The sequence below is a fragment of the Streptomyces sp. NBC_00400 genome (genome assembly GCF_036048035.1).
GTDB lineage: Bacteria > Actinomycetota > Actinomycetes > Streptomycetales > Streptomycetaceae > Streptomyces.
Map to the genome: position 1 here is coordinate 2,385,858 of NZ_CP107940.1, position 115,343 is coordinate 2,501,200.

Genomic DNA, 115,343 nt, shown 5'->3' on the forward strand with positions numbered 1-115,343 from the left:
TGCGCTACAGCAAGGAGCACGAGTGGCTGTCGGGCGCCGAGGAAGGCGTCTCGACGGTCGGCATCACCGAGCACGCGGCCAACGCGCTCGGCGACGTCGTCTACGTGCAGCTTCCCGAGGTCGGTGCCACGGTCGCGGCGGGCGAGACCTGCGGCGAGCTGGAGTCGACCAAGTCGGTCAGCGATCTCTACTCGCCCGTCGACGGTGAGATCACCGAGATCAACGAGGATGTCGTCAACGACCCCTCGCTGGTGAACACCGCCCCGTTCGAGGGCGGTTGGCTGTTCAAGGTGAAGATCAGCGGTGAGCCGGGCGACCTGCTCTCGGCCGACGAGTACGCCGCCTTCATCCAGAGCTGAGCCACCCGGCTCCCTCCGCCACCGCCCCCGCGGAAGCTCCCCAGGGCTCCGTCCGGGGGACCCCCTCGCGCCCCTGACTCCCCCAGGAAGACTCATGTCGCTTCTGAACAGCTCCCTCCACGAGGTCGACCCCGATGTCGCCGCCGCCGTCGACGCCGAACTCCACCGCCAGCAGTCCACCCTCGAAATGATCGCGTCGGAGAACTTCGCCCCCGTCGCCGTCATGGAGGCCCAGGGCTCGGTCCTCACCAACAAGTACGCCGAGGGCTACCCCGGCCGCCGCTACTACGGCGGCTGCGAGCACGTCGATGTGGTCGAGCAGATCGCCATCGACCGCATCAAGGCCCTCTTCGGTGCCGAGGCCGCGAACGTCCAGCCGCACTCCGGCGCCCAGGCCAACGCCGCCGCCATGTTCGCCCTCATCAAGCCGGGCGACACCATCCTGGGCCTCAACCTCGCCCACGGCGGGCACCTGACCCACGGCATGAAGATCAACTTCAGCGGCAAGCTCTACAACGTGGTGCCCTACCACGTCGACGAGAAGACCAACCTCGTCGACATGGAAGAGGTCGAGCGCCTGGCCAAGGAGCACCGCCCCAAGCTGATCGTCGCCGGCTGGTCCGCCTACCCGCGCCAGCTCGACTTCGCCGCGTTCCGGCGCATCGCCGACGAGATCGGCGCCTACCTCATGGTCGACATGGCGCACTTCGCCGGCCTGGTCGCCGCCGGTCTGCACCCCAACCCGGTGCCGCACGCCCACGTCGTGACCACCACCACCCACAAGACCCTCGGTGGCCCCCGCGGCGGCGTGATCCTCTCCACCCAGGAGCTGGCCAAGAAGATCAACTCTGCGGTCTTCCCCGGCCAGCAGGGCGGGCCCCTGGAGCACGTGATCGCCGCCAAGGCCGTCTCCTTCAAGGTCGCCGCCTCGGACGGCTTCAAGGAGCGCCAGCAGCGCACCCTCGACGGCGCCCGGATCCTCGCCGAGCGCCTGGTCCAGGACGACGTCAGGCAGCACGGCGTCTCCGTCCTGTCCGGCGGCACCGACGTCCACCTCGTCCTCGTCGACCTGCGCGACAGCGAGCTCGACGGCCAGCAGGCCGAGGACCGCCTCCACGAGGTCGGCATCACCGTCAACCGCAACGCGATCCCCAACGACCCGCGGCCCCCGATGGTCACCTCCGGCCTGCGCATCGGCACCCCGGCGCTGGCCACCCGCGGCTTCCAGGCCGAGGACTTCCGCGAGGTCGCCGACATCATCGCCGAAGCCCTCAAGCCCGCCTACGACGCCGAAGCCCTCAAGGCCCGCGTCACCGCGCTCGCGGAGAAGTTCCCGCTGTACCCGTCCCTGTGACGCGACTCCTGCACGGATCCCGCGCCCACCGGTGACCGGCGGGCGCGGGGTGCACGACGGTGAGCCCGGGGCGTGGGTTCCGGGCTCATGGTCTGGCTGTCCGGCCGGCGGCCCTTCGGCCCGGCGGCTCGTCCGGCCGGCGGCTCGCCGGCCTGCCCCTCTCTCCCGTTGCTCCCATTGCTCCCGTTTCTCCGGTTCTTCATGCGAGTGCGGTGCCTGCGTTTCCTGCGGGCGCGGTGCGGGGGCTCGGTGCCGGCCGGTGCGGGGCGCAGTGCCTGCGCTTCACACGAGCACGGTGCCGCCGGTGCGGGCGGACGCGGCATGCATGACCGGCACGGTGGCGGGCAGCCGCCCTCTCACGGGAGGCGGATTCCGGCCGGGCCGCCGCATGCGGATCAGGACCGGGCACGAACGGGTTCGACCGGACACGAGGGCACCGGCCTCCTCGACAGGCCGGACCGGCCGGTGCACGGCCCGGTGCCCTCACCCGCCCCCTGGCCCCCGGTCTCCCGCCCACACCGGCCCCCTCTCCCCACCGACCGACGACGCCCGTTACCCCCATCACCACTCATCGCCACCCGTTACCGCCCGTTACCCGCGGCGTCGCGGGCCCGACAGCTTCCGTCCGACGGCACCCGGCCGGGTCCGCGTTACCCTCGACCAACGGCGCAGAAACGTCCCCTCTGCCCCATTACTCCATCGCTCTTACTTCCACCGCTCCACCGCTCCACCGTCCACCACGAGCAGACAAGGGAGTCCGCCCCCGTGGCCATCTCCGTCTTCGACCTCTTCTCCATCGGCATCGGCCCCTCCAGTTCCCACACCGTCGGCCCGATGCGCGCCGCCCGGATGTTCGCGGGACGCCTCAAGAAGGACGGTCTGCTCGCCCAGACGGCCACCGTGCGCGCCGAGCTGTTCGGCTCGCTGGGCGCCACCGGCCACGGCCACGGCACCCCCAAGGCCGTCCTCCTCGGCCTGGAAGGCCACTCCCCCCGCACCGTCGACGTCGAGTCCGCCGACGCCGAGGTCGAGCGCATCCGGCAGACCAAGCGGCTGCGGCTGATGGGCGCGGAGATAGGCGCCGCGCACGAAATCGACTTCGACGAGTCGGCCGAGCTGATCCTGCACCGGCGCCGGGCCCTGCCCTACCACGCCAACGGCATGACACTCTTCGCCTACGACGCCTCCGGCGCACCGCTGCTGGAGAAGACGTACTACTCGGTGGGCGGCGGTTTCGTCGTCGACGAGGACGCGGTCGCCGGCGAAAACCCGATCGTGCCCGACGACACCGTCCTGACCCACCCCTTCCGCACCGGCGACGAGCTGCTGCGGCTGTCCCAGCAGACCGGCCTGTCCATCTCCGCCCTGATGCTGGAGAACGAGAAGGCCTGGCGCACCGAGGAGGAGATCCGGGCCGGGCTGCTGGAGATCTGGCAGGTCATGCAGGCGTGCGTGACCCGCGGTATGTCCCGTGAGGGGATCCTGCCCGGTGGTCTGAAGGTGCGGAGGCGGGCCGCCAACGCCGCCCGCGCCCTGCGCTCCGAGGGCGACGCGGCCGCCCGCGCGATGGAGTGGACCACCCTCTACGCGATGGCCGTCAACGAGGAGAACGCGGCCGGCGGCCGGGTGGTGACCGCCCCCACCAACGGCGCGGCCGGCATCATCCCCGCGGTCCTGCACTACTACATCAACTTCGTGCCCGGCGCCGACGAGGAGGGCGTGGTCCGCTTCCTCCTCGCCGCCAGTGCGATCGGCATGCTCTTCAAGGAGAACGCCTCGATCTCCGGCGCCGAGGTCGGCTGCCAGGGCGAGGTCGGCTCCGCCTGCTCGATGGCCGCCGGCGGCCTCGCCGAGGTCCTGGGCGGCTCCCCCGAGCAGGTCGAGAACGCCGCCGAGATCGGCATGGAGCACAACCTGGGCCTGACCTGCGACCCCGTCGGCGGCCTCGTCCAGATCCCGTGCATCGAGCGCAACGGCATGGCGGCCGTCAAGGCCGTCACCGCCGCCCGTATGGCCCTGCGCGGCGACGGACGCCACCACGTCTCCCTCGACAAGGTCATCAAGACCATGAAGGACACCGGCGCCGATATGAGCGTCAAGTACAAGGAGACCGCACGCGGCGGCCTGGCCGTCAACATCATCGAGTGCTGAGTTGAGCCTGGAGGCCCTGACCAGCGCGTTTGTGTCTTTCAGCGCTGTCGGGGCCTTCCTGCTTACTCGGCGGAAAGCCCTGAAACCTCCCTGGGACAGACGTGAAAGTCCCTGAAACGTCCCTAGGAAATCCTTCGCGGATTGGCGTCTGGCCTGGGGGTTCATCGCGCCTGCTCGACGACGGCTCCCCCCTGGCACCCTTCGAGCGGCTCTGCAGTGACGACCAGGTGGGCGCTGCCTGCACGGACGAGCAGACACGCATAGCGATCGCTCAATAACAAGAGTTTTATTAAAGTAGCTCCATGGCTACCTCTCCCGCTCCCGGCGAAGGCCCCGTCCGCCCGGTGTCCGTCTCCCTCCACGAAGGCACCATCGCGGCCCTCAAGGCACATACCGGCAAGCGAGGCATGTCCGCCTATGTCGAAGCCCTCATCCAGCGCCAGCTGGAGCGGGACCGGCTGCGCGAACTCATCGAAGATGCCGAAGGTGAACACGGCCCGGTGGACCAGGTAGCGGTCGAGACCAAGCGAGCCATCCTGCGCGGTGACACGGCCGGCTCGGCGGACGCCGCGTGAGCGGCACGCTCGTCCTGGACTGCGAAGGCCTGTCCGAACTCGTGCGACGCTCGCCTGAGCTCACCGAGTGGCTGGCTGCGGCCGAGGCCGAGGACATCCGCGTGGTCACCAGCTCTGTCACGCTGGTCGAAGCACGCGACCCCAAGGTCAACCAGGCCCGCTTCGACCACGCCGTCTCCCGCGTGAACATCGTCCCGCCCACCGAAGCCATCGCCCGCCACGCCAGCAAGCTCCTCGCCGCTGCCGGCCTGCACGGCCACAAGTACGCCCTCGACGCCGTCGTGACCGCCACCGCACTCGCCTCGCCCGCCCCCGTAACCGTCCTGACGTCGGACCCCGAGGACCTGCTCATGCTGTGCGGCCCCGGCGTCCGCATGGTCAAGGTCTGAGTCTGCGAGGCCGCGTCCCACCCCCTTTGCGCGGGTCAGAGTCGCTGTACGGGGAGCCTCGGGCAGTCCAGCCAGAAGAGCAGCAGCTCCTCCACATGCCGCGGCTCCAAACATCCCCAACTGACCGTCGGCGGTAGCCCTCTGACGGTAGTCCAACGCCGCCTCGGCCAGGAATCCGTCAACAGGCAGGCCCTGTTCCCCGGCCTATCGGACCAGCCGGTCGACCAGAAACCCGCGCGCCGCCTCGTACTCATCCTCGGCCCTGGTTTCGAGCCGCATCCGCATGAGCCCACCCATGGCGTCCGCAGCATTTCTTGCCACGCCGCGCAATCGCCCAGCCGCGACGCTCGACGACGTCGGCGCCGAGCGCTTCCCGCACGGTGGGGCTGTGCCGGAAGGCGATCATCGCCTGGTGCAGGGTTCTTGGCGGGAGCCGGCTTCTCGAAGAGCTTGCGGGCCTCCTCGACCGGCGGCCCGGCCGTCCGCTGGGCCGCCGTCCGGCTATCTGCCGATCTCCCAGGCGAAGGGCGGGAGTTCGCGGGCCCGGGAGTAGATGTCCAGGGCCTGGCTTGTGGGGACGAAGGGGTGGACCCGGGCGCCTTCGAGGCCGGCCAGCAGGCGGGCGCAGTGGTGGACGCAGCCGGCGACCTCCCTGCCCTGGCGGTCGACGATGGTGGCGGCGTCCCGAGAGCCTTCGCACGGCGTGGGGTCCTTGGCGGCGGCGGCCGGGCAGCGGCCCGGCGGGGCGCCGGACGCGGCGGCCCCGTCGGCTGACCGGCGCGGCGGGGAGGCGTCGAGTGGCTGGTTCATGGGTGGGCCCCCTGGTGGTGCGGTGGTACGTACCGTGAGCGGCGCCGTGGCGGAATCGCTTCCGTTGTCCCGGCGCCCAGGACAGTGCTGCTCGGCGTGGGACGCGTCCATGCCGCCTTGGGGAAGATCTGGTCCGATCGTCAGCTATTCATGGGAATGTGCGCTATCGGGCGCCTTTGCCGGTCGGGCCGGGCTGTTCCGGCGAGGGCGGGCGAAGGGGTCGAGGAGCAGGGCGAGGGCCAGCAGGGTGGCCGCCAGCAGCCAGCCGGCCAGGACATCGCCCGGCCAGTGGACGCCCAGATAGATGCGGGTGAGGCCGACTCCGGCGGCCCAGAGGGCCAGTACCGCGCACCAGGTGCGGGCCACGGCGGGGCGGGCGTACCGGGCGATGCCCCAGGCCAGGATTCCGGCTGCCAGCGCCGAGGTGGTGGCGTGGCCGGAGGGGAACGCGTAGCCGGAGGCGTGCGCGGCCCGGTCCGCGGCCGGCGGACGGGGGCGGGCGAGCAGTTCCATCAGGCCGTAACGGATCGCCTGGCCGACGGCGAGGACGGCGACGGCGCAGAGCACCGCGCGCAGCCGGCCCGCCGCACCGCGGCCGGCCAGCAGGCCGGCGAGCACCGCCAGCAGATAGGGAACCGGTCCGCTGCCGGTGGCGGTCAGCGCGCGGGCCAGGGAGCGCAGCGGCTCGCCGTGGTGAGCAGTGGACCAGTGGAGGGCGGCCCGTTCGGGGGCGAGCGGGGCGCCGTGCCGTAGGGACACGGTGAGGGCCACGGCGGCGAAGAGCGCGGCGCAGACCGCGGCGAAGGTCAGGAGGGGGGCGGTGGCGGGGCGTCGCCATGGGCCGGGGTGCGGGGTCGGCTCCGGGGCGGGGTGGGGGGCGAGCTCCGGGTCGGGGTCGGGGTCCGGGTCGGGGTCGGGGTCCGGGTCCGGGTCGGGGTCCGGGTGGGGGGTCGGCTCCGGGCGAGGATGGGGATCCGGCTCCGGGGCCGGCTCCGGGTCCGGCCGCTGCAGCCCCGGTTCCGGTGCCCGTCCCGGCTCCGGCGCCCGTCCCGGTTCCCGCTCCGGTTCGGGCTCCGGTTCGGGTCCCCGCTCCGGTTCGGGTTCCCGCCCCCGTCCCCGTTCCCTTCCCGGTTCCCTCTCCGACGCCGTCACCGCGCGGCCACCAGGGGGCGCAGCCGGGTGGCGCGGATCCGGTCGACGGCGGGGGCCGCTCGGCGGGCGAGGGGGGTGAGCAGGCGGGCCACGAGGGCGCCGGCGATCAGGCCGGCGGCGACGTCGTGCGGGTAGTGCGCACCGACCCAGACGCGTGAGGCCGCCATCAGGAGCGCGGCCGGTACGGCGATCCGGCCCAGTTGCCGGTCGCACAGCAGCAGGGCGACCGCGGCCGCCGCGGCGATGGCGGAGTGGTTGCTGGGGAAGGACCAGTCGCCGGGGCCGGGACAGGCCTCGACGGTGGCGGTGTGGAGTGTCCGGCAGGGCCGCTGTTCGTCGAAGAGGATCTTGACGAGGTCGCTGACGAGGAAGGCGGCGACCACGACGAGAGGGGTGACCAGCGCCAGCGCCATGCCGCCGGAGGCGCCGCTTCTGGCGCGCCACCAGCCGATCAGCATCAGGGCGGCGAAGAGGGCGAGGCCGTAGTCGGTCCAGTAGGAGAGGAGGGTGTTGAGGGAGTGCGGGGCGTGCTGGGCGAGGTAGACGATCCGGGTGTACGGGCCGCCGTCGATCGAGGCTCCCCCGAAGGCGAGGTGGGTCACGGGGTTCTCCTTGGCGGCTCGGTGCTGCGCAGCTCTGCGGGTCGGTGCTCTGCGGGTCGGTGCTCTCCGGCTCGGCGCTCCCCGGTTCCGCGCTCTGCGGCTCGGCGCGGAGGGCGCCGGACAGGTGGAGGGGTGGACGGGTGGACGGGTGGACGGGTGGGGCGTACTTCAGGCGTCGTGGGACGTGGTTCAGGCGTCGGGCGGCGGTGTGGGGCGGGCGGGGGCCGTTGACGGGCGTCTGCGGGAGCGGAGCAGTTCGACGGCGAGCGGGGCCAGCGATACCAGCACCACCAGGGCGACCAGCGGCAGCAGATAGCGGTCGACGTTCGGTACCGACGTGCCCAGGGCGTATCCGGCGAGGGTGAGGCCGAGCGTCCAGAGCAGGCCGCCCGCGATCTGCCAGAGGGCGAAGGTGCGGGCGGGCACGCCCAGGGCGCCGGCCAGCGGGTTCAGTACGGTGCGGACGACCGGGACGAAGCGGGCGAGGACGATGGCCTTGCCGTGGCCGTAGCGGGCGAGGAACTCCTCGGCGCGGGCGGCGCCCTCGTGCAGCCGGCGGGCGCGGCTGCGGGCCAGCAGGGCACGGCCGCCGCGCCGGCCGATCCAGTAGCCGGTCTGGGATCCGGCGAGCGCACCGACGGCGGCGGCCGTGAGGACCTGGGGCAGTACGAGGTGGACGGCGCCGCCGGTGCCCGGGGCGCACAGCAGTCCGGCGGTGAACAGCAGGGAGTCGCCGGGCAGGAAGAAGCCGATCAGCAGCCCGGTCTCGGCGAACAGCACAACGGCGACACCCAGCGCGCCGAACGCGGCCAGCAGGGAGCCGGCATCGAGCACGTTCACGGCCTGGACGACCCCTGTCACCTGTGGAAATGCGGCGGCAGCGGACATGTCAGCGGCCCCTCCCATAATGGGTTGCGGGCCCGGCTTCCGGCCGGCCCGACCGACTACAGTCCCGTAGACGGTCTACGGAACTGTAGACGACGAAAAGGTGAAGGGCGTTCCATGTCGGAGACATCACCCGTGCAGCGGCGCCTGGCCGGGGAGCTGGAGGCGAGCGTGCTCGCGGCGCTCTGGGCGGCCGGCGGGCCGCTGAGCCCCGCCGAGGTACAGAGCGCGCTGGGCGGCCGGCTCGCGCGGACCACTGTCACCACGATCCTCACCCGGCTGCACGACAAGGGGGCGGTCTCCCGCGCCCGGGCCGGCCGCGGTTTCGTGTACTCCCCCATACAGGACTCCGCGGGGCTCACCGCCCGGCGGATGCGCAGCGAACTCGACAAGCAGGACGACCGCGGCACCGCGCTCGCCCGCTTCGTCTCCCAGCTGACCAGCGAGGACGAGCAGTTGCTGCGGTCCCTTCTGGAGGGCGCGGAAGGCGCCCCCGAGGGACCGGGGGCCGGCTCACAGCCCGGCCCCGGCCCTGGCGCCGACCCCGGCACCGCCCCCGGCCCCGGTGCCGCACCATGATCTTCGCCGTATGGATCCCCCTGCTGATGCCGCTGCTCGCGGTGCCGGCCGCCCGCCGTCTGGCGGAGTCGCTGCCGCCGCGCGCCGCGGCCTGGCTGCTGACCGGCTGCGCGGTCGCGCTGGCCGGCTGTACGACCGCGGCGCTCGGCCTGCTGCTGACCGCCGGGGCGCTGCGACTGCCGCCGGTCGCCGCCCTGGGCCATCTCTCCCTGCCGCTGCTGGGCGGCGATCCGGTCGTGTCGGTCCCCGCCGCCGGTGCCGCCGCCGGTCTGCTCGGCGCCGCCGCCCTCGCCGTCGTCCACCGCGCCCGCCGCCACCACACCGAACTGCGCACCGCCCGCCTCGCCACCGACGCCCACCACACCTCCGGCGATCTGTGCGTCCTGCCGCACGCCGCGCCCGACGCCTACGCCCTGCCGGGACGGCCGGGACGGGTGGTGGTCACGGCCGGGATGCTGCGGGCGCTTCCCCCGGACGAGCGGGAGGCGCTGTTCGCCCATGAGCGTGCCCATCTCGCGGGCCGGCACCATCTCTTCCTGCTCACGGCCGCGCTGGCCGCGGTCTGCCACCCCCTGCTCCGGTCCCTGCGCGCCCCGCTGGCCTACGCCCTGGAGCGCTGGGCCGATGAAACCGCCGCGTCCCGGGTGGGCGACCGCCGCGTCACGGCCCGCGCCATCGGCCGCGCCGCGCTGGCCGCCCGCCCCGCCGCCGCGGACGCACACCGCCCCGGCACCGTCCTCGCCGCGACCACCGGCCCGGTGCCCCGCCGGGTCGCCGCCCTGCTGGCCCCCGAACGGCCCGCGGCCCCTCCGCCGCGCACCGCCGTCCACGGCCGCCGTCTGATCGCCGCGGCCGCCCTGCTGGCCTGTCTGGGCTTGTCCGCGGCCTCCGCCCTGGACGCCGCGACGGATCTCCACGAGACGGTGGAGGTGGCCCAGGGGGCCGGTTCGCTGCGCTTTGCCTCTGCCCACGTTTTTGGGTTTCCCGCCGTTTCGCCTGCGGCGGGGCGGGTCCGCGGCGCTTCGCCTCGCCCCGTTTTCGGCTTTCCCGCCGTGACGCCTGCGGCGGGCCAGGTCCGCTGCGCTTCGCCTCGCCCCGTTTTCGGCTTTCCCGCCGTGACGCCTGCGGCGGGCCAGGTCCGCTGCGCGGGGCTGTGGGTGCGGTGACGGACCTCCGGGGCAGGGGTGTGGGACTGCTTCGCTTTACGTCCCACACCCCTGCCCCTCCGGCCCGTCCCCTCCCGTGGGTGAGTAAGTGAATGTGGATGGGGGCGGGCCACGGTCGTAGGCATTTCCACGTGTTCCACGAGCAGCACCGGACCACCCACGCCCACCCCCACCAGCCTTTCCCCACCCTCCAACGGGAGGGGACGGGCCGGAGCGGGTGGGGTGCCGGACGTAAAGCGAAGCAGTCCGGCACCCCACCCGCGCAGGCCCGTCACCGCACCCACAGCCCCGCGCAGCGGACCCGCCCGCCGCCAGGCGCAGGCGCAACGGCGGAAAAGCCCAAAGCGAGGCGGAGGCAAAGCGCAGCGGATCGGCCCGCCGCCAGGCGCAGGCGCAACGGCGGAAAAGCCCAAAGCGAGGCGGAGGCAAAGCGCAGCGGATCGGCCCGCCGCCAGGCGCAACAAAGAGAAACCCCCACGGCGGGACAGCCGAAAACGGGGCGGCGACAAAGCGCAAAAACGTGGACCTAGGCCCCCGGCCCCCGGCCAACCGTGAAGCCCAGCACTGCGCCACCCCCCGACCGCCGCGCGGCAAACGCATGGCCGCCGTGGGCGGTGGCGATCTCGCGGACGATGGCGAGGCCGAGTCCGGAACCCGGCAGACCGCGGGCCACCGCGGCCCGGTAGAAGCGGTCGAAGACCCGGGTGAGGTCGGCGTCCGCGATACCGGGGCCGCGGTCCAGCACCTCGATGCGGGCTCCGGTGACGACGACCTCGATCGGCTCGGTCCCGCCCGCGTCGAATTTGGCGGCGTTCTCCAGCAGGTTGGTGAGCGCACGGTGCAGCGCGGCGGACCGGCCCTCGACCACCGCCGGGCGGACGGTCCGTACGGTGATCTCCCGGCCGGTGCGGCGACGCGCCGAGGCGGCCGCCTTCTCGGCGACCTCGGCCAGGCTCACCTCTGAGAGCGGGTCGTCGTCCCGCTGCCCGGCCGCCAGATCCACCAGCTCATTGACCAGATCGCTGAGTTCCCGGGCCTCGCCCGCCAGATCGGCCAGCAGCTCGTCGCGGGCGTCCGGCGGCAGTTCCTCGAACCGCTTCAGCAGCGAAATATTCGTACGGAGCGAGGTCAGCGGGGTCCGCAGCTCGTGGCCGGCGTCCTGGACGAGGCGCTGCTGGTCCTGGACGGCGCTGGCCAGCCGGCCGAGCATGTCGTCGAAGGCCCGCCCGAGCCGGGCGACCTCGTCCCGCCCCGCCACCGGGACCGGGACGTCCAGCCGTCCGTGCTCCGCCACGTTCTCGGCGACCGAGGTCAGCCGCACCAGCCGGCCGGTGATCCGGCGCGCCAGCCACCAGCCGCCCGCGCCGGACAGCGCGATGACCGCGGCGGCCAGCAGGGCGGTGCGCTGCTGCAGGGCGGAGAGCAGATCCTCGGTCTCGCTGAACTTCTGCGCGACCTGTACGGCGCCACGGCCGCCGCCGAGCGCCACGGTCGCCACGTGGTACTCCTCGTCGCCGATCTCCGCTTCCCGCTCGGCGAGGTGGCCGGCGCGCGCGTCACCGGCGACCCGGCGTTCCCCGGCACCGGCCGGGAGGGCCGGGCGCCCCGCCTCCACGATCCGGCCGTCGGCGCCCAGGATCTGCACATCGGTACGGGTGGGCCGGGTGAGGTCGTCGCGCGGTCCGTCGTGGTCGGGGTCGACGGTCGTGTAGTCGGTGGGCTCGAACGGCTTTTCCTGGACCTGGGTCCGCAGATCCCGTACGACCTGCGAGAACACCGACCTCTCGTCGACCCGCACCAGCCGGGCCGCCGCGTCGTAGCTGAGGAACCCGACCAGGACGGTCACCGCGGCCGCCCCCGTGGCGAACGCCACCGCAAAGGCGGTGCGCAGGCTGGCGGGTTTACGGGTGCGCAGCCAGGCGGCCGACCCGCCCCTGCGCCAGGAGCCCGCCCAGGCCCGCAGCCGGGCGCGCAGCCGAGCCCACAGCCGGGGGCCGGCCGGGACGCGTGACCCGGTGCCGGATCGGTCGCGGGCCCGGGACATCTCAGTCCTCCCGCAGCACGTAACCGACGCCACGCACCGTGTGGATCAGCGGGCGGCTGCCCGGGACATCGACCTTGCGCCGCAGATAGCCCACGTACACCGCGAGGTTCTTCGAGCCGGGACCGAAGTCGTAGCCCCAGATCCGGTCGTAGATCGTCGAATGGTCCAGGACGATTCCGGCGTTGCGGGCCAGCAGCTCCAGCAGCTCGAACTCGGTCCGGGTCAGCTCCAGCTCCCGCTCTCCGCGCCAGGCGCGGCGCGAGGGCCCGTCGATCCGCAGATCCGCGGCCTCGACGACACCGCTGTCCGCCGCCCGCGCGTCATACGGCCCCTCGGCCTCCTCGGCCTCGTCCGTCACACCGGGCCCGGCGCCCGCACCGCCCTCGTCCGTCGCCGTCCCCGCCGTCGTCCGCCGTAGCAGTGCCCGCAGCCGGGCGAAGACCTCCTCGACCTCGAACGGCTTGACCACGTAGTCGTCGGCACCGGCGTCCAGACCGGCGATCCGGTCCGCGGTCTCGACCCGGGCGGTGAGCATCAGGATCGGGGTGCGGTCCTGCTCGGCCCGCAGCACCTGGCACACCTGCAGCCCGTCGATCCCCGGCATCATCACGTCCAGCAGGATCACATCGGGCCGCTCGCGGTGCGCGGCGGCGAGCGCCTGGATCCCGTCGGCGACAGCGGTGACCCGGTACCCCTCCAGGGTCAGGGCACGCTCCAGCGCGGTGCGGATGGGCCGGTCGTCCTCGGCGAGCAGTACGGAATGGGTCACGCGGCAAGTCTGCCAAGGGCCCGGAGGTGCGATGCCGGGCGGCCGGTCCCGCCGGCGCTTTCTTACCCGGATCTCACCCGTGGTTCTTACCGGGCTCTCACCCTCGCCACGCCATCGGCTTACCCCTTACCGCCACGGTGACCCGGTGCCGGACGGGCCGGTCGCGACGACGCGGCCGCGAGCGTACCGGCCGGTCGGACGACTCGGCACATCTCGGGAAGAGCACCACACCGTATGAAGATCACCCTCCTGCTGCACAACGCCTACGCCATCGGCGGCACCGTCCGCACCACCTTCAACCTCGCCGCCGCGCTCGCCGACCGGCACGACGTCGAGATCGTCTCGATGCTGCGGCACCGCGAGGTCCCGCGCTTCACCGTGGACCCCCGGGTGCGGCTGGTGCCGCTGGTGGACACCCGCGTCGGCAGCGAGGACATGGCCGATCCGCTGTTCGGTGAGCCCGCGCAGGACTTCCCGCTCGCCGAGAAGCGGCACCACCAGTACAGCCGGCTGACCGACGTCCGGGCCGCGGAGTTTCTGCGCACCACCGAGGCGGATGTGCTGATCGGCACCCGGCCCGGCATCAATGTCTACCTGGCGCGGTTCGGCCCCCGCCGGGCCCTGCGGATCGCCCAGGAACACCTGCGCCACGACGCCCACAGCAAGCGGCTCCGGGCCGAGATCGCCCGCCATTACCGGACGCTGGACGCCCTGGTGACCACCACCGAGGCGGATGCCGCGGTCTACCGCGCGCGGATGCCGATGCCGGGCGTACGGGTCCTGTCGGTGCCGAACATCGTGCCCGCACCGGACGGACCGCCGTCCCAGGGCACCTCGAAGGTGATCGCGGCGGCCGGCCGGCTGGTCCGCGGCAAGCGCTTCGACCTGCTGATCGAGGCGTTCTCCGCGGTCGCCGCCAAGCACCCCGACTGGCGACTGCGGATACACGGCGGCGGCGCCGAGCGCGCACAGCTCCAGGGGCTGATCGACGGGCTCGGGCTGAACGGGCAGGCGGAGCTGACCGGGCCGCGTTCCCCGATAGAGGCGGAGTTCGCCAAGGCGTCGATCGTCGCCTCGGCCTCGGACGCCGAGTCCTTCGGCATGACCCTCGTCGAGGCGATGCGCTGCGGCGTTCCCGTCGTCAGCACCGACTGCCCGCTGGGTCCGGGCGAGATCATTCACGACGGTACGGACGGGCTGCTGGTGCCGCGCGGCGACGGCCGGGCGATGGCCGGCGCACTCCTCCAGCTCATCGAGGACCCGCAGCGCCGCCGCGACATGGCCGGGGCCGCGCTGGAGAGCTCGCACCGCTACGACCCGGAGCCGATCGCCGAGCGCTACGAGGTCCTTTTCCAGGAGCTGCGGTCGACGCGCGCCGCCCGCGCCTGGCGGCGCAGCCTCGCGCGGGCCCGGGCCGTCGCCCGGCGGCTGGTGCGGCGCGCCCTGCGGCGCTGAAGCCCAGTCCCCGGGCCGCGGGCCGGTCCGGGGACGGCAAAACCGGACCCGCCGCAACGCGACCGTCGCACAGGGACTCCGTTTGCCCGTCACGCGAGGACTCCCCTTGACCGCGGTACAAGGCCTCAACTTGACCGCGGTACAAGGAACTTCCCGACCACAATCTGGCGTCCCCGGTGGCAAACATGCTGAACTGCTGGAACGAGACTGCTTCGCACGCAGGGACGCCGGCTCGAAGAAGCATCTGATCACCGGAGTGCGGAAACACGAGGAACACCCGGCACCACGGCAACGCAGTCGAGGATTCACGCAGTTGACGCTTCGAATCCGCAGGTCCGATCGGCAGGAGGCCGTTCATGCTGCATGGTGTCGATGTCAGCTCCTACAACACCTCGTACTCCGCCGAGGGGTTGGACTTCGTTTTCGTCAAGGCCACCGAAGGCCGCTCCTACATCAATCCGCACCAGTCCGCACAGGTGTCAAAGGCCCGTAAAGCGGGCTGTGTGGTGGGTTTCTACCACTTTCTGTGGCCGGACAATATCGCCGCCCAGGCGAAATACTTCGTCGAGAAATGCGCCTCGGTCCAGGGCGACCTCCTCGCCTGCGACTGGGAGCGCACCGGCGAGGGGACCTACGCGAGCAATGCGCAGAAGGACCAGTTCCTGCGCGCGGTGAAGAAGCTCCGCCCCACCCACCGCGTGCTGCTCTACTGCAACCGCGACTTCTGGCTCAACCACGACACCACGTCCTACGCGGCCGACGGCCTGTGGATCGCCGACTACGTCTCCGCCGGACATCCCCGGATCAAGGCGAAGTGGCGCATTCACCAGTACACCGACCAGCCGCTGGACAAGGACGTCGCGGACTTCTCGACCAAGGCCGCCCTCAAGAAGTGGGCGCACCCGGCATAAGGTTTGCTGTCGGCGCGCCTTTCCGCGCCGCCGGAAAAACCGCGCGTACGCAGAGCAGCAGACCGAATGAGAACACTGCGTAGGCGGCACGGGAACAACGTGTCACCGCACCACGCGGCGCGGCACGAGAACACGATGCAGACGCAGCACGGGCGCAAGCCGATGCCGCACGAGAACAAGAGGAGCAGCCGTGACCGACCCGGCGTCCAAGGCCCTGCAGCAGGAGATCGCCCGGGATCTCCAGGTGACCGCGTCCTTCGACGCCGAGCAGGAGATCGAGCGCCGGGTGGCCTTCCTCACGGAGCGGCTGACCTCCACGGGCCTGCGCTCGCTGGTCCTGGGGATCAGCGGCGGCGTCGACTCCACGACCACGGGCCGGCTCTGCCAGCTCGCCGTGGAGCGGGCCCGCGCCGCCGGGCACGGGGCGGCGTTCTACGCGATGCGGCTGCCGTACGGCGTCCAGGCGGACGAGAAGGACGCCCGGCGGGCGCTGGAGTTCATCCGCGCCGACCGGGAGCTGACCGTCGACATCCGCCCGGCGAGCGATGCGGCGCTGCAGGCCGCGGTGGACGGCGGGCTCGTCTTCCGTGACGCCCACCACCAGGATTTCGTCCAGGGCAACATCAAGGCGCGCCAGCGCATGATCGCGCAGTACGCCGTCGCGGGCGCCCATGACGGCCTGGTCGTGGGCACCGACCACGCGGCCGAGGCGGTCTCCGGCTTCTTCACGAAGTTCGGTGACGGCGCGGCCGATGTGGTGCCGCTCACCGGACTGACCAAGCGCCGGGTACGCGCGGTGTCGGCGGCGCTGGGCGCCCCCGGCGAGCTGGTGCACAAGGTGCCGACGGCGGACCTGGAGACCCTTGACCCGGGCAAGCCGGACGAGGACGCGCTCGGTGTGAGCTACGACCAGATCGACGACTACCTGGAGGGCCACCCGGTCGATGCCGCGGCCGCCCAGGCCATCGTCCGCCGCTACCGCCTCACCGAGCACAAGCGGGCACTGCCGGTCGCGCCCTGAGGGCGCGGGGCCGGGGGGTCTCGGCCGGGGGTTCTCCCCCGGCCCCGGCATGGCCGTCCCGCTCCCCGTCCTGTCATGGAGCGGCAAGGCGACCGTCACCGTCCCGGTGCTAAATCGTGGGCGTGAGCGGGCATGCATCCGGCCATGGGAAGCCGCGAAGTGCGATCGGAAGATCAACTGTCAGTGGGTCCGCCTACGCTCCGAGGCATGGGTTACGCAAACCTGCGCGAACTCCGGTCCGCGCTGACCACCGCCTCCGACCTTGCCTCGTCCCTGCAGTCCGCGCCGACCCGGCGCGATGCGGACCAGCTCGTCGACGTCCTCCGGCAGGCACTGACCGCTGCCGGCTCGCTGGGGGCGGAGACCGGCCCGACCGGCTGCGCCCTCCATCCCCACGGCGCGGTCGACCCGTTGTACGGCGACCCGGAAGATCCCCTTCCGTCGGGCTACGGAAAGTGCCTGCTCTGCAACGACCGCCGGCGCCGGGCGGACGCCCACCCGGTGCACGCCCGCCCGCATCCCCGTCCGCATCCACGCTGGCGGCGCCGGCTGAGCGCCTAGATGTGCTGTCCGGGCAGGTCGGTGACGCACGTCCCCGGACCACCGGCCGGGCCCCGTCCGGCGGGACAGGACTACCATCCGCGCATGCGACCTGCCACATACAGCGATGAGGACCTTGAGCAGCACTCCCTCCGGCGACGGGTGCCCGACGACGGGCAGCGGTCCGGCTTCGAGCACGACGTCGACCGGATCCTGTATTCGACCCAGTGGCGGGCGCTGGCCGGCAAGAGCCAGGTGGTGGCGAGCGCCGAGCTGGGCGCGTACCACACCCGGCTGACCCACTCCATGAAGGTGGCGCAGCTCGGCCGGCGGATGGCGGAGCGGCTGGAGCGCCGGTACGGCGGGCCCAGTCCGGCGCTCGTCGAGGCGGCGTGCATGGCCCACGACATCGGCCACCCGCCCTTCGGGCACGCGGGTGAGCTGGCGCTGCGCGCCACGATGGACGACCTGCACTTCGCCGACGGTGTACTGGACAGCTTCGAGGGCAATGCGCAGACCCTGCGGGTGCTGACCTTTCTCGCCGCCCACAAATACCCGGGCCATCGCGGACTGCACCTGACCCGCGCCTGTCTGGACGCCGCCACCAAATACCCGTGGGAGCGGGCGCCCGTCGACCAGGACCCGGCGCGGCATGTGAAGTGGGGGGTGTACGTCGCCGACCGGGAGGCGTTCTCCTGGGTGCGGGCCGGCCGTACGGACACCGCCGTACCGGTCGAGGAGCAGGTCATGGACTGGGCGGACGATGTCACCTACGCCTGCCACGACGTGGAGGACTTCTACCGTACGGGCCTGATTCCGCTGGCCGCGCTGTTCCCGCCGGACGGGGCGGCGGGCGCCGACACCGAGCGGGAGACCCGCCGTTTCCTGGACTACGTACAGGCCAAGCGGGCGCGCGAGGGCGAGCACTTCGACCGCGACGCGGCGCTGGTGATGATGGCGGACATCGGCAAGCGGCTGGCGGTGCCCGCTCCGTACAGCGGCAGTCATGAGGACGCGGTCGCGGTCAATCGCCGCACCTCCGATCTGATCTCGTACTTCACCCGTGGGATCGAGCTGGAGGTGGGCGGCGAGGCGGCGATCCGCTACGGCGCGCGGCTGGTGATCCCGCCGGAGCGGCGGGCCGCCTGCGATCTGCTCAAGGAGCTGGTGTGGTGCTACGTCATCGACCGCCCCGCGCTGGCCACCCAGCAGCACGGCAAGCGGCGGGTGGTGAGCGAGCTGCTGCGCTGGACCCATGACGCACCCGAGCTGCTGCCGCCGGACCGCGCCGAGGAGCTGGCGCTGCACGGCGACCGGCTGCGTGCCTGCGCGGATCACGTGGCCTCGCTGACCGAGGACCAGGCGCTGGCCCTGCACCGGCGGCTGTCCGGCACCGGTCTGGGGTCGGTCAACGACAACGTGTGGCTGTGAGGGAGCAGGTGAGCCCCGGGGGCCGGGGCCCGGTGCCGTTCCACAACGGCCCGGCCCGGCCCCGCCACCGGCACTCCGCCGCTATCCGGCCCCTTCCCGCGGACGTTCCGCCCCGTCCGCCGAGCGCTCGGCTTCGCCCCGCGGCTTCTTCTCCGGCCGGAGCGCGATACGGCCGAGCACCGCGGCGACGATCAGCGCGGCCACCGCGATCAGTGCATAGTCCGGTACGGCGTTCCCGATCCGCGCCGCCCATTCCTCGGCCCGGAATTCGTCGTCCGCGTCGAGGATTCCGGGCAGCGCACTGGTTCCGTTGAAACGCAGGAACAGCACGCCGATACCGATGAAGAACAGCCCGGACAGCACCGAGGTGGTGTGCAGCCGCAGCTTTCCCAGGGTGAATTCACGGCCCCGCAGCCAGCCCCGGGTGCCGAGTTTGCAGCGGTCCCACAACAGCGCCAGCACGAACAGCGGCAGCGCCATGCCCAGCGCGTAGACGGCGAGCATCGAGGCGCCGTACACAGGTGAGCCGCTGACCGCCGTCACCGTCAGCACCGCGCCGAGAATCGGGCCCGCGCAGAAGCCGGCGAGCCCGTAGACACAGCCGAGCAGAAAGGTGGAGACGGCGGAGCGCGGGGTGATCCTCGCCGCGGCCGCCTGGGCACGCCGGGAGGCGAAGCCCAGGCCGAGGATCTGGGCCAGCCCCATCGCGATGACGACCCAGCCGCCGACGGCGATCAGCAGATCGCGGTGGCCGTTGAACAGCCGGCTGGCCACCGTACTGGCCGCGCCGAGCGGCACCAGCGTCGTGGCCAGCCCCAGATAGAACACGCCGGTACGGGCCACCAGCCGGCCGGGCGTCGAGAGCGAGTACGCGAAGAACGCGGGCAGCAGCAGCGCGCTGCACGGGCTGAGCAGCGCCAGCGCACCGCCCAGGAACGCCGCGAGGTAGCCGATGTCGTTCATTCCCCGGCCCCCTTGGCCGCCGGCCCGTTCTTGTCCGCCGTCCCCTTCTTGTCCGCCCGCGCCGCGGCGTCCTTGATGCCCTGGGCGAAGACCTCGGCGGGCTGGGCCCCGGCGACCGGCCGGCCGTTGATGAGGAAGGACGGCGTGGACTGCACCCCGAGCTGGTACCCCTCGGCCTGGTCCTTCTTCAGCGCCCGCTCGGCGTCCTCGCTCTTCATGTCCGTACGGAACTTGTCGATATCGGCCACACCGCTGCTGCGGGCCAGCTCGACGAGCTTGTCCTCGGCAAGCGCCGTGCCCTTACGGGTCTTGGCGTACAGCTTGTCGTGGAGCTGCCAGAACTTGCCCTGCTGCCCGGCGGCCCAGGAGGCACGGGCGGCCCGCTCGGAGTCGGCGCCGAAGACGGTGAAGTTGCGGAATTCGATGCGCAGGGTGCCCGCGTCGACGAACTTCTTGATCAGTCCGGGCTGGGTCTCGCGGGTGAAGCGGCCGCAGAACGAGCACTGGTAGTCGGCGTATTCGACCAGGACCACGGGGGCGTCCTTCCGGCCGACGGCCAGCGGATCGCCGTCCTCGCGCCGGCTGGTCCGCTGGGCGAGGTCGTCGAACATCTTCTGCTGTGCGGGGTCCTCCTCGGGCGCGGCGGAGGCGGCGGCCTCGGGGGCATTGCTGCGGCCGGTGCCGCGGTCGCCCTCGACGGACTTGCCGACGGCGACCCCGATGGCGATGACGGCCACGACAAGGGCGATGACCGCGCCGATGGCGGCCAGTTTGCGGGTGGGAGAGGCGGAAACGGGCATGCGGAAGCTCCAGACGTACGGAGGGGAAGGTCAGGCCGTGTGCGTCGGGGCAGCGGCCTATATCCGCAGTACGGGCAGGAGCGGGGTGCGGTCGCGGGCGGGCGCGCTGTCGGTCGGTGGCCGGGCGAGCGCGTGCTGCGCGGGCAGATCCACGGCGAGCGGCCCCGGGCCGGTGGTGGCGGGGGCCAGGGGCTCACCGCGGTGCGGTGTGGGCAGCGGGGCGGACTCCGCAGGCCCCGGGGCATGCCGGTTCGAGCACTTCTTGGGCGCATGGGCCACGGCGATGGGGGCACCGGGGTCGAGCCGCGGGCCGCCGGTGGCGGCAGACGGCCGTGCCGGTGCGTACCCGTCCGGCGATGCGTGCCCGTCCGCGGGTCCGTCCCCGTCCGCCGATGCGTCGCCGTCCGCCGGGCTCGCGGCCGGGTGCGCCGCCGCCGGGGAGGCCGCCGTCGCGGCGCCCGCCCTCCAGGCCGCCGTGGCCGCTGCCGACCGGCCTGCCGACCAGGCCTGGTCGCCGCCGATGCGGCACAGCAGCGGCCCGAAGGTGACGGCGAGGAGGAGCAGCAGCGTCAGCGTGGCCGAGCGGCGCACGTGGTGCATGTCCCCTCCTCTCCGGGCCCGGTGCGCGAACATGAATATCCCATCCTACGGATCGTCATCGCGCGAGCGGAGCACCGACCGGAGCGGACCTCAGGGCCGTCGGGGCACAGGAACCGCCGGGGCGAGGGGGCCGTCGGGGCACAGGCGCCCAGGGGCAAGCCGGGCCGTGCCGTGCCGCGCCGCCCCCGGGGGCCGGCAACCCGGCCCTCAGCGGTCGGCGATCCGCATCTCGAACCAGGTGGTCTTGCCGCGGGGCAGCAGATCCACCCCCCAGCGGTCGGAGAGCTTGTCGACGAGGAAGAGGCCGCGGCCGCTGAGGTCCATCTCCTGGACCGGCATCAGGCAGGGCAGGCCGCGGGACGGGTCACGCACCTCGATCCGGATCCAGCCGCGGCGGCGGAGCATCCGCAGCCCGAACGTGCGGGCGCCGGTGTGCCGCACGGCGTTGCCGACGAGCTCGGACACCAGCAGCACGGCGTGCTCGGCGAGCTGGGGCGTCAGGGCCCACTGTCCGATGAGTACGGCGGCGGTCAGCCGGCGGGCGATGCCCGCGGACTGGGGGCGCGAGGGCAGCCGCACCTCACCGAGAGCCGGGTCACCGACCGGATCGGGGGCCGCAAAAGCCGGTGCGCGAGGGGCCGGTGCGGTGTCTGCGTCCGGACCGGGGATGCCCCATCGCGCGGCGGCCGGATCGCTCCGCGGCCGCGGCTGCTCCATTCCTTCGAGGCCCGCCATGCGTCCCATCATGGCCGTTGCCTCGCGTCCAGGGGAGCGGAACCGACGGAATCGATTGTCCGGAATCGTCGGTTCCAGCCCTCCGGTGAGACATATGCCAACGGCAGTTAAGGGTCCGGCCCATCCCGGCTGACCTGGCAGGACGCCGGTCCTGCGCGGAAGCGTCATGGCGCCTCAACAAGGTTGCCTTAAGGCGCAATTAAGCCTTCCTTCGTTCGCCCACACGAGGCATTGCGCCCGGCCCAAACCTCAGAAGTACCGCCAACAACAGCCGTTTCAGCGGAACTTGGCCTTGCCCGGCCCTTCCTCGACGAAGCTGCGCATGCCGGTCTCCCGGTCCTCGGTCGCGAACAGCCCCGCGAACCAGTTGCGTTCGATCGTCAGGCCGGTGTCGATGTCGGTCTCCAGGCCGCCGTCGACGGACTCCTTGGCGGCCCGCAGCGCCAGCGCGGGACCGGCCGCCAGCCGCGCCGCCCAGGCGTGCGCCTGCTCGTAGACCTCCGCGGCCGGCACCACCCGGTCGACCAGGCCGAGCGCAAGGGCCTCGTCGGCCTTCACATGACGTCCGGTGAAGATCAGGTCCTTGGCCTTGGACGGGCCCACCAGCCGCGCCAGCCGCTGGGTGCCGCCGGCCCCGGGGATGAGACCCAGCAGGATCTCCGGCTGGCCGAGCTTGGCGTTGTCGCCCGCGATCCGGAAGTCGGCGCAGAGCGCCAACTCGCAGCCCCCGCCCAGCGCATAGCCGGTGATCGCGGCGACCACCGGCTTGGGGATCCGGGCCACGGCGGTGAACGAGTCCTGCAGGGCCTTGGAGCGCACCACCATGGCCGGGTGGTCCATGGCCTGCATCTCCTTGATGTCCGCGCCGGCCGCGAACACCTTCTCGCCGCCCCAGACGACGACGGCACGCACATCGTCGCGGCGGGTGACCTCCTCGGCCAGCTCGCGCAGCCGGTCCTGGGTGGCGATGTCCAGTGCGTTCATCGGCGGACGGTCCAGGCGGATGGTGCCTACGCCGTCGGCGACCTCGAGATTCACAGTCATGCGGGAAGGTTAGTACGCGTTAACGGCATCGGGCCCGGTGCACTGCGTCACAGTGCACCGGGCCCGGTCGCCTTCCGGCCGCCCTGCCTACTGGCGGGCCTTCCACTTCTCCCAGGAGAGGTTCCAGTCGCTGAAGCCGTTGTCCGGCTGGATCGTTTCGTCGTGGGAGTTCTTGACGATGACCACATCGCCGACGACGGAGTTGCGGAAGAACCACGCCGCCGGGGTGGAGCCGTCGCCGCCACCGCGCTGGTCGAAGAGGCCCACGCAGCCGTGGCTGGCGTTGCGGGTGCCGAAGGTCGCGCTGCCCGACCAGTAGTTGCCGTGGATGAACGTGCCGGACGTGCTCAGCCGCATCGCATGCGGGACGTCCTTGATGTCGTACTCGCCGCCGAAGCCGACGGTGTCGCCGTTCATCCGCGTCACCAGGTGCTTCTCGCTGATCACCATCTTGCCGTTGTACGTCTCGGTGCCCGGCGCGCCCGAGGTGATCGGGATGGTCTTGATCTTCTTGCCGTCGCGGACCACGGTCATCTTCTTCGACCCGGCGTCGACCGTGCTGACCTGGCTGCGGCCGACGGTGAAGGAGACCTCCTTGGCCTGGGTGCCGTAGACCCCGGGCCGGCCCTCGACGCCGTTGAGGTCGAGCTTGAGGGTGACCTTGGTGCCGGCCGCCCAGTACTTCTCGGGGCGGAAGTCGAGCCGGTCGTTGCCGAACCAGTGACCCTCGACGGGGACCGACGGCTTCGCGCTGACCTTGATGGCGTCCTCGACGGCCTCGGTGTCGGTGATACCGCGGGTGAAGCGGATCGAGACCGGCATCCCGACGCCGACCTGCTGGCCGTTCTCGGGGGTGTACCGGCCGATGAAGGTGTTCTTCGGGACGAGGGTGGTGAAGCGGGAGTGCTCGGCGGCCTCCCGGCCCTTGCCGTCCACCGCTATGGCGTCGACGGTGTACTCCGTCGAGGCGCCGAGGTGGCCGCTCGGCTGCCACAGGGCGCCGCTGCCCGCCATCTTCCCGTCGACCTCGTTGCCCTTGCCGTCCTTGACCTTGACGGACTTGAGCCTGCCCTTCTGCGCGGTCACCTTCAGCGCGCCGCTGGTGGCGACGTCGTGCGCACCGTCCTTGGGCGCTATCGTCACGGCCGCCTGCGAGGCGTCCTTCTCCCCGCCCGCCTTGCCGGCCCCTTTGCCGTCATCGACGTCACCGCCGCATGCGGTCACCAGCAGCAGCATCACGCCGACCAGCAGGGCCGGAGCACCCCCGCCCCTGACCGGCCACCGACGCCGGCGAGCCGGCACCCCCGAATTCGGCTGGACGTTCACGACTGCCCCTTCCCCCTCGCACGGCCTGCGGTCCCCGCGCGCGCGGACGCGGACAGCCGCGCGCTTGCCGTTAGATAACCACACCGCGGTGACAGTGAACTCCCCGTGAACGTCACCGTTTAGTCCCAACTGCGGGGGTGGTGCGGAGGCAGGGGGCGGACGGCCGCCGAGACGGCCGCCGGTCAGCGCTGCGCGGACCCGGCCCGCCACAGCTCCCAGGGCATGTTCCAGCCGCCGAGGCCGTTGTCCGGCGCGACCGTACGCTCCGGGGAGTGCTCCACCACGACGGTGTCGCCGACGATCGAGTGGCCGAAGAACCAGCCGGCCGGGGTGTGGGGGCCGCCGCCCTTGATGTCCTTCAGCCCGACGCAGCCGTGGCTGGTGTTGAGCCCGCCGAAGACCTCGGGCGGGGCCCAGTAGTTGCCGTGCAGGAAGGTGCCTGACCTGGTGAGCCGCATGGCGTGCGGCACATCCGGGATGTCGTACTCGGCACCGAAGCCGACGGTGTCGCCGTCCATCCGCGTCATCGACTGCCGCTCCAGGATCACCATCTTCCCGTTGTAGGTGGGGTTCGCGTCGTCGCCCGCGGTGACCGGCAGGACCGCCACCACCCGGCCGCCCTGGCGCACCGTCATGGTGTGCCGGGCGGCATCGATGGTGCTGACCTGGTCCCGGCCCACCCGGTAGTGGACGGTCCGGCGCTGCGTCCCGTAGGCGCCCGGCCCGGCCTTCACCCCGCGCAGCCGCAGATCCACCGTGATCCCGGTGCCCGGCCGCCAGCGCTCCCGGGGCCGGAAGTCCAGCCGGCGGTGGCCGAACCAGTGGGCGGCGATCGCGACGGCGGGGCGGGCGCTGACCTTGACGGCGCGTTCGACGGCCGCCCGGTCGGCGACCGGCCGGTTGAAGACCAGCGAGAAGATCAGGCCGGAGCCGACCGTGGCGTCGCCCTGCGGCGAGAAGTGGGCGGTGAAGCGGCGGACGGGCACGGAGGTGGTGAAGGTGGTGTGGCGGGCCGAGCGCCGGCCCGCACCGTCCAGCGCCACCGCGTCAACGGTGTACTTCGCGCCGGGCTGGAGGCGCCGGGCCGCCGGGCGCCAGGTCATACCGTCCGGGGTGATCCGCCCGGCGACGGGCTGCCGGCCGGCGCCCCCGGTCCGGCTGACCTCGACCCGCTCCAGCCGCCCCTCGGGCACCCGGATCTCGAACCGCCCGTCGGCCCGTACACCGTGCGCCCCGTCGTGCGGGACGACCCTGATCGCCGCCGCCGGGGAGCGCGGCTTGCCGCCGACGAACCCCTCGGCGTCCCCGCAGCCGGCCAGCGCCACCGCCCCGGCGAGCCCGGCCGCGGCGGCGAGGACGACGCGGGCCCGGCGGGCCGCCCGCACCGCCGCTCGCCCGCCCGGCCGGCCCGGCACCCGGCCCGGCCCCCTGCCCCGCGCCCGGCCCTGCTCCCGGCTCTGCGCTCGGTCCCCTGCTCGGTTCTGCTGATGGGCGGTCATATACCGAATTGTGACGGATGATGCCCAGGTTGGGAGGTATGCCGCGTAACGGGATGTCACGGGCAGTGCGGGACAGGCCGCTGAGCCCCCGCCGCGGGAAGCGTGAGGCAACGCCCGGTTGCGGGAAGAACAACGGGGAGGGCGGGGGACACCTGCACGGCCGGACTCTCCCGGTGGACGCCGGGGGTACCCCGTGCCGGGGCCCGCCGCCCGACCGAGCCATGAGCCGCAGGAGGCCGGCACGTGTCGAGCGCACCCGAGCAGGAGGCGGTGGCGGATGAACCACTCGCCCCACCCGCGGATATCCGCCCCGGCAGCCCCACACCACTGGGCGCCCGCTATCGCACCGGCCCCGACGGCATCGCCGGCACCAACTTCGCCCTGTGGGCGGGCGGCGCCGAGGCCGTGGAACTGTGTCTCTTCGACGACGCGGAGCGCGAGACGCGCCATGCGCTGACCGAGCTCACCCATGAGATCTGGCACGGCTTTCTGCCCGGCGTCCACCCCGGCCAGCGCTACGGCTACCGGGTGCACGGCCGCTGGGACCCCTGGAGCGGCGCCCGCTGGAATCCGGCGAAGCTGCTGCTGGACCCGTATGCCAGGGCCGTCGACGGCGACTTCGGCACCCGTACGGAACCGTCCGCCGCGGGGTCGGCGCTGCCGGCCCCGCTCTACGGCCATGTCCGTGACTGGCCGGAGCAGCAGGTCGCCGACACCGTGCGCGACGACCGGGACTCGGCGCCGTACGTCCCCAAGGGCGTCGTGGTCGGCGAGGACACCGGGGACGAGGGCGGCGTCGACGAATGGCAGGACGACCGCCGGCCCAAAACGCCCTGGCCGGATTCCGTGCTCTACGAACTGCATGTGCGCGGTTTCACGATGCGCCATCCCGGTATCCCGGAGCGGCTGCGCGGCACCTATGCGGGGCTCGCGCACCCCGCGGCGCTGGAGCACCTGGTCCGGCTCGGCGTCACCGCCGTCGAGCTGCTGCCGGTCCACCAGTTCGCGCACGAGGACCACCTGGTGCGCCGGGGGCTGCGCAACTACTGGGGCTACAACTCGATCGGCTACTTCGCGCCCCATGCCGGATACGCCGCCACGGGGACCCGGGGGCAGCAGGTCGGCGAGTTCAAGCGGATGGTGCGGGCGCTGCACGACGCGGGTATCGAGGTGATCCTCGACGTCGTCTACAACCACACCGCGGAGGCCGGCGAGCTGGGCCCGACGCTCTCCCTGCGGGGCATCGACAACCGCGGCTACTACCGGCTGGCCGGCGAGGCCCGCCGTTACACCGACTACACCGGATGCGGCAATACCCTGCACGTCGTCCAGCCCCATGTCCTGCGCCTGATCACCGATTCGCTGCGCTACTGGGTCACCGAGATGGGCGTGGACGGCTTCCGCTTCGACCTGGCGGCCGCGCTGGCCCGCTCCATGCACGATGTCGACATGCTCTCGCCGTTCCTCGCGGTGATCGCCCAGGACCCGGTGCTGCGCCGGGTCAAACTGATCGCCGAGCCCTGGGACGTGGGCTCCGGCGGCTATCAGGTCGGTGCCTTCCCGCCGTTGTGGACGGAGTGGAACGACCGCTACCGCGACACCGTCCGCGACTTCTGGCGCGGCGCCCAGCACGACGTCCGCGACCTGGGCTACCGGCTCTCCGGATCGAGCGACCTCTACGCCTGGGGCGGCCGCCGCCCCTACGCCTCGGTCAACTTCATCACCGCGCACGACGGCTTCACCCTCCGTGACCTGGTCACCTACGAGCACAAGCGCAACGCGGACAACGGCGAGGGCAGCCGCGACGGCACCGGTGACAACCGCTCCTGGAACTGCGGCGCCGAGGGCGAGAGTGACGACCAGGAGGTCCGTGCGCTGCGCCGCCGCCAGCTGCGCAACCTGCTGACCACTCTCCTGCTGTCGACGGGCGTGCCGATGCTGGTCGCCGGCGACGAGATGGGCCGCACCCAGCACGGCAACAACAACGCCTACTGCCAGGACAACGAGACCAGTTGGCTGGACTGGTCGCTGCTGGACGACCCGGAATGGCGCCCGCTGGCCGGCCTCGCCGCCCGCCTCATCGCCCTGCGCCGCGCGCACCCCGTGCTCCGCCGCCGGGCGTTCTTCTCCGGGCGGCCGCACCGGCAGGGCGGTCTGCGCGACCTCGCGTGGTTCACCGCGGACGGTACGGAGATGACCGAACAGGACTGGTACACCCCGGGGGCCACGCTGGGCATGTACCTCTCCGGGAACGACATCTCGCAACGCGATGCCCGGGGCATCCGCATCGTCGACGACAGCTTCCTGGCCGTGCTGCACGCGGCCGACCGGCCCTGCCCGTTCACCCTCCCCGGACCGCCCTGGGCCCGCGCCTACGAACTCCTCGTCGACACGGCACGGGAGGACCAGCCGGGGGCGGCGCAGCCGCCGTACCCGGCGGGCGGCTCGCTCACGCTGGCCGGGCGGTCGGTGGTGCTGTTCCGGGCCGTGCCGGGCTGAGGACGGCCCGGGGCGGCGGTCCGGCGGCGGGGCGGCGGTCGCGCGGCGCGAGAACAGCGGGCGGGGCCGCCGGGCGGAAAATGGCATGAGCGTTGTCAGTGACGCGCCTTACGCTCGCGAGTGATGGCCGACACCGCGCACACCTCGCCCCCGCCCGACCGGACCGACTTACCCCGGCAACCCCAGCACTCCGCAGTGCGCTCGCTGTTGCGCCTGTGGCCGTTCATCCGCCCGGTGCGGGCGCGCATGGGCACCGCCGCGTGCGTGGCGGTACTCGCCTCGTGCATCAGCCTGATCATCCCGCTGGTGCTCAAGTGGCTGGTGGACGGGCCGGTGACCGGGCGCGATCCGGGCGGGATCTGGCTCGGTGGCGCCTTCCTGCTGCTCCTCGGGCTGGCGGAGGCGCTGTTGTTCGGACTGCGGCGCTGGCTGGTGGCGCGCCCGCTGGCCGGGGTCGAGGCGGCGATGCGCGAGGCGCTGTACCGCCATGTGCAGCGCCTGCCGGTCGCCTTCCACGACCGCTGGCCCTCGGGCCAGTTGCTGTCGCGGGGGACCACCGACCTTCAGCTGTTGCGGATGTTCTTCACCTTCCCGCTGACGTTCCTGCTCGTCAACGGGGTGACCATCCTGGTGGGCGCGGTGATCCTCATGGCCCAGCGCTGGTCTCTGGGCCTGGTGCTGCTGGCACCGGTGCCAGCGCTGATGGTGCTGTGCTCGGTCTTCGAGACGAAGTACGGGCGGGCCGCCCGCCAGGCCCAGGACCAGGTCGGCGATCTGACGACGGTGGTCGAGGAATCGGTGCTCGGCATCCGCATCATCAAGGGCTTCGGACGCCACCGCAGCCAGGCCCGGTCCTTCCGGAAGCTGACGCATGCGCTGCGTACCTCCGAACTCCGCAAGGCCCGGCTGCTGGCCTGGATCCTGGTCTGCATCACCACCCTTCCGCAGATCGCGATCGGCGGCGCCCTGGTGCTCGGCTCGCTCCAGGTGGCCGACGGCGAGCTGTCCGCGGGCACCCTCGTCGCCTTCCTCTCGACCGCTCTGGCGCTGCGCTGGCCCGTGGAGTCGATCGGCTTCCTGCTGGCCATGGCCAACGAGGCGGCAACGGCCACCGACCGGTACTTCGAGGTCATGGACGAGCCCGCGGTGGAGGAATCGGCGACGGGCGGGGAGACCGGGGGCGTACGGGCCGAGGACGCACGGGCGGGGGACGCACGGGCCGGTGACGCACCGACCGGAAACGCACCGCGCGTGGGCGCACCGGCCACCACCGCACGCCCCACGGACGCCCCGGCCCCGCCCGTCCCCGCGTCGCCCGGCACCGGCGGACTGGTCTTCTCCGGCGTCGAGTTCCGCTACCCCGATGCGCCGCCGGACGCCCCGCCCCTCCTCAAGGACGTCACCCTGCACATCCGGCCCGGCGAGACGATGGCGCTGGTCGGGGCGACGGGCAGCGGGAAGACCACACTGACGGCGCTGGTGCCGCGGCTGTACGACCCGACCGCGGGCCGGATCACCCTCGACGGGCGCGATCTGGCGACGCTCAGCCGGGACGAGGCCCGTGCGCTGGTCGCGGTGGCCTTCGAGGAGCCCACACTCTTCTCGGCGACCGCCGCGGAGAACGTGCTGATGGGCGGAGAGGGTGCGCAGGACAGCGATCTCCGGCGGGCGCTGGCGGTGGCACAGGCCGAAGGATTCGTCGACGCCCTCCCCGAGGGCAGCGCGACGCAGGTCGGCGAGCAGGGGCTGAGCCTGTCCGGCGGGCAGCGGCAACGGCTCGCCCTGGCCCGTGCGGTGGTCGGCCGGCCGCGCTTCCTGATCCTCGACGATCCGCTCTCCGCCCTCGATGTGCACACCGAGGCGCTGGTGGAGGCGGAGCTGCGCCGGGCCCTGGCGGCCACCACCGCGCTGGTCGTCGCCCACCGGCCGTCCACGGTCCTGCTCGCCGACCGGGTGGCGCTGCTGTCCGGCGGCCGGATCGCCGCCGTCGGCACCCACCACCAACTGCTCCGGGACAACCCCGAGTACGCCCTCTTGATGTCCGGCGAGGGAGAGAGCGCCCGATGACCACCACCGCAACCGGCCTCCCGCCCGACGACCCCGAGGAGCACCGCGCCCCGCAGCAACGGCCGCCTGCCACACCGCACTCCCCCCAGACCGAGGGCCCCTCGGAGACCGGGAGCTCGCCGGAGGCCGAGGGCATCCCGGAGACCGGGAGCTCCCCCGCCACCGACGCCTTCGCAGACGATCTGCTCCCCACCCCCAAGGGGGCCTCACGCACCCTCCTGGCCTCCCTGCTGGCGCCGCACCGGCGCCGGGTCCGCTGGGTGGCCGTTGCGCTGCTGCTCCAGCAGGCCGCCGTGCAGGCCGGTCCGCTGCTGGTCGCCTACGCGCTCGACAGCGCGGTGCCGGCCCTGCGGGCGGGCGATCACGGGCCGCTGATCGCCGTGGCGGTGGCGGCGGTGCTGTGCGCGGTGGCGTCCGGCGGGCTGCAGTTCGGCTTCACCCAGCTCTCCGCCCGGGTCAGCCAGGATGTGCTGCTCGACCTCCGCGGCCGGATCTTCCGGCATGCGCAGGCGCTGAGCCTGGACTTCCACGAGCGCTATACGTCCGGCCGGCTGATCTCCCGCGCCACCACGGACGTGGAGTCGCTGCGTGAACTCCTCGAGGAGGGGCTGCAGGAGCTGATCACGATCGTGCTCTCGGCGGTCTACATCACCGCCACCCTGATCTGGCTGGACTGGGGATCCGGCGCGGCCGCCCTCGTCTCCGCCGGGCCGCTCGCCCTCCTCGTACGCCGCTTCCGGCGCCGTTCGCACCGGGTCTACAGCGCGAAGTCCACGGCGATGGCGGGCGTCATCGTGAAGTTCACCGAGACGCTGGGCGGCATCCGCCCGGTACAGGCGTTCCGCCGCGAGCGGACGAACGACGCCGCCTTCGCCCGGCTGAACCGCCGGCACGCCCGGATCAACGGCGACACCTCCCTGGAGATGGCGCGCTACGTCGTCTCCTCCCGGCTGGTGGCCAACACCGCGGTCGCCGCGCTCGTCCTGTGGGGCGCCTACCGTGTGGCCACGGGAGGGCTGGCGCTCGGTGTGCTGGCAGCCGGGGTGCTCTACCTCCGGCGGCTGTACGACCCCATCGACCGGCTCGGGATGTTCCTCAACGCCTATGAATCCGCCGCCGCTTCCCTCCAGAAGGTCGCCGGTCTGCTGGCCCTCCGCCCCGGCGTGCCGGAGCCCGCGGAACCCGCCGCGCTGCCGGCCGTCGCGGCGGGCCGGCCGGGCCGCGAGGTCGCCTTCCACGGCGTCCGGTTCGCCTACCGCTCAGGCGGCGAGGTGCTGCCCCGCTTCGATCTGACCCTGGCTGCGGGCACCACCGTCGCCGTGGTGGGTGCCACCGGCGCCGGCAAGTCCACCCTCGCCAAGCTGCTGGCCCGCTTCTACGACCCCACCGAGGGCGAAGTGCTGCTCGACGGCGTCGATCTGCGGGAGCTGCCGGCCACCGCCCTGCGCCGCGGTGTCGTCATGGTCACCCAGGAGGCCTTCCTGTTCTCCGGCACGGTCGCCGACAACATCGCCCTCGGCCGCCCGGACGCCACCCGCGCGGAGATCGAACACGCCGCGAAGGCCCTCGGCGCCCATGACTTCATCACCGCTCTGCCGGACGGCTACGACACCGATGTCCGCAAGCGCGGCGGCCGGATCTCCGCCGGCCAGCGCCAACTGGTCGGCTTCGCCCGCGCCCTGCTCGCCGACCCCGCCGTCCTCATCCTCGACGAGGCCACCAGCTCGCTGGACATCCCCGGCGAACGCGCGGTACAGCGCGCCATGGCCACCGTGCTGCAAGGCCGTACGGCCCTGGTGATCGCGCACCGCCTCTCGACCGTAGAGATCGCCGACCGGGTCCTGGTCATGGCCGACGGCAGGATCGTCGAGGACGGCCCGCCGAAGGAACTCATCGCCGGACGGGGCCGGTTCGCCGCGCTGCACCAGGCGTGGCGGGAGAGCGTCGGGTAGCCGGCCCCGCCGGACGTGCCGTAGGTGGCGGGGAGAGGTTCCGTGACCGGTGCCAGCTCACTCTTCCAGGCCACGGACGGGGGTCGACAGAGGGGAAAGCACCCTTGAAGATGTGGAGTTGACTGGTGATCATCCACGGGGGAGGGCTCCATTGAGCTGCGTGCGATCGGGCATGATGGCGATAGTCGGTCTGGCGGGACGCTTCCCTCAAGCGCCGGACCTCGACGCCTTCTGGGAGTTGTTGCAGTCAGGAAGGGACGTCATCGGTCCGGTACCCTCCGACCGCTGGGATCCGGACGAGGTGATCGACCCGACCCGGGCCATCCCGCGTGTCGGCGGGTTCCTCGACAGGGTCGAGGAATTCGACCCCGAGTTCTTCGGCATCTCACCCCGCGAAGCACAGGTGACGGACCCTCAGCAAAGGCTGATGCTGGAGACCACTTGGCGTGCGCTGGAAGACGCCGGCGAGGTGGCGGCCAGCCTGCGGGGTTCGCGTACCGGTGTGTATTTCGGCGGTCTCTGGCATGACTACGAGCTGCTGCGGAAGAACAGCGGTGCAGGCGCGACCCAGCACAGCATCGTGGGGAATTCCCTGGACAGTGTCCCGTCCCGGGTGTCGTACTTCCTGGGACTCACGGGGCCGAGCCTGACCATCGAGAGCAGTTGTTCCTCGTCCTTGGTGGCTCTGCACCAGGCCTGCCAGGCGCTGCGCCACGGGGAGATCGAGGCGGCGCTGGTCGGCGGGGCCAACCTGATGCTGACGCCGGAAGTGACCGTGGGGCTCACGCACTTCGGCGGCCTCTCGCCGACGGGCCGCTGCCACGCCTTCGGCGCCGGCGCCGACGGTTTCGTCCGTGGTGAGGGCGTCGTCGCGGTGTACGTGAAGACACTTGAGCGTGCGGTCCGCGACGGCGACAGGGTGCGGGCCGTCATCGTCGCCAGTGCGGTCAACAACGACGGCGGCGGGGAGAGCCTGGTCACGCCGAATCCCCGCGCCCAGCAGGCCCTGCTGCAGGAGGTGTACGGCTCCGGAGCCGTTCCCCTGGACAAAGTGGTCTACGTGGAGGCCCACGGCACGGGCACCGTCCGCGGGGATGTCGCCGAGACGGCCGCGCTGGGCTCGGTTCTGGGAGTGCCCTGCCAGGACCGTACGCTGCACATCGGGTCGGTGAAGACCAACATCGGTCACCTCGAACCGGCCGCCGGGCTGGCCGGGTTGGTGAAGGCCACACTGGCACTCGAACATGGCGTCGTCCCGCCGAGTCTGCACGCCGAGGAACTGAATCCGGCCATCGACTTCGACGGGTTGAACCTCGCTGTGGCACGTGAGCCCGTGCCCTTGGCACCGGGCAGCCACATAGGTGTCAATTCGTTCGGCTGGGGAGGAACGAACGCGCATGTCGTCCTCACCGCCGCCCCCGGCACGGTCGACACGGCAGCGGATGCGCCGCCGGAATCCGCCGAACGGTTCCTGCTGCCGATCAGCGCTCACAACGACGAAGCGCTCAGCGAGCGTTCGGCGCACGTGCTCGCACGTCTGGAGGCCGGCGCGCCGATACGCGACACGGCGCAGGCGCTGGCGTGGCACCGCGATCACTTCGCGCAGCGGCGCGCACTGCTCGCACCGGAGCTGAGCGAGGTCGCGGCGGGTCGCGCACGGCCCGTCGGGAAGGTGGCCTTCGTCTTTCCCGGGCAGGGCGCGCAGTGGCCGGGCATGGGAGCTGGTCTCTACGACAGCAACGCGCCGTTCACCCGGGCCATGGACGAATGCGCCGAGGCACTGGCGCGCCGGGTCCCCTGGGACGTCCGGGACGTCGTGGTCAGCGGCGAGGCCCAGGCGCGCGTGGACCAGGTTCAGCCCGCGCTCTGGGCGATGTCGGTCTCCCTCGCCGCCGCCTGGAGGGACGCCGGCGTCCGGCCGGACGTCGTCGTGGGTCACAGCCAGGGGGAGATCGCGGCCGCCACCGTGGCCGGGGCTCTCCCGCTCGACGACGCCGCGCTCGTGGTCAGCAGACGCAGTGACCTTCTCCGGCAGGTGACCGGGCGCGGGCGGATGCTGGCCGTCGATCTCACCCCACACGAGGCTGAGGCCGCGCTGAGGGACTTCGAAGGGCTGGTCGACCTGGCCGTGCACAACGGGCCCCGCTCGTGCGTGCTCGCCGGAGAGGCCGACGCGGTACTGCTGCTGAAGGAGATCCTGGAAACCGACGGGGTGTTCTGCCGCCTGATCGACGTCGACTACGGGTCGCACAGCCCGCAGATCGACCACATCGTCCCCGCCCTTCGCGAGGCACTGTCCGCGGTACGACCCCGCACCGCACACACTCCACAGCTCTCCACCGTCGACCTGCGGTGGCTGGACGGCACGGAACTGAACTCCGCTTACTGGGCGGCGAATCTGCGCAGCAGGGTGCGCTTCGCCGAAGCGGCGGAGAAGCTTCTCGACACAGGTGTGACCCATCTGGTGGAGGTGAGTCCCCATCCGGGGCTCGGGACGGCGCTGCGGGAACTCGGCGACGCCCGTGACGAGCCTTTGGTGATATTGCCCAGCCTCCGCCGGGGCGAGGGCAGCCACACCGACCTGCTCAGGTCTTTCGGTCAGGCCTATGTGTCCGGGCTGAGCGCTCTGGGACCGCGCCCGGCCAGGAGGCCACGAGCAGCCCTCCCGCCGTATCCGTTCCGGCGCGAAAGCTACTGGGTCGACACCCGGCAGGGCGATGCGAAGCGGCAAGGCAGCCGCCGCCTCGCACTCGATCTGAGGCCGTCGACGGCCAACGGAATCTGGGAAGCCGTCCTCGAACTGGGGCTCTCGCACCATCCCTGGCTGGCCGATCACCGAGTGCTCGACACCGTCGTGCTCCCCGCAGGCGGGTATCTGGCCCTGGTCCAGAATGCGTTGCGCGACCGCGCGGACGCGCCGCTCACCTTGCGGGACGTCACGCTGCCGACGCCGCTGCCCCTGGGCGACGCCCCGGTGCCCCTCGCGGCCACGTGGCGCCCGAGTGCGGGCACGGCAGGCGTGTTCACACTGGCCTCCGGCGAGGAGAACGGGTGGACCCGGCATTGTCGTACGCTCGTCTCCTGGGGCACCTCGCCGGAGCCCGCGAAGTTCCCTGAGCGGCTGCTCAGCGCCGCGCCTGTGGACCCGGACGACTTCTACCGGCGCTGCGCGGAGCGGAGCCTGGCCTATGGCAGCGCCTTCAGGTCGGTGCTCGGGGGCCACCTGGGCCAGGATGAGGCCCTGGTCGAAATCGGGCTCCCCGCGGGCAGCCCGTCGGGACAGGCGGCGGGGGCTCTGCACCCGGTGCTGTGGGACGGCATTCTGCAAGCGGCTCTCGCCGTCGGCGACGGCCCCTGTGTCCCGGTCGCCATCGGCTCGGCGAACGTGACGGTGACCGGCGCGCCCCGTCTGTGGGTCCACGCACGGCGTACGGCAGCCGGCTTCGACCTCATGGTGTTCGACGCCGACCGGGTGCCCGTCGGCGAGTTGCGCGGCGTCGTCCTGGCCGACGCCCCGGCGGGGGTGTCAAAGGCCCCGGGCCCGGACCACGTCTTCGGGATGAGCTTCGAGCCGCAGGAAAGGACGGACGGACCAGGGCCCGGCGCCTTCGTCGTCTGCGGTCGCAGGGACGTACTGCCGGGCGGGCTCGGCCTCGACGCGTTGCCACGCGCCGGCCTGGTGGTCTTCGTCGCTCCCGTGGACGGGCGGACCGGGCTGATGGAACTGACGGAGGTGATCCGCCGTTGCCTTGAGGAGAATCCGTCGGCCCGGCTTGTCGTTGTCGTGCGGGAGGAAGATCCCTCCGCCGGTCTCTACGCCGGCTTCGTGGCGGTGGTGCAGGCGGAGTACCCGCAGTTCCTGGCGCGGCTCGTCGAGGTCGCCGGGTTCACCCCGGAACGGGTCGCCGACCTGGTGGCGGAGCTCGCGGCCACCGAGGACCGGGTCGTGCTGCGGGACGGCGAACGCCTAGTGGGGCGCCGTGTCCGGGGTGGCACCGACCGGACACCCGCGCCGTGGCGGAGCGGCGCCCGCACGCAGCCTTTCCTGCTCGGTGTCGCCCGTCCGGGAAGCCTGGACTCGCTGTGCCGGTGGCCCCTCGACCGGTCCCGGCCGGCCGCGGGCCGTGTCGAGGTGGCCGTGGAAGCCGCTTCGCTCAACTTCATCGACGTCATGAAGACGATGGGCGTCTACCCGGACACCTCGGCGGATCGCGACGTGCTGGGGCTCGACTGCGTCGGAGTCGTGACGTCGGCCGGCCCGGGCGTGACCGGAGTGGGTGTGGGTGACCGCGTGGTGGCCTGCGGGTTCGGCACACTCGCCTCGCACGTCACGGTGGACGCGCGTCATGTGCTGCCGGTGCCGGACGGCTGGAGTGCGGCTCAGGCCGCAGCCCTGCCGATGGTGCTCGTCACGGCCTGGCACGCGCTCGTACAGGTGGCCCGGGTCGAGAGGGGGGACACGGTCCTGGTGCATTCGGCCACCGGTGGTCTCGGCCTGGCCGCGCTGCGTATCGCACGGTGGGCGGGGGCGGAGGTCATCGCGACGGCGGGTACCGAGGCGAAGCGCGCGTACCTGCGCGGGCTGGGCGTCACGCACGTCTTCGACTCGCGCGGTCTCGACTGGGTGGCGGGCGTACGAGCCGCCACCGGCGGCCGGGGCGTGGATGTCGTGCTCAATTCACTGGCGGGCGCGGCCATTCCGCTCGGCCTGGAGGTGCTTGCTGAGGACGGTCGCTTCGTGGAGGTCGGAAAGCGCGACATCCATGCGGCGACGTCCGTCGAACTCGGAGCGTTCGCCAAGTCGATCACCTTCGCCGCGGTCGATGTCGCCGGCCTGCTGCGGCGCCGGCCCGACCGGTTCGCTGCGCTGCTCAGGGAGGCCTGGCAGCTCGTCGAGACGGGGGCGTTCGGGCCGCTGCCGGTGCGGCAGTGGGGCTTCGCGGACGCGGAGGACGCGTTCCGGGCCATGTCGCGCGCCGAGCACCGTGGGAAGATCGTGCTCGTCGACCCGCTCACCGGTGGTGCCGTCACTCCACGGCCTCTGCCGGCGGGCCGGTTCCGCGCCGGAGGCACGTACCTGATCACCGGCGGGCTCGGTGCGCTGGGTCTGTCGCTCGCCGAGTACCTGATCTCCTCCGGAGCCGGCGCCCTGGCACTCATCGGACGGTCCGGGCGCGCCGATCCCGATCGGCTGGCCGCGCTGCGCGCTCAGGGCGTGACGGTTCGCGTCTGGCAGGCGGACGTCGCCGACGAGCAGCGGATGAGGGTCGTCCTGGACGAGATCCGTCGGACGCTGCCGCCGCTGCGCGGTGTGTTCCACGTGGCCGGTGTCCTCGACGACGCGACGTTGCAGACCATCGACGCCGACAGCGTCGAACGGGTGCTCCGTCCGAAGGTGGAGGGCGCGCGCCTCCTGCACGACCTCACCGCCCACGACGCACTCGACCTGTTCGTGCTGTTCTCGTCCGCTGCCGCATTCGTGGGCACCGCGGGGCAGGCGGCATACGCCGCCGCGAACAGCTGGCTGGACGCACTGGTGAGGCGCAGGCGCCGGAAAGGCCTGCCCGGTCTGAGCGTGCAGTGGGGGCCGGTGGCCGGGGTGGGGCTCGCGGCACAGGACGCCGGGCGTGGAGACCGGCTCGCCGGTCGTGGACTGCGCAGTGTGACCGTCGACGCATGCTGGCAGGCGCTGCGGCATTTCATCGAGACGCACCAGACGGTCGTCGCCTATGCGGCGCTCGATCCGCGGCGATGGCTGGAGACCTATCCGGCAGCCGCGTCACTGAGCAGTTGGCAGTCCCTCGCAGGGGCGGAGCACGGCACACCGGACGGCGGCCTCGGTCTGCGTCTCGTTCCGGCCGGTCAGCGCAGAGAACTCGTGGCGGGCATCGTCCGCCACGAGGCGGCGCTGGTGCTGCGCCTCGCACCCGAGAAGCTGCTGGACGACGTCCCGTTGCGGTCCCTCGGCCTCGACTCGCTGATGACCCTGGAGCTGCGCAACCGGCTGGAGGCCTCGCTCGCCACGCGTCTGAGCCCCACTCTGCTGTGGAAGTACGGAACGCTGTCGCGCCTGACCGGGGCGCTGACCGACCTGTTGGCCAGGGAAGAGGCAACTGCACGTGACTGAGAAGCCCTTGCTGACCCTTGAGGAGGCACGTCAGCTCCTCGCGGAGTACCTGCCGGACGAAGCCGGTCTCGACGTGGCCGAGGTGACGTCCGAGGGGTTGGTGTTCACGGCGGCGCCGGAGCGGCTGTGGGTGCGGCCCGGCGGTACCGTCTCCGGCCCGGCGATCTTCACCTTCGCCGACCTGTCCGCATTCGTTGCGGTCAGCGCGTATGCGGGGAAGGTGCCTTCGGCGGTGCTGACGTCGAGCAGCTTCAGTTTCCTTGAGGCGGTGGAGCCGGGATTGCTGCGCGTCCGCGTCGCGGCAGCCCGTGTCGGGCGCCGATCGGCCGTCCTCACCGCGCATGTCGAGGACGAACAGGGTCTCCTCGTGGCGATGGGGACCCTGCACTTCTCCTACCCCGGCAAGAGACTTTCCTGAGCGCGGCGCCTGCGGGGAGCGGGACGGCGCCTGGTCGTCGGCCTGCGCTCCCCGAGTGCCGGGACGAGGCCGTTCGGCTACCTGCCCTGATCGAGCGGACGTATCGAGTAACCCGACCGCTCCCAGGGGTAGGACGGCAGAGACGTCACCGCCCGTACCGCTCTGCCCGGCACCGGTGCCGCCGGATCCATGGCCGTCACCCGCGGGTCCCGGCCGCCGTCGGCGAGAGCGGCCAGGGCCTCTGCGGCGGCCTCGGCGTTGTCCGCGCTGACCCAGACCGCGTGGCGCAGCCGGGTACGGCCATGCGTCGCGGTGTACGCGAACGCCGCGTAGTCGGCCTGGTCCACCCACTGTGCATATCGGGCCGCCAGCTCCCGGAGCGCCTTCTCCGTGTGACCGCTCACCATGAACCCGTCGGTCCGGGCACCGTCCTGTGACGGCGGATGCGGGCCTGAACCGGGGTGGGCGGAGAGAACGACGTGGGCGTTGGTGCCGCTCATGCCGAAACTGCTGACCGCCGCACAGCGTCCCGAAGACTCTTTCCAGGCAAGGGTTTCGGTCGGTACGGCCGGGCCGCCGTCCGCCAGGTGGATCCGCGGGTTCAGCGTGCCGAACTGGGCCTGCCGGGGAATCTGCCGCTTGTTCAGGCACATCAATGCCTTGATGAGGCCGAGCACGCCCGCCGCCGCTTCCGCGTGGCCGATGTTGGCCTTCACCGATCCCACGTACCACTCCCGTGCCGGTGTGCCCAAGGCGGTCCTGGCCGCCTCCACCTCGATCGGATCACCCAGTGCGGTTCCGGTGCCATGGGCCTCCAGGTATCCCACGTCCCCTGCCGTCAGCCCGGCGGCCGCCAGTACGGATTCGATCAGCTTCGTCTGGGACAGCACGTTGGGCGCGGTGAATCCGGACGACCGGCCGTCCTGGTTGATGCCCGAGGCTTCGACAACCGCCAGGACGCGGTCCCCCTCGCGTTCCGCGTCGCTCAGCCGCTTGAGGATGAGCGCGCCACACCCCTCACCACGTACGAAGCCGTTCGCCCGCGCGTCGAACGGGCGGCAGCGGCCGTCCGGTGACAACGCCTCGGTGCGTTGGATCTCCGCCGTGGAACGGGGGGCGAGCACCAGGTTCACGCCCGCGGCCACCGCGACGTCACAGTCCCCGGCCGCCAGTGCCCGGCAGGCCGTGTGCAGGGCCACGAGCGAGGAGGAACACGCGGTGTCGACAGCCATCGCCGGCCCCTGGAACCCGAGCGTGTAGGCGATGCGGCCGGCCGCGAAGCAGTGACCATTGCCGATCAGCCAGGAAGAATTGGGCTCGTCGTCCGCCCAATACCGGTAATCCTGACCGGTGATGCCGACGTACACCCCGGTCGAGTCGGCGGCGGCCGCCGGCGGGATGGCGGCGTCCTCGAAAGCCTCCCACACGACCTCGAGCAGCAGGCGGTGCTGCGGGTCGAGACTCCTGGCCTCACGGGGAGAGATCCCGAAGAACTTCGCGTCGAAGCCCAGTACGTCGTCCAGGTAGCCACCGCGCGACAGAAGGCCTTCCCAGGCCCGGCCGAAGACGGTGCGCCGCTGCTCGGGCAGGTCCCTGATGAAGGTACGGCTCTCCGCAAGGGCCTGCCAGTACGCCTCCCGGTCCCCGATTCCTCCGGGCGCGCGCAGGCCGACGCCGACGATGGCCACACGACCGGAGGAACGTTCGGCGTCGAGTTGCTCCCTCAGCGACTTGATCGTCTCCATGGCCCGACGCAGCGGGCTCGCAGCAGCATCCGAAGTCGATGGTGATGTCACCAGCCGGGACGATAGCAGCCGCGAGCGGGCGGCTCCCGCGATGCGGGACGTCCAGCCGGTGAAGGGACTTGATGATCACTCAACTCTGGTGCTTCTCCTGCCGGTTGTGGCAATGTGGCGCACCGTGAGCCCGGATCCGGGCCGCACAACGGGGGCAAGGCGTCGGTGTCGACGTGTCTGCATCCCTGCTCCCCCGTCACCGCGAGGCAGCGAGGATCACTTGTGACGATTGCAGTCCTGGACGACGAAGAAGTCGTGGTGCGGACTCCCGAGGAGTTCCACCGCATGCCGCGTGACTACCAGAAGATCCTGGTCAGTCAGATCACCATCAACACCGAGGGCGAACTCTCCGGCGGGGACGACTACGCGCTGATGTTCCTGCCCCTGGCTCCGACATCCGAGGAGCGACAGGTGTGCGCCGAGCGGGCGGCCGAGGAGTACGACCACTACAAGATCGGAAAACGCGTCCTGGCCGACCTCGGTATCGACACCACGTACATGGAGAACCAGTCGCTCGCCGAACGGACCTTGTTCGCCGACGAGCGCATGCACTCGTGCACCACCTGGGCCGAGCGCGGCATCTACTCGTACATCGGCGAGGAGACCGCCATGGTGATGCTGCGTGAGTTCGCCGAAAGCAGCTACCGGCCCTGGGCCGAGGCAGTGCGCACGATCATCCTGGACGAGAAGATCCACATCGCCCACGGCGCACGTGTCTGCCGCAACCTCGCCGTCACCGAGGAAGGCCGCGAGCAGCTGCAGGCGGCGCTGGACCGGCTGTGGCCGATGTTCGTCGGCATCTTCGGAAGCCCCCACACCAAACGTTCGAAGCTCGCTGTGCGCTACGGGCTGCGCAAGACCACCAACGGCGAGGCCATCGAGCTGTGGCGCGAGAAGGTCACGGAGCGCGTCACCAACCTCGGCCTGCGTGTTCCCGAGTGAGGCGAGAGACCACCATGCCCATACCTGTGGCGATCACACCGCGCCCGCCCTCCAGGGCGGAGTCCAAGGCCCGTCTGCGGGAGATCCTGGCCGAGCGGCCCGACCTGGCAGCGCGGCTGAAGACCGTACGGAACATCGGCCGGCGGGTACGCGGCTGCGAGATCCACCTCACCACCGCATGCAACATCCGTTGCAAAGGCTGCTGGTACTTCGAGGGCGGATTCGACAGTGCGGTGAAGGAAACCTCGGACCCGGGGCTCATCCGGGCCTTTGCCGAGAAGCTCGCCTCCGAAGGCGTGACGCAGGCGACGCTCATCGGCGGCGAGCCGACGATCGTGCTCGACAGAGTGCGCCCGTTCGTCGAGGCACTGCCGTACGTCACCATTTCGTCCAACGGCCTGCGCCCCCTGCCCCGGGACGGCTTCGAGAACGTGGCGATCGGCATCAGCCTCTTCGGCGGAGGTCCGCTCGACGACGCCCTGCGGGCACACCGCCCGAACGGCTCGTCCTTCCGCGGCCTGTTCGAGACGGGCCTCAAGCACTACCGCGACGACCCCCGGGTGACGTTCGTCTTCGCCCTGTCCGAGGAGGGGCTTCCCTACATCGAGCCCACGGTGCGGGCGATCCGCGACAACGGCAACCTCGTGACGTTCAACTTCTACAGCGAGCACGGTTCGGAAAGTCCGCTGCGCATCGAGAACGAGAAGCGGACCCTGTCCGAAGCGCTGCGAGTCAAGGAACGGTATCCGGAGACGGTGGTCAGCCATCCGTACTTCATCGAGGCGTTGATCACCGGTCGCAGCCACTGGGGCGCCCGTTTCGGATACGACGTGTGCCCCAGCATCAGCGTCGACATGCCGGAGCACGAGCAGCGGGTCGCCAACGGCAATCCCGTCCTCGACGGCTTCGCCGTCTACGGTGCCGACTACGCCACCCTGCAGTTCTGCTGTACGTCCGGTGACTGCGGCAACTGCCGTGACAGCCAAGCCGTCTACAGCTGGCTGATGGTCAGTCTCCACTGGTTCCTGGACAGTGTGCAGCGCCTGGAAACCTGGATGGACCTGGCGGAGAGCTACTGGCGCCAGTGGTACTGGTCGCAGACCCACTCCCCGAACTTCCATCGCTGACAGCTACTTCGTACCGCAGAGAAAGAGCGTTCATGTCTGACAGCATCACTGCCGAGACCGTACTGGAACTCATCCGCCAGGAGCTCGTGGACGCCGGCGTGGAGGAGGAGGCCGTCACGTCCGAGGCGAAGTTCGACGACCTCGACATCGACTCGCTCGACGCCGCGGAGCTCATGGCCACCATCAAGCGCACGTACCAGGTGGCCATCCCGCGTCCGGAACTCGCCGAGGTAACGGTGGGACAGCTCGCGGTGAGGGTTGCGGAACAGGCCGGTCGTTGACCGTTCCCGTCGCGGTCACCGGCGTCGGCGCGGTCACTCCGCTCGGCGTCGGGGCCGATGTCCTCTTCTCCCGGCTCATCGCCGGGGAGACCGGTCTGGCCGACGGCGACGGCAGGTGCCATGAGTTCGACGCCGGCTCCTTCCTCAGCCGGCGGGAGCGGCGCCGCAACGCGCGCTTCGCGCAACTGGCCCTCGTCGCGGCGGACGAGGCAGTGCACCAGGCGGGGTGGACGGACACGTTGCCCTATCCCGCCGAGGATGTCCTGTGCGTCATGGGCACCGGTCTCGGCGGAGCACCGGACCACGCGAACGCCGAGGCGACGCCGCTCACCGTGCCGCTGATGATGCCCAACAGCGCCGCGGCGAGTCTCAGCATGCGCTACGGCATCCACGGGGAGTCCCTTGCCACCTCCGGGGCCTGCGCCGCAGGTGCGCAGGCCATCGGCTTCGCCTTGCGCAGCATCCGGCGCGGTGAGGCGGCGGCCGCTGTCGTCGGCGGCGCCGAGGCGGCCTCCGTGCCGCTCGTCCGGGAATCGTTCGAGCACGCCGGTGCGCTGTCTTCGAGCGGTAGGTGTCTGCCGTTCGACGAGGACCGGGACGGCTTCGTCATGGGCGAGGGGGCGGGCGTGCTCGTCCTGGAGAGCGTCGAAGGCGCGCGAGCGCGCGGTGCCTCGGTCCTCGGACTGGTGCTGGGCTACGGCGCGACAAGCGACGCGCACCACCTCACCGCGCCGCCGCCGGACGGCCTCCCCGCGGCGCAGTGCGTTCGACGGGCCCTCGCCGACGCAGACGTCACTCCCGGGGACCTCTGCTACATCAACGCTCATGGCACGGGAACACGATTGAACGACGAAGCGGAGATCCGCTCGCTCGGCCGTGTCCTGGGGGACGCCCTGTCCACCGTTCCGCTCTCCTCGACAAAGGCGGCGACCGGGCATCTGTTCGGGGCGGGTGGTGCGGTGGAGGCCATCGTCACCCTGGCCGCGCTGCGGCGGGGAATCGCTCCGGCGACGGCCGGCACACGGCGGCCGGATCCCGCGCTCGGCCCGGTCGACCATGTGCGCACGCCCCGGGTACTGGAGCCGCGTTCCAGGGGTTCGGTCGGGCTCTCCGACTCGTTCGGTTTCGGCGGTCACAACGCCGCCCTGGTATTGGGAGCACCGTGAACGGTTTTGATCTCCGCGGCCGCCGCTACCTGGTCACCGGTGTCACCAATGACGAGTCCATCGCCTGGCACGTCGCGGCGGCGCTCCAGCGCCATGGCGCCGACATCGTGCTGAGTTCCTTCGGACGTGCCGCCCGGATCGCCCGTAAGGCGGCGGCGCTGCTGCCGAACCCGCCGGACGTCATCGACCTCGATGTCACCGATGAAGAGGCCTTGGCCGCCGTCGCCGGTGAACTCGCCCGCCGTTGGGACGCGCTCGACGGGGTGCTGCACAGCATCGCCTATGCGCCTGCGGACGCGGTGGGCGGTGGCTTCCTCGATACGTCCGCGGCGAGCGCCACACAGGGCTTTCAGGTCTCCGCGTATTCGTTGCAACGGCTGGTCTCCTCGCTGACGCCGCTGCTGTCCGCGAGCGAACACGGCGGCAGCGTGGTGGGACTCACCGTCGACAGCGCGCGCACCTTGCCCGGTTACGACTGGATGGGGGTGTTCAAGGCGTCATTGGACGCGGTGGCCCGCTACCTGGCCATGTACTTGGGGCCACAGGGCATCCGCGTGAACCTGGTCGCATCCGGCCCGCTGGAGACTCTTTCGGCGCAGGGGGTCGGCTCGTTCGACGCGCTGGCCGAGTACTACGAGCGCTGGGCACCTCTCGGGTGGGACCGCACCGATCACGAGCAAGTGGTGGGTGCCGTGTTGTTCCTGCTGTCCGATCTGGCGGCCCGTACCACCGGCCAGGTGTTGCACGCCGATGGTGGGGTGCATGCCATAGCCGGCGGGATCGGAGAGGCCCCGCGTTGACCATAATTGACTGATACTCATGTGGCAGGATGACGTCAGTGGGAGGCGTCTGTCGCTAGAAAAAAGCCGTCGGTATCGAAGGAGTTGGCCATGGGCCGCGATTTCCCCTTGTTCCGCACAAAGAGTCCTGTGCCGGATGCGGAACGGGCGGCGATCCTGTCGGAACCAGGCTTCGGGCGGCACTTCACCGATCACATGGCCTCGGCGGTGTGGACCCCGGCAGACGGGTGGCACGAGCACAAGATCGCGCCGCTGGAGCCCTTCTCCCTGCACCCCAGCGCAGCAGTACTGCACTACGCTCAGGAGATCTTCGAGGGCCTGAAGGCGTACCGCCACGCCGACGGCAGCATCTGGCTGTTCCGTCCCGAGGAGAACGCACGGCGATTCATCCGCTCGGCCAAAAGGATTGCGCTTCCTGAGCTGCCGGAGGAGGACTTCCTCGCCAGTGCGGAGGAGCTGATCCGCGCCGACGAACAGTGGGTTCCGGCCTCCGGCGGTGAAGAGAGCCTCTACGTACGGCCGTTCATGTTCGCGACAGAGGCATTCCTCGGTGTCCGGCCGGCCGAGCAGGTGGTCTACTCGGTGATCGCGAGCCCCGCCGGGCCTTACTTCCCCTCCGGCGTCAGTGGCGTCTCACTGTGGGTGAGCAGCCAGTACACGCGCGCGGCGAAGGGCGGGACCGGCACAGCCAAATGCGGCGGCAACTACGCCGCGAGCCTCGCCGCGCAGATCGAGGCACGAGAGCACGGCTGTGACCAGGTCATGTACCTGGACGAGACCGGCGGCGAGGGCAACCTGGAAGAGTCCGGCACCATGAACCTGTGCCTGATCACATCGAGCGGTGAACTGCTGACCCCACCCCTCGGCACGATTCTCGAAGGCGTGACCCGGGCCACCATCCTCGCTCTCGCCGACGACTTCGGTCTGACCCCGGTGGAGCAGTCCATCACGCTCGACGAACTGCGTGCCGGCGCCGCAGACGGTTCGATCACCGAGGTGTTCGCCGCCGGCACGGCGGCCGTGGTCACGCCGATCGTGGGCTTCAAGGGTGACGGCTTCGACTTCACCGTCGGAAGCGGCGCACCCGGCAAGCAGACGGTCGCACTCCGCAATCACGTATTGGACATCCAGTACGGCCGTGCCGAAGACAGGCACGGCTGGATGAGGCGCGTGATCTGATCCACGCCGTCGTGGCCCATTCGGTGGTCACGACGGGACCGGCCGGGACCCGGCCAAGCGGACGCCCGGCCGCAAGCGCGGACGGGCCGGGGACGTCCGTCACCGCCGAGACGGCCACCTGGCCCTACGCGAAGAACTCGGCGCATGGTCCGGCCCCGGAAGGGTTCCCGGCCGGGACGGCAGCGGTGTCCGCAGGTCGCCGGAGGCGGTGGGCGACGGCCCCGCGCCGAGGACGGCGAGCACGAAAGCAGTGGTGAGGGCGCGGACGTCATCGGCCCGTTTGATCAGGTAGTGACGGCCGCCGGGCACCTCATACCGGACCAGGTCCGGCACCACCTGGCGGGCCCGCCGGGCGTACTCCAGCGAGCGGGCGGCGCTCGCCGCACTGCGGTCCCGGTCGCCATGGATGATCAGCACCCGTCGGCCCGCCAGGTGCTCCCCCTGGTCGCCGGCCGGCAACCAGGGGGCGATACCGACCACGCCTGCCACGGTGGGGTGGCCGGCGGTCCAGAAGGCGGCACGGCCCCCCAGCGAGTTGCCGATCAGTACGACGGGGACGTCGCCGTACCGACGGGTGATCTCGTCCAGCGCCCAGCGGGTGTCGACGGCGGTGTCTGCGGCATCACCGTTCCAGCCCCGGTAGCGGTAGTGGAGCAGGTGCACGGCAATACCGCCGGAGCGTCCACGCTCCGTGAGTTCGGCCATCAGGTCCTGCAGTCCCAGCTCGGCGATCTTCAGCGGCCCCCGCCGGCTGCGGACGAACCCGCCGGGCAGCAGCAGAGCCACCGCCTTCACCGCGTCCTCCCCTTGCCACTCCGTCAGCCCTGCACTGCGTTCGCGCGATGTGAACATGCATATCCTCCCCGCCGATCGGTATCGGTTCCCGGTGTCCCGCGGCAGGACGCACACGGCCGGGCAAGAACCGTGTCCGCGCACCACGAAACCCGGGGGAACCCGGAACGGTCCCTGGTTACCTGCTTGAGCCGGCGACTTCCCGCCTTCACCGGCCGGGCTGCTGTCTGTCCGTCACACCACCTCGGCGCTCCACCGCGGCACACCCGTCCTGCGCGGCGAGGGCCTTACGGGCGCGCCGGGCCGCGCCCCCTCCGACCAACGACCTGGTGGGCATGGGCGGGCCCCCGTGAACGAGGAACAGCGTCGGTCCTCCGCCGCTGTCGAGAGCGGTGAGGTGCGTGCCATCCATGGAGGTGGCGACGAGTTCAGCCATGCGCACCATGCTGCGCCGCCCGGCCTACAGTGCACCGACATCCCACCGACAGCGAGCCCACGCCACCACGTGGACTGCGTGCGGTGGTCCCGTCTGGCCTACGCGGCCCCTCGTGGGAAAGGATGATCGAGTGAACGATCTTCCCTCGCCGCGCTCCCTGCGCCCGGTCCGCGGCGCTGCCCGCTGCGCCGTCGCCGCCCTCGTCCTCGCCGGTGCCGCCTGGGCGGCCGTTGCCCTGTGGCAGCTCCGGCTCGCCCTGTCCGGGATGCCTGCTTCCGGGCTCCCGGACCAGGGCGGCGGCCGGCATCGCACGCTGACCGCCCTGGAGAACGCCTTCCACATGGTCAGCGCCCTGGCGGGCGCGACCACCGTGCTCTGCGCGCTCGCCTTTCTGGCCTGGTTGTGGCGCGTCCGGGACAACGCCTGCGCCCTCTCCGGACAGCCGCCGCGCTACGCCGGGCCGTGGGTCTACGCGGGCTGGATCGTGCCCGTGGCGAACCTGTGGGTGCCCCGCGGCATCATCGTCGACGTCCACCGTGCGAGCGCGCCGGGAGAACGGCTGCCGCGCGCCGTGAACTGGTGGTGGGGCCTGTGGCTGGCCGGGATGCTGAGCGGTACGGGCCTGATGTACACGGGTTCCACGGACGACGTCATCGCCCGCGCCTACCAGGACGTACGGCCGCTCCTGGCCGCGGACACCGCCGTCATCGGCGCGGCGGTGGCCGGCATTTTCGTCGTCCGCGCCCTCACCGCGGCGCAGCAGCAACGCATCGGCAACGCCCCGCGGTTCGAGAACACCGGCACAGCGGCGGGCTGAGCGGCACGCGCCGCGGCGGGCGGCCGACGGGCCGGCCGGCCGCGGCGGCCACGACGGCCACGGCGGTCTCCGTTCCCGGCGGAGCGAGCGCCGCCCGGCACCCCCGAGCCCGCAAGGGCGCCCCCGGAGCCGCCAAAGGCGCCCCGGCGGCGGGATCTTCATGGGACGGGATCCGGACGGCTATGAGCTGCGCTTCCCACAGTTTTCGGAGGTTTGAACGGGCGGGAACGGATCGCGCGGCCGATCACGGGCCGTCCGGGTTCCGAACACCGATTTCGCGCAACGGACGGTTTCCGGCCAATTCGTTGAACGGTGCCTGACAACAAGCCACTGGTGGTGGGACTCTTCCCCGCAACCGCCGCACGGATCCCCACAGCACCACATCCCGCGGTGGCCGCAGGTTCCACCTTTCCCACCCGTACTGCCCGTACCGCCCGTACACCCAGCACCTCCCGTACGTCTCCCCCCACACGCTCCAAGAGTTCTGCCTCGCTCTGCCCGGACGGCCGCTTCGCCGCCCGGTCCCCCTCGGCCGCCTCGCCACTCGGGCGGCCACCGCAGAAGGAGTCAGTGTGAGACGCACCCCCCATGGACGCGCCGTTGCGACCGGCGCACTCGTCGCCGTCACGGCAATGCTGGCAGTCGGCGTCCAGGCCGGTACCGGCACGGCGGCCGCCCCGCGGCCGGGCACCACGCATGCCACCCCCGATCCCGGCGCCCTGCCGGCCAAGCTGTCCCCGTCCCAGCGTGCGGAGCTGATACGGGCAGCCAGTGCCACCACCGCCGAGACCGCCCGGCAGCTCAAGCTCGGCGCGCAGGAGAAGCTGGTCGTCAAGGACGTCTCGAAGGACGTCGACGGCACCGTCCACACCCGCTACGAGCGCACCTACGACGGACTGCCCGTCCTCGGCGGCGACCTCGTGGTGCACCGGGCCAAGGGCGGCACCCTCAAGGGCGTCACCAAGGCCGTGCGCTCCCAGCTCAAGGTCGCGAGCACGACCGCGAAGGTGAAGCCGGCCGCGGCCGAGGCGAAGGCCGTCTCGTCGGCGCGGGCGCTCGGGTCGGAGAAGACCGGAGCCGCGAAGGCACCGCGCAAGGTGGTCTGGGTCGCCGACGGCAAGCCGCTGCTCGCGTACGAGACGGTGGTCGGCGGGCTGCAGGACGACGGCACCCCCAGCCAGCTGCATGTCATCACGGATGCCACGACCGGCGCCAAGATCTTCGAGTACCAGGGGATCGACAAGGGCATCGGCAACAGCGAGTACAGCGGCAAGGTCACCCTCGGGACCTCGGGTTCGGCGCCGAACTTCTCGATGACCGACGCCACGCGCGGGGGCCACAAGACGTACGACCTCAAGCACGGGTCCTCCGGGACCGGCACGCTCTTCACCGACGCGGACGACACCTGGGGCGACGGCACCCCGCAGAACGCCCAGACGGCCGCTGTCGACGCGGCCTACGGCGCGCAGGAGACCTGGGACTACTACAAGAACGTGCACGGCCGCAGCGGCATCAAGGGCGACGGCGTGGGCGCCTACTCCCGTGTGCACTACGGCAACAGCTACGTCAACGCCTTCTGGGACGACGGCTGCTTCTGCATGACGTACGGCGACGGCAGCGGCAACAACTCCCCGCTGACCGCCATCGACGTGGCCGGCCACGAGATGTCGCACGGTGTCACCGCGGCCACCGCCAACCTCACCTACAGCGGTGAGTCCGGCGGCCTCAACGAGGCGACCTCGGACATCTTCGGCACCGCGGTGGAGTTCTACGCCAACAACACCTCCGACCCCGGTGACTACCTCATCGGCGAGAAGATCGACATCAACGGCGACGGCACCCCGCTGCGTTACATGGACAAGCCGTCCAAGGACGGTGCCTCGGCCGACTACTGGTCGAGCAACGTCGGCAACAAGGACGTGCACTACTCGTCCGGTGTCGCCAACCACTTCTTCTACCTGCTGTCCGAGGGCAGCGGCCCGAAGGACATCGGCGGCGTCCACTACGACAGCCCGACCTCCGACGGCCTGCCGGTCCCGGGCATCGGCCGGGCCAACGCCGAGAAGGTCTGGTTCAAGGCACTCAGCCAGTACATGAGCGCCAACACCAACTACGCGGGCGCCCGTACCGCCACCCTGCAGGCCGCGGCGGACCTGTTCGGCCAGGGCAGCGCGTCGTACAACACGGTCGCCAACACCTGGGCGGCGGTGAACGTCGGCGCCCGCGTCCCGGACGGCGGCGGGGTCACCGTCACCAACCCGGGCAACCAGACCAGCACCGTGGGCCAGGCGGCGAGCCTGCAGATCAAGGCGAGCAGCGGCACCGCGGGCGCACTGTCGTACGCGGCGACCGGCCTGCCCGCCGGGCTGTCGCTCAACGCGACCACCGGCCTGGTCTCCGGTACGCCGACCACGGCCGGCACCAGCAATGTGACGGTCACGGTCACCGACGCCGCGAAGAAGACCGGTACGGCCGCCTTCACCTGGACGGTCAACGCGGCCGGCGGCGGCAACGTCTTCGAGAACGCCGACGACGTGGCGATTCCGGACGCGGGCGCGGCGGTCACCTCACCGATCAATGTCGGCCGCACCGGCAATGCGCCGAGCACCCTCAAGGTCGCGGTGGACATCGTGCACACCTACCGCGGTGACCTGGTCGTGGACCTGATCGCCCCGGACGGCACGGCCTACCGGCTGAAGAACTCCAGCGCCTTCGACTCGGCGGCCGATGTGAAGACGACCTACACCGTCAACGCCTCCTCGGAGAAGGCCTCCGGCACCTGGAAGCTGCGGGTTCAGGACGTCTACTCCCAGGACACCGGCTACATCAACGGCTGGAAGCTGACGTTCTGACCGTGCCTCGGCACCCGGCCGTCACCTTCGTGTGACACAAGCGGGCCGGCGGATCGTCGCAGCTCACAACTGACCTGCTGGGCAAGCCTGTTGGGCGTCACTCCCGGATCTTCGGGGGTGGCGCCCAGCTCCGTTATACGAACAGCGATCACCTCTCTACGGACAATTTTCAGCCAATTCCCGAACACCCTCCTGACATGCACGCGTTCGAATGGCAGTCTTCCCGAACGCACGTCACACCCGCATCGCTTTGCACCCCCACCTCTTGGCAAAGTTGAAGGAGCACGCGTGACCCCCCACATGTCCCGTAAGACTCGTATCGCCGGTATCTCCCTCGCGGCGGCAGGCCTCCTGGCCGCCGGCATCACCGCAGGCACCGCCGGCGCCTCCCCCGTCCAGGCCCCCACCGCGGACGGTTCGCCGCTCAAGCTGAGCGCCTCGCACCGCGCGGAACTGCTGCGTGACGCGAGCGCCACCAAGGCGCAGACCGCCAAGGAACTCGGCCTGGGCGCGCAGGAGAAGCTGGTCGTCAAGGACGTCATCAAGGACGCCGACGGCACCACGCACACCCGCTACGACCGCACCTACGCCGGCCTTCCGGTCCTCGGCGGCGACATGGTCGTGCACACCGCCAAGGGCGGCGCGATCAAGAGCACCACCAAGTCGACGGGGAAGTCGGTCAAGGTGGCCTCCACCACGGCGAAGATAGCCCCGACCGCCGCCGCGCAGACGGCGCAGGGCACCGCGGTGAAGTCGCTCAGCGGCAAGAAGGCCGACGCGCAGGCGCCCAAGAAGGTCGTCTGGGCCGCCTCCGGCAGCCCCGTCCTCGCCTACGACACCGTCGTCAAGGGCGTCAAGAAGGACGGCACGCCCAGCCGGATGCACGTCATCACCGACGCCAACAGCGGCAAGAAGATCTTCCAGTACGACGACATCCGCACCGGCAAGGGCGAGAGCGAGTTCAGCGGCTCCGTCGACCTGGGCACCTCCAAGGAGGGCAGCGGCTTCACGCTGACCGACGCCGACCGCGGCGGTCACAAGACCCTCAACCTCGGCAACAGCGAGTCCGGCGAGGGCAAGGCCTTCACGGACGAGGACGACAAGTGGGGCACCGGCAAGCCGGACGACCCGCAGACCGCGGCCGTCGACGCCCACTACGGTGCCGCCGAGACCTGGGACTACTACAAGAAGGTCCAGGGCCGCAACGGCATCAAGGGCGACGGCAAGGGTGCCACCTCGCGCGTCCACTACGGCAAGAACTACGTGAACGCCTTCTGGGACGACGACTGCTTCTGCATGTCGTACGGCGACGGCGAGGGCGACAAGGCCCCGCTGACCGCCCTCGACGTCGCGGCGCACGAGATGTCGCACGGTGTCACCGCCGCCACCGCCAACCTCACCTACAGCGGTGAGTCCGGCGGCCTGAACGAGGGCACCTCGGACATCTTCGGTACCTCGGTCGAGTTCTACGCCAAGAACGACAAGGACCCGGGCGACTACCTCATCGGCGAGAAGATCAACATCAACGGTGACGGCAAGCCGCTGCGCTACATGGACAAGCCGTCCAAGGACGGTCAGTCGAAGGACTTCTGGGACTCCAGCACCGGTGGTCTCGACCCGCACTACTCCTCGGGCGTGGCCAACCACTTCTTCTACCTGCTGTCCGAGGGCAGCGGCCCGAAGGAGATCGGTGGCGTCAAGTACGACAGCCCCACGAAGGACGACAAGAAGGTCGAGGGCATCGGCCGGGACAAGGCCGAGAAGATCTGGTTCAAGGCCCTGACCGAGTACATGACCTCGAACACCGACTACAAGGCCGCCCGTGAGGCGACCGTCAAGGCGGCCACCGACCTGTACAAGGCCGGCAGCCCCGAGGTCAAGGGCGTCGAGGCCGCGTGGGACGGCGTCGCCGTCAAGTAACACCCCACGCGCCAACGCGCTGATCCTTTCGGGGTGAGACCACCCCGCAGCGAGCGGTGTCCGGAGAGAACTTCTCCGGGCACCGCTTTCGCGCGTCCGGGGGAGGGTCCGGCCCCCTCCCTACGGGACAGCCCTTACCGCCGCGTCCCGTGATATGGCCGATTTCACCCCCTCATGCGCCCTTGTACGGACTACCTCCTGGGGGGAGGCTGCGAGGTGGGCGCCGAGGGAATCCGGCGCGGCACCGGACATCCGCACACCGCAACTCCGCTGTGATCACACCGAGTTGAGGAGGCGAACGCCGACCGTGTCAGCGCAGTGCCGCAGCCTCTCGCGAGGGGGCGGCAGCGTATCCGCCGGCGCACGGCGGGCCCGTGGCCACCCACCCGTGGGGCACCTCCCGCCGGCCCGTCCGGCAGCCGCCCGGCCGCCGCCCACGGACAGGCCCACCGGGCACGCCCGTGCTCACCCGCATCGCCCACCTGCACAGCATCCACCGGGGGAACCACCGACCGGAGGCCGGAGGAGCGCCGACCCGCCCCGCCGTGTCATCCGCCAGCCGAGTGAAAGCGGACAGGAGCGCCCATGCGCGCACCCGGCACCCCCGCCGTGGAGCGGATACAAAGGACAAAACCCCGCAAAGCGCCACAAACCCAGGTGAGCCCATGATCGGTCGCATTCCTGTTCTGGACATCCGCCCGCAGATCGATTGCGGCCGCCGCCCGGCGAAGGCGGTGGTGGGCGAGACCTTCGAGGTCTCGGCCACCGTCTTCCGCGAAGGGCATGACGCCGTCGCGGCAAATGTGGTGCTGCGCAATCCGGCCGGCCGCTGCGGCCCCTGGACCCCGATGCGGGAGCGGGCACCCGGCAGCGACCGCTGGAGCGCCGAGGTCACCCCCGGCATCGAGGGCCGCTGGTCGTTCACCGTCGAGGCCTGGTCCGATCCGGTCACCACCTGGCGGCAGCACGCCGCCGTGAAGATCCCGGCGGGCATCGACACCGAGCTGGTGCTCGCCGAGGGCGCCGACCTCCACGAGCGGGCCGCCTCGGAGGTCCCCAAGAGCGACGGCCGGGAGTCGGTGCTCAGCGCCGTGGACACCCTGCGCAACCCCGAGCTGCCCGCCGCGACCCGGCTCGCCGCGGCGCTCTCCCCCCAGGTCACCGCGGCGCTGGACCGCCACCCGCTGCGCGAGCTGCTGACCGTCTCGCGCCCGATGCCGCTGGTCGTGGAGCGCCGGCGGGCCCTGTACGGCTCGTGGTACGAGCTCTTCCCGCGCTCCGAGGGCGCCACCGTGACCGCGGACGGCACCGCCGTCAGCGGGACCCTGCGCACCGCCGCCGACCGGCTGCCGGCCGTCGCCGCCATGGGCTTCGACGTGGTTTATCTGCCGCCGGTCCACCCCATCGGCACCTCCTTCCGCAAGGGCCCCAACAATGCACTGTCGGCCGGCCCGGACGATGTCGGCTCCCCCTGGGCCATCGGCTCGCCGGCCGGCGGCCATGACGCCCTCCACCCGGACCTGGGCACCTTCGAGGACTTCGACCACTTCGTCCGCACCGCCCGCGAGCTGCGGATGGAGGTGGCCCTGGACTTCGCGCTGCAGTGCTCACCCGACCACCCCTGGGTCACCCTGCACCCCCAGTGGTTCCACCGCCGCGCGGACGGCTCGGTCGCCTACGCCGAGAACCCGCCGAAGAAGTACCAGGACATCTACCCGATCGCCTTCGACGCCGACTTCCGCGGGCTGGTCCGCGAGACCGAACGCCTGCTGCGCTTCTGGATGGCCAAGGGCGTACGGATCTTCCGGGTGGACAACCCGCACACCAAGCCGGTGGCCTTCTGGGAGAAGGTGATCGGCGAGATCAACCGCACCGACCCCGACGTGCTCTTCCTCGCCGAGGCCTTCACCCGCCCCGCCATGGTGCACACCCTCGCCCGGATCGGCTTCCACCAGTCGTACACGTACTTCACCTGGCGCAACACCAAGCAGGAGCTGACCGACTACCTGACCGAGCTGTCCGGCGAGAGCGCGGGCTATCTGCGGCCCAACTTCTTCGTGAACACGCCGGACATCCTGCACGCCTACCTCCAGGAGGGCGGCCGTGCCGCCTTCGAGGTACGTGCCGTCCTGGCCGCCACCCTCTCCCCCACCTGGGGCCTCTATGCCGGATACGAGCTCTGCGAGTCGGTGCCGCTGCGCCGCGGCAGCGAGGAGTACCTCGACTCGGAGAAGTACCAACTGAGGCCGCGCGAGTGGGATGCGGCGGCCAGGGAGGGACGCACCATCGCTCCCCTGATCACCACGCTCAACCGCATCCGCCGCCGGCATCCTGCCCTGCAGCAGCTGCGCAACCTGCACTTCCACCACGTCGACAACGACGCCGTCCTCGCCTTCTCCAAGCACGAGGGGCACGGCGACCGGGCCGACACGGTGCTCACGGTGGTCAACCTCGACCCGCACCACACCCACGAGGCGACGGTGTCGTTGGACATGCCGGAACTCGGCCTCGGCCGGCACGAGTCCTTTCCGGTGCGCGACGAGCTCACCGGCGATACCTACCACTGGGGCAGGGACAACTATGTGCGCCTGGAGCCGGGCCGCTCTCTCGCGCCCGCCCATGTGCTGTCGCTGCGACCGTCCTCACCGATCGGAGGGTCACCCAATTGATCGTCAATGAGCCTGTCCCCGACACGTTCGAGGACACCCCGGCGAAGGACCGCGATCCCGACTGGTTCAAACGGGCCGTTTTCTACGAAGTCCTGGTGCGTTCCTTCCAGGACAGCAACGGCGACGGAATCGGCGACCTCAAGGGCATCACGGCCAAGCTCGACTATCTGCAGTGGCTGGGGGTGGACTGCCTCTGGCTGCCGCCGTTCTTCAAATCCCCCCTGCGGGACGGCGGTTACGATGTCGCCGATTACACCGCGGTGCTTCCCGAATTCGGTGACCTGGCCGACTTCGTGGAATTCGTGGACGCCGCGCACCACCGCGGTATGCGGGTGATCATCGACATGGTGATGAACCACACCAGCGACCAGCACCCGTGGTTCCAGGAGTCGCGCACCGACCCCGAGGGCCCGTACGGCGACTATTACATGTGGGCCGACGACGACAAGCAGTACGCGGACGCCCGCATCATCTTCGTCGACACCGAGGCCTCCAACTGGACCTTCGACCCGGTCCGCAAGCAGTACTTCTGGCACCGCTTCTTCTCCCACCAGCCGGATCTCAACTACGAGAACCCGGCGGTCCAGGAGGAGATGATCTCCGCCCTGCGCTTCTGGCTCGACCTGGGGATCGATGGCTTCCGGCTGGACGCGGTGCCCTACCTCTACGCCGAGGAGGGCACCAACTGCGAGAACCTGCCGGCCTCGCACGCCTTCCTCAAGCGGGTCCGCGCGGAGATCGACGCCCATTACCCGGACACCGTGCTGCTGGCCGAGGCCAATCAATGGCCGGAGGACGTCGTCGACTACTTCGGCGATTACGGCGTCGGGGGCGATGAATGCCATATGGCGTTCCACTTCCCGGTCATGCCGCGCATCTTCATGGCGGTGCGGCGCGAATCGCGCTATCCGGTGTCGGAAATCCTCGCGAAGACCCCGGCGATTCCGTCCGGCTGCCAGTGGGGCATCTTCCTGCGCAACCATGACGAGCTGACCCTCGAAATGGTCACGGACGAAGAACGCGACTACATGTACGCGGAGTACGCCAAGGACCCGCGTATGCGCGCCAATATCGGTATCCGCCGGCGGCTGGCCCCGCTGCTCGACAACGACCGCAATCAGATCGAGCTCTTCACCGCCCTGCTGCTGTCCCTGCCGGGTTCGCCGATTCTCTATTACGGCGACGAGATCGGCATGGGCGACAACATCTGGCTCGGCGACCGCGACGCGGTACGGACGCCGATGCAGTGGACGCCGGACCGCAACGCCGGGTTCTCCTCCTGCGACCCGGGCCGGCTCTCCCTGCCGACGATCATGGATCCGGTCTACGGATACCAGGTCACCAATGTCGAGGCCGCGATGAGTTCGCCGTCCTCGCTGCTGCACTGGACCCGCCGGATGATCGAGATCCGGAAGCAGAACCCCGCGTTCGGGCTCGGCAGCTATACCGAGCTGTCCTCCACCAACCCGGCGGTGCTGGCCTTCCTGCGCGAGGCGCCGGGCTCCGGTGGCGCGGACGACGACCTGGTGCTGTGCGTGCACAACTTCTCGCGCTTCGCCCAGCCCACGGAGCTGGACCTGCGGTCGTTCAGCGGCCGCCATCCGGTGGAACTCATCGGCGGCGTCCGCTTCCCCGCCATCGGGGAGCTGCCGTACCTGCTGACCCTCGCGGGCCACGGGTTCTACTGGTTCCGGCTGCGCAGAAACTCCGGATAGCGCCGGAGCCCTGACCGGGCACGGGTGCCGGAAAGACGCCCGTACGCGGCCGCCTGGCGCGTACGGGCGTTTTTTGACCTTTCGCTCGGGCACCCTCCCTACTACCGCACGGGCCGGGTGAGCCATCGTCGGTCCCCCCGGCCCGGGAGGGAATCCGCCGCGCAGCGGAGCAGGGCACGCCGGAATCGCCGCTGCCGTACGGACGAGCTCGCCCGGTGCCCGCCTCCGGACCCCCGTCCGGGTGCCTCACCAGCAGCCTCCGTCTGGGGGTACCCCCACCGCGCCATCGCACAGTCAAGGCCGTATTCCGGGACACTTTGCCCTATATGTCGTGTGCCCGGGGAAAGGACGCGACGCCATGTCGGACACCGCCTCGACCCGTGCCACCCGCAACACCCCTGATCACCGCCCGCTCGCCGCCGCCCCCGATCTGCTGTCCTCGCTGGCCCCCCTGCTCGCCGAATGGGTACCGCGCCAGCGCTGGTTCGCCGGTAAGGGGCGGCTGATCACCGGCTTCACGCTGCTCTCGGCGACCGAACTGCTGCCGTGCACCGACGGCAGCGCACCCGGCCTGCTGCTCCTGCTCGTCCGCGCCCAGCAGAGCGCGCCACCGAGCCGTACGCCCGTCGGCGGCGACTGCTATCAGCTTCTGCTGGGGGTGCATCCGGCCCTGCCCCCGCAACTGGCGCCTGCGGTGATCGGCCGTCCCGGCGGCGGCCCGCTGCACGGCCGCACCGTCTACGACGCGCTCCTCGACAACCGGCTGTGCGGGCTCCTGCTGGAGCGGCTGCGGGTGCCGGGCCGGCTCGGGGCGCTGCGCTTCTGCCGGGAGCCCGATGCCGAGATCCCCTCCGGGCTGCCGGGCCGGCCGATCGCCGTCGAACAGTCCAACTCCTCGATCGTCTACGGGGATTCGTTCATCCTGAAGGTCTTCCGGCGGATCGAGCCGGGGGTCAATCCGGATCTGGAGCTGCCGCGGGCGCTGTCGGACGCCAAGTGCGCGCGGGTGCCCGCGCCCGCCGCCTGGTACGAGTCGGCGGCCGCCGAGGAGGGCGGCGAGGCGACGACGCTGGGCGTGCTGCAGCCGTTCCTGCCGGGCTCGGCGGACGGCTGGCAGCTGGCGCTGAACGCGCTGGCCGTCCGCGCCGACTTCACCGGCTCGGCGCGGGCGCTCGGCCATGCCACTGCCGAGGTGCACACCGCGCTCGCCCAGACGCTGCCGACCACGGAGCTGCGCCGCCCGCAGCTGGAGGTGATCGCCGCCCAGATGCACGAGCGGCTGGACGCCACCGCCCGCGCCGTGCCCGTCCTGCAGCCCTACCGCGCCCGGCTGCGCACCGCGTTCGACGCGCTGGCCGCGACCGGCCACGACGGCCGCAGCTGGGCCGCCCAGCGCATCCACGGCGATCTGCACCTGGGCCAGACACTGCGCTCCGCCGACGAGGGCCGCTGGTCGCTGATCGACTTCGAGGGCGAACCGGCCCGCCCGTTGGCCGAGCGGCGCCGCCTCCAGCCGGCGGTGCGGGACATCGCGGGGATGCTGCGGTCCTTCGACTATGCCGCGCGCAGCGGCCCGGCCGGCGGGGACCCCTGGTCGCTGGAGTGGGCCCGGCGCACCCGTGACGCCTACTGCCGGGGCTATGCGGAGGCCGGCGGGCTCGATCCGCGCTCGGCGCCCGAACTGATGCGCGCTTACGAGACCGACAAGGCCGTCTACGAGGTGCTCTACGAGGCCCGGCACCGGCCCGACTGGCTGTCCGTCCCGATGGCCGCCGTCCGGCGGCTGGCGGCCGGCGGGGAGCCGGCCCTGGGGGCGGACAGCCGGCCGGGCCGGCCCGCCGGGTCCGACCACGGCCGGGGGTGAGGGGCCGCAGACGAACCGCCGATCCGCCGCGCGCACGCCCCTACGCCCGTACGCCCCGAGACCCGACCGACGCACCGCCCCGCCCCGCCCCGCCCCGCCCCGAGGAGGCCTCTCGTGACCGCCCGCCCGCCGTCCCGTCCCACCACCCCCGACACCGCGCCCGCTCCGGGCCCGGCCGACGACAGCGCGGCGGGGCGGTCCGGCCACGCGGCGACGCCCCGGCCGCCGGCCGTCGCACCCGCGGCGGCCGCGCGGGGTACCTTCGCCGGCCCCGCGGCCGGTGCCTCGCCCACCCGGCCGTCCGCTCCCCGGGAGAGGGCGACGCCCGGCCGGGCGGCCGCGCCTGCGGGCCCGTCCCGTGCGGTGCCGTCGGGAGCCGGCAGCCATGGGGTCCGGCCCGCCGCGCCGCTGTCCGACGAGGACCGCGGCCGGCTCCTGGACGGTGCCCATCACGATCCGCACGGGCTGCTCGGTGCCCACCCCGTCCGCGGCGGACTGCTCATCCGGGTCCTCAAGCCCTGCGCCCGGCGCATCACGGTCCTGGCGAAGGGGCTGCGCGCCGACCTGCCCGCCGAGGGCGACGGGCTGTTCGCCGGAGTGCTGCCGCTGCGCACGGTCCCGGACTACGAGCTGCTGGTCGACTACGGCGACAACACCCTGACGGTGCAGGACCCCTACCGCTTCCTGCCCACGCTCGGCGAACTGGACCTGCATCTGCTCGCCGAGGGCCGGCACGAGCAGCTGTGGCAGGCGCTCGGCGCACGGATCACGGAGCACCAGGGGGTGACCGGTACCCGCTTCACCCTCTGGGCGCCCAATGCCCGGGGCGTGCGGGTCGTCGGCAACTTCAACTACTGGGACGGCACCGGCCACCCGATGCGCTCGCTGGGCTCCTCGGGCGTCTGGGAGCTCTTCCTGCCGGGCATCGGCGAGGGCGAGCTCTACAAGTTCGAGATCACCCGGCCGGACGGCTCGCGGACCGTACGCGCCGACCCGATGGCCCGGCGGACCGAATGCCCGCCCGCCAACGCCTCGGTCGTGGAGGCCTCGCACTACCGCTGGACGGACGCCGACTGGATGGCCCGGCGCGGCGAACGGCCCGTGCACGAGGCGCCGTTCTCCGTCTACGAGGTGCATCTTCCCTCCTGGCGCCCCGGCCTCACCTACCGCCGGCTCGCGGTGCAGCTCCCCGCCTATGTGAAGGACCTGGGCTTCACCCACGTCGAGTTCATGCCGGTCTCCGAGCACCCCTTCGGCGGCTCGTGGGGCTACCAGGTGACCGGGTTCTATGCGCCCACCGCCAGGATGGGCACCCCGGACGACTTCCGGTTCCTGGTCGACGCACTGCACCGGGCCGGCATCGGCGTGCTGATGGACTGGGTGCCGGCGCACTTCCCGCGCGATGACTGGGCGCTGGCGGAGTTCGACGGCCGCCCGCTCTACGAGCCCCAGGACCCGGCACGGGCCGCGCACCCGGACTGGGGCACCCTGGAGTTCGACTACGGCCGCACCGAGGTCCGTAATTTCCTGGTCGCCAACGCCGTGTACTGGTGCGAGGAGTTCCATATCGACGGCCTGCGGGTGGACGCCGTCGCCTCGATGCTCTACCTGGACTACTCGCGCGAGGACGGCGGCTGGACCCCGAACGTCCACGGCGGCCGGGAAAACCTCGATGCGGTCGCCTTCCTCCAGGAGATGAACGCGACCGTCTACCGCCGCTGCCCCGGTGTGGTGACCATCGCCGAGGAGTCCACGGCCTGGGACGGCGTCACCCGTGCCACCCACCATGAGGGCCCCGGCGGCTTCGGCGGTCTGGGCTTCGGGCTGAAGTGGAACATGGGCTGGATGCACGACTCCCTCGGCTATGTCTCCAAGGAGCCGGTGCACCGCAAGTACCACCACGGCGAGATGACCTTCTCCATGATCTACGCCTACTCCGAGAACTACGTCCTGCCGATCTCCCACGACGAGGTGGTGCACGGCAAGCGCGCACTGGTGTCGAAGATGCCCGGTGACTGGTGGCAGCAGCGGGCCAACCACCGGGCCTACCTCGGGTTCATGTGGGCCCATCCCGGCAAGCAACTCCTCTTCATGGGGCAGGAGTTCGCCCAGGGGGCGGAGTGGGCGGAGAGCCACGGACCGGACTGGTGGCTGCTCGACCCGTCGTACGAGGCGGAGCCCGACCACCGGGGCGTACGCGATCTCGTCCGCGAGCTGAACCGCCGCTACGCCGCCACCCCCGCGCTGTGGGAGCGCGACACCGACCCGGCCGGCTTCTCCTGGATCGACGGTGACGCGCGCGAGGACAACGTCTTCTCCTTCCTGCGCTTCGCCGCCGACGGCTCTCCGCTGATCTCGGTCACCAACTTCTCGCCCGTCGTCCGCCATGCCTACCGGCTCGGCGTCCCCGGCCACGTCCCCGCCTGGCGGGAAGTCCTCAACACCGACGACCCGCGCTACGGCGGCAGCGGCATCACCAACCCCGACGCCCTCAAGACCGAACCGACGCCCTGGAACGGCCGCACCGCCTCCGTCTCCCCCGTCCTCCCCCCGCTGGCCACCCTCTGGCTGCGACCGGCCTGACCGCCGCACGGCTGCGGGCCCGAGAGGGGCGGGCGCGCCGGGTGTACAGCAAGGTGAAGCGGTGTGCAGCGGTGCAGCGCCCGGTCACGCCGAGGGGGCGGGCGCCGCGTCCGCAGGTCGCAGCGAAGGGGCGGGCGCCGCATCCGGCACCCGCCCCTTCGCATTTCCCGCGGCCCGGGATCAGACCGTGGCGGACGTCTTCGCTTCCTCGCCGTCCCGCGGCCCGACGACCTCCGGGGCGGCCGGCTCCGCGGAGGCGTCGTCGGTCATCGTCTTCTCGTCGAAGGGCGCCCGGCCGGCCAGCACCTCCGCCACCCGGGCGTTGTCGATCTCCTTGGTCCAGGTGCCGATCAGGATGGTGGCCACCGCGTTGCCGGCGAAGTTGGTCAGGGCGCGCGCCTCGCTCATGAAGCGGTCGATGCCGACGATCAGGCCCACGCCGTCGACCAGTTCGGGGCGGTGCGACTGCAGGCCGCCGGCCAGGGTCGCAAGTCCCGCGCCGGTGACGCCCGCCGCGCCCTTCGACGCGATGACCATGAACACCAGCAGCGAGATCTGCTGGCCGAGCGGCAGCGGTTTGCCCATCGCCTCGGCCACGAACAGCGAGGACATCGTCAGGTAGATGGCGGTGCCGTCGAGGTTGAAGCTGTAGCCGGTGGGGACGGTGATGCCGACCACCGGCTTGCTGACGCCCAGGTGCTCCATCTTCGCGATCAGCCGGGGCAGCGCCGACTCCGAGGAGGAGGTGGACAGGATCAGCAGGAACTCCCGGCCGAGGTACTTCAGCAGCTGGAAGACGTTGACCTTGGCGATCAGCCGGAGCAGCGCGCCGAGCACCACGATCACGAACAGCACACAGGTGGTGTAGAAGCCGATCATGATGACGGCCAGTGACTTCAGCGCGTCCAGGCCGGTCTCGCCGACCACCGCCGCGATGGCACCGAAGGCGCCCACCGGCGCCGCCCACATGATCATGGACAGCACCCGGAAGACCAGCTTCTGGAGGTGCCCCACACCGCGCAGCACCGGCTCGCCCGCCGCGCCCAGCGCCTGCAGTCCGAAGCCGACCAGCAGCGCCACCAGCAGCGTCTGGAGCACCTGCTCCTGGGTGAAGGCGGAGACCAGGGTGGTGGGGATCATGCCGAGCAGGAAGTCGGACAGCGACTCCCCGCCGCCTCCGGCCTGGGCGTGGCCCGCATGCCGGACGGACTCGGTCAGGTGGAGGCCGGAGCCGGGGTCCAGCAGGTTGCCGACGACCAGGCCGATGGCCAGCGCCACGGTGGACATCACCATGAAGTAGCCGAGGGCCAGTCCGCCGACCGCGCCGACCTTGGCGGCCTTCCGCACCGAGCCGACGCCCAGCACGATGGTGCAGAAGACGACCGGCGCGATCATCATCTTGATCAGGTTCACGAACCCGGTGCCGAGCGGCTTGAGCTGGACGGCGACACCGGGGGCGGCGAAGCCCACGATGATGCCGAGCAGTACCGCCCCGATCACGGCGATGTAGAGGAAGTGGGTCCGGTCCCGCTTCGCCGGTGCGGTCTCCTCGGTGGTGCCCCCGGACAACGGGGTCTGTGCAGCCACGGCTGTCTCCTCGGTCTACGGCTGTGCGCTGATCTGCGGCTCTGTCACACAACAAGTTCCGGCGACTATGCACGCCGCTGTGGCGCCCGTCACCCTTGCGTACATTTCGTTCACGTAAAAGTGACCGCACGGACGGTTGTGAAAGTGACCGTGCAGACTGTTCTGTATGCGACTCCCCCGACCCCGCCCGTCCCGGCGCCTGCGCCCTCCGCGCAGCCTCGCCGGGCAGCTCTTCGCCATGCAGGTGGTGCTGGTGGCGGTGGTCGTCGTGGGCTGCGTGCTCTTCGCGTACCTCAGCGCGGGACGGCAGGCGGAGGAGACCGCACGGCGGCAGGCGACGGCCGCCGCCACCGCCGTCGCCGACTCCCCGGCGGTGGTGGCCGCCGCGCGCACCAAGGACCCGACGGCCGCACTCCAGCCGTACAGCGAGCGGCTGCGGCGCGATGCCGGTGTCGACTTCGTGGTGGTGATGGCCCCGGACGGGACCCGCTGGACGCACCCCGAGCCGTCCGCGATCGGCAAGAAGTACCTGGGGCACATCGGCCCTGCGCTGCACGGCAGGGTCTTCCCCGAGACACATATGGGGGTGCTCGGACCGTCCGTACGGGTCGTCGCACCGGTCCGTGATCCACAGCGCGGTGGCCGGATCACGGCGCTGGTCAGCTCCGGGATCACCATCGAGACGATCAGTGAGCAGCTGCGCAACCAGGTCCTGGCGCTGGTGGGCGTGGCCGCGGGGGCGCTGGCGCTCGGCGGCCTGGGGACGTATGTGATCAACGCCCGGCTGCGCCGGCACACCCATGGGATGAACGCGGCGGAGCTCAGCCGGATGCACGAGTACCACCAGGCCGCGCTGCACGCCGTGCGCGAGGGGCTGCTGATGCTCGACGGGCAGCGCCGGGTCGCCCTGATCAACGACGGCGGGCGGGAGCTGCTGGGGCTGTCGCAGGACGCGGTGGGCCGCCACGTCACGGAGCTGGGGCTGCCGGAGCCGCTGACCGAGGCGCTGCTGGCGCCGGGACCCCGCGTCGACGAGCTGCAGCTGACCCGCGAGCGGGTGCTGGTGGTCAACTCCGCACCGGTCTCCGGCGGGGAGCGGCGCGGCAGCGTGGTCACCCTGCGCGATCACACCGAACTGCAGGCGCTGTCCGGGGAGTTGGACTCGGTCCGCGGCTTCACCGAGGCGCTGCGCTCGCAGGCCCACGAGGCTGCCAACCGGCTGCACGCCGTGGTCTCGCTGATCGAGCTGGGGCGGGCCGAGGAGGCCGTGGAGTTCGCGACCGCGGAGCTGGAGCTGGCGCAGGCGCTGACCGATCAGGTCGTCGGCGCGGTCGCCGAGCCGGTGCTCGCCGCGCTGCTGCTCGGCAAGGCCGCGCAGGCCAACGAGCGGGGCGTCGAACTGACCCTGACCGCCGACAGCCGGATCGACGACGGGCTGCTGCCGCCCGGCCTGCCGGCCCGCGACCTGGTGACGGTGCTGGGCAACCTCCTCGACAACGCCCTCGACGCCGCCGCGCCCACCCCGGAACACACCGTCGCCGGGCCGCCGCGGGTGCGCGTCACCGCGCGGGCGGACGGCGGCGAGCTGCTGTTGCGGGTGGCCGACAGCGGCCCCGGGGTGTCCGCGGACGCCGCCGAGGAGATCTTCCGGCGGGGCTGGAGCACCAAGCAGGCCGCGGCCGCGCCCGCCCGGGGCCGCGGTCTCGGCCTGGCCCTGGTCCAGCAGGCGGTGCGCCGCAACGGCGGCACCGTCACCCTGGACCGGGCACCCGAGGGCGGCGCGCGGTTCACCGTACGGCTGCCGCTGCGGACGGGCGCGCCGGCATGAGCGGGGCCAGAGCCTGTCCCGGCCCGAGAGGAGGCGCCCGGTGACCCCCTCCGACATCCGGGTCCTCGTCGTCGAGGACGATCCGGTCGCCGCCGACGCACACGCCCTGTACGTGGGACGGGTGCCCGGCTTCACGGTCTCCGGCACCGTGCACTCCGGCGGCGACGCCCGCCGCCATCTCGACGCGCACGCCGTCGATCTGCTGCTGCTCGACCTCTATCTGCCGGACGGCCACGGGCTGCAGCTGGTGCGGACGCTGCGCGCGGCCGGCCACACCGCCGACATCATCGCGGTCACCTCCGCCCGGGATCTGGCGATGGTGCGCGAGGGCGTCTCGCTCGGCGTGGTGCAGTACGTGCTGAAGCCGTTCACCTTCGCCACCCTGCGCGACCGGCTCACCCGCTATGCGGAGTTCCGCGCCACCACCGGCGAGGCCAGCGGGCAGGACGAGGTGGACCGGGCGATCGCGGCGCTGCGCGCACCGCGTCCGGCCGCGCTGCCCAAGGGGCTGACCGCGGCCACCCTGCGGGCGGTGACCGATGTGCTGCGGGCCGCCGGGAGCGGGCTGACGGCGACCGAGGCGGCCGCCGATGTGGGCATCTCCCGGATCACCGCCCGCCGTTATCTCGAACATCTGGTGGAGAGCGGCCGGGCCGCCCGCGCCCCTCAGTACGGCCAGGTCGGCCGCCCCGAGCTGCGCTACCGGTGGTCGGGCCATTGACCGGCCGTGACCGGTGGTTTCCTACGAGCCTCGGGCAACGACCGGCAGGCCGCGGCGCTCGCCGGGGTGCCGGCTCTGCGTCCTGCCCGCACGGGTCCGCTTCACCGGGCAGGACGGCCCTCTGACCGAGCTGCTGACCAGCGCCGCCACCACCCGCCGGCAGGCCTGCGTCCGGCCGGTCGGCAAGGTCGTACCGCTGTCGCGGCAGCAGCTCCGGGCCGTCCTGCAGGAGCTGCACGGCGCGTAGCAGGCGGCCATGACCGCTACGCTCAACCGGGGCGGCTCGGACAGCGCCGAGGAAGCCGGCAGGGCGGGACGCGCGTTTCCCGACGGCATCCTGGCGGAATTCCGGGCCCGGGCCGGCGAGCCGCGGCCCTGAGGTCTTCCCTCCTCGCCGAGGCGCCCCGGTACCGCAGAGACGCGCCGGCAAAAGCCGAGAGGTCAGGGTCACCCCGAGACGCCCCGTCGGCCCCAGGTCGGACGGCCGTCCGTCCAGAGAATGACGCCGGGCCCGCGGATGGAACTTCCGGCCGGTGCGGCTTTCGGTCCTTGCGGCCGAGGTGCGGGCCGACCTGCGCCTTCGAGAATGGGGACATCGAAACGTCCGTCCCTCTCCAGGAGTTCCCCGTGTCCCACCCGGCCGCCTTTCCGGGTTTTCCCGGTTCCCCCGCCCCCGCTCGCGCCGACGGTGCCGTCGCCGCCCGTGCCACGGATCTGAGCAAGGTCTACGGCCAGGGGGAGACCCGTGTGGTCGCGCTGGACTCCGTCTCGGTCGAATTCGGCAAGGCCAGGTTCACCGCGATCATGGGTCCGTCCGGCTCCGGCAAGTCGACGCTGATGCACTGCATGGCCGGACTGGACGCGATCTCGTCCGGCTCGGCCCGGATCGGCGACGTGGAGCTGTCCTCGCTGAACGACAAGCAGCTGACGCGGCTGCGCCGGGACAAGATCGGCTTCATCTTCCAGGCGTTCAACCTGCTGCCGACGCTGAGCGCGCTGGAGAACATCACCCTGCCGATGGACATCGCGGGGCGCAAGCCCGACCAGGAATGGCTGAACGCCGTGATCGAGACCGTCGGCCTGTCCGGCCGGCTCGCGCACCGGCCGGCCCAGCTCTCCGGCGGCCAGCAGCAGCGTGTCGCGGTCGCCCGCGCACTGGCCGCCCAGCCGGAGATCATCTTCGCGGACGAGCCGACCGGCAACCTCGACTCCCGCTCGGGCGCCGAAGTGCTGGGCTTCCTGCGGGAGTCGGTGCAGGCGATGCAGCAGACGGTCGTGATGGTCACCCACGACCCGGTCGCCGCGGGCTATGCGGACCGGGTGGTCTTCCTCGCGGACGGCCGGATCGTCGAGGAGCTGCACGAGCCGACCGCGGACGCCGTCCTGGACCGGATGCGGCTGTTCGACGCCAAGGGCCGTACGCGCTGACGCCCGGCACACCGCACCACCGCGCTCCCGGGCGCGCTGCCCTTCATCCCGAGCCACCGGACCAGGACTGACACCACCACCATGCTGCGAACCGCCCTGCGCAATGTCCTTGCGCACAAAGCCCGATTGATGATGACCGCGCTCGCGGTGCTGCTCGGCGTCGCCTTCGTCGCCGGCACCCTCATCTTCAGTGACACCGTCGGCGAGGCCATCAAGAAGGCCTCCGCCAAGAACCTCGCGGGGGTGGCCGTCTCCGTCTCGGCCGTCGCCGAAGACAACGCCCCGCCGACCGGCAAGGACGGCAAGCGCACCACCCTCCTCGACGACAAGCTGGCGGACAAGGTCCGTGCGCTGCCGGGCGTGCAGTCCGTACGGCGCGATGTCACCGGCACCGCGACGCTCGCCGGCCCGGACGGCATACCGATCGGGAAGGGCTGGCAGAACCTCGCCACCAACTTCCAGCCGGACAAGGACGGCTACGACGCCCGCTACCCGCTGATGCAGGGCCGCGGACCGGCCGCCGGGGACGAAATCGCGCTGGACGAGGCCACCGCCAAGGCGGCCCACTACAAGGTCGGCGACGCCGTGCGGTTCGCCACCGACGGCCCGGTGCTGACGAAGCGGCTGGTCGGCATCGTCACCACCGACGACCCGCAGGTGACCGCGGGCGGCAGCCTCGCGCTCTTCGACACCGCCACCGCGCAGAAGCTGTATCTGCACCCCGGGCAGTTCGACGAGCTGGTGGTGGGTGCCGCGCCCGGCACCGATCAGCAGGCCCTGACCGCCAAGGTCCGCGCGATCCTGCCCAAGGACCGGGCCCAGGCCACCAGCGGCACCGAACTCGCCGCCGAGCAGTCCCGGATGATCGCCGAGCAGAACAAGTCCCTGAGCCAGACGCTGCTGGTCTTCGCCGGGATCGCGCTGTTCGTCGGCATCTTCATCATCGCCAACACCTTCACCATGCTGATCTCCCAGCGCAGCCGGGAGATCGCCCTGCTGCGCGCGGTCGGCGCCTCCCGGCGGCAGGTGGTCCGCTCGGTGCTGGCCGAGGCGGGCCTGCTGGGCCTGGTCTCCTCGGTCGTCGGGTTCGCGCTGGGCGCCGGGATCGCGGTGGGCCTGCGGGCGGTGCTCGACGCCAATGGTGCGGGCTTCCCGGACGGTCCGGTCATCATCAGCCCGGCCGCGGTGCTCTCCTCGCTCGCGGTGGGTGTCGTGGTGACCGTACTGGCCGCGTGGCTGCCGTCCCGCAAGGCGGCGAAGATCGCCCCGGTGGAAGCGCTCAACACCGTCGAGGCGCCGCCGGCGCTGCGCAGCCTGGTGATCCGCAACTCGCTCGGCGCGATCGTCACCGGCCTCGGTGTCGCGGTCATGTTCTACGTCTCCACGCTGAAGTCCTCCGACGACATACCGGTCGCGATGGCGGGCTCGCTGCTGACGATGACCGGCGTCATCATCCTCGCGCCGCTGCTGTCGCGGCCCCTGGTCTCGCTGGCGGGCCTGCTCACCACCCGGCTCTTCGGCATCGGCGGCAAGCTGGCCAAGCAGAACGCGCTGCGCAACCCGCGCCGTACGGCGGCGACCGCGTCGGCGCTGATGATCGGTCTCACCCTGATCACGGGGATGACGGTCGTCGGGAACTCGGCGCAGCTGGCCATGGACAAGATGACGGCCAACGGGCTGAAGGCCGACTTCAAGGTCGGGACCTCGACGTTCACCGGCCTGGACGTCGAGCTGTCGAAGAAGGTGGCGGACCTCCCCGGCGTCGAGGCGATGGCCCCGCTGCGCCGCTCCGGCTTCGAGGTCGGCGGGCACTATGCGGGCCTCACCGGCACCGACCTCGCGGCGGTCGGCAAGGTCGCCCGGCTGGACTTCACGAGCGGTTCAGCGGCGCACGGAGCCGACGAGATCGCGATCTCGCAGACCGCGGCCAAGGAGCAGGGCTGGCACACCGGCGAGACGCTGAACGCGACGTTCTTCGACAAGAAGACGGCGAAGCTGAAGATCGCCGGAATCTACGCGGACAACCCGGTGATCGGCGAAGCCGTCGGCGCCACCTCCCTGGTGGACCCGCACATGACCGAGCTGAAGAACGAAGAGCTGCTGGTGAAGGCGCGGGGCGGCGCGAGTGAGGAGCTGGAGAAGCAGATCCGGCACGCCCTCGGGGACAGCCCGCTGCTGAAGGTCCAGGACCACGCCGACCTGCGCAAGGAGAACGCCGGACAGATCGAGACCGTGCTCTACATCGTCTACGGACTGCTGGGCATGGCCGTGATCATCGCGGTGGTGGGCGTCGTCAACACCCTGGCCATGTCGGTCTTCGAGCGGACCCGCGAGATCGGGATGCTGCGGGCGATCGGGCTGGCCCGCACCGGGATCAAGCAGATGGTCCGGCTGGAGTCGGTGGTCATCTCGCTCTTCGGCGCGGTCCTGGGGATCGGCGTGGGCATCTTCCTCTCCTGGGCCGGCGGCAACCTGATCAGCCAGGGGCTCCCGACGTACGAACTGCTGCTGCCCTGGGGCCGGCTCGGGCTCTTCCTGCTGATCGCGCTGGTCGTGGGGGTGCTCGCCGCACTCTGGCCGGCCCGCCGCGCGGCCCGGCTGAACATGCTGGAGGCCATCGGCGCCCAGTGACCGCCTGACCGCCACCCCCCACAAAAGCGGCGCGCCTGCCCTCAACCGAGGACAGGCGCGCCGCCGTTGGTGTGTGCGGGAAGCAGCGGGGCTCAGAAGACCGACTCGGCCTCGTCCATCCGCCAGTCGGGCACCGTCTTGAGTTCGGTGACCGCCTCGTGCAGCGGCACCATCGTGATGTCGGTGCCGCGCAGCGCGGTCATCCGGCCGAAGTCGCCGCGGTGCGCGGCCTCGACGGCGTGCCAGCCGAAGCGGGTGGCGAGCACCCGGTCGTACGCGGTGGGGGTGCCGCCGCGCTGGACGTGGCCGAGGATGACCGGGCGGGCCTCCTTGCCGAGGCGCTTTTCCAGCTCGACGGCGAGGTGGTTGCCGATGCCGGTGAACCGCTCGTGGCCGAACTGGTCGATCGCGCCCTTCTTGTAGTCCATGGTCTCCTCGGCCGGGTGGGCACCCTCGGCGACACAGACGACCGCGAACTTCTTTCCCCGGGCGAACCGCTCCTCGACCATCTTGACCAGGTCGTTCACATCGAAGGGACGCTCCGGCAGGCAGATGCCGTGGGCGCCGCCGGCCATCCCGGACTCCAGCGCGATCCAGCCGGCGTGCCGGCCCATCACCTCGACGACCATGACGCGCTGGTGCGACTCCGCGGTGGTCTTGAGGCGGTCGATCGCCTCCGTCGCCACGCCGACGGCGGTGTCGAAGCCGAAGGTGCGGTCGGTGGAGGAGATGTCGTTGTCGATGGTCTTGGGGACGCCGACGACCGGCATCCCGGCGTCCGCCAGCATCCGGGCGGCGGTGAGGGTGCCCTCGCCGCCGATCGGGATCAGGACGTCGATGCCGTAGTCCTTGGAGAGGTCCTTGGACTTCTCGCAGGCCTCGCGGAGCCGGTTGCGCTCCAGCCGGGACGAGCCGAGGATGGTGCCACCGCGGGCCAGGATGCCGCTGACCGCCTCGAGGTCGAGCTTGCGGTAGCGGCCTTCGAGCAGCCCCTTGAAGCCGTCCTCGAAGCCGATGACCTCGTCGCCGTGACCGGTGAGGGCACGGTGGACAACAGACCGGATCACAGCGTTCAGACCAGGACAGTCGCCGCCTGCGGTGAGGACTCCGATACGCATCGTGCTGGGTCTCCTGTGCTCGCTGTCGGTTCGTGTGAGCCGGTCCGATTGTTTCACGGGCCGACCCGCCCTCCTCGCTCCACGGACCTCACCCCCACTGTCCTCGCACGGACTCCGCAAGGGAAACTGGGAGAGCGACCTATCTACACACATAGGTATTGTCAAGAGGGGCACGCCCACAATAACGACTTATTTTGACCTTGAGGCCATCGATGGGATCGGAGAGCACACGTGACGCGGAGCGTGTACGTGACCGGTATCGACCGCGGCGACGGCCGCCAGGTCGTCGAGCTGGGGGTCATGGAGCTGCTGACCCGCCATGTCGACCGGGTGGGGGTCTTCCGCCCGCTGACCCACAGCGACGGGCCCGACCGATTGTTCGACCTGCTGAGGTCCCGCTACCGGCTCACCCAGTCCCCCGACACCGTGTACGGGCTCAGCTACGAGGAGGCCTCCGCCCTCCAGGCCGAACGCGGCACCGACGAGCTGGTCTCCCGGCTCGTCGACCGCTTTCACGCCGTGGCCAGGGACTACGAGTACGTCCTGGTCCTCGGCTCGGACTTCGCCGCCACCAGCCTCCCGGCCGAGCTGAACCTCAACGCACGGCTCGCCAACGAATTCGGCGCCGCCGTGCTGGCCGTCGTCGGCGGCCAGGGCCAGGAGGCGGAGTCCGTACGCGCCGAGGCCCGCAACGCCTACGGCGCCTACCACTCGCTGGGCTGCGACGTCGTGGCCGTGGTCGTCAACCGGGTGGCCCCCGAGCACCGCGAGGCGGTCGTCGACCGGCTCTCCGCCCGGCTCCCCGTGCCCTGCTACGCGCTCCCCGAGGACGGCTCGCTCTCCGCGCCGACCGTCGGCCAGATCGTGCACACCCTCGGTGCCGAGGTGCTGCTCGGCGACGACTCGGGCCTCGCCAGGGACGCCAGGGACTTCGTCTTCGGCGGCGCCATGCTGCCGACGTTCCTCAAGGCGCTGACCCCCGGCGCGCTCGTGGTGACCCCCGGAGACCGGGCGGACCTGGTCATCGGCTCGCTCGCCGCGCACAGCGCCGGTGCCCCGCCGATCGCCGGTGTGCTGCTCACCCTGGACGAGCGGCCCGGCCCCGACATCATGGCGCTGGCCGGCCGCCTCGCCCCCGGCACCCCGGTGGTCTCCGTCCCCGGCGGATCCTTCCCGACCGCCGGCGAGCTGTTCGCGATCGAGGGCAAGCTGAACGCCGCCTCACCGCGCAAGGCGGAGACCGCGCTCGGCCTGTTCGAGCGGCATGTGGACACCGTGGAGCTGACCAACCGCATCTCCGTCGCCCGCTCCGGCCGGGTCACGCCGATGATGTTCGAGCACGAGCTGATCGAGCGCTCCCGCTCCGGCCGCCGCCGGGTGGTCCTCCCGGAGGGGAGCGAGGAGCGGGTGCTGCGGGCCGCCGATGTGCTGCTGCGCCGCGATGTCTGCGATCTGACCCTGCTGGGCGAGGAGGAGGCGATCCTCAAGCGCGCCGCCGATCTCGCCATCGACCTGGCGGGCGCCCAGATCATCGATCCGGAGACCTCCGAGCTGCGTGAGCGGTTCGCCGAGCGCTACGCCGCGCTGCGCGCCCACAAGGGCGTCAGCATCGAGCTGGCCTTCGACGTGGTCGCGGACGTCTCCTACTTCGGCACCCTGATGGTCGAGGAGGGCCTGGCCGACGGCATGGTCTCCGGCGCGGTGCACTCCACCGCCGCCACCATCCGGCCCGCCTTCGAGATCATCAAGACCCGGCCGGGCGCGCAGATCGTGTCCTCGGTGTTCTTCATGTGCCTGGCCGACCGGGTCCTGGTCTACGGCGACTGCGCCGTCAACCCGGACCCGGACGCCGAACAGCTGGCGGACATCGCCATCCAGTCGGCCGCCACCGCCGCCCAGTTCGGCGTCGAGCCGCGGATCGCGATGCTGTCGTACTCCACCGGCACCTCCGGCTCCGGCGCGGACGTCGACAAGGTCCGCAAGGCCACCGAGATCGTCCGCGAGCTGCGCCCCGACCTGCTGGTCGAGGGCCCGATCCAGTACGACGCTGCGGTGGACGCGGCGGTCGCGCAGACCAAGCTCCCCGACTCCGACGTGGCCGGCAAGGCCACTGTGCTGATCTTCCCGGACCTCAACACCGGCAACAACACCTACAAGGCCGTGCAGCGCTCGGCCGGTGCGGTCGCCGTCGGCCCGGTCCTGCAGGGCCTGCGCAAGCCGGTCAACGACCTCTCGCGCGGCGCCCTGGTACAGGACATCGTGAACACCGTGGCCATCACCGCCATCCAGGCACAGGGCGCCCGTCCCGGCGCCGGCCCCACCGCCTGACCCGGCCGCTCCCCCCGTCCCCGCCCCTCCCCGCCCCCCATCGGAAAGCGCTCCATGACTGCCACCGGTACCCGCGTCCTCGTCCTCAACTCCGGCTCCTCGTCGGTGAAGTACCAGCTGCTCGACATGACCGACACGCAGTCGGCCGGCGGCTCGGCCGCGGGCCGGCTCGCCGTCGGGCTGGTCGAGCGGATCGGCGAGGAGAACTCCCGCCTGGTCCACACCCCGCTGGCCACCGGGGGCGACAAGCGCGAGACGGAAGGCCCGATCGCCGACCACGAGGCCGCGCTGAAGGCCGTCGCCGCGGAGCTGTCCGCCGACGGCCTCGGCCTCGACTCCCCGCAGCTGGCCGCGATCGGCCACCGGGTGGTGCACGGCGGGCTGAAGTTCACCGAGCCGACCGTGATCAACGACGCGGTGCTCCAGGAGATCGAGCGGCTGGTGCCGGTCGCCCCGCTGCACAACCCGGCCAACATCACCGGCATCCGGACCGCCCTCGCGCTGCGCCCCGACCTGCCGCAGGTCGCGGTCTTCGACACCGCCTTCCACACCACGATGCCGGAGTACGCGGCCCGCTACGCCATCGACGTGGAGACCGCCGACGCCCACCGCATCCGCCGCTACGGCTTCCACGGCACCTCGCACGCCTACGTCTCCCGCAAGACCGCGGCGCTGCTGGGCAAGGACCCCTCCGAGGTCAATGTCATCGTGCTCCACCTGGGCAATGGCGCCTCCGCCTCGGCGGTGGCCGGCGGCCGCTGCGTGGACACCTCGATGGGTCTGACCCCGCTGGAGGGCCTGGTCATGGGCACCCGCTCGGGCGACATCGACCCGGCGGTCACCTTCCACCTGGGGCGGGTGGCGGGGATGTCGGCGGACGAGATCGACACCCTGCTCAACAAGAAGAGCGGTCTGATCGGGCTGTGCGGCGACAACGACATGCGGGAGATCCGGCGCCGGATCGACGAGGGTGACGAGCGCGCCGCGCTCGCCTTCGACATCTACATCCACCGGCTGAAGAAGTACATCGGCGCCTACAGCGCGGTGCTCGGCCGGGTCGACGCGGTGGCGTTCACCGCGGGCGTCGGGGAGAACGCCGCCCCGGTGCGCGAGGCCGCCGTCGCCGGTCTGGAGGAGATGGGGATGGCCGTGGACGCCTCGCTCAACGCCGTACGGTCCGACGAGCCCCGGCTGATCTCGCCGGAGTACGCCCGGGTTGCGGTCGCCGTGGTGCCCACGGACGAGGAGCTGGAGATCGCCCAGCAGGCATACGCCCTGGTCAGCGCCTAGGTCTCGGTGTTTCCGCCTACCTAAATATTCCGCCGCTAAACAAACCGATAGGATTCCGCCCATGCGCCGTTCCAAAATCGTCTGCACCCTGGGCCCCGCCGTCGACTCTTTCGACCAGCTGAAGACGCTGATCGAGGCCGGCATGAATGTGGCCCGTTTCAACATGAGCCACGGGACCCAGCCGGAGCACGAGGAGCGGTACCACCGCCTCCGCAAGGCCTCCGAGGAGACCGGTCGCGCGGTCGGCGTGCTGGCCGACCTGCAGGGCCCCAAGATCCGTCTGGAGACCTTCGCCGACGGCCCCGTGGAGCTGGTGCGCGGCGACGAGTTCGTCATCACCACCGAGGACGTCCCCGGCGACCGGACCATCTGCGGTACGACCTACAAGGGCCTGCCCGCCGATGTGTCCAAGGGCGACCCGGTCCTGATCAACGACGGCAATGTCGCCCTGCAGGTCGTCGAGGTCGACGGCCCGCGGGTGCGCACCATCGTCATCGAGGGCGGGGTCATCTCCGACCACAAGGGCATCAACCTGCCCGGCGCCGCGGTGAACGTCCCCGCGCTGTCCGAGAAGGACATCGAAGACCTCAAGTTCGCCCTGCGGATGGGCTGCGACATGGTCGCGCTGTCCTTCGTGCGGGATGCCAAGGACGTCCAGGACGTGCACCGCGTCATGGACGAGGTGGGCCGCCGGGTCCCGGTCATCGCCAAGGTCGAGAAGCCGCAGGCGGTCGCCAACATGCAGGAGGTCGTGATGGCCTTCGACGCCGTCATGGTCGCCCGTGGTGACCTGGCGGTGGAGTACCCGCTGGAGAAGGTCCCGATGGTGCAGAAGCGCCTGGTGGAGCTGTGCCGCAGGAACGCCAAGCCGGTGATCGTGGCGACCCAGATGATGGAGTCCATGATCACCAACTCCCGGCCGACCCGCGCCGAGGCGTCCGATGTCGCCAACGCCATCCTCGACGGCGCCGACGCGGTGATGCTCTCCGCCGAGTCGTCCGTCGGCGCCTATCCGATCGAGACCGTCAAGACGATGTCGAAGATCGTCGAGGCGGCCGAGGAGGAACTGCTCTCCAAGGGCCTGCAGCCGCTGGTGCCCGGCAAGAAGCCGCGTACGCAGGGCGGTTCGGTGGCCCGCGCGGCGTGCGAGATGGCGGACTTCCTGGACGGCAAGGCGCTGATCGCCTTCACCAAGTCCGGTGACACCGCCCGCCGCCTCTCCCGCTACCGCGCGGCCCAGCCGATCCTGGCCTTCACCACCGAGGCGTCCACCCGCAACCAGCTCACGCTGAGCTGGGGCGTCGACGCCTTCGTCGTGCCGCACGTCGACAACACCGACGCGATGGTCGACCTGGTGGACGCCGAACTGCTCAAGCTCAAGCGCTACAGCGAGGGCGACACCATGCTGATCACCGCCGGTTCGCCCCCCGGCGTCCCCGGCACCACCAACATGGTCCGGGTGCACCACCTCGGCGGCGAGCAGGCCTGACGCCCCCGGCACCCGAAACGGCGGTGGGCCGCCCCCGGAAGGGGACGGCCCACCGCCGTTTTCTGCGGCTCCCGGAAGGGCCGGTGATCCCCGGCCCGCACCGGTGATCCTCAGTCAGTGATCGACTGGTGCAGACCCGGGATGTGGAGATTGCCGCCGAACTGGCCCGCCTGGTCGATCTTCACCTTGGTGAAGTAGGCGAACGGGACGTTGATCGGCGGCGGGTGCTCGGGGTCGAAGACGATCGGGATCAGACCGAAGAGGTTGCCCTGCAGCCGCTCGGTGTACATCGTCACCTTGCCGCCGCGGATCGTGGACGTCGAGCCCGGTGCGCCCTGGACGTGGTAGTGCTTGCCGGACGTCGGGTCGTCGACGATCTGGTGCAGATCGCCGATGTCGACGCTGTCGGCGGTGAACTTCAGGGCCTGCTTGGTGTGGCCGTTCTGCGTCTGGACGTTGACGACGCCCTCGTAGTTCAGACCGCGCAGGGTGAGCGCGCTGGACTCCAGGTGCCAGGGGTCGTCGGGCAGGGTGGCGGGCGTCTGCTCGGCCTTGCCCTTCTGCTTGTTCTCGACGACGCAGGGGAAGGACTTCTTCCCGCCGGCGTCCTTGCCGTCCAGGCCGCCGCCGGGCAGGGCGTTGTCCGCCGTGCCCACCGCGCCGTGGACGGTGTCGTTGACCGTCTTCGACCCGTTCTTGACGGCGTCCCCGGCCTTGTCCGCGCCGTCCTTGAGGCCGTTGACCGTGTCCGTGACCGGCTTGGTGACCTTGTCGGTGGCGGAGCCGGAGTCCTTGGACGCGGACGGTGAAGGGCTCGGCGAGGCCGGCTCGGACGCCGACGGGCTCGGCGACGCCGAGGTGTCGTCCTTCGACTTGTCCCCGAGGAGACCGCCGAGGGCGTCACCGATGCCGCCCAGCAGCCCCCCGTCGTCCTTCTTCTCCTCGGAGGACGACGGCGACGGGGTCGCGGAGCCCGAAGGCTCATCGGTCTTCGAGGAACCGGACGGCGCGGGCGCGGGCGCCTTGCCGGCGTCCTTCCCGGCCGAGGGCGAGGCGGAGGGCCCGCCGGACGGCTTGGTGCCGTCCTTGCCCTGTGCGTCGTCCTTCTTGTCCGCCGCACCGTCCTTGGACTTGGCGTCCTTGTCGTCCACCTTGTCCGGGGCGGTGACGCACGGGCCGTCCTTGAAGGGGCTCTTGGGCGCCGGCTTGGCTATCGCCATCTGGGGCGTCAGCCCCATGCCCATGAGCACGGCGGACGGCATGGCGGCAATGGCTATCGCCTTGCCTGCGGGCACGTGGAGCCGAGTCAGCAGCGGCTTCCTCGGCGCCGCGTGCCTCGGCCCGGTTCTCGCCCCGGCAGCTGCGCTCTCGTGCAGCTCGTCACCCGGCACGGTGCCTCCCGTTCGTTCCGTTGGTCGGGCTCGTTCCTGACAGGTCGTCCAGTCCATTGACCGACCTGGGACCGCCGGCCGGCGCGGGGTGCGTGGCGACCACCGGGCCGGCGACCGTCTTGCGGGCCGGCTCCTCGGCGTCGTCCCCGCTCCGCTCGGCCCTGCCCGGTGCCCAGGAGACTCCCAGCGCACCGCCGATCAGCCCCAGGAGGAAGCCGATCAGGAAGGCGCCGAAGTTCGAGACGACCAGGGAGACGAGGGAGAGCAGAATCGCCGCCACACCCGCGAAAACGCGCGAAGCGGGCTGGAACCACATGGTCAGGCCGAGCACGACCAGCAGTACGCCGATGATCAGCGAGCCGGCGCCGGCGGTGGTCGCCATGCGGACGGTCAGGGAACCGATCGTGAGATTCGCGTAAGGGATGTACATGATCGGGATGCCGGCCAGCAGAGTCAGCATGCCGCCCCAGAACGGGCGGTGTCCGCGCCACTCCCGGAACGAAAGCCGCTTCCGGCCGATGGTCTCGATCAGCCGTGGTCGCGTGTCGGCGCTCATGTCGTACAGCTCCTCGGGACTGGCAAATCGGTGGTTCTGTGCTGAGGTGTCCTACCGGGCGCTACCCGGCGTACGGGCACGGGGAACGGCGAACGCCGCACAGCTCGCCCCGCGCCCGCACGCTCAGTGCGTCAGTAGCACTCGCTCTTGCCCTTGGCGACGCTCATCTTCAGGCCGCTGAGCTTGAACGTTCCGGCCGTCGTGGCCCATGCCTGCTGCCTGACGTGGGTCAGCACGGCCGAGTCGGCCTGCTGGGCGAACGAGCCGGGGTCGGCCTTGTCGCCCTTGTGCATCCCCGGGCCCTTGGTCGTCGAGCCCGCAGCAACACCGATGTCGATGTTGTTGAAGGTCGCGTCCGCGGACAGCTGATCGAGGTCGATGTAGAGGTTCTTCGCCTCGACGGGCGTGTCACCGCCACCGGCCGACAGCTTCATCGACACGTCGCCGAAGACCGGCACCGGCACGACTACCGACTGGCACAGGTTCTTGATCTTGGCGTTCGAGAACCCCGAGACCGCCACCGGGACCTGCTTGCCGCCCTTCTGGGCGTCAATGGCTCCGTACTGAACAAATCCGGTGCCGTCCAGCCGGTCGGTGGCGACCTTGAACTGCTGACCGGACACGCTGAACGATGCCGCGAGCGCACCCTGCGAGAGGGCGACACCGATCGCGGCGGTCGCCGCGACGCTCGGCACCATGACGACGGCGAACCGCTTCCATCTGGTCCCGCCACGAGCCAGGGACTCCATGACTTTCCTCCTTCTCGGACGTACATCTCCGGTACGGTCCGCCCCCGTTGGGACAGCCGTGCCTGGGATGGGAGAAGTGCTACGTCCTCGGGAAGGAGAGCGCCTGTCTCGGAGGCACATCGTGTTCCGAATACCGGCGATCACCCCCGAGCGACAACCACTGGCCACGCTCTCGCGCAACCTCCTGGACAGGCCCTGCCGGATGGGGCAGAGACCCCCCTGTCCACCGCCGGCGGCACCTGCCGCCGACCACTCGGTGGGGACCCAAGTACCCCGCGACGCCGACCGGATGCCGGGCTGCGGGAATGGACCGAGCGTGGCCGATCGTGGTCCATTCGGAGCCGCGGCACAAGGGGCTCGTTACTTGCGGGTAACGACCCGATAACCCTGCCACGACACACCGAAATCAAGTGGACACACAACGTCGCCACTAACAGTGAGGGGACATTGGGCAATTGCGGACACAGTGCCGCAAGGGGGCCGCTCGGGCTTACTTGAAGTAACAGCGGCCACGATTACCAAGCTTTGGTAAAACGTGGCCGCTGTGTCGTTTGTTCGGGCAACTCGCGGAGGTCGTACTGGTCAGAAGCGGGCGAGTCCGAAGACAGCGGTCAGAACAGCACCCGGGCAAGCGCGGTACGCGCCGCCGTCACCCGCGGATCCTCCGCGCCGATGACCTCGAACAGCTCCAGCAGCCGCACTCGCGCGGCCTCCCGGTCGTCACCCGCCGACCGCTTCACCGCGTCGACCAGCCGGCCGAACGCGTCCTCGACATGCCCGCCGACCAGGTCCAGGTCCGCGGCACGGATCTGCGCCGGCACATCGGCCGGGTTCTCCGCGGCCTCCTTGCGCACCGCCTGCGGGTCGAGATCCTGCACCCGGCGGAGGAGTTCGGCCTGCGCCAGGCCGAGCTTGGCCTCCGGGTTGGCCGGGTCGTCGTTGAGCACGTTCTTGTACGCCTGGACGGCACCGCCCAGATCGCCGGAGTCCAGCGCCTGGTTCGCGGCCTCCAGCAGTGCGTCATAGGGACCGGCCGGCGCCGGGGCCTCGGCCTCCTGCTCCGCTTCGCCCGCGGCCTGCGGGTCGAGCGGCGCTCCCACGATGCCGAACTGCTGCTCGGCGGCCTGCACCAGCTGGTCGAGCACCTGACGGATCTGCGACTCCGGGGCCGCGCCCTGGAAGAGCGGGATCGGCTGCCCCGCGACGACCGCGAAGACCGCCGGGATGCCCTGCACCCCGAACTGCTGGAACAGCATCTGGTTGGCATCGACGTCGATCTTGGCCAGCACGAACGTGCCGGCGTACTCCCCCGCAAGGCGCTCCAGCAGCGGACCCAGCTGCTTGCACGGCTCGCACCACTCGGCCCAGAAGTCAATGACGACCGGGACCTCGGTCGAGCGCTGCAGGACGTCCTGCTGGAACCCCGCCTCGTCGACGTCGAACACCAGGCGGGCACCGCTCGCGGGCGCCCGGCCCGTACGGGCGGCCTCGGCACGTGCCTGCTCCGCCTTCTGCTTCGCTTCCCCCGCCGACTTCACCGCTGCGAGGTCGACGACTCCACTCATGGACATATTGCGTGGCTGCATGGGTCCATCCTCCCCCCTGGGCGGGCCGTTCCGGAAAGCGATCCGGAAAGCACTGCGGTCTGCGATGCGATCGGTCGTGCGGCGGTGCTGCCAAGTACCGGTCCGGTGCCGCCACCGGGGCCGTGTGCCGGGCACCGCACCCCGTCCGTACGCCCCGCCGGAATGCCGGCGTACGTCCAAGGCCGCTGCCCGTGGTGGCCCCGAGGAGGGCCGTTGTGCGGTCCCGAGGAGGACCGTCGTACGCGGCCGTGGATCCCCACCCACGGCCAGTGGCTGTCACTCTTACGCTACGACCCGTAGCGTAACTCGCCGTCGGCCCCGCATCACCACCGGGTCCGGCCCCGTGAGGCGTGATCTGCCTCACGGGCGGCACCTCCCGTACTGCCCGGTATGGTCGCCCGCATGCACCACTCCGCCAGTTCCCGGAAGGGCCGCACGGGCCGCCCGCGCAGTGCCGAAACCGATTTCGCGATCCTGGACGCGACCCGGGCCGCACTCGTCGATCTGGGCTGGGGGCGGCTGACCATGAGCGATGTGGCGGCCCGGGCCGGTGTCGCCAAGACGACGCTCTACCGCCGCTGGGCCAACAAGAACGAGCTCGTCGTGGACGCCGTGGCGGTCCTCTTCGACGAGCTCGAACTCCCCGACCGGGGCTCTCTGCAATCCGACATCGAGGGTGTGGTGCTGCAGTTCGGGGCGCTGCTCGCGCGGCCGGAGACCAAGACGGCGCTGATGGCCGTGGTCGCCGAGTCCACCGCAGACGAGGCACTGCGCGAACGGATCCGCTCGGCGATCGTCGACCGCCAGAAGCGGCTGGTCCTGCTCGGCCGCTCGCGCGCCCAGGCCCGCGGCGAACTGCCCCCGGACACCCCCGGTGCGGACGGCGAGCGGGCCGCCACCCGCAACATGGACCTGATCTTCGATGTGATCGCCGGGGCGATCGTGCACCGCACCCTGGTCAGCGGGGAGCCCGTGGACGCCGCGTGGGGACGCGACTTCACGGCCCTCTTCCTCACCGGGCTCTCCGGTCTGGACGGCCAGGGCTGAGCCCGGCGGGCCGGTGCCGGCCGCGGCGCGGCACCGAGGCGCCCCGCCGCGGCACCGGTCAGACCTGGTAGCGGTCCGCGGCGAACAGGTGCAGGTTCTCGGCCACCCACTCCGACGTCCGCTTCAGCCCCTGCTCCAGGGACACCTCCGGCCGCCACGAAGCCCACTCGCGCGCCCGGGAGTTGTCCGAGAGCAGCCGCTCGACCTCGCTGCCGGCGGGCCGCAGCCGCGCGGGGTCCACCACCACCTCGGCGTCCCGCCCGGAGGCCGCTATCAGCGCCTCGGCGAGCGCCCCGATGGCGATCTCCCGCCCGGTGCCGAGGTTGACGACCTCGCCCAGCGCCCGGTCGCAGTCGGCCAGCGCCAGGAAGCCGGCCGCGGTGTCCGTGACATAGGTGAAGTCGCGGGTCGGGGTGAGCGAGCCCAGTTTGATCTGCCGGGCACCCGCGTGGAGTTGGGCCAGGATCGTGGGGATCACGGCGCGTGCGGACTGCCGGGGGCCGTAGGTGTTGAACGGCCGCACCACCGTCACCGGCAGCTCGAAGGCGTGCCGGTGCGACAGCGCCATCATGTCCGCGCCGATCTTCGAGGCGGAGTACGGCGACTGCGGCTGCAGCGGGTGGTCCTCGCCGATCGGCGCGGTCAGCGCGGTCCCGTAGACCTCACTGGTGGAGGTGTGCACCAGCCGCCGCACCGCATGCCGCCGGCAGGCCTCCGCGACGTTCTCCGTCCCGACGACGTTCGTCTGCACATACGCGCCGGGCGAGTCGTAGCTGTACGGAATCCCGATCAGCGCGGCCAGATGGAAGACCGTGTCGCAGCCCTCGACGGCGTCCGTCACCCGGCCCGCGTCGCGCACATCGCCCGCGACCATCTCGACCGGGCCGCCCGGCACGAAATAGCGCGCCAGATTTCCCTTTTCGGCGTACGGCTTGTAGTGGACGAACGCGCGCACCTCGGCGCCCGCCTCCACGAGCATGTCGACCAGGGTCGAGCCGATGAACCCCTCGGCCCCGGTGACCAGGACCCGGCGGCCCGTCCACTGCTGCGTGCTGTTCATGCTGACTCCTTCATCGTGGGGTGGTGGTGGACCTGCGGGTGACCGGCGAGCGCCAGCACCTTGTCGGCCAGCAGGCCGGCGGCCTGCGCATGGGTGCCCGGGTCGGCTGCCGCGCCCATCGCGGCGAGCCGGCCGGGATCGTCGAGAAGCGGGGCGACCAGCGCGTCCAGCCGCTCCGCCGTGGCCTCCGGGTCGGGCAGCAGCAGCGCCGCCCCGGCGTCCGAGAGCACCCGGGCGTTATGGGTCTGGTGGTCGCCCGGCGCATGCGGATACGGCACGAGGACGGCCGGCATCCCGATCGTGGCCAGCTCGGCGACGGTCGCCGAACCGGCCCGGCACACCACGAGATCGGCGGCGGCGTACGCCAGATCCATCCGGTCCAGGTACGGCACGGCCTCGGCGACCGCGTCCCCGCCGTTGGCCGCCAGCAGGGCCCGGGTCTGCTCCAGGGCCGCGGGCCCGGTCTTGATCAGCAGCCGCAGGTCACTGCGCGCCCGGTAGCGGCCGGCCAGCCCCACCGCCGCCTCGGTCAGCCGGGCGGCCCCCAGGCTCCCGCCGTTGACCAGCAGCAGCCGCGCGCCGTCCGGTACGCCCAGGGCCCGGCGGGCGGTGGGCCGCGCTCCCGCGCGGTCCAGCTCGGCCAGCGGCCCCACCAGCGGCATTCCGACCGTCTCGGCCCGCTCGCCACCGGCCAGGTGCGCGCGGCTGCGGTCGAAGGCGAGGGCGAGGTGCGGGGTGAGCCGGGCCGCGAACTTGTTGGCCCGGCCGGGCACCGCGTTGGACTCATGGACCAGGCTCGGCAGCCCGGCCATCTTGGCCCCGACGATCACCGGGGCGCTGGGATAGCCACCCATACCGACCGCGACCTGGGCTTTCTGTTCCTTGAGGAGGGCCCGGCACTGGGCACCCGAGCGCAGCAGCGCGGCGGGCAGCAGATAGCGTCGGGCGCCGAGCGAGGGGTCGAAGGGGATCATGTCGACGGTGTGCAGCCGGTATCCGGCCCGGGGGATCAGCTCTGTCTCCAGGCCCCGTTCGGTCCCGACGAAGGAGATCACCGCATCGGGCACGGCCCGGCGGAGCGCGTCGGCGAGAGCGAGTCCCGGATAGATATGGCCGCCGGTGCCGCCCGCACCGATCACGACGGAGAGTGGTGTGCGCATGGCCGCCACGCTCGCGATACGCCCTAAGAAGCTTCTAAGAGAGGTGTTTGGCAGCCTATGTCCATGCCGCCCACGCCCGGGAACACCCCAGCCCCCAAGATCCTCGTCGTCGACGACCAACCGGAGGTACGTGCCGCCGTCGAGGACGGCCTCGCCGTGGAGGGCTATACCGTACGGGGCGCCGCCGACGGCCTGGCCGCCCTCTCGGAGGTCGCCGGCTGGCAGCCGGATGTCCTCGTCCTGGACGTGATGATGCCCGTCCTGGACGGCCTGGCCGTCTGCCGCCGGCTGCGCGCCCTGGACGACCGCACCCCGATCCTCGTGCTGACCGCGCTGGACTCGGTCAGCGAACGGGTCGACGGGCTCGACGCCGGCGCCGACGACTACCTCGTCAAACCGTTCGCCCTGGACGAGCTGGTGGCCCGCGTCCGGGCCCTGCTGCGCCGGGCCGCCACCACGGCCGTCGAGGACGCCCGGCTCTCCTTCGACGATCTGGTCGTCGACCCGCTGACCCGCACCGGCCACCGGGCCGGCCGGCTCCTGGAGTTCAGCCGCACCGAATGGGCGCTGCTGGAGCTGCTGTTGCTGCACCCCGGGCAGGTGCTGCCGCGCGAGGTGATCCTGGAGCGCGTCTGGGGCCGCGACTTCGGGCCCGACTCCAACTCCCTTGCCGTCTACATCGGTTATCTGCGCCGCAAACTGGAGGCGGGCGGCGAGCCCCGCCTCGTCCACACCGTGCACGGCGTGGGTTACCGCCTGGACCACGCGGAGGGCGCATGACCGGCACACGCGGCCTGGGTGCCCGCTGGCGGCGCCGCCGCCCGCTCCGCGCCCGGCTGGCGCTGGCCGCCTCGTCCGCGGTGGCACTGGTGGCGGTCGGCGTCTGTGCGGCCGCCTTCTCCATCATCGACTACCAGATGACCCGTCAGCTGGAGCTGAACCTGACCCAGACGGCCGCCCAGGCCATCCGGGACCGCCACGACTGGGGCCCGACGCCGAGTGACACCCTGTGCCAGTATCCGGCCTCGGCCTGTATCCAGATCGTGCCGTCCGACCCCGCCAAGGACCCGCGCAAGCGGTATGTGCTGCCCGTCTCCGACGCCACCCGGCAGGTCGCCGACGGCCGGCGCGCGGCGTTCTACAGGAAGCTGACGGTGGCCGGCCATCCGGTCCGGATGTTCACCACGCGCCTGGCGGACAAGGACGAGGCGGTACAGGTCGCCCAGCGCTCCGACACCATCGACCGGGGCGTACAGCAGGCCGCCTGGGCGCTGTCCGCGGTCGGCGGCGCCGGCGTCCTGCTGGCCGCCGCACTCGGCTACTGGGTCTCCCGTACCGGCCTGGCCCCGGTCGCCCGGCTCACCGCCACCGCGGAACGCATCGCCGCCACCCGCGACGCCCGCCACCGCATCGAACTGCCCCCGGGCCCCCTCGCCCGGGAGGACGAGGTCACCCGCCTGGCCACCAGCTTCAACACCATGCTCGGCGAGCTCGAACAGTCCGTCACCGCGCAGCGCCGCCTGGTCGCCGACGCCTCCCACGAGCTGCGCACCCCGCTGACCGCGCTGCGCACCAACGCCGAGCTCCTGGCCCGCGCCGACCGCCTGACCGACGCCCAGCGCGACCGCGCCTCGGCCGCGCTGGGCCGCCAGCTGCGCGAGGTCACCACCCTCGTGGGCGACCTGATCGAACTGGCCCGCGACGAGGAGCCACAGCCCCTGGTGGAGCAGGTGCGCCCGGCCGCCCTCCTGGAGCACGCGGTGGGCGTGGCCCGCGAACACTGGCCGGAGATCACCTTCACCACCGCCATCGCCCCCGCCGCGGCCGGCGTCGCGATCCCCGGTGTGCCGCCCCGGCTGTCCCGGCTGCTGTCCAACCTCCTCGACAACGCCGCGAAGTTCTCCCCGCCGGGCGGTCCGGTCGACACCGAACTCGCCTTTTCCTCCGACGAGTTGGACCTGACGGTCCGCGACCACGGCCCCGGCATCGCCGAGGCCGACCTCCCCCATGTCTTCGACCGCTTCTACCGCGCCGAGGCGGCCCGCGCCCTGCCGGGCTCCGGCCTGGGCCTGGCCATGGCCCGCCAGATCGCCCGTGCCCATGACGCCGAACTCACCGCCGAGCGGGCGCCGGGGGGCGGGGCGCTGTTCCGGCTGCGGATGCCGGTCGCGTCGGCGTAGCCCCGCTGCCAACGGCCGTCGGCAGCGGGGCGGACGGCGGGCTCAGAACCCCGCCGGCTCCGTGTAGACCCCCCACTCGTCCCGCAGCACCCCGCAGATCTCGCCGAGCGTCGCCTCGGCCCGTACGGCCTCCAGCATCGGCTCGATCATGTTGCCGCCGGCCCGGGCGGCTTCCAGCATCGCCTTCAGGGAGGCCTGGACCCGGGCGTCGTCACGGGCGTCCTTGCGGGCCGCGAGCACCCGCACCTGCTCGCGCTCGACCTCGTGGCTGACCCGCAGGATCTCCAGATCGCCGGTGACCGAGCCGTGGTGGCAGTTGACGCCGACGACCTTCTTGTCGCCCTTCTCCAGCGCCTGCTGGTACTGGAAGGCGGACTCGGCGATCTCGCCGGTGAACCAGCCGTCCTCGATGCCGCGCAGGATGCCGGAGGTCATCGGGCCGATGGGGTGCTCGCCGGTGGGGACCGCGCGGCGGCCGCGCTCCTTGATCTGCTCGAAGATCTTCTCCGCGTCCGCCTCGATCCGGTCGGTCAGCGACTCGATGAACCACGAACCGCCCAGCGGATCGGCGACGTTGGCGACGCCGGTCTCCTCCATCAGCACCTGCTGGGTGCGCAGCGCGATCTCCGCGGCCTGCTCACTGGGCAGCGCCAGGGTCTCGTCCAGCGCGTTGGTGTGCAGCGAGTTGGTGCCGCCGAGCACGGCCGCCAGCGCCTCGACCGCGGTCCGTACGACGTTGTTGTACGGCTGCTGGGCGGTCAGCGAGACCCCGGCGGTCTGGGTGTGGAACCGCAGCCACTGCGCCTTCTCGCTCGTCGCGCCGTAGACGTCCCGCATCCAGCGGGCCCAGATCCGGCGCGCGGCGCGGAACTTGGCGATCTCCTCGAAGAAGTCCAGGTGCGCGTCGAAGAAGAAGGACAGGCCGGGGGCGAAGGTGTTGACGTCCAGGCCGCGGGAGAGGCCGAGCTCCACATAGCCGAAGCCGTCGGCGAGCGTGTACGCCAGCTCCTGCGCGGCCGTCGCGCCCGCCTCGCGGATGTGGTAGCCCGAGACCGAGAGCGGCTTGTACGCGGGGATGCCGCGCGCGCAGTGCTCCATCAGGTCGCCGATCAGGCGCAGATGCGGCTCGGGCTGGAAGAGCCATTCCTTCTGTGCGATGTACTCCTTGAAGATGTCCGTCTGCAGGGTGCCGTTGAGGACGCCCGGGTCGATGCCCTGCCGTTCGGCGGCCACCAGATACATGCAGAAGACCGGGACGGCGGGCCCGCTGATCGTCATGGACGTCGTGACGTCCCCCAGCGGGATGTCCTGGAACAGGACCTCCATGTCGGCCGCCGAGTCGATGGCGACGCCGCAGTGCCCGACCTCGCCCAGCGAGCGCGGGTCGTCGGAGTCCCGGCCCATGAGGGTGGGCATGTCGAAGGCGACGGAGAGGCCGCCGCCGCCCGCCTTGAGGATCATCTTGTAGCGCTCGTTGGTCTGCTCGGCATTGCCGAAGCCGGCGAACTGGCGGATCGTCCAGGTCCGCCCGCGGTATCCGGTCGGGTACAGCCCCCGCGTGAAGGGGTACTCGCCCGGCCAGCCGATCCGCTCGAACCCCTCGACCGAATCTCCGGGCCGGGGCCCGTACGCCGGCTCGACGGGATCACCCGAGAGCGTGGTGAAGTCCGCGTCCCGCTTCCGGGCGGAGTCGTACCGAGCCTGCCAGCGGCGGCGGCCCTCATCGATCGCGTCAGCGTCCATACCTCGAATTTACTTGGACGTCCTAGTACTTGTCGACGGGAGAGCGCCACGAGTTGCCCCTCGCGCCACCTAGGTCACATTCCGTAAGGGGCGCCGGATAGCACAAACGCGCCCGCCCGATGCCGGGACAGACGCGTATGAGCAGGTCAGCAGGGGTGCCGTCGGACCGCGCCGGGGCGTACCGGGTGCGGTCGGGCCTTCACCGGACTGCGGTCAGGCCTTCACCGGCTCCGGAGCGTCATCGGCGATCAGCGGCTCGACCTCCCGCACCACCTGACGCTCCACGAAGAAGGCGGCAGTGGGGATGGTGCCCGCGATCAGCACCCACAGCAGCTTGCCGAACTTCCACTTGGCCTTGGAGCCCAGGTCGAAGGCGAACACCAGGTAGATGATGTAGAGCACGCCGTGGATCTGCGAGACGACGAGGGTGAGGTCCTTGCCCATCCCGAAGCCGTACTTGAAAACCATGCACGTGCAGAGCACCAGCAGCATCACGGCGGTGATGTAGGCCATCGCCCGGTAACGGGTCAGGACGCTTCGCTTCATGCCCCGAGCGTAACGGCCCGTTCCGGGGCGATCTTCGCCGCCCCCCTGCGCACACCGGGCCTGCGGACAGGGCGGCGGCGCCCCGCTACTCGTCCTGGAAGTCCTCCGCGGCCACCCGCAACGGCCGCAGCATCGCGAAGATCTCCCCGCACTCCTCGGCGTCGTACGTCCCGAGCCCGAAGTCCATCGCCATCAGATCGCGGGTCGCCGCGTCGCACACCTCGCGCCCCTTGTCCGTGATGGTGGCGAGCGTGCCCCGCCCGTCGTTCGGGTTCGGCCGCTTGGCCACGAGACCGGACTTCACCAGCCGGTCGACGGTGTTGGTCACCGAGGTCGGATGCACCATCAGCCGCTCGCCGATCTTGGACATCGGCAGCTCACCGGCCTTGGAGAAGGTCAGCAGCACCAGCGCCTCGTAGCGGGCGAAGGTCAGCCCGTACGGCTTGACGACCGCGTCCACCTCGGCCAGCAGGATCTGATGGGCGCGCATGATCGAGGTGATGGCAGCCATCGAGGGCACGGCGCCCCATCGCTGCTGCCACAGTTCGTCGGCGCGCGCGATGGGGTCGAAAGCAAGGCTGAGCGGCTTCGGCACGCTTGCGACCCTACCCGGCGCTCATATGGTGGTCAGCCGTGTCTCGCCAACCGGGCAGCACCCGGGACGGTCAGCCGGTGGCCGAGTTTTTCGCGGAACACCGTGAGGTGTGGTCTCCCACGGGCACCGACGTCACCTCACCCGAAGGCACCTTCAGCGGCTGACGGCGGTTGACGTCCCACAGCGCGAGCGTCCCGTCCGCGCTCCCGAGCAGCAGATACGGCCGGCGGGGTACGAGCGCACCGCCCTCCGCAGCGATCCGGGGCTTGAGCGGCTCGATACAGGTCAGATGGGGCTCGATGCCGTAGTAGGAGCCCGGAGCCTGGTGGCCGGCGGCCCGGTACCAGGCGCGCTCTCCCGCCCGCGCCGCGTGGAGCGATACCTGGAGCAGCGGGAGCAGCGTGCAGAAGACGCCCGTCAGAGCGATCGCCGTGACGGGTATCCACCGGTGCGTGACCATCTGGTGGAAGTGCTTGGCGTAGCCCCACCCGGCGGCCACCACGAGCCAGGCAGGCAGCACCGGCAGGAAGCTGTGGACCGCCGCAATCACTCGCCAGACGGCGGGCACGTCGACATCGTCGGGCGTCAGGCCGAACGGGGTGAGGTAGAGCCAGTGGACCACGCCGCCCAGTGCGGGCGTCAGGGTCAAGACCACGGAGGCGACCAGGGGCACCACCCACTGCAGCACCTCGCGCAGACTGGTCCGCTGCCGGACCAGCGCCCGGATGCCGCCCACCAGATACGCCGCCACGGCGAGGAGCAGGGATATCCACCAGACCTTCGTGGGGTCGCCGGAGACGGTGCTGATCAGCCATCCAGTCAGCGTGGCGCCGGCGGACGTCGCGCTTCCGGTGACCGTGGCACTGCGCTGACGTTCCGGAAGAGCGAGCCGGTGCAGCAGCCATCCCGAGAGTGCAGCCGTCCCGCAGGCCGCCACCCCAGCGAGGGCGCCGTACACCGTCATCGGCCCCGCGGCGCTCAGCGCCACACCGGCGAACAGGGCCACCAGCGTGGTGATGACCAAGGGCGCGGGCCCCGGCCTCGCCCCGGGCGCCGGGGGGACCGCCGTTGGCTCGGCGACTGCCCACCCCAGCCTGACGTCCAGGGGGGCCACCGCGGGGCCCGAGCCGTCCGGGTCCGGCGCTGCCCGCGCGGCCTCCCGCGCCCGGTCCCGGGTGGCCGCCCCCACCACGAGGCCGGTGTCGCGGATACCGGCCAGCACCGCAAGGCGACCGCGTAGGCCCTGGCGTGCGGGGGTGCGGTGGACCGCCCACAGGGGGCGGTTGTCCTCACCGACCGTGTACGCCTGAGCGTGGTGGACCCGGACATCAAGTGCGCGGCGTGAGCGCCACGCCGTCAGCTCCAGGGCAGCGGCGCGCTCCGCCCCTCTGCGCGCGCCCTTGAGGCGCGCCTCGACCAACAGGAAAGTCCCGGGTGCCGTGGGCTGGGCGAAGTGTGCCCGTTCCTCAGGTGTGAGCTCACGGACCAGCGGCCAGCGCCGTTCCGCCAGCGACTCGTCGAGCAATTCCCGGTCCGTCGCATCCCCGTGGAACTCCACGACCACCCGCACCCGCCGGTCGAATCCCCCGCCGGTCACAACCTCTCCCCCGTGTTTCGGCTTCCCGCCCGTTGACGCACCGGATTATTCCCGACGGGCTGCGCCCGTACGCCGCACCTCCCGGATCCACCAGTACGCCCCCGCCCCCACCACTCCGGCCCCCGGCATCACGACCGCAGCGGGCGCACTCCGCGGCGGCGCCGGCCGGCCCCATCACCGTCATCCGCCCGGCCTGCATCACCGTCATCGCCTGTCCCACCCCAGCAGCCTTTCGGGGACCGTGTCGACGCACCAGCGGTCGACCCCGAAGTTGTACGAGATCCCGGTGCCGGTCAGCACGAGCAGCAGCACCGCCCAGCCCAGGGAGGGCTGCGCGGCGAAACCGAGCGAGGGCAGCACGGCGAAGAGCCCCATGCACATCGCAACCGGCCAGCACCCGCCGGGCCGGATAAGACCCCTCGGGGTGCCGCAAAAGACCGCTCGGGTGTGGTGGGGCCACCGCTCAGGAGCGGCGGGCGTCGCCCTCGGCGAGGTAGCGCTCCACGGTCTCCACCTTCGAGGTCAGTCCGTCCGTGACGCCGGGCCGGATATCGGCCTTGAGCACCAGGGAGACCCGCCCGCAGCGCGCCTCGACGGCCGCGACCGCGCGCTTGACGACGTCCATGACCTCGTCCCACTCACCTTCGAGGGAGGTGAACATCGCGTCCGTACGGTGCGGCAGCCCCGACTCGCGGACGACCCGGACCGCGTCGGCGACGTACTCGCCGACGTCCTCGCCGACCCCCAGGGGGCTCACGGAGAAGGCGACGATCATGTGTTCAGGACCCCTTCCTTGCGGGCGCGGGCCGCGATCACACCGGCCTCTTCCTCGCGCTTGAGCGCCTTGTCCCCGTAGAGGCCGCCGAACGGCAGGATCGCCAGCACGAAGAAGAAGGCGACGCGCTTGAAGGGCCACTTGGTGCGGTTCCACACGTCCAGCAGCAGCACCACATACGTGATGAACAGCAGTCCGTGGATCATGCCGAGCGGCATCACCAGGGAGTCGTAGTCGAAGGCCAGGCGGAAGCCGGTGCCGAAGATCAGCAGCGCCGGGAAGGAGATGGCCTCCGGAACGGAGGCCAGGCGCAGTCGGTGCAGGGCGGCAGCGGTCTTGATGTCCACGGGAACCTCGTTCGGGTGGCAGATGGGAGGTCGGCGCGCAGCGCCGTCTTCTGGGGGTGGAGGTCGGGCGACGGGCGGGCGCACTGCTTGTGCAAGAGTTCACAAACTTCGCCCCATTGTTACAGCCGCCTCGGCGATCACCGCGCCGGGGGGAGGTGCGGGGCGCCCCCGGGCCGGCCCCCGGCAGAATTCAGGGCGGTATCAGGGCGATATCAGGGCCAAAGGACCTGCCCCGGGCGGCCGCGGCCGACTACCGTCTGACCCGTGGCTCAGTTTCGGCTCCAGGGGAGCAAGGTGCTCGCCGTCGATATGACGGGCGACGCCGTCAAGGCGAAAAACGGTGCGATGGTCGCGTACGACGGCCAGATGTCGTTCAAGAAGATGTCCGGCGGCGGCGAGGGCCTGCGGGGCATGGTCACCCGGCGGCTCACGGGTGAACAGATGGCCGTGATGGAGGTGAAGGGCCACGGCACCTGCTACTTCGCCGACCGCGCCAGTGAGATCAACCTCGTCCAGCTGCAGGGCGAGAAGCTGTACGTCGAAGCCAGCAATCTGCTGTGCACGGACGCCGCGCTGCGGACGGGCACGACCTTCACCGGCCTGCGCGGCGCCTCCCAGGGCAACGGCCTGTTCACCACCACCGTCGAGGGCAGCGGCCAGGCGGCGATCACCTCCGACGGCCCCGCGGTGGTGCTGCGGGTCACCAAGCAGTACCCCCTCCAGGTCGACCCGGGTGCCTATGTCGCCCACACCGGCGACCTCAAGCAGCACTTCCAGACCGGGGTGAACTTCCGCACCGTCCTCGGGGAGGGCTCCGGCGAGTCCTTCCAGATCCGCTTCGAGGGCGAGGGCCTGGTCTACGTACAGCCCAGCGAGCGCAACACCGTGGGAGGTGAGGTCTGATGCCGTTCACGGTGCTCAACTCCCGCATGGTGGAGGCCAGGATCGGGCCGGGCCAGCGGATGTTCAGCCAGCGCGGCGCGATGCTCGCCTACCGCGGCGAGGTCGCGTTCACGCCCAACATCCAGGGCGGCCAGGGCGGCGTCGGCTCCATGATCGGCCGCCGGATCGCCGGCGAGGCCACACCCCTGATGACCGTCGAGGGAACGGGCACGGTCATGTTCGGCCACGGCGGCCATCACGTCCATGTCGTCGACCTGACCGGCGAGACGCTGTACGTCGAGGCCGACCGGCTGCTGGCCTTCGACGGCTCGCTCCAGCAGGGCACGATGTTCATGGGCTCACAGGGCGGCGTGATGGGCATGGTGCGCGGCCAGGTCACCGGCCAGGGCCTGTTCACCACGACCCTCAAGGGCGTCGGCTCGGCCGCGGTGATGGCGCACGGCGGCGTCATCGAACTGCCGATCACGCCCCAGCGCCCGGTCCACGTCGACCCGCAGGCCTATGTCGCCCACCGCGGCGACGTCCGCAACAAACTGTCCACGGCGCTCGGCTGGCGCGACATGGTCGGCCGCGGCTCGGGCGAGGCCTTCCAGCTGGAGCTGTCGGGCCAGGGCACCGTCTACGTTCAGGCGTCGGAGGAAAAGCTGTGACCGGTCCCGTCGTCCACGACGTCTCCTCGCTCCCCGCCGACGACAACGTCAACGCGTACGCCTTCAGCGTCGACCTGAACGGCCAGTGGTTCCTGCAGAAGGGGAAGATGATCGCCTACTACGGGCAGATCGACTTCCACGGCATCGGACACGGCCGCCTGGACCGCCTGATCGCCGGAAGTTTCCATTCGCCACTGCACGCCGCGGACTGGGTCGTCGCCGAGGGCCGCGGAAAAATGCTGCTCGCGGACCGTGCCTTCGATGTGAACTCCTTCGATCTGGAGGACGGCAACCTGACGATTCGCTCCGGCAACCTGCTCGCATTTCAGCCATCTCTCGCGCTGAAGCAGTCGATCATCCCGGGCTTTCTCACCCTCATCGGGACCGGCAAGTTCGTGGCCGCTTCCAACGGCCCGGTGGTCTTCATGGAACCGCCGATCCGGGTCGACCCGCAGGCACTCGTCGGCTGGGCCGACTGCCCCTCCCCCTGCCACCACTACGACCACCAGTACCTGCGGGGATTCCTGGGCGGGCTGCGGGCGCACACCGGCATCGGCGGAGCCTCCGGCGAGGAGCACCAGTTCGAGTTCGTCGGCGCCGGCACGGTCCTGCTGCAGTCCACCGAGCAGCTGATGCCGGAGCTGGCAACCGGGGCGGTTCCGGCCGAGGAGGGCGTTCCGGGCGGGGGCGGACACGTTCCGCAAAGTGGCTCACAACTGCCTCAACTCCCCGGCAACCTCGGGAGCCTCCAACGCCGCTTCGGGCTGTGAGCGATACTCTGCGGACGGTGACCTCGAACGTCTGACCAACGTCCGGCCCCGGCCGCCGACGTCACCACCCCCACCCCGATTAATTCACTATTCAACTTTTACGGGTAGAATCATTCCATGACGACCGACAGTGACACCCCCTGGCTGACCGACCAGGAGCAGTGTGCCTGGCGCACCCACCTGGACGTCAGCAGGCTGCTGATGCACCAACTCGAGCGTGATCTGCAGCCGTTCGGCCTGACGAACAACGACTACGAGATCCTGGTCAACCTCTCCGAGGCCGAGGACCGACGGCTCCGGATGAGCGACCTGGCGGCCAGCACACTGCAGTCCAAGAGCCGTCTCTCCCACCAGATCACCCGGATGGAGAACGCCGGCCTGGTGCGCCGCGAGAGCTGCGAGTCGGACCGCCGTGGCCTCTACGCCGTCCTCACCGACGAAGGCTGGGACACCATGCGCCGGGTCGCCCCGCACCATGTCGCCTCGGTCCGCAAGCATTTCATCGACCTGTTCACCACCGACGACCTCCAGGCGCTCCGCAGCTCCCTCGGCCCCGTCGCCGAACACCTCCGCAAGGAGCGCGGCGGCCTCTGACCGGCCGGCCTCGGCCCCCGACCGGGCCGGGGCCGGGCGGCCAGAGCCCCGCCGGATCAGCCGGCCACCGGCAGCCGCAGCTCGAACACCGACCCCGTGCGCACGCCCAGCGAGCCGCCGTGCCGCACCGCCACATCCCGCGCGATGGCCAGCCCCAGACCGGCCCCGCCGTCGTCCCGCGCCCGCGCGTCATCGAGCCGTACGAACCGCTCGAAGATCCGCTCCCGCTCGCCCTCCGGCACCCCGGGCCCGTCGTCCTCGACCCGCAGCACCACCCACTCCCCCTCGCGCACCACGGCCACCCGCACGGACCCGACGGCATGCCGCTGCGCATTGTCGAGCAGGTTCCCCAGCACCCGCGCCAACTGACTGCGCGACCCGGTCACTTCCGCGCCCGCCAGCTCCCCCACGCGCACCGGGACCCGGTCCGCGACCCGCTGCGAGCTCTCCTCGCGCACCATCGCCGCCAGCTCGACCCGGGCGTCCGCCGGCCGCTCCCCCGCATCCAGGCGCGCCAGCAACAGCAGATCCGCCGCCAGCCGCTGCAGCCGCACGGTGTCCTCCACCGCACCCGGTACATCCAGCAACTCCGGATGCGCCACCCCCACTTCGAGCTGGGTCCGCAGACTCGCGATCGGGCTGCGCAGCTCGTGCGAGGCGTCCGCGACGAACCGCCGCTGCCGCTCCACGGACGACTCCAGCGCCGCCAGCGTCTCGTTGGTCGTCCGCGCCAGCCGGCCCACCTCGTCCTGCGACGACGGCACCGGCACCCGGCGGCTCAGATCCGTACTCGCCGTGATCGCGGCCATCTCCCCGCGGATCCCCTCCACCGGCCGCAGCGCCCGCCGGGTCACCAGCCAGGTCACCCCCGCCACCACCACACACAGCAACGGCAGCCCGATCAGCATGGCCGTCCGCACCGACCCCACGGCCTCCTGCTCCGGCGCCAGCGCCGCTCCCGCCCGCACCGTCGCCTTCCCGCCGCGGGTGTCCTTGGCCTCGACCACCGCGAACCGGTAGTCGGCCACCTTTCCGTCGACATTCGCGGTCCCGTCCCGGTGGACCGCATCGTCGTCGATGTCACCGGGCGCGAGCCCGCTCCTGTCGTCGTCATCGTCGTCGTCCTCCCCCGACGACCCCGGCCCGACGCTCCCCGCTCCCTGCCGCTGCGCGCCGCCCACCGGCTTCCCGTCGACGGCCCGCACGTCCTCACCGGCCGCCAGCACCCGACCGTCGTCATCGGCCACGACCACCGGATGGTCCTCGCCATCCGGCAGATCCAGCTTGGCGTACGGCGTGCCCGTCGCGATCTGCGCGGCCACCTCCCGGGCCGCGATCTCGGCCTGCAGCCCGGCCTGGTCCTGCAGCTTGCTGCTCAGCACCAGCAGCACGGCCGTCCCCGCCGCGATCAGCGCCAGGGCCACCACCACGGTCGCGCCGGCCGCCGCCCTGGCCCGTACGGAGCCCAGCACCCTACTCACCCGCCACCAGCCGGTATCCGGCACCGCGCACCGTCACGATGTGCCCGGCACCGAGCTTGCGCCGCAGTGCGCTCACATACACCTCGATGATGTTGACATCGCCCTCGTAGGCGAAGTCCCAGACGTGCTCCAGGATCTCCGCCTTGGAGACCACCTCGCCCGCCCGCAGCGCCAGCTCCTCCAGCACCGCGAACTCCTTCGCCGTCAGCGCCACTTCCGCGCCGTCCCGCTCCACCCGCTGTGCGCCCTGGTCGACGGTCAGCGTTCCCACCCGCAGCACCGGCAGCGCGCTGCGGCCGTGCCGGCGCAGCAGCGCCTTCACCCGCGCCACCAGCACCACATACGAGAACGGCTTGGTCAGATAGTCGTCGGCCCCGGTGTCCAGTCCCTCGGCCTCGTCGTACTCGCCGTCCTTCGCCGTCAGCATCAGCACCGGCACCTCATGGCCGGCCGCCCGCAGTGCCCCGCACACGCGGTAGCCGTTCATCCCCGGCAGCATGATGTCGAGCACGATCAGGTCATAGCCGTCCTCCGTGGCCCGGCGCAGCCCCTCCCGGCCGTCGTGCACCACGTCCACCGCGTACCCCTCGGCCATCAGTCCCTTGGCCAGCGACAGGGCCAGCCGCTTCTCGTCCTCGACGATCAGCAGACGGAACGGGCGGCGCGCGCCTCCGGGCGGACGGTGGCGGGTGACAGGCGGGTGCATGCGCTCACCATGCCATCCCTTTCCTGAAGCCCCCTTCAGGCACCTTCAGGCTCCCTTCAGCTTCGTTCAGCGAGTGTGTGGGCACAGCCGATCGCAAGGGGAGAACACACATGAAGCGCCATCTGATCATCGCCACCGCCGCGGCCGCCGCCCTCGTCGCCGGCGGCACGGTCACCGCCGTCGCGGTCAGCAACGACGCCGGCTCCGCCAACGCCGCCTCCGGCGGGCAGCTCCCGGCGAAGACGGTCGCCCACGATGCGGGTGCGCAGGCCTCGGGCACGGCCCAGGTGCAGGACGGCCGCTCCAGCATCCCGATGCAGGACGACGACGCGAACGGCCAGGAGGAGATCCGCGAGGCCAACGCCGCCAAGGTGAACGCACCGGACGCCGCGGCCGCCGCGCTGAAGGCCGTCCCCGGCACCGTGACCGGCCTCGACCTGGACGCGGACCGCCCCGGCCTGGTCTGGGACGCGGATGTGCTGGGCAAGGACGGCAAGTGGCACGAGATCACCCTCGACGCGGGCAACGCGCGGGTGCTGAACCAGCACGTCGACCACGACGAGGACGACGACGCCCAGGAGCGGGCCGCCGCCAAGAGCGCCAGGACCGACGCCGCGGCCGCCGCCCGCAGCGCGGCCTCGCACGGCAAGGTGACCTCCGTCGAGCTGGACGACGACCACCGGGGCAAGGCCGTCTGGGAGGTCGAGACGATCACCAAGGACGGCACGGAGCACAAGCTGCTGGTCGACCCGCAGTCCGGCAACGTGAGCGCCGCTCCGGCGCACGACACGGACGACGACGACAACGACGGCGCGGACGACTGAGCATCGCCCGCTCAACCCGGCCCCCGCCCACACTGTTGTGGGCGGGGGCGGGTTGCCGGTAGCTGGGGCCGGGCACGTGGTCGCTGCGCTGCCTGGACTCGGTGCGGGTTGACTGTGCCTGGGGTCTCTTCGCCCAGTCGTTGTGGGTGGTGGGTCGGAGGGGACGCCCGGTCCCCCGTCCTCGGCGCGGGCGGCCCTGGTACGTGGGAAAGACTGACCCGGCGTTCGCTCCGGTCCTGCGGGCGGGGCACCGGACATCCCCTCCGACCACCGCACGTTGGCGACCGTCCCGCCGTACCGATCACCGTTACGGCCACCACCAGCTCGCCCCTTGGCAGGGCACTGGGCAACCACCAGGTCCGAGCCGCACCAGGCGTTGGCAGGGCGCTGGCCGAGCGGGCGTGAAGGTCATTGGCCGCCCAGCCGTAGCCATCCGGCCGACCCGCCCCGGGTGTTCCTTGGCCGGACGCGGCATGTGTGCGGTGACGGACGGTGCCACCGGGCGGCAGACGGCAACGAACGAAGGCCGGAGGGGATGTACCGGGACCCGCCCGCAGGACCGGAGCGAACGCCGGGGAAATCTTTCCCACGTACCAGATGCGCCCGCGCCGAGGACGGGTTCCGGTGCGTCCCCTCCGGCCCCCGCGGCACTCACCGACCCCGTAAAGGCGCCAGCCCCCACGAGCCAACCGGCGACACTGAGGCCGGCGCCACGGCGCCCCAAAGGGGCGCGGGGAACTGCGCGCCCAGCCACAACGCACCCGCAGCCAAACAACGGCCCCCTCAGTCCCCGTTCGTCAGCCCGTCAACCAACTCATCGGCCGCCCGATACGGATCCGTCTCGCCCGCGACGATCCGCTCCGCGAGCGCATCCAGGCGCCGATCCCCCCGCAGATCGCCGATCCGCTCCCGCAGCGCCGTGACCGCGATCGTCTCGACCTCGTGGGCCGCACGCGAGCGGCGCCGCTCGCCCAGCACCCCCCGCTCCTCCATCCAGGCCCGGTGCTTCTCCAGCGCCTCGACGACCTCGTCGACACCCTCGCCCCGCGCCGCGACGGTCTTGACGATCGGCGGGCGCCAGTCCCCCGCCGCCCGGGATTCGCCCAGCCCCAGCATGTGATTGAGCTCGCGCGCGGTGGCATCCGCGCCGTCCCGGTCGGCCTTGTTGACGACGTAGACATCGCCGATTTCCAGGATTCCGGCCTTGGCCGCCTGGATGCCGTCGCCCATGCCGGGCGCGAGCAGCACCACGCTCGTATCGGCCTGCGAGGCGATTTCCACCTCGGACTGGCCGACGCCGACCGTCTCGACGAGGACCACATCGCAGCCCGCCGCGTCCAGGACCCGGATCGCCTGCGGTGCGGCCCAGGCCAGGCCGCCCAGATGGCCCCGGGTGGCCATCGAGCGGATGTACACGCCGGGATCCGAGGCGTGCTCGCTCATCCGTACGCGGTCGCCGAGGAGCGCACCACCGGAGAACGGCGAGGACGGGTCGACGGCGAGGACGCCGACCCGTTTGCCCGTCTTGCGGTACGCCGTCACCAGCGCGGAGGTGGTGGTGGACTTCCCGACGCCGGGCGACCCGGTCAGGCCGACCACATAGGCGTTGCCGGTGAGCGGCGCCAGGGCCGCCATCACCTCGCGCAGCTCCGGTGACGCCCCCTCCACGAGGGAGATCAGCCGGGCCACGGCCCTCGGCCGGCCCTCCCGTGCCTGCTCCACCAGCTGTGGGACGTCCACCATCGCCGCTCGGCTCCTTCGGTTCGCTGGTACGCGCATCGGCCCGCCCGTACGCGTGTACGTACGGGCACTCGGTTACTTACCCGGTACGCGAATGATCAGCGCGTCGCCCTGACCGCCGCCGCCACAGAGCGCGGCGGCACCCACGCCACCGCCCCGCCGGCGCAGCTCCAGCGCGAGATGCAGCACGATGCGGGCTCCGGACATCCCGATCGGGTGACCCAGCGCAATGGCGCCGCCGTTGACATTCACCTTTTCCGGGGACACCCCGAGGTCCTTCACCGACTGCACGGCGACGGCCGCGAACGCCTCGTTGATCTCGATCAGGTCAAGATCGGCGACGGTCAGTCCGTCCTTGCCCAGCGCGTGGTTGATCGCGTTGGAGGGCTGGGACTGGAGCGAGTTGTCGGGGCCGGCGACATTGCCGTGGGCGCCGATCTCCGCGATCCATTCGAGGCCCAGCGCCTCGGCCTTGGCCTTGCTCATGACGACCACGGCGGCGGCGCCGTCGGAGATCTGCGAGGAGGTGCCGGCGGTGATCGTGCCGTCCTTGGCGAAGGCCGGGCGGAGCTTGCCGAGCGATTCCGTGGTGGTTTCGCCGCGGATGCCCTCGTCCTTGCTGAAGACGACCGGCTCGCCCTTGCGCTGCGGGATCTCCACGGGGGTGATCTCGGCCTCGAAGAGCCCGTTCTTCTGGGCGGCTGCGGCCCGCTGGTGGGAGCGCGCGGCGACCTCGTCCTGCTCCGGTCGGGCGATGCCCAAACGGGTGTTGTGCTTCTCCGTCGACTCGCCCATCGCGATGCCTTCGTAGGCGTCGGTGAGGCCGTCGTGGGCCATCGCGTCGAGCATCTCGACGGCGCCGTACTTGAAGCCCTCACGGGACTTCGGAAGCAGGTGCGGGGCGTTGGTCATGGACTCCTGGCCACCGGCGACGATGACGTCGAACTCACCCGCGCGGATGAGCTGGTCGGCCAGCGCGATGGCGTCGAGGCCGGAGAGGCAGACCTTGTTGACGGTCAGCGCGGGGACGTTCATGGGGATGCCGGCCTTCACGGCCGCCTGGCGCGCCGGGATCTGCCCCGCCCCGGCCTGGAGCACCTGGCCCATGATCACGTACTGCACCTGGTCGCCGCCGATGCCCGCCCGGTCCAGTGCCGCCTTGATGGCGACGGCGCCCAGGTCGGCGCCGGAGAAGGTCCGCAGGGATCCCAGGAGCCGCCCCATGGGGGTGCGCGCTCCCGCCACGATCACTGAGGTGCTGCCGTTCGTGCCGTTCGTTGCAGACATGCGGTGCGGCCTTCCTTTGCAGGGAAGTTAACGAGGGTTACCCGTCAATGTACTGAGCGGTACGCGCCGGGTCACCGGCAAGGAGGTGTGATCGCGCGCACGTTGCGTAACCAGCCGTGCGAGGGGTGCACTGGAGCCATGCTGACGCGAATCGACCACATCGGGATCGCCTGTTTCGACCTCGACAAGACTGTCGAGTTCTACCGTGCCACGTATGGCTTCGAGGTGTTCCACACCGAGGTCAACGAGGAGCAGGGAGTCCGGGAGGCCATGATCAAAATCAATGGGACGTCGGACGGCGGCGCCTCGTATCTGCAGCTTCTGGAGCCCACCCGCGAGGACTCCGCAGTGGGCAAGTGGCTTGCCAAGAACGGCGAGGGAGTCCATCACATCGCCTTCGGCACCGCGGACGTGGACGGCGACTCCGAAGCCATCCGCGGCAAGGGCGTCCGGGTCCTCTACGACGAGCCCAGGACGGGTTCGATGGGGTCGCGGATCACCTTCCTGCACCCCAAGGATTGTCACGGAGTGCTCACCGAACTCGTCACCGCGGCGCCCGCCACCTCCGAAGAGCACTGACCCTCACCTTCCCCGGCCGGTAGAGTGCAGCTTCGGCCGGGGTAAGGGAGTGGGGCTCGGTCCATACTCTGCCGATGATCTGACACCATTTCTTCGGAAGGGTCAGCTCCGATGGGCGCAAGTCCGGTACGACGTGACGTGTACGGGACGAGCACCGCAGGACCGGAGACGGCCGCCACCATGACCAGGGGACGGATGGGACCGCGCAGTGCGGGGCAACGACCGCTACGAGGCTGACGACCACCTCTCGCAGTTCGAGGCCGAGATGGAGCGGCTGAAGAGCGAGCGGGACAAGGCCGTCCAGCACGCCGACGACCTCGGCTACCAGGTCGAGGTGCTGCGCGCCAAGCTCCATGAGGCGCGCCGCAACCTCGCGACCCGTCCTGCCTACGACAACGTCAGTCATCAGGCCGAGCAGATGCTGCGCAATGCGCAGATCCAGGCGGACCAACTGCGTACGGACGCCGAGCGCGAGCTGCGCGAGGCCCGGGCGCAGACCCAGCGGCTGCTGCAGGAACAGGCGGAGCGGCAGTCCCGGCTGGAGGCCGAGCTGCACGCCGAGGCGGTCACCCGGCGCCAGCGGCTCGACGAGGAGCTGAACGAGCGCCGGCAGACCGTCGAATCGCACGTCAACGAGAACGTCGCCTGGGCCGAACAGCTGCGTGCCCGGACGGAGTCGCAGGCCCGCCGGCTGATGGAGGAGTCCCGCCGGGAGGCCGAGCAGGCGCTGGCGGCCGCGCGGGACGAGGCTCAGCGGCTGGCCGAACGCGCCCGTGAGCGGCTCGGCACCGCGGCCGAAGAGGCCCGCACCGAAGCGGAAAGCATCCTGCGCCGCGCCCGCACGGACGCCGAGCGGCTGCTGAACGCCGCCTCCAACCAGGCCCAGGAGGCCACCGATCAGGCCGAGCAGCTGCGTACCAGCGTCGGCACCGAGTCGGAGGAGGCCCGCCGCCAGGCCGCGGAGCTGACCCGCACCGCCGAGGCCCGCGTCCAGGAGGCGGACAAGGCGCTGCGCGAGGCGCGCACCGAGGCCGAGAAGCTGGTCGAGGAGGCGCAGCAGAGCGCCACCAAGCGACTGACGGCGGCCGAGTCGGACAACGAGCAGCGCACCCGTACGGCCAAGGCGGAGATCGCCCGGCTGGTCGGCGAGGCCACCAAGGATGCCGAAGCGCTCAAGGCCGAGGCCGAGCAACTGCGCGAGGACGCCCGCGCGGAGGCCGACCGGCTGATCGCCGAGGCGCAGGAGGCCGCCCGGTCCCAGGCGTCGGAGGACGCCGCGGCCCAGCTGGCGAAGGCCGCCCGCACCGCCGAGGAGGTGCTGAACAAGGCCTCGGAGGACGCCAAGGCCACCACCAAGGCGGCCGCCGAGGAGGCCGAACGGCTGCGCAGCGAGGCCGAGGCCGAGGCGGACCGGCTGCGCGAAGAGGCACATGACACCGCGGCCCAGCTCAAGGGCGCGGCGAAGGACGACACCAAGGAGTACCGCGCCAAGACCGCCGAACTCCAGGAGGAGGCACGGCGGCTGCGCGGTGAGGCCGAGCAGCTGCGCGCGGACGCGGTCGCCGAGGGCGAGCGGATCCGCAGCGAGGCCCGCCGGGAGGCGGTCCAGCAGATCGAGGAGGCGGCCGGGTCCGCCGAGCAGCTGCTGGGCAAGGCCAAGGCCGATGCCGAGGAGACCCGTTCGGGCGCCGTCGCGGAGAGCGAGCGGGTACGGACGGAAGCCATCGAGCGGGCCACCGCGCTGCGCCGGCAGGCCGAAGAGGCGCTGCAGCGGGCCCGGTCGGAGGGCGAGGAGCTGCTGACCGAGGGCGCCCAGGCCGCGGAGATGGTGACCACCGAGGCCGAGGAGTCCGCCGCGCGGCTGCGCGAGGCGGCCGAAGAGGCCGCGGAGGAGCTGCGGACCGAAGCGCAGGCCGAGCTGGACCGGCTGCACGGCGAGGCGGAGGAGAAGGTCACCGCCGCCGAGCGGACGCTGCGCGACGCCCGCGCGGAGGCGGAGCGGCTGCGCCGGGAGACCCAGGAGGACGCGGCCCGGCTCAAGGCGGAGTCGGCGGAGCGGCGCCGGACGCTGCAGCAGCAGGCCGAGGAGGAGGCCGAGCGGCTGCGCGACGAGGCCGCGTCCGACGCCTCGTCGGCCCGTGCCGAGGCCGAGTCGGTGGCGACGCGGCTGCGCAGCGAGGCGTCGGCCGAGGCGGAGCGGCTGAAGTCGGAGGCGCAGGAGACCGCGGACCGGGTGCGTGCCGAGGCCGCGACGGCCGCGGAGCGCACCGGCGCGGAGGCGGCGCAGGCGCTGGCCGCGGCCCAGGAGGAGGCCGCGCGGCGGCGCCGGGAGGCCGAGCAGCTGCTGGGCGAGGCCCGCGAGGAGGCCCACCAGGAGCGCACCGCGGCGCGCGAGCAGAGCGAGGAGCTGCTGGCGTCGGCCCGTACCCGGGTGGGCGAGGCGCAGGAGGAAGCCGAGCGGCTGGTCGAGGAAGCGGACCGGCGTGCGGGCGAGTTGGTGGCGGCGGCCGAGCAGACCGCACAGCAGGTGCGGGACGCGGTCGCGGGGCTGCACGAGCAGGCCGGTGAGGAGATCGCCGGACTGCGTTCGGCGGCCGAGCATGCCGCGGAGCGCACCAAGGCCGAGGCGCAGGACGAGGCGGACCGGGTCCGCAAGGACGCCTACGAGGAGCGGGAGCGCGCCTCGCAGGACGCCGCACGGGCGCGGCAGGAGGCCCAGGAGGCCCAGGAGGCCGCGAAGGTCCTGGCGGAGCGGGCGGTTTCCGAGGCCATCGAGGAGGCCGACGCGCTCCGTACGGAGGCGGCCGGAGTCCTGGACGCGGCGCGCCGGGACGCCGGTACGGCGCGGTCCGAGGCCGCCGAGCAGGCCGACCGGCTGGTGTCGGAGGCGACCGGGCAGGCCGAGAAGCTGGTCGCGGACGCCACGGCGAAGGCACAGCAGCTGCGCACCGACGCCTCGGACGCGCTGGCCGCGGGCGAGCAGGATGCGGCGCGGGCCCGTGCGGAGGCGCGCAACGACGCGAACCGGATGCGCTCGGACGCCGCCGAGCAGGCCGACCGCCTGGTCACCGAGGCCCGCACGGAGGCCGAACGGATCGTCACCGAGGCGACCGAGCTGACCTCGTCGGCGCAGGACGACGCGGACCGTACGGTCCAGGAGGCCCAGCAGAACGCCGAGCGGCTGCGGGCCGAGGGCGAGCAGCAGGCGCAGGCCCTGGTGGCGGAGGCGACCGAGGCGGCCGAGCGGCTGCGGGCGGAGGCGGCCGAGGCGCTGGAGAAGGCCCGTCTCGACGCCGAGCACACCGGCGACCAGGCCCGCGAGGCGGCCAACAAGACCCGCTCGGACGCCGCCGAGCAGGCCGACCAGCTGATGTCGGAGGCGGCGACCGAGGCGGAGCGGCTGCGCACGGACGCGGCGGAGACGACCGCGGACGCCGAACGGGACGCGGACCGCACCCGGGCCGATGCCCGCGAGCAGGCGGACCGCATGGTCGCGACGGCCACCGCGGAGGCGGACCGACTGCGCACGGACGCGGCCGAGACGGTCACCGCCGCCCAGGAGCACGCCACCCGCACCCGCAGCGAGTCCGCGAAGGTCAAGGAGGACGCCGAGGCGGCGGCCGAGCGGACCCGGACGGACGCCCAGCAGGAGGCGGACCGGCTGATCGACGAGGCGCGCAAGGACGCCGCGGGGCGCCGTGGGGACGCGGCCGAGCAGGCGGACCAGCTCGTCGCCAAGGCCCAGGAGGAGGCCCTGAAGGCCGCCACCGCCGCCGAGGAGCAGGCCGACACGATGGTCGGCGCGGCCCGCAAGGAAGCCGACCGGCTCATCGCGGAGGCGACGACCGACGGCAGCGCCCGGGTGGAGAAGGCCCGGACGGACGCGAACACCCTGCTGGAGGAGGCCCGCCGCGACGCCACCGGCATCCGCGAGCGCGCCGAGGAGCTGCGCCAGCGGATCGAGTCCGAGGTCGAGGAACTGCACGAGCGGGCCCGCCGGGAGTCGGCGGAGACGATGAAGAACGCCGGCGAGCGCGTCGACAAGCTCATCGCGCAGGCCACCGCCCAGCAGGTGGAGGCCGAGGAGAAGGCCGACCGGATGGTCGCGGACGCCAACAGCGAGGCGAGCAAGGTCCGGATCTCGGCGGTGAAGAAGGCCGAGGGCCTGATCAAGGAGGCCGAGAACAAGAAGGCCGAGGCGGTGCGCGACGCGGAGGCGCGGCGCCGCGAGGCCGAGGACGAGGCCGCCCGCATCGTGGACGAGGGCAAGCGGGAGCTGGAGGTCCTGGTGCGCCGGCGCGAGGACATCAACGCCGAAATCAGCCGCGTTCAGGACGTTCTGGAGGCCCTGGAGTCGTTCGAGGCACCCGGCGGAAACGGGGAAGGCAAGGGCGGCGGGGTGAAGGCGGCCGCGGGCGCGGGGGCAACTCGTTCGAGTGGCAAGCAGTCTGAAGGGTAGCCACTCAAACGAGGGGTCATTCTCCAGATCAAACCGGCAATGACTCGATGACACGCCGTGATGACCCCTAGGATTCTCCTTATCACCTCACCGGTCTCTTCGACAGGAACCCCATGAGCGACACTTCCTCCCCCTTCGGCTTCGAGCTCGTGCGGCGTGGGTACGACCGCGGTCAGGTGGATGACCGCATTACGAAGCTCGTCGCCGACCGCGACAGCGCGCTGGCCCGCATCACGTCGCTGGAAAAGCGGATCGAGGAGCTGCACCTCGAAACGCAGAATGCCCAGGCGCAGGTCAATGACGCCGAACCGTCTTACGCGGGCCTCGGTGCGCGCGTGGAGAAGATCCTCCGCCTCGCCGAAGAGGAGGCGAAGGATCTGCGCGAAGAGGCCCGCCGGGCCGCCGAGCAGCACCGTGAGCTGGCCGAGTCGGCCGCCCAGCAGGTCCGTAACGACGCCGAGCAGTTCGCCACCGACCGGAAGGCGAAGGCGGAGGACGAGGGCGCCCGGATCGTCGAGAAGGCCAAGGGCGAGGCGGCCACGCTGCGCGCCGAGGCACAGAAGGACGCGCAGTCCAAGCGCGAGGAGGCGGACTCCCTCTTCGAGGAGACCCGCGCCAAGGCCGCGCAGGCCGCAGCGGACTTCGAGACCAACCTCGCCAAGCGCCGTGAGCAGTCCGAGCGCGACCTGGCCTCGCGTCAGGCCAAGGCCGAGAAGCGGCTCGCGGAGATCGAGCACCGCGCCGAGCAGCTCCGCCTGGAGGCCGAGAAGCTGCGGACGGACGCGGAGCGCCGGGCCCGCCAGACGGTGGAGACCGCGCAGCGCCAGGCCGAGGACATCGTGGCGGACGCCAACGCGAAGGCGGATCGTATCCGCAGCGAATCCGAGCGCGAGCTGGCGGCGCTGACCAACCGCCGCGACTCGATCAACGCCCAGCTGACCAACGTCCGCGAGATGCTGGCGACGCTGACCGGTGCGGCGGTGGCCGCGGCCGGTGCCCCCGGCGAGGACGAGACCGCCTCGCACGGCGTCCCCGCCCAGCAGACCCGCTGACCCGCCGGACCGCCGACCCTCCCCCGGCTAACGCTGGGTGGTGCCCCCAGGCAGGTTCCTCACCGGTCCGGACCGCGCCCCCGTACCGCCTCTGTGGTAGTGCGGGGGCGTGGTGCGTACGGGGGGGGGTCAGCCGGGCGGCCCCGCACCGGTGGCAGGGGCCACGGAGCGGGCCTAGCGTGCTGTACATGATCGAGCTCGAGGGGCTGACCAAGCATTACGGCGACAAGGTCGCCGTGGACCACCTCACCTTCACGGTGCGGCCCGGTATCGTCACCGGTTTCCTCGGCCCCAACGGCGCGGGCAAGTCGACGACCATGCGGATGATGCTCGACCTGGACAACCCGACGTCGGGCACGGTCCGGATCAACGGCAGGCACTACCGCCGGCTGCAGGATCCGCTGACGTACATCGGGGCCCTGCTGGAGGCGAAGTCGGTGCACGGCGGCCGGAGCGCCGCCAACCATCTGCTGTGTCTGGCGCAGAGCAACGGCATTCCCCGCAGACGGGTCGGCGAGGTGCTGGACACCGTGGGGCTGAGCACCGTCGCCAAGAAGCGGACGAAGGGGTTCTCGCTCGGGATGAGCCAGCGGCTGGGCATCGCCGCGGCGCTGCTCGGCGATCCGCAGGTGCTGCTCTTCGACGAGCCGGTCAACGGCCTCGACCCCGAAGGCATCCACTGGATCCGCACGCTCATGCAGAACCTCGCGGCCCAGGGCCGCACCGTTTTCGTCTCCTCGCACCTGATGAGCGAGATGGCGCTGACCGCCGAGCACCTGATCGTGATCGGGCAGGGCCGGCTGATGGCGGACACCTCGATGAAGGACTTCATCCACCAGAACTCGCGGTCCTACGTCCGGATGCGGTCCCCGGAGCAGGAGAAGCTGCTGGATCTGCTGCACACCGAGGGCATGCAGGCGGTGGCGGCCGGAAACGGCTCGCTGGAGGTCGACGGGGTGCCCGCGGAGCGGCTGGGCGAACTGGCCGCCGCACACCAGCTGGTGCTCCATGAGCTGAGCCCCCAGCAGGCCTCCCTGGAGGAGGCCTTCATGCAGCTGACGGCGGAGTCGGTGGAGTACCACGCGCACGGCGGCGAACCGGTGCCGGCGCAGGCCGGCGGGTGGTCGCCGGCGGCGCGGCCTCCGGGAGAGCCGCAGACGGCCGGGGCACGGCCGGGCGAACCGCAGCCGACCGGCTGGGGCGCAAACTGGCAGAAGAAGAAGAGGAGCTGACGGATGGCGGCGGTCGGGCAGGTCATTCGGTCGGAGTGGACCAAGATCAGATCGGTGCGGTCCACGGTGTGGACGCTGGGCATCGCCGTCGTGGTCACCGTGGGGCTGGGTGTGGTGATCTGCAGCCTGACCAGCAGCGACTTCAACTCGATGCCGGCCAGGGCCCGGCTGGCGTTCGACGCCACCAACATCAGCTTCGCCGGGATGGGGCTGGGCCAGCTGGCGATGATCGTCTTCGGGGTGCTGGTGGTGTCGAACGAGTACAGCACCGGCATGATCCGCGCCTCGCTGGCGGCCGTACCTCAGCGCGGCACCTTCCTGTTCTGCAAGCTGCTGGTGGCCACCGCACTGGTCTTTGTCGTCGGTCTGGCGACCAGCTTTGTGACGTTCTTCGCGGGGCAGTCGGTGCTGGGCGATCTCCGGGCGCATATCGGAGATCCGGGCGTGCTGCGCGCGGTGATCGGCGGCGGGCTCTATATGACGCTGATCGCGCTGTTCTCGATGGCGGTGGCCACCATGCTGCGCAGCCCGATGCTTTCGCTGGGCATTCTGATGCCGTTCTTCTTCCTCATTTCCAACATTCTCGGAAATGTCACGGCGACCCGGAAAATCGGCCGCTTTCTGCCGGACCAGGCGGGTTCAAAGATCATGCAAGTGGTGACGCCCGCCAACAGCGATGTGCCGTACGGCCCGTGGGGCGGGCTGGCAATCATGATCGCCTGGACGGCCGCGGCACTCGTCGGCGGATTCGTACTTCTGAAAAAGCGCGACGCGTAACGGATCATGCCTGGTGGATGGCGCCGAGCGGGTAGCCGAGAACGGATAGCGACGGATAGCGGATGGCGCATACCGGGGAAGGCCACCTCCCGTCCGGGGCCGTGTCCGCATCCGCGTCCACATCCGCGTTCCGTTCCGCCCCGTCCGTCTCTGAGCAGCGCGGGTGCGCCCCGGCGCCCGTCGCCGGCCGCAGGCGCAACGGCGAGAGCGCGCAGCCACCAAGCAGCGCAGCCCCGAAGCCCTGAAGCCGCCAAGCCGCCCAGCCGCCCAGCCGCCCAGCCGCGAGACGGCAAATCCGGAGCGCGGCGGGGCAGTCGGGAGCGTGAGGAATTGACGGGAACCGTCAACGGCCGGATAGCCTCCTAACCCTCACGGGGGCACGAGGGCGCCTCTGCCCCGACGATCTCGCGAGGGGCGGAGAATTGATCGAGGCAGTCGGCCTGACGAAGCGCTATGGCGCCAAGACGGCCGTGTACAACCTGTCGTTCCAGGTAAGGCCGGGCACGGTGACCGGCTTCCTGGGGCCCAACGGCTCCGGTAAGTCGACCACCATGCGGATGATTCTGGGCCTGGACGCACCGACCTCGGGGCGGGCCACCATCGCCGGCCGGCCCTTCCGCAGCCTCCCCAACGCTCCGCGCCAGGTGGGCGCGCTGCTCGATGCCAAGGCCGTGCACGGCGGCCGCAGCGCGCGCCAGCATCTGCTCTCGCTCGCCCAGCTGTCCGGTATTCCCGCCCGCCGGGTCGACGAGGTGCTGGGGGTGGTCGGTCTGCAGGACGTCGCGGGGCGGCGCTCCAAGGGCTTCTCGCTCGGTATGGGCCAGCGGCTGGGCATCGCCGCGGCGCTGCTCGGCGATCCGCAGGTGCTGCTCTTCGACGAGCCGGTCAACGGCCTCGACCCCGAAGGCATCCTGTGGGTGCGCAACCTGATGAAGCAGCTGGCGGCCGAGGGCCGTACGGTCTTCGTCTCCTCGCATCTGATGAGCGAAATGGCGCTGACCGCGGAGCACTTGGTCGTGATCGGCCGTGGACAGCTGATGGCGGACATGCCGGTCAAGGACTTCATCTCGGCCAACTCCGCCGATTTCGCCAAGGTTCGTACGCCGGACACCGAGCCGGAGCAGCGCGAGAAGCTGACCGCCGCGATCGCCGAGGCCGGCGGGCAGGTCGTGCCCGAGCCGGACGGCGCACTGCGGGTGACCGGGCTGCCGCTCCCCCGTATCAGCGATGTGGCGCACCGGGCCGAGGTCCGGCTGTGGGAGCTGTCGCCGCACCAGGCGTCGCTGGAAGAGGCGTATATGCAGCTGACGCAGGGCGCCGTGGACTACCGCTCGACACACGACCAGCGGGCCGGTCTGCAGGGTGCCCCCGCCGGGTACACCCCGCAGGGCGCCGCACCACAGGGGTTTGCGGGCGGACCCGGATACGCGGCCGGGCAGCCGGGCCAGGCACCGGCCGGCGTTCCCGGCCAGGGGCAGCCGAACCCGTACGCCCAGCAGGATCCGTACGCCCAGCAGGCGGCCGGGGCGGCTCCGGGACCGGGCTATCCGCCGCCGGCGCAGGCTCAAGGTCACCCGTACGGGTCACCCGAGTCCTACGGCGCACCTCACCCGTACGGGCAGCAGCACGCCGCACCGATGCCGCCCGCCGCCCCCGCCGACCAGCCCACGCCGCACCACGAGGACGCCCGATGACCAGCCCTCAGCAGCCGCAGCCCCAGCCGCAGCCTGAGCGCGGACCCCACGACACCGGCGCGCAGCAGCAGCCGATGCCGGCCGCGCCCCCGATGCCGCCCGCCGCCCCGCAGGGCGCCGCACCGCAGCAGCAGGGCACCCCGCCCCAGGCGCAGCCCGCCGGTCCTGAGCAGCCCGCGCAGCAGCCGGCGCCACAGCAGCACGCGCCCGCCAAGGAAGCGGGCACGATGATGCTCCAGGCCCAACAGGCCCCCGGGCAGCCCGCACCCGCCAAGGAAGCGGGCACGATGATGCTCCAGGCCCAACAGGCCCCCGGGCAGCCCGCACCGGCCCAAGAGGCGGGCACCATGACGCTCCAGGCCCAGCAGGCACCGCAGCCCCATCAGGCCCCGCATGCCCAGCAGGTGCCCGTGCCGCAGCCGCTCGCCGCGCACGGACCGGGCAAGGACGCGGGCACGATGATGCTCCAGGCCCAGGGCCAGGCGCCGGCCCAGGGCCAGGGCCAGGGCCACGCCCAGGGCCAGGCCCCGCAGCCTCCCGCCCAGCCGCACCCCCAGCAGGCCTACGCCGGCGGACCGGGCGGCTATGTCTCGCCCATCCCGGTGCGCCCCACCCACCTCGGCCATACGCTGCTCTCCGAGTGGACGAAGATCCGCTCCGTGAAGTCGACGCTCTGGACGGCGGGCGTGATGATCCTCCTGACGGTGGGCATCGGCCTGCTGACGGGCTCGGTCGTCGCCGGGCACAGCGACACGCTCGGCCCCGACTCGCCCCTGAGCTATGGCACCTTCGGGATGATGATGGGCCTGATCCCCCTGATCACGCTGGGCGTGCTGGTGATCTCGTCCGAGTACGGCACCGGAATGATCCGCACCACCCTCACGGCCTGCCCGGCCCGCGCCCGGGTCCTGACGGCCAAGGCGATCGTCTTCTTCATCCTGAGCTTCGTCCTCGCCCTGGTGACCACGACGGTGGTGGCCATCGCGCAGTACTCCATGGTCAGCGGCCTGGAGATCAAGAACGAACCGACCGGAGCGGACTGGCTCAAGGCCACGGTGGGGGTGAGCCTCTTCGTCGCCATGATCGGGCTGCTCTCGCTGGCCGTCGGCGCCCTGCTGCGCCACTCCGCGGGCGCGATCACGCTCATGATCGGCGTCTATCTGCTGCCGTTGGTGCTGGCGATCTTCATGCAGGCGGAGAGCCTCAAGGACATCCAGCTCTGGCTGCTGGAGTACGCGCTCCCCAGCCAGCTCGGCGTGATGTTCAGCAGCACCCTCACCAACTCCGGCCCGTCCGGCTGGGACCCCCTGTGGATCGTCACGGGCCTGACGGCCGTCACCCTCGGTGCCGCCTACGCGGTCATCAACAAGCGCGACGTCTGAGACGGTCCGGCCGCACCGGCGCCCCCCGGGCGCGAGGAGCCGGCAGGACGTTGCCCTGAGCCCCGAAAGGGAGTATCTGCCCTAGTATCGGGGCGCGTTACGGGACCGCTGGAGCCGCGCGCTCCGGCGGTTCCGTGCGTTCCAGCACGCCTTGTGCCAGTGCCGGCGGTCGTCGACGTCACCGTGCTGCGGCCAGGCGACCACATGCGGGACCCCGGGCGGGATCTCCTGGTCGCAGCCGGGGCAGCGGTAGCGCTTGGCCGCGCCGCCGCCCCCGACGTGCCGCACGACCCAGTCCTCGCCGCGCCACTCCTCGGTGGTCTCCCAGCCGCCGCTGCCGGGAGGCGCCCCCACCCGGCCGTAGGGGTCACCGCCCGTGCGGTCGATGGGCTTCGCACCGCCGTGCTGGCGGTTTCGGCGCGGGGACACAGAACACCTCGGATATGTACGGAGTCACGGGCTGTCACCAGCGTACGCGGCGCGGTCAGGGGTGGACGCCGCTCGGCAGGATTCTGCGATCATCAGGAAATTTCGCGTCAGGCCGTGCCCTTGGCACGTGTCACACGTTGTTGCCTGTAAGGGGGAGTCGCGTCGGCTGCGAGGAGGCAGAGAGCGATGCGCGTTGGGGCTTTCATCCTGGCCGCTCAATTCCCCGGTCAGGGACAGGGGGAAGCACTGCACCGCGCGGTGCGCTCCGCGGAGGTCGCGGAGGAGGCCGGACTCGACGATGTCTGGCTGGCGGAACACCACTTCGTACCCTACGGCGTCTGCCCGAACGCGGCGACGCTGGCCGGGCTGCTGCTGGGCCGGACCCGCAGGATCGGGGTCGGGACGGCGGTGAGTGTGCTGCCGACCCAGCATCCGGTGGCACTCGGTGAACAGGCGGCGCTGCTGCACCTCACCTCCGACGGGCGGTTCACGCTCGGTGTCGGCCGGGGCGGTCCGTGGGTCGATCTGGAGGTGTTCGGTTCCGGACTCGAAGCGTATGACCACGGCTTCCCGGAATCGCTCGATCTGCTGATGCGCTGGCTGCGGGAGCCCCGGGTCGGCGCGCAGGGCGAGCGCTATACGTTCCGCGAAGTGGCGGTGGTACCGCGTCCGGCCGAGGCGCTGACCGATCCGGACGATCCGGGAGCCGGGCCTCCGGGCCCGCCGGTCGTGGTCGCCTGCACCTCCCCCTCATCGGTGCGCACGGCTGCCGCGCGCGGGCTGCCCATGCTGCTGGGCATGCACTGCGGCGACGAGGAGAAGGCGGAGATGGTCGCGTTGTGGCGGACGGCCGCGCGGGAGGCCGGGCTGGACGGCGACGAGGTGGCCGCGGCCGGGCATGTCTCGGCCGGCGTGGTGCAGATCGCCGACGACCGCGAGGCCGCGCGCGAGACCCTGACGAAGGCGATGCCCGGCTGGCTGCGGCAGGGGCTGGGCGCCCATGTGACGGTCGACGGCCGCTATCGCGCGATGCGCGATCCGCAGGCCTATACGGAGTTGCTGTGCGGGCTGCACCCCGTCGGTCCGCCGCAGCTGTGCGCGGACCGGCTGGCGGCGACCTCGGAGCGTACGGGCATCACACGCTTCGCGCTGCTGGTCGAGGGCTCCGGCGACCTTGCGGCGACGGAGGAGAACGTCCGCCGGCTGGGCACGGAGGTGCTGTCGCAGCTGGAGTGACCGGGCCCGGTACGGCGGACGGCATGCGGAGGCCGTGGGGGGGGTGACGGTGCCTGCTGCGATGCGCTGCTGCGAGGGCGCCGCACAAGAGAGCGGTACGAGGCAACGGTCGCCCTGCTGTGAGTGGTGCTGCCGCTGGCGCACCGGCACGGTGCGGTCATCACCGTGTGCGCAGCGGCAGCAACGTCGTTCAGCAGTCGCGGAGTTCGGGCGACTGGTTCAGCAGCTGACCCCGGATGGACGTGAAGCGGGCCAGTCGGTCGTCCACCACCGGGTCGAGCGGGAAAACCGCGACACGGTGGCAGTTCTGAAAGGCGAGCCGCACACCGAAGTGGCGCTCAAGGGAACCACGGATGGCGTCACTCGCCAGCGCGCGCAGCAGCTGGCCGCGCGCCTGCTCGTCCGGCGGCGGCGTCTGATTGTCGGCGAACTCTCCGCCGTCCACCTTCAGCTGGGCCACCAGAGAGCTGATCATCCCCCATGCATAGGGCAGGGAGGTCCGGACGCAGTCGACAAATGCGGCTTCGTCGACCTCGCCTCGCTCGGCCTGTTCGAGGAGGGCCGGTGAGACGTCGAGCGACATGAGGTTCTCCTCTCGCGGACCCGCCGGGAAGGACGGGGCCTAGGGACGGGACTGGGGGCTTTGCGACGGAGCGTGTTCGATTCACAACCCCCCGCTGCAACGGTATGCCGCGCAAGGGGCCCGCACCAGGAGATTGCACATACAACCGGCCATTGGTGAGCGCCGGGGGTGCGGGGATATCCCCCGTAAAGGCACAGTGATCCAGGGCGAATCGCGTGGGGGGCCTCCGGTCGAGTAGCGTTTCGCCCCATGCGTCTCGTCATCGCCCGCTGCTCCGTGGACTACGCGGGCCGGCTCACCGCCCATCTCCCCTCGGCCCCTCGCCTCATCCTGGTGAAAGCGGACGGCTCCGTCTCCGTTCACGCGGACGACCGGGCCTACAAACCCCTCAACTGGATGTCGCCGCCCTGCACTCTCAAGGAGGGCGACGGGGAGGTGTGGACCGTCGAGAACAAGGGGGGCGAGAAGCTGATCATCACCCTCGAGGAGGTCATGCACGACTCCTCGCACGAGCTCGGCGTCGACCCGGGACTCATCAAGGACGGGGTGGAGGCACACCTCCAGGAGCTGCTGGCGGACCGGATCGAAACCTTGGGCGAGGGATACTCGCTGATTCGGCGTGAATACCCCACTGCCATCGGCCCGGTGGATATCTTGTGCCGGGACGCCGACAACCAGACCGTCGCCGTCGAGATCAAGCGGCGTGGTGAGATCGACGGAGTCGAGCAGCTCACCCGCTATCTCGAACTCCTCAACCGGGACCCGCACTTGGCGCCGGTGAAGGGCATCTTCGCGGCGCAGGAGATCAAGCCGCAGGCGCGGGTGCTGGCCACCGACCGCGGTATCGGCTGCGTCGTCCTGGACTATGACGCGCTGCGTGGCATCGAGGACGACAAGCTGCGTCTGTTCTGACCCCGCGGCCCCGGAGCGGCGGCCGCACAGCACGAGGGCCCGGTACGTGTGTACCGGGCCCTCGTGCTGTGCGCCGCCCGGCCGCCGGCCGGGATGGCGCGGGGCCGTCAGCCGGCCGGGGCGCTCTGCGTACCGGAGCCGGAGGGGGCCGTTCCGTTCGACGGTGTGCCGCCGGACGGAGTGGTGTCAGTGCCACTGGGGGAACTGCCGGAGGCAGTGGTGCCGGCGCTGCCGGACGGGGTGGTGCCACGGCCTCCGGAGGAGCTGTCGGAGGGGTTGGCGGCCGACTGCGACGGGCTCTGGGTCGTGGGCTTGCCCGTGGGGTCCTCGCTGGGCGTGGGCTCGCCGGAATCCGTCGGCGAGGTACTCGTGGACGGCTCGTCGGTCGGCGAAGGCGTACGGGTCGGCCGGCCGGTGGGCGAAGTGGGCCGCCCGGTCGGCTCGGTCGGGTCGGTCGTCGGACCCGTGGGCCCGGTGCTGGGATCGGTGGGCGAGCCACTGGTGGCGGGGTCACTGGCGGACGGCGACGGGCTCTGCGAGTGCGTGGGGGTGCCGGGCCGGGAGGTGCCGGGGCCGGTGGGCGGCAGGCTGGAGCCCGTGGCGGGCTGCTCGGCCGGCAGGTCGCTGCTGTCGCCGTCGTCCGTGGTCTGCTCGGTGCTGACCTTGTCGTCGTGCGGGTGGTCACCACCGGTCGCCCCGAGGGTGACGACGGTGCCGAGGACGGCCGCCAGCAGCGCGCCGGCGCCCGCGGCCACGACATTGCGGCGCGCCCCGCCGAACACCCGCAGGGCGCCCTTGCTGCCGGTCTTGGTGCCGCTCCCGGTCACGGCAGGGACGGCCGTGGTGGCGGCGGTCGCGGAGGCACCCCGGGCGGTCATCGTGCCCACGGTCCCCTCGGCGCGTGCCGTCCGCAGCTTGGCGGTCGAGGCGCCGTCGCGCGGTGTGGCGGCCGGCTTCTTCAGTGCGCCCGGTGATGCCGCGGAGGCCGCGGCGACGGCTTGCGGGAGCGCCGTGGTGGCCGCCGCGGCCGCATCGGCCCGCGAACGGTCGGTGACCAGCGCCAGGGCCCGCCGTCCGGCCACCGCACCATTGCGGTCGGAGAGCACCCCGCGCAGCCCGATGGACGCCTCCAGCTCGGC

Annotated in this window: 94 protein-coding genes (2 of these 94 cut by a window edge); 56 read left to right on the forward strand and 38 right to left on the reverse strand. The window is 71.5% G+C overall.

Annotated elements, in window-relative coordinates:
* The 5 genes from gcvH to OHS81_RS10395 all read left to right on the forward strand — a co-directional run.
* Window positions 1-359: the 3' portion of a glycine cleavage system protein GcvH gene (gcvH, locus tag OHS81_RS10375; protein WP_328384516.1), read on the forward strand. 19 nt of this gene lie to the left of the window's left edge; 359 of the gene's 378 nt are visible here — the last part of the coding sequence; its start codon lies off the left edge, out of view; it ends in the stop codon at window positions 357-359.
* Window positions 360-453: 94 nt separating this feature from the next.
* Window positions 454-1,713, forward strand: a complete 1,260-nt coding sequence (gene glyA, locus OHS81_RS10380) for a serine hydroxymethyltransferase (RefSeq protein WP_328384518.1) — start codon at window positions 454-456, stop codon at window positions 1,711-1,713.
* A gap of 765 nt (window positions 1,714-2,478) precedes the next feature.
* Window positions 2,479-3,864 carry an L-serine ammonia-lyase gene (locus OHS81_RS10385; protein WP_328384520.1) on the forward strand — a complete coding sequence of 462 codons (1,386 nt, stop codon included), beginning with the start codon at window positions 2,479-2,481 and terminating at the stop codon, window positions 3,862-3,864.
* A 302-nt stretch (window positions 3,865-4,166) separates the two neighbouring features.
* Window positions 4,167-4,439 carry a hypothetical protein gene (locus OHS81_RS10390; RefSeq protein ID WP_328384522.1) on the forward strand — a complete coding sequence of 91 codons (273 nt, stop codon included), beginning with the start codon at window positions 4,167-4,169 and terminating at the stop codon, window positions 4,437-4,439.
* Window positions 4,436-4,828, forward strand: coding sequence for a type II toxin-antitoxin system VapC family toxin (locus OHS81_RS10395; RefSeq protein WP_328384524.1), 393 nt, complete (start codon window positions 4,436-4,438; stop codon window positions 4,826-4,828). Before OHS81_RS10390 ends, OHS81_RS10395 begins: the two co-directional genes overlap by 4 nt.
* A 501-nt stretch (window positions 4,829-5,329) precedes the next feature.
* Here the strand turns inward: OHS81_RS10395 and OHS81_RS10400 are convergent.
* The 4 genes from OHS81_RS10400 to OHS81_RS10415 form a co-directional block, all read right to left on the reverse strand.
* Window positions 5,330-5,638, reverse strand: a complete 309-nt coding sequence (locus OHS81_RS10400) for a hypothetical protein (protein ID WP_328384526.1) — start codon at window positions 5,636-5,638, stop codon at window positions 5,330-5,332.
* 144 nt (window positions 5,639-5,782) lie between these two features.
* Complete coding sequence (locus OHS81_RS10405; RefSeq protein ID WP_328384528.1) at window positions 5,783-6,790, reverse strand: phosphatase PAP2 family protein; 1,008 nt, start codon at window positions 6,788-6,790, stop codon at window positions 5,783-5,785.
* Window positions 6,787-7,392 (reverse strand): phosphatase PAP2 family protein, encoded by a 606-nt coding sequence (locus OHS81_RS10410; RefSeq protein ID WP_328384530.1) that lies wholly within the window; start codon window positions 7,390-7,392, stop codon window positions 6,787-6,789. The genes OHS81_RS10405 and OHS81_RS10410 overlap by 4 nt, the downstream gene beginning before the upstream one ends.
* A gap of 189 nt (window positions 7,393-7,581) precedes the next feature.
* The gene (locus tag OHS81_RS10415) at window positions 7,582-8,280 is read right to left on the reverse strand and encodes a DedA family protein (protein ID WP_328384532.1); all 699 of its coding nucleotides are present in this window, start codon (window positions 8,278-8,280) and stop codon (window positions 7,582-7,584) included.
* Between the two features lie 114 nt (window positions 8,281-8,394).
* On the opposite strand from OHS81_RS10415, the gene OHS81_RS10420 reads away from it, so the two are divergent.
* Both OHS81_RS10420 and OHS81_RS10425 read left to right on the forward strand, forming a co-directional pair.
* Window positions 8,395-8,856 (forward strand): BlaI/MecI/CopY family transcriptional regulator, encoded by a 462-nt coding sequence (locus OHS81_RS10420; protein WP_328384534.1) that lies wholly within the window; start codon window positions 8,395-8,397, stop codon window positions 8,854-8,856.
* Window positions 8,853-10,022 carry a M56 family metallopeptidase gene (locus OHS81_RS10425; RefSeq protein ID WP_328384535.1) on the forward strand — a complete coding sequence of 390 codons (1,170 nt, stop codon included), beginning with the start codon at window positions 8,853-8,855 and terminating at the stop codon, window positions 10,020-10,022. Before OHS81_RS10420 ends, OHS81_RS10425 begins: the two co-directional genes overlap by 4 nt.
* A gap of 526 nt (window positions 10,023-10,548) precedes the next feature.
* Here OHS81_RS10425 and OHS81_RS10430 read toward each other — a convergent pair.
* Window positions 10,549-12,066 carry a sensor histidine kinase gene (locus tag OHS81_RS10430; RefSeq protein ID WP_328384536.1) on the reverse strand — a complete coding sequence of 506 codons (1,518 nt, stop codon included), beginning with the start codon at window positions 12,064-12,066 and terminating at the stop codon, window positions 10,549-10,551.
* Between the two features lies 1 nt (window position 12,067).
* A complete protein-coding gene (locus tag OHS81_RS10435) occupies window positions 12,068-12,835 on the reverse strand; it encodes a response regulator transcription factor (RefSeq protein WP_328384537.1) in 768 nt (255 codons plus the stop codon).
* Window positions 12,836-13,069: 234 nt separating this feature from the next.
* Here OHS81_RS10435 and OHS81_RS10440 point away from each other — a divergent pair, with 234 nt between their 5' ends.
* The 5 genes from OHS81_RS10440 to dgt all read left to right on the forward strand — a co-directional run bounded on the left by OHS81_RS10440 (window position 13,070) and on the right by dgt (window position 18,193).
* Complete coding sequence (locus OHS81_RS10440; RefSeq protein ID WP_328384538.1) at window positions 13,070-14,290, forward strand: glycosyltransferase family 4 protein; 1,221 nt, start codon at window positions 13,070-13,072, stop codon at window positions 14,288-14,290.
* 356 nt (window positions 14,291-14,646) lie between these two features.
* The gene (locus OHS81_RS10445) at window positions 14,647-15,201 is read left to right on the forward strand and encodes a GH25 family lysozyme (protein WP_328384539.1); all 555 of its coding nucleotides are present in this window, start codon (window positions 14,647-14,649) and stop codon (window positions 15,199-15,201) included.
* A gap of 190 nt (window positions 15,202-15,391) precedes the next feature.
* Window positions 15,392-16,222: an ammonia-dependent NAD(+) synthetase gene (nadE, locus tag OHS81_RS10450; protein ID WP_328384540.1), complete on the forward strand. Its 831-nt coding sequence runs from the start codon at window positions 15,392-15,394 to the stop codon at window positions 16,220-16,222.
* Window positions 16,223-16,429: 207 nt separating this feature from the next.
* Window positions 16,430-16,783 carry a hypothetical protein gene (locus OHS81_RS10455; RefSeq protein ID WP_328384541.1) on the forward strand — a complete coding sequence of 118 codons (354 nt, stop codon included), beginning with the start codon at window positions 16,430-16,432 and terminating at the stop codon, window positions 16,781-16,783.
* Window positions 16,784-16,867: 84 nt separating this feature from the next.
* Window positions 16,868-18,193 carry a dGTP triphosphohydrolase gene (gene dgt, locus OHS81_RS10460; RefSeq protein ID WP_328384542.1) on the forward strand — a complete coding sequence of 442 codons (1,326 nt, stop codon included), beginning with the start codon at window positions 16,868-16,870 and terminating at the stop codon, window positions 18,191-18,193.
* Window positions 18,194-18,274: 81 nt separating this feature from the next.
* Here the strand turns inward: dgt and OHS81_RS10465 are convergent, their stop codons facing one another.
* The 7 genes from OHS81_RS10465 to OHS81_RS10495 all read right to left on the reverse strand — a co-directional run bounded on the left by OHS81_RS10465 (window position 18,275) and on the right by OHS81_RS10495 (window position 25,160).
* Window positions 18,275-19,156, reverse strand: a complete 882-nt coding sequence (locus OHS81_RS10465) for a cytochrome c biogenesis CcdA family protein (protein ID WP_328384543.1) — start codon at window positions 19,154-19,156, stop codon at window positions 18,275-18,277.
* A complete protein-coding gene (locus tag OHS81_RS10470) occupies window positions 19,153-19,956 on the reverse strand; it encodes a DsbA family protein (protein WP_328384544.1) in 804 nt (267 codons plus the stop codon). Before OHS81_RS10470 ends, OHS81_RS10465 begins: the two co-directional genes overlap by 4 nt.
* A gap of 57 nt (window positions 19,957-20,013) precedes the next feature.
* A complete protein-coding gene (locus tag OHS81_RS10475; RefSeq protein ID WP_328384545.1) occupies window positions 20,014-20,556 on the reverse strand; it encodes a hypothetical protein in 543 nt (180 codons plus the stop codon).
* Between the two features lie 207 nt (window positions 20,557-20,763).
* Window positions 20,764-21,291 carry an ATP-binding protein gene (locus tag OHS81_RS10480; protein WP_328384546.1) on the reverse strand — a complete coding sequence of 176 codons (528 nt, stop codon included), beginning with the start codon at window positions 21,289-21,291 and terminating at the stop codon, window positions 20,764-20,766.
* A 276-nt stretch (window positions 21,292-21,567) separates the two neighbouring features.
* Window positions 21,568-22,335, reverse strand: a complete 768-nt coding sequence (locus OHS81_RS10485) for an enoyl-CoA hydratase/isomerase family protein (RefSeq protein WP_260635696.1) — start codon at window positions 22,333-22,335, stop codon at window positions 21,568-21,570.
* Between the two features lie 87 nt (window positions 22,336-22,422).
* On the reverse strand, window positions 22,423-23,661 hold the full coding sequence (locus OHS81_RS10490) for a L,D-transpeptidase (RefSeq protein ID WP_443058677.1): 1,239 nt from the start codon (window positions 23,659-23,661) through the stop codon (window positions 22,423-22,425).
* Between the two features lie 182 nt (window positions 23,662-23,843).
* The gene (locus OHS81_RS10495; protein ID WP_328384547.1) at window positions 23,844-25,160 is read right to left on the reverse strand and encodes a L,D-transpeptidase; all 1,317 of its coding nucleotides are present in this window, start codon (window positions 25,158-25,160) and stop codon (window positions 23,844-23,846) included.
* Between the two features lie 243 nt (window positions 25,161-25,403).
* Between OHS81_RS10495 and glgX the strand changes: the two genes are divergently transcribed.
* The 5 genes from glgX (at window position 25,404) to OHS81_RS10520 (ending at window position 38,223) form a co-directional block, all read left to right on the forward strand.
* A complete protein-coding gene (gene glgX / locus OHS81_RS10500; protein ID WP_328384548.1) occupies window positions 25,404-27,659 on the forward strand; it encodes a glycogen debranching protein GlgX in 2,256 nt (751 codons plus the stop codon).
* A 123-nt stretch (window positions 27,660-27,782) separates the two neighbouring features.
* Window positions 27,783-29,726, forward strand: coding sequence for an ABC transporter ATP-binding protein (locus tag OHS81_RS10505; protein ID WP_328384549.1), 1,944 nt, complete (start codon window positions 27,783-27,785; stop codon window positions 29,724-29,726).
* A complete protein-coding gene (locus OHS81_RS10510) occupies window positions 29,723-31,678 on the forward strand; it encodes an ABC transporter ATP-binding protein (RefSeq protein ID WP_328384550.1) in 1,956 nt (651 codons plus the stop codon). Before OHS81_RS10505 ends, OHS81_RS10510 begins: the two co-directional genes overlap by 4 nt.
* A gap of 160 nt (window positions 31,679-31,838) precedes the next feature.
* Window positions 31,839-37,805 carry a type I polyketide synthase gene (locus tag OHS81_RS10515; RefSeq protein WP_328384551.1) on the forward strand — a complete coding sequence of 1,989 codons (5,967 nt, stop codon included), beginning with the start codon at window positions 31,839-31,841 and terminating at the stop codon, window positions 37,803-37,805.
* Window positions 37,798-38,223 carry a PaaI family thioesterase gene (locus OHS81_RS10520; RefSeq protein WP_328384552.1) on the forward strand — a complete coding sequence of 142 codons (426 nt, stop codon included), beginning with the start codon at window positions 37,798-37,800 and terminating at the stop codon, window positions 38,221-38,223. Before OHS81_RS10515 ends, OHS81_RS10520 begins: the two co-directional genes overlap by 8 nt.
* A 77-nt stretch (window positions 38,224-38,300) precedes the next feature.
* Here OHS81_RS10520 and OHS81_RS10525 read toward each other — a convergent pair whose 3' ends face one another.
* The gene (locus tag OHS81_RS10525; protein ID WP_328384553.1) at window positions 38,301-39,968 is read right to left on the reverse strand and encodes a beta-ketoacyl synthase N-terminal-like domain-containing protein; all 1,668 of its coding nucleotides are present in this window, start codon (window positions 39,966-39,968) and stop codon (window positions 38,301-38,303) included.
* A 273-nt stretch (window positions 39,969-40,241) separates the two neighbouring features.
* On the opposite strand from OHS81_RS10525, the gene OHS81_RS10530 reads away from it, so the two are divergent.
* The 6 genes from OHS81_RS10530 (at window position 40,242) to OHS81_RS10555 (ending at window position 45,514) form a co-directional block, all read left to right on the forward strand.
* On the forward strand, window positions 40,242-40,961 hold the full coding sequence (locus OHS81_RS10530) for a ferritin-like fold-containing protein (protein ID WP_328384554.1): 720 nt from the start codon (window positions 40,242-40,244) through the stop codon (window positions 40,959-40,961).
* A gap of 14 nt (window positions 40,962-40,975) precedes the next feature.
* Window positions 40,976-42,088: a radical SAM protein gene (locus OHS81_RS10535; RefSeq protein ID WP_328384555.1), complete on the forward strand. Its 1,113-nt coding sequence runs from the start codon at window positions 40,976-40,978 to the stop codon at window positions 42,086-42,088.
* Between the two features lie 32 nt (window positions 42,089-42,120).
* Window positions 42,121-42,369: an acyl carrier protein gene (locus tag OHS81_RS10540; protein WP_328384556.1), complete on the forward strand. Its 249-nt coding sequence runs from the start codon at window positions 42,121-42,123 to the stop codon at window positions 42,367-42,369.
* Entirely contained in the window at window positions 42,366-43,535 is a 1,170-nt protein-coding gene (locus OHS81_RS10545; protein ID WP_328384557.1) for a beta-ketoacyl-[acyl-carrier-protein] synthase family protein, read from the forward strand. Before OHS81_RS10540 ends, OHS81_RS10545 begins: the two co-directional genes overlap by 4 nt.
* Complete coding sequence (gene fabI / locus OHS81_RS10550; protein WP_328384558.1) at window positions 43,532-44,335, forward strand: enoyl-ACP reductase FabI; 804 nt, start codon at window positions 43,532-43,534, stop codon at window positions 44,333-44,335. Before OHS81_RS10545 ends, fabI begins: the two co-directional genes overlap by 4 nt.
* A 90-nt stretch (window positions 44,336-44,425) precedes the next feature.
* A complete protein-coding gene (locus tag OHS81_RS10555) occupies window positions 44,426-45,514 on the forward strand; it encodes a branched-chain amino acid aminotransferase (protein WP_328384559.1) in 1,089 nt (362 codons plus the stop codon).
* A 99-nt stretch (window positions 45,515-45,613) separates the two neighbouring features.
* Here OHS81_RS10555 and OHS81_RS10560 read toward each other — a convergent pair whose 3' ends face one another.
* Window positions 45,614-46,366, reverse strand: coding sequence for an alpha/beta hydrolase (locus tag OHS81_RS10560; RefSeq protein WP_328384560.1), 753 nt, complete (start codon window positions 46,364-46,366; stop codon window positions 45,614-45,616).
* Between the two features lie 148 nt (window positions 46,367-46,514).
* Window positions 46,515-46,742, reverse strand: coding sequence for a hypothetical protein (locus OHS81_RS10565; RefSeq protein WP_328384561.1), 228 nt, complete (start codon window positions 46,740-46,742; stop codon window positions 46,515-46,517).
* 130 nt (window positions 46,743-46,872) lie between these two features.
* Here OHS81_RS10565 and OHS81_RS10570 point away from each other — a divergent pair, with 130 nt between their 5' ends.
* The 7 genes from OHS81_RS10570 (at window position 46,873) to glgB (ending at window position 61,162) form a co-directional block, all read left to right on the forward strand.
* Entirely contained in the window at window positions 46,873-47,559 is a 687-nt protein-coding gene (locus OHS81_RS10570; protein WP_328384562.1) for a DUF4328 domain-containing protein, read from the forward strand.
* A 572-nt stretch (window positions 47,560-48,131) separates the two neighbouring features.
* Window positions 48,132-50,411: a M4 family metallopeptidase gene (locus tag OHS81_RS10575; protein WP_328384563.1), complete on the forward strand. Its 2,280-nt coding sequence runs from the start codon at window positions 48,132-48,134 to the stop codon at window positions 50,409-50,411.
* A 288-nt stretch (window positions 50,412-50,699) separates the two neighbouring features.
* On the forward strand, window positions 50,700-52,331 hold the full coding sequence (locus OHS81_RS10580) for a M4 family metallopeptidase (protein WP_328384564.1): 1,632 nt from the start codon (window positions 50,700-50,702) through the stop codon (window positions 52,329-52,331).
* A gap of 665 nt (window positions 52,332-52,996) precedes the next feature.
* On the forward strand, window positions 52,997-55,000 hold the full coding sequence (locus OHS81_RS10585; protein WP_328384565.1) for an alpha-1,4-glucan--maltose-1-phosphate maltosyltransferase: 2,004 nt from the start codon (window positions 52,997-52,999) through the stop codon (window positions 54,998-55,000).
* Window positions 54,997-56,715 (forward strand): maltose alpha-D-glucosyltransferase, encoded by a 1,719-nt coding sequence (treS, locus tag OHS81_RS10590; protein ID WP_328384566.1) that lies wholly within the window; start codon window positions 54,997-54,999, stop codon window positions 56,713-56,715. The genes OHS81_RS10585 and treS overlap by 4 nt, the downstream gene beginning before the upstream one ends.
* A gap of 358 nt (window positions 56,716-57,073) precedes the next feature.
* Window positions 57,074-58,579: a maltokinase N-terminal cap-like domain-containing protein gene (locus OHS81_RS10595; protein ID WP_328384567.1), complete on the forward strand. Its 1,506-nt coding sequence runs from the start codon at window positions 57,074-57,076 to the stop codon at window positions 58,577-58,579.
* Between the two features lie 114 nt (window positions 58,580-58,693).
* The gene (glgB, locus tag OHS81_RS10600; protein ID WP_328384568.1) at window positions 58,694-61,162 is read left to right on the forward strand and encodes a 1,4-alpha-glucan branching enzyme; all 2,469 of its coding nucleotides are present in this window, start codon (window positions 58,694-58,696) and stop codon (window positions 61,160-61,162) included.
* Window positions 61,163-61,342: 180 nt separating this feature from the next.
* On the opposite strand, the gene OHS81_RS10605 is transcribed toward glgB, so the two are convergent.
* Window positions 61,343-62,749, reverse strand: coding sequence for a cation:dicarboxylate symporter family transporter (locus OHS81_RS10605; RefSeq protein ID WP_328384569.1), 1,407 nt, complete (start codon window positions 62,747-62,749; stop codon window positions 61,343-61,345).
* Window positions 62,750-62,915: 166 nt separating this feature from the next.
* On the opposite strand from OHS81_RS10605, the gene OHS81_RS10610 reads away from it, so the two are divergent.
* The 6 genes from OHS81_RS10610 to OHS81_RS10635 all read left to right on the forward strand — a co-directional run bounded on the left by OHS81_RS10610 (window position 62,916) and on the right by OHS81_RS10635 (window position 69,357).
* Window positions 62,916-64,577 carry a sensor histidine kinase gene (locus OHS81_RS10610; protein ID WP_328384570.1) on the forward strand — a complete coding sequence of 554 codons (1,662 nt, stop codon included), beginning with the start codon at window positions 62,916-62,918 and terminating at the stop codon, window positions 64,575-64,577.
* 40 nt (window positions 64,578-64,617) lie between these two features.
* Entirely contained in the window at window positions 64,618-65,298 is a 681-nt protein-coding gene (locus OHS81_RS10615) for a response regulator (RefSeq protein WP_328384571.1), read from the forward strand.
* 13 nt (window positions 65,299-65,311) lie between these two features.
* Window positions 65,312-65,545, forward strand: a complete 234-nt coding sequence (locus tag OHS81_RS10620) for a hypothetical protein (RefSeq protein WP_328384572.1) — start codon at window positions 65,312-65,314, stop codon at window positions 65,543-65,545.
* Window positions 65,546-65,554: 9 nt separating this feature from the next.
* The gene (locus OHS81_RS10625) at window positions 65,555-65,677 is read left to right on the forward strand and encodes a hypothetical protein (RefSeq protein WP_328384573.1); all 123 of its coding nucleotides are present in this window, start codon (window positions 65,555-65,557) and stop codon (window positions 65,675-65,677) included.
* A gap of 248 nt (window positions 65,678-65,925) precedes the next feature.
* Window positions 65,926-66,726, forward strand: a complete 801-nt coding sequence (locus OHS81_RS10630; RefSeq protein ID WP_443058678.1) for an ABC transporter ATP-binding protein — start codon at window positions 65,926-65,928, stop codon at window positions 66,724-66,726.
* An 81-nt stretch (window positions 66,727-66,807) separates the two neighbouring features.
* Window positions 66,808-69,357, forward strand: a complete 2,550-nt coding sequence (locus tag OHS81_RS10635) for an ABC transporter permease (RefSeq protein ID WP_328384574.1) — start codon at window positions 66,808-66,810, stop codon at window positions 69,355-69,357.
* Window positions 69,358-69,449: 92 nt separating this feature from the next.
* On the opposite strand, the gene OHS81_RS10640 is transcribed toward OHS81_RS10635, so the two are convergent.
* Window positions 69,450-70,475, reverse strand: coding sequence for an ATP-dependent 6-phosphofructokinase (locus OHS81_RS10640; protein ID WP_328384575.1), 1,026 nt, complete (start codon window positions 70,473-70,475; stop codon window positions 69,450-69,452).
* Window positions 70,476-70,706: 231 nt separating this feature from the next.
* Here OHS81_RS10640 and pta point away from each other — a divergent pair, with 231 nt between their 5' ends.
* The 3 genes from pta (at window position 70,707) to pyk (ending at window position 75,582) form a co-directional block, all read left to right on the forward strand.
* Complete coding sequence (gene pta, locus OHS81_RS10645) at window positions 70,707-72,803, forward strand: phosphate acetyltransferase (RefSeq protein ID WP_328384576.1); 2,097 nt, start codon at window positions 70,707-70,709, stop codon at window positions 72,801-72,803.
* 54 nt (window positions 72,804-72,857) lie between these two features.
* A complete protein-coding gene (locus OHS81_RS10650; protein ID WP_328384577.1) occupies window positions 72,858-74,093 on the forward strand; it encodes an acetate kinase in 1,236 nt (411 codons plus the stop codon).
* A 61-nt stretch (window positions 74,094-74,154) separates the two neighbouring features.
* A complete protein-coding gene (gene pyk / locus OHS81_RS10655) occupies window positions 74,155-75,582 on the forward strand; it encodes a pyruvate kinase (protein ID WP_328384578.1) in 1,428 nt (475 codons plus the stop codon).
* Between the two features lie 110 nt (window positions 75,583-75,692).
* On the opposite strand, the gene OHS81_RS10660 is transcribed toward pyk, so the two are convergent.
* The 4 genes from OHS81_RS10660 to OHS81_RS10675 form a co-directional block, all read right to left on the reverse strand.
* The gene (locus OHS81_RS10660; protein ID WP_443058679.1) at window positions 75,693-76,877 is read right to left on the reverse strand and encodes a hypothetical protein; all 1,185 of its coding nucleotides are present in this window, start codon (window positions 76,875-76,877) and stop codon (window positions 75,693-75,695) included.
* Window positions 76,878-76,962: 85 nt separating this feature from the next.
* Entirely contained in the window at window positions 76,963-77,529 is a 567-nt protein-coding gene (locus OHS81_RS10665; protein ID WP_328384580.1) for a DUF6114 domain-containing protein, read from the reverse strand.
* Between the two features lie 131 nt (window positions 77,530-77,660).
* A complete protein-coding gene (locus OHS81_RS10670; RefSeq protein ID WP_328384581.1) occupies window positions 77,661-78,278 on the reverse strand; it encodes a DUF6230 family protein in 618 nt (205 codons plus the stop codon).
* Window positions 78,279-78,889: 611 nt separating this feature from the next.
* Window positions 78,890-79,864 carry a tetratricopeptide repeat protein gene (locus tag OHS81_RS10675; RefSeq protein ID WP_328384582.1) on the reverse strand — a complete coding sequence of 325 codons (975 nt, stop codon included), beginning with the start codon at window positions 79,862-79,864 and terminating at the stop codon, window positions 78,890-78,892.
* A 402-nt stretch (window positions 79,865-80,266) separates the two neighbouring features.
* Here OHS81_RS10675 and OHS81_RS10680 point away from each other — a divergent pair, with 402 nt between their 5' ends.
* Window positions 80,267-80,911 (forward strand): TetR/AcrR family transcriptional regulator, encoded by a 645-nt coding sequence (locus OHS81_RS10680; RefSeq protein WP_328384583.1) that lies wholly within the window; start codon window positions 80,267-80,269, stop codon window positions 80,909-80,911.
* A gap of 58 nt (window positions 80,912-80,969) precedes the next feature.
* Here OHS81_RS10680 and OHS81_RS10685 read toward each other — a convergent pair whose 3' ends face one another.
* Window positions 80,970-81,971: a GDP-mannose 4,6-dehydratase gene (locus OHS81_RS10685; RefSeq protein WP_328384584.1), complete on the reverse strand. Its 1,002-nt coding sequence runs from the start codon at window positions 81,969-81,971 to the stop codon at window positions 80,970-80,972.
* Window positions 81,968-83,131 (reverse strand): UDP-N-acetylglucosamine--N-acetylmuramyl-(pentapeptide) pyrophosphoryl-undecaprenol N-acetylglucosamine transferase, encoded by a 1,164-nt coding sequence (locus OHS81_RS10690; RefSeq protein ID WP_328384585.1) that lies wholly within the window; start codon window positions 83,129-83,131, stop codon window positions 81,968-81,970. The genes OHS81_RS10685 and OHS81_RS10690 overlap by 4 nt, the downstream gene beginning before the upstream one ends.
* Before the next feature lie 57 nt (window positions 83,132-83,188).
* Here OHS81_RS10690 and OHS81_RS10695 point away from each other — a divergent pair, with 57 nt between their 5' ends.
* Both OHS81_RS10695 and OHS81_RS10700 read left to right on the forward strand, forming a co-directional pair.
* Window positions 83,189-83,911 carry a response regulator transcription factor gene (locus tag OHS81_RS10695; RefSeq protein ID WP_328384586.1) on the forward strand — a complete coding sequence of 241 codons (723 nt, stop codon included), beginning with the start codon at window positions 83,189-83,191 and terminating at the stop codon, window positions 83,909-83,911.
* The gene (locus OHS81_RS10700) at window positions 83,908-85,311 is read left to right on the forward strand and encodes a sensor histidine kinase (protein ID WP_328384587.1); all 1,404 of its coding nucleotides are present in this window, start codon (window positions 83,908-83,910) and stop codon (window positions 85,309-85,311) included. The genes OHS81_RS10695 and OHS81_RS10700 overlap by 4 nt, the downstream gene beginning before the upstream one ends.
* 42 nt (window positions 85,312-85,353) lie before the next feature.
* On the opposite strand, the gene OHS81_RS10705 is transcribed toward OHS81_RS10700, so the two are convergent.
* From OHS81_RS10705 to OHS81_RS10735, 7 genes are all read right to left on the reverse strand, one after another.
* Window positions 85,354-87,054, reverse strand: a complete 1,701-nt coding sequence (locus OHS81_RS10705) for an acyl-CoA mutase large subunit family protein (protein ID WP_328384588.1) — start codon at window positions 87,052-87,054, stop codon at window positions 85,354-85,356.
* Window positions 87,055-87,267: 213 nt separating this feature from the next.
* The gene (locus OHS81_RS10710; protein WP_088800110.1) at window positions 87,268-87,600 is read right to left on the reverse strand and encodes a DUF3817 domain-containing protein; all 333 of its coding nucleotides are present in this window, start codon (window positions 87,598-87,600) and stop codon (window positions 87,268-87,270) included.
* An 85-nt stretch (window positions 87,601-87,685) separates the two neighbouring features.
* Entirely contained in the window at window positions 87,686-88,195 is a 510-nt protein-coding gene (locus tag OHS81_RS10715) for a MarR family winged helix-turn-helix transcriptional regulator (protein WP_311622673.1), read from the reverse strand.
* A 70-nt stretch (window positions 88,196-88,265) separates the two neighbouring features.
* The gene (locus OHS81_RS10720) at window positions 88,266-89,792 is read right to left on the reverse strand and encodes a hypothetical protein (protein ID WP_328384589.1); all 1,527 of its coding nucleotides are present in this window, start codon (window positions 89,790-89,792) and stop codon (window positions 88,266-88,268) included.
* 204 nt (window positions 89,793-89,996) lie between these two features.
* Window positions 89,997-90,167: a hypothetical protein gene (locus OHS81_RS10725; RefSeq protein ID WP_328384590.1), complete on the reverse strand. Its 171-nt coding sequence runs from the start codon at window positions 90,165-90,167 to the stop codon at window positions 89,997-89,999.
* An 88-nt stretch (window positions 90,168-90,255) separates the two neighbouring features.
* Window positions 90,256-90,567 carry an MTH1187 family thiamine-binding protein gene (locus tag OHS81_RS10730; RefSeq protein ID WP_088800106.1) on the reverse strand — a complete coding sequence of 104 codons (312 nt, stop codon included), beginning with the start codon at window positions 90,565-90,567 and terminating at the stop codon, window positions 90,256-90,258.
* Window positions 90,564-90,914 (reverse strand): DUF3817 domain-containing protein, encoded by a 351-nt coding sequence (locus OHS81_RS10735; protein ID WP_328384591.1) that lies wholly within the window; start codon window positions 90,912-90,914, stop codon window positions 90,564-90,566. Before OHS81_RS10735 ends, OHS81_RS10730 begins: the two co-directional genes overlap by 4 nt.
* 264 nt (window positions 90,915-91,178) lie before the next feature.
* Here OHS81_RS10735 and OHS81_RS10740 point away from each other — a divergent pair, with 264 nt between their 5' ends.
* The 4 genes from OHS81_RS10740 to OHS81_RS10755 all read left to right on the forward strand — a co-directional run bounded on the left by OHS81_RS10740 (window position 91,179) and on the right by OHS81_RS10755 (window position 93,831).
* Window positions 91,179-91,817 carry an AIM24 family protein gene (locus tag OHS81_RS10740; RefSeq protein WP_311622670.1) on the forward strand — a complete coding sequence of 213 codons (639 nt, stop codon included), beginning with the start codon at window positions 91,179-91,181 and terminating at the stop codon, window positions 91,815-91,817.
* Window positions 91,817-92,467, forward strand: coding sequence for an AIM24 family protein (locus OHS81_RS10745; protein ID WP_328384592.1), 651 nt, complete (start codon window positions 91,817-91,819; stop codon window positions 92,465-92,467). The genes OHS81_RS10740 and OHS81_RS10745 overlap by 1 nt, the downstream gene beginning before the upstream one ends.
* Window positions 92,464-93,237: an AIM24 family protein gene (locus OHS81_RS10750; RefSeq protein WP_328384593.1), complete on the forward strand. Its 774-nt coding sequence runs from the start codon at window positions 92,464-92,466 to the stop codon at window positions 93,235-93,237. Before OHS81_RS10745 ends, OHS81_RS10750 begins: the two co-directional genes overlap by 4 nt.
* A 117-nt stretch (window positions 93,238-93,354) precedes the next feature.
* Entirely contained in the window at window positions 93,355-93,831 is a 477-nt protein-coding gene (locus OHS81_RS10755) for a MarR family winged helix-turn-helix transcriptional regulator (RefSeq protein ID WP_328384594.1), read from the forward strand.
* 56 nt (window positions 93,832-93,887) lie between these two features.
* On the opposite strand, the gene OHS81_RS10760 is transcribed toward OHS81_RS10755, so the two are convergent.
* Window positions 93,888-95,300, reverse strand: a complete 1,413-nt coding sequence (locus OHS81_RS10760) for a sensor histidine kinase (RefSeq protein WP_328391037.1) — start codon at window positions 95,298-95,300, stop codon at window positions 93,888-93,890.
* 4 nt (window positions 95,301-95,304) lie between these two features.
* Entirely contained in the window at window positions 95,305-96,018 is a 714-nt protein-coding gene (locus OHS81_RS10765; RefSeq protein ID WP_328384595.1) for a response regulator transcription factor, read from the reverse strand.
* Window positions 96,019-96,128: 110 nt separating this feature from the next.
* Between OHS81_RS10765 and OHS81_RS10770 the strand changes: the two genes are divergently transcribed.
* Window positions 96,129-96,842 carry a PepSY domain-containing protein gene (locus OHS81_RS10770; RefSeq protein ID WP_328384596.1) on the forward strand — a complete coding sequence of 238 codons (714 nt, stop codon included), beginning with the start codon at window positions 96,129-96,131 and terminating at the stop codon, window positions 96,840-96,842.
* 783 nt (window positions 96,843-97,625) lie between these two features.
* On the opposite strand, the gene meaB is transcribed toward OHS81_RS10770, so the two are convergent.
* Window positions 97,626-98,585 carry a methylmalonyl Co-A mutase-associated GTPase MeaB gene (meaB, locus tag OHS81_RS10775; RefSeq protein WP_328384597.1) on the reverse strand — a complete coding sequence of 320 codons (960 nt, stop codon included), beginning with the start codon at window positions 98,583-98,585 and terminating at the stop codon, window positions 97,626-97,628.
* Between the two features lie 72 nt (window positions 98,586-98,657).
* Complete coding sequence (locus OHS81_RS10780) at window positions 98,658-99,833, reverse strand: acetyl-CoA C-acetyltransferase (RefSeq protein WP_328391039.1); 1,176 nt, start codon at window positions 99,831-99,833, stop codon at window positions 98,658-98,660.
* A gap of 174 nt (window positions 99,834-100,007) precedes the next feature.
* On the opposite strand from OHS81_RS10780, the gene mce reads away from it, so the two are divergent.
* From mce to OHS81_RS10815, 7 genes are all read left to right on the forward strand, one after another.
* Complete coding sequence (gene mce, locus OHS81_RS10785) at window positions 100,008-100,448, forward strand: methylmalonyl-CoA epimerase (RefSeq protein ID WP_328384598.1); 441 nt, start codon at window positions 100,008-100,010, stop codon at window positions 100,446-100,448.
* A gap of 208 nt (window positions 100,449-100,656) precedes the next feature.
* Window positions 100,657-104,907: a polarized growth protein Scy gene (scy, locus tag OHS81_RS10790; RefSeq protein ID WP_328384599.1), complete on the forward strand. Its 4,251-nt coding sequence runs from the start codon at window positions 100,657-100,659 to the stop codon at window positions 104,905-104,907.
* 113 nt (window positions 104,908-105,020) lie between these two features.
* Window positions 105,021-105,959 carry a cellulose-binding protein gene (locus OHS81_RS10795; RefSeq protein ID WP_088800086.1) on the forward strand — a complete coding sequence of 313 codons (939 nt, stop codon included), beginning with the start codon at window positions 105,021-105,023 and terminating at the stop codon, window positions 105,957-105,959.
* Window positions 105,960-106,147: 188 nt separating this feature from the next.
* Window positions 106,148-107,191 (forward strand): ABC transporter ATP-binding protein, encoded by a 1,044-nt coding sequence (locus OHS81_RS10800; RefSeq protein WP_328384600.1) that lies wholly within the window; start codon window positions 106,148-106,150, stop codon window positions 107,189-107,191.
* Window positions 107,192-107,194: 3 nt separating this feature from the next.
* Window positions 107,195-107,968: an ABC transporter permease gene (locus OHS81_RS10805; protein ID WP_088800082.1), complete on the forward strand. Its 774-nt coding sequence runs from the start codon at window positions 107,195-107,197 to the stop codon at window positions 107,966-107,968.
* Window positions 107,969-108,390: 422 nt separating this feature from the next.
* Entirely contained in the window at window positions 108,391-109,662 is a 1,272-nt protein-coding gene (locus OHS81_RS10810; RefSeq protein WP_328384601.1) for an ABC transporter ATP-binding protein, read from the forward strand.
* Window positions 109,659-111,044, forward strand: a complete 1,386-nt coding sequence (locus OHS81_RS10815) for an ABC transporter permease (RefSeq protein ID WP_328384602.1) — start codon at window positions 109,659-109,661, stop codon at window positions 111,042-111,044. The genes OHS81_RS10810 and OHS81_RS10815 overlap by 4 nt, the downstream gene beginning before the upstream one ends.
* Before the next feature lie 81 nt (window positions 111,045-111,125).
* On the opposite strand, the gene OHS81_RS10820 is transcribed toward OHS81_RS10815, so the two are convergent.
* Entirely contained in the window at window positions 111,126-111,473 is a 348-nt protein-coding gene (locus OHS81_RS10820) for an ATP/GTP-binding protein (protein ID WP_328384603.1), read from the reverse strand.
* Between the two features lie 186 nt (window positions 111,474-111,659).
* Here OHS81_RS10820 and OHS81_RS10825 point away from each other — a divergent pair, with 186 nt between their 5' ends.
* Window positions 111,660-112,709 carry an LLM class flavin-dependent oxidoreductase gene (locus OHS81_RS10825; RefSeq protein ID WP_328384604.1) on the forward strand — a complete coding sequence of 350 codons (1,050 nt, stop codon included), beginning with the start codon at window positions 111,660-111,662 and terminating at the stop codon, window positions 112,707-112,709.
* 190 nt (window positions 112,710-112,899) lie between these two features.
* On the opposite strand, the gene OHS81_RS10830 is transcribed toward OHS81_RS10825, so the two are convergent.
* A complete protein-coding gene (locus tag OHS81_RS10830; protein ID WP_030080104.1) occupies window positions 112,900-113,292 on the reverse strand; it encodes an SCO5389 family protein in 393 nt (130 codons plus the stop codon).
* Window positions 113,293-113,541: 249 nt separating this feature from the next.
* Between OHS81_RS10830 and nucS the strand changes: the two genes are divergently transcribed.
* Window positions 113,542-114,204: an endonuclease NucS gene (gene nucS / locus OHS81_RS10835; RefSeq protein WP_088800075.1), complete on the forward strand. Its 663-nt coding sequence runs from the start codon at window positions 113,542-113,544 to the stop codon at window positions 114,202-114,204.
* Window positions 114,205-114,311: 107 nt separating this feature from the next.
* On the opposite strand, the gene OHS81_RS10840 is transcribed toward nucS, so the two are convergent.
* On the reverse strand, window positions 114,312-115,343 hold the end of the coding sequence (locus tag OHS81_RS10840; RefSeq protein ID WP_328384605.1) for an ATP-binding protein. The gene runs 1,647 nt beyond the window's last position; only the last 1,032 of its 2,679 coding nucleotides appear in the window; its start codon lies off the right edge, out of view; the stop codon is at window positions 114,312-114,314.

What these genes read in the sequence shown, in the direction of transcription:
- glyA (WP_328384518.1), top strand. Translation starts at nt 454, where the DNA reads ATGTCGCTTCTGAACAGCTCCCTCCACGAGGTCGACCCCGATGTCGCC.
- OHS81_RS10390 (WP_328384522.1), top strand. Translation starts at nt 4,167, where the DNA reads ATGGCTACCTCTCCCGCTCCCGGCGAAGGCCCCGTCCGCCCGGTGTCC.
- OHS81_RS10400 (WP_328384526.1), bottom strand. Translation starts at nt 5,638, where the DNA reads ATGAACCAGCCACTCGACGCCTCCCCGCCGCGCCGGTCAGCCGACGGG.
- OHS81_RS10415 (WP_328384532.1), bottom strand. Translation starts at nt 8,280, where the DNA reads ATGTCCGCTGCCGCCGCATTTCCACAGGTGACAGGGGTCGTCCAGGCC.
- OHS81_RS10420 (WP_328384534.1), top strand. Translation starts at nt 8,395, where the DNA reads ATGTCGGAGACATCACCCGTGCAGCGGCGCCTGGCCGGGGAGCTGGAG.
- OHS81_RS10425 (WP_328384535.1), top strand. Translation starts at nt 8,853, where the DNA reads ATGATCTTCGCCGTATGGATCCCCCTGCTGATGCCGCTGCTCGCGGTG.
- OHS81_RS10430 (WP_328384536.1), bottom strand. Translation starts at nt 12,066, where the DNA reads ATGTCCCGGGCCCGCGACCGATCCGGCACCGGGTCACGCGTCCCGGCC.
- OHS81_RS10440 (WP_328384538.1), top strand. Translation starts at nt 13,070, where the DNA reads ATGAAGATCACCCTCCTGCTGCACAACGCCTACGCCATCGGCGGCACC.
- OHS81_RS10445 (WP_328384539.1), top strand. Translation starts at nt 14,647, where the DNA reads ATGCTGCATGGTGTCGATGTCAGCTCCTACAACACCTCGTACTCCGCC.
- OHS81_RS10455 (WP_328384541.1), top strand. Translation starts at nt 16,430, where the DNA reads ATGGGTTACGCAAACCTGCGCGAACTCCGGTCCGCGCTGACCACCGCC.
- dgt (WP_328384542.1), top strand. Translation starts at nt 16,868, where the DNA reads ATGCGACCTGCCACATACAGCGATGAGGACCTTGAGCAGCACTCCCTC.
- OHS81_RS10465 (WP_328384543.1), bottom strand. Translation starts at nt 19,156, where the DNA reads ATGAACGACATCGGCTACCTCGCGGCGTTCCTGGGCGGTGCGCTGGCG.
- OHS81_RS10470 (WP_328384544.1), bottom strand. Translation starts at nt 19,956, where the DNA reads ATGCCCGTTTCCGCCTCTCCCACCCGCAAACTGGCCGCCATCGGCGCG.
- OHS81_RS10475 (WP_328384545.1), bottom strand. Translation starts at nt 20,556, where the DNA reads ATGCACCACGTGCGCCGCTCGGCCACGCTGACGCTGCTGCTCCTCCTC.
- OHS81_RS10480 (WP_328384546.1), bottom strand. Translation starts at nt 21,291, where the DNA reads ATGGCGGGCCTCGAAGGAATGGAGCAGCCGCGGCCGCGGAGCGATCCG.
- OHS81_RS10485 (WP_260635696.1), bottom strand. Translation starts at nt 22,335, where the DNA reads ATGACTGTGAATCTCGAGGTCGCCGACGGCGTAGGCACCATCCGCCTG.
- OHS81_RS10495 (WP_328384547.1), bottom strand. Translation starts at nt 25,160, where the DNA reads ATGACCGCCCATCAGCAGAACCGAGCAGGGGACCGAGCGCAGAGCCGG.
- OHS81_RS10505 (WP_328384549.1), top strand. Translation starts at nt 27,783, where the DNA reads ATGGCCGACACCGCGCACACCTCGCCCCCGCCCGACCGGACCGACTTA.
- OHS81_RS10510 (WP_328384550.1), top strand. Translation starts at nt 29,723, where the DNA reads ATGACCACCACCGCAACCGGCCTCCCGCCCGACGACCCCGAGGAGCAC.
- OHS81_RS10525 (WP_328384553.1), bottom strand. Translation starts at nt 39,968, where the DNA reads ATGGAGACGATCAAGTCGCTGAGGGAGCAACTCGACGCCGAACGTTCC.
- OHS81_RS10535 (WP_328384555.1), top strand. Translation starts at nt 40,976, where the DNA reads ATGCCCATACCTGTGGCGATCACACCGCGCCCGCCCTCCAGGGCGGAG.
- OHS81_RS10540 (WP_328384556.1), top strand. Translation starts at nt 42,121, where the DNA reads ATGTCTGACAGCATCACTGCCGAGACCGTACTGGAACTCATCCGCCAG.
- OHS81_RS10555 (WP_328384559.1), top strand. Translation starts at nt 44,426, where the DNA reads ATGGGCCGCGATTTCCCCTTGTTCCGCACAAAGAGTCCTGTGCCGGAT.
- OHS81_RS10560 (WP_328384560.1), bottom strand. Translation starts at nt 46,366, where the DNA reads ATGTTCACATCGCGCGAACGCAGTGCAGGGCTGACGGAGTGGCAAGGG.
- OHS81_RS10565 (WP_328384561.1), bottom strand. Translation starts at nt 46,742, where the DNA reads ATGGCTGAACTCGTCGCCACCTCCATGGATGGCACGCACCTCACCGCT.
- OHS81_RS10585 (WP_328384565.1), top strand. Translation starts at nt 52,997, where the DNA reads ATGATCGGTCGCATTCCTGTTCTGGACATCCGCCCGCAGATCGATTGC.
- OHS81_RS10595 (WP_328384567.1), top strand. Translation starts at nt 57,074, where the DNA reads ATGTCGGACACCGCCTCGACCCGTGCCACCCGCAACACCCCTGATCAC.
- OHS81_RS10610 (WP_328384570.1), top strand. Translation starts at nt 62,916, where the DNA reads ATGCGACTCCCCCGACCCCGCCCGTCCCGGCGCCTGCGCCCTCCGCGC.
- OHS81_RS10625 (WP_328384573.1), top strand. Translation starts at nt 65,555, where the DNA reads ATGACCGCTACGCTCAACCGGGGCGGCTCGGACAGCGCCGAGGAAGCC.
- OHS81_RS10635 (WP_328384574.1), top strand. Translation starts at nt 66,808, where the DNA reads ATGCTGCGAACCGCCCTGCGCAATGTCCTTGCGCACAAAGCCCGATTG.
- OHS81_RS10640 (WP_328384575.1), bottom strand. Translation starts at nt 70,475, where the DNA reads ATGCGTATCGGAGTCCTCACCGCAGGCGGCGACTGTCCTGGTCTGAAC.
- OHS81_RS10650 (WP_328384577.1), top strand. Translation starts at nt 72,858, where the DNA reads ATGACTGCCACCGGTACCCGCGTCCTCGTCCTCAACTCCGGCTCCTCG.
- pyk (WP_328384578.1), top strand. Translation starts at nt 74,155, where the DNA reads ATGCGCCGTTCCAAAATCGTCTGCACCCTGGGCCCCGCCGTCGACTCT.
- OHS81_RS10665 (WP_328384580.1), bottom strand. Translation starts at nt 77,529, where the DNA reads ATGAGCGCCGACACGCGACCACGGCTGATCGAGACCATCGGCCGGAAG.
- OHS81_RS10670 (WP_328384581.1), bottom strand. Translation starts at nt 78,278, where the DNA reads ATGGAGTCCCTGGCTCGTGGCGGGACCAGATGGAAGCGGTTCGCCGTC.
- OHS81_RS10675 (WP_328384582.1), bottom strand. Translation starts at nt 79,864, where the DNA reads ATGCAGCCACGCAATATGTCCATGAGTGGAGTCGTCGACCTCGCAGCG.
- OHS81_RS10680 (WP_328384583.1), top strand. Translation starts at nt 80,267, where the DNA reads ATGCACCACTCCGCCAGTTCCCGGAAGGGCCGCACGGGCCGCCCGCGC.
- OHS81_RS10685 (WP_328384584.1), bottom strand. Translation starts at nt 81,971, where the DNA reads ATGAACAGCACGCAGCAGTGGACGGGCCGCCGGGTCCTGGTCACCGGG.
- OHS81_RS10690 (WP_328384585.1), bottom strand. Translation starts at nt 83,131, where the DNA reads ATGCGCACACCACTCTCCGTCGTGATCGGTGCGGGCGGCACCGGCGGC.
- OHS81_RS10695 (WP_328384586.1), top strand. Translation starts at nt 83,189, where the DNA reads ATGTCCATGCCGCCCACGCCCGGGAACACCCCAGCCCCCAAGATCCTC.
- OHS81_RS10700 (WP_328384587.1), top strand. Translation starts at nt 83,908, where the DNA reads ATGACCGGCACACGCGGCCTGGGTGCCCGCTGGCGGCGCCGCCGCCCG.
- OHS81_RS10705 (WP_328384588.1), bottom strand. Translation starts at nt 87,054, where the DNA reads ATGGACGCTGACGCGATCGATGAGGGCCGCCGCCGCTGGCAGGCTCGG.
- OHS81_RS10710 (WP_088800110.1), bottom strand. Translation starts at nt 87,600, where the DNA reads ATGAAGCGAAGCGTCCTGACCCGTTACCGGGCGATGGCCTACATCACC.
- OHS81_RS10725 (WP_328384590.1), bottom strand. Translation starts at nt 90,167, where the DNA reads ATGGGGCTCTTCGCCGTGCTGCCCTCGCTCGGTTTCGCCGCGCAGCCC.
- OHS81_RS10730 (WP_088800106.1), bottom strand. Translation starts at nt 90,567, where the DNA reads ATGATCGTCGCCTTCTCCGTGAGCCCCCTGGGGGTCGGCGAGGACGTC.
- OHS81_RS10745 (WP_328384592.1), top strand. Translation starts at nt 91,817, where the DNA reads ATGCCGTTCACGGTGCTCAACTCCCGCATGGTGGAGGCCAGGATCGGG.
- OHS81_RS10755 (WP_328384594.1), top strand. Translation starts at nt 93,355, where the DNA reads ATGACGACCGACAGTGACACCCCCTGGCTGACCGACCAGGAGCAGTGT.
- OHS81_RS10765 (WP_328384595.1), bottom strand. Translation starts at nt 96,018, where the DNA reads ATGCACCCGCCTGTCACCCGCCACCGTCCGCCCGGAGGCGCGCGCCGC.
- OHS81_RS10770 (WP_328384596.1), top strand. Translation starts at nt 96,129, where the DNA reads ATGAAGCGCCATCTGATCATCGCCACCGCCGCGGCCGCCGCCCTCGTC.
- meaB (WP_328384597.1), bottom strand. Translation starts at nt 98,585, where the DNA reads ATGGTGGACGTCCCACAGCTGGTGGAGCAGGCACGGGAGGGCCGGCCG.
- mce (WP_328384598.1), top strand. Translation starts at nt 100,008, where the DNA reads ATGCTGACGCGAATCGACCACATCGGGATCGCCTGTTTCGACCTCGAC.
- OHS81_RS10795 (WP_088800086.1), top strand. Translation starts at nt 105,021, where the DNA reads ATGAGCGACACTTCCTCCCCCTTCGGCTTCGAGCTCGTGCGGCGTGGG.
- OHS81_RS10800 (WP_328384600.1), top strand. Translation starts at nt 106,148, where the DNA reads ATGATCGAGCTCGAGGGGCTGACCAAGCATTACGGCGACAAGGTCGCC.
- OHS81_RS10805 (WP_088800082.1), top strand. Translation starts at nt 107,195, where the DNA reads ATGGCGGCGGTCGGGCAGGTCATTCGGTCGGAGTGGACCAAGATCAGA.
- OHS81_RS10815 (WP_328384602.1), top strand. Translation starts at nt 109,659, where the DNA reads ATGACCAGCCCTCAGCAGCCGCAGCCCCAGCCGCAGCCTGAGCGCGGA.
- OHS81_RS10825 (WP_328384604.1), top strand. Translation starts at nt 111,660, where the DNA reads ATGCGCGTTGGGGCTTTCATCCTGGCCGCTCAATTCCCCGGTCAGGGA.
- OHS81_RS10830 (WP_030080104.1), bottom strand. Translation starts at nt 113,292, where the DNA reads ATGTCGCTCGACGTCTCACCGGCCCTCCTCGAACAGGCCGAGCGAGGC.
- nucS (WP_088800075.1), top strand. Translation starts at nt 113,542, where the DNA reads ATGCGTCTCGTCATCGCCCGCTGCTCCGTGGACTACGCGGGCCGGCTC.